This is a genomic window from Methylobacterium sp. Leaf117 (genome assembly GCF_001422985.1).
GTDB lineage: Bacteria > Pseudomonadota > Alphaproteobacteria > Rhizobiales > Beijerinckiaceae > Methylobacterium.
Genome location: NZ_LMNL01000034.1, coordinates 222955 through 338297 on the forward strand (window position 1 = coordinate 222955; position 115343 = coordinate 338297).

A 115343-nucleotide genomic window follows, 5' to 3' on the forward strand; every position below is an offset into this window, starting at 1 on the left:
CCGAGTAGATGTTCGAGGCGCCGGTGATGGCATAGGCCGCGAAGCTTCCCGAGACGACGGCCAGCCCAAGGCAGACCGCGACCGCGGCCCGCTCGATCGCGGCGGCGCGGGACCGGCGCCGGATCTCCGCTCCGGCGGACGGGCGACGATAGCCCGGACGCTGGGGAAGCGGGGATGCCGAACGACGTGTGAGTGACGCAGTCATGACCACCGCATGAGAAGACCGGCGATTGAGACAAAACACTCTCAAATCATAGTTACGATCCGGTTAATGCCCCGACATCGACAGACCGGATGCCTGAGGCTATGCCCGACGACACTTGAGAAAGGGAGCGGACCCTCGATGGCGGATTGGCAGGAGGCGGTCTCTCGCGGGGACCGGCCCGCGCGTGGGCCATCGCCGAAGCGCCACCGCGTTTTGCAGCAGGGGCGCATCGTCCTGGGGCCGGAGCGACTCCTGGCCTGCATCATCCGCGACCTGTCGCCGACCGGTGCCTGTCTGCGCCTGCCGCGCCCGACCTCCCTGCCCGAGCGGTTCGACCTGGTGATCGCGGGCGACGCGCTGCGCACCGTCACCGTCCAGTTGCGCTGGCAGCGGGCGGATTTCGCCGGCGTGACTTTCCTGGCCGAGGGTTAGGCGCCGGGTTGTCCCCAGGCATACCGGCCCGGCGCATCCGGGCACAGGCCGGGACCGGTCGCCTTAAGCTCCTGCTAATCCGGAGCGGGCATATTCGCTTTATCGGCAAGCGACTGTCCCAAGAGGGAACAAAGCTTCCTCGATGCGAACGCGGTGGATAGGTTTCGTGGACCTATAGACATGATGTCGCCCCACCGCTCCGGTGAGAATCCGGGATGTAGACAGCAGCAGCCTGGCTTTACTCGATGAAGCCTTTCCGCCCTTGCGGCCTGCTGCGCGGCCACACACACGAATTCCTTGCAATTCCTGTCAACCGGACATCCTCGCAATGACCAGCCTGCTGACCAACAACGCCGCAATGACGGCGCTGACGACCCTCAAGAGCATCAACACCCAGCTCGATATGACGAGCAACCGGGTCTCGACCGGCCAGCGGGTCTCGAACGCCTCCGACAACGCCGCCTACTGGTCGATCGCCACCACGGTGCGCACCGACAACGCCTCGCTCTCCGCCGTGAAGGACTCGCTCGGCCTCGGCTCGTCGGCCGTCGACACCGCCTATAACGGCCTCAACAGCATCATCACCGACCTGCAGAACATGCGCGCCAAGCTGCAGACCGCGCTGCAGCCCGGCGTCGACCGCTCCAAGGTCCAGACCGAGATCACCGCGATCCAGAACAAGATGAAGGCCACGGCCGACTCGTCGAACTCGAGCGGCCAGAACTGGCTCTCGGTCAACTCGGCCACCTCGAACACCGCCTATCAGCCGATCCAGAACGTCGTCGCGGGCTTCTCGCGCGATCCGAGCGGCGCGATCAACTTCTCGAAGGTCAACGTCGACGTCAACAACATCAAGCTGTTCGACGCCAACAGCACCAGCGTGACCACCACGGCGACGAAGGCCGTCGTGTCCGCGGCGAACTCGCTGACCGGTACCGCGGCCTTCGTGCGGGGCGGGACCGCCGACTTCAGCGGCACCGCCGAGTCTGCGATCAAGATCACCATCGGCGGCGTGAACGATACGATCAAGCTCAACAAGGAGACCCTCGCTTCGGCAGCGGCGGACCTGACGAAAGTCACCACGGAGGAATTCCTCAGCGCGCTCAATAACCAGATCGCCGCTTCGGCTAATCTCGCCGGCAAGGTCAAGGCTGACCTCGATACGCAGGGCCGCCTGACCTTCACCTCGACCGCGACCGGCGGTGCCACGAAGATGACCATCGAGGCCGGCACCGTCACCGGCGGCAAGGCTCTGGTGGACGTCGGCTACGGTCTCGCGGCCGCGACGGACCTCGCGGCTCCCAGCGTGACCGGCGGCGCCTACACCGCTTTCGACCTGAGCGGCACGAACACGAAGGTGCTCACCATCAATGACGGCTACGGGGCCAAGACCGTTACCCTGAACGCCGCGAGCTTCACCGCTCTCGGCGCTGCGGCGACCTCGGGCGCCAACACCGCCGTCAACGGCGCCGACGTTGCCGCGATGATCAACAAGCAACTGGCCGATCAGGGCAGCAAGGCCACTGTGACGTTCGCCGCGACCAAGTTCACGGTCGCGACCCCCGAAAAGGGAAGCCTCAACAGCGCCGGCACCGCCAATACCATCACGTTGGGCGGCGCCGATGTGGCAGGCTTCGGCCTCACCGCGGGCACGACCACGGGTACGGATCTGGTCTCGGCCTCCCTTGTGCGGGTCGGCTACGGCACCGATGCCGGCACCACGGTGGCGCGCGGCATCCTCGACTCGATCGACAACGCCACCAGCGTGTCGGTCGCCAACGTCGACATCTCGCAGATGGTCGGCACCTCGGGCGATACCGCCCTCAGCGCGATCATCACGCAGATCGACAAGGCCATCGCCAAGGTCACGGATTCGGGCACCAAGCTCGGCGCCAACAAGACCCAGATCGACGGCCAGAAGACCTTCGTCGACACCCTGATGAAGGCCAACGACCGCACCATCGGCATCCTGGTCGATGCCGACATCGAGGAAGAGTCGACCAAGCTCAAGGCCCTGCAGACCCAGCAGCAGCTGGCGGTGCAGTCCCTCAGCATCGCCAACTCCTCCAGCCAGGGCATCCTCTCGCTCTTCCGCTAAAACCCGACCGCGCCCCCGGATGGACCGGGGGCGCCTCACGTAGAAAGGCCACGCCTCCGCGAGGGGGCGTGGCCTTTCTGGTTTCAGAACGGCGTCTCCGGCGTCGGCCTCGGACCGGCCGTCCGGATCAGCCGACGAAGGTGTACCCGGCGAGCCGCTTGGCCTCGATCGGATCGTAGCCGAGGCGCATCCGCAGCTTCTTGCGCAGCTTGCTGATGTGGCCCTCGACCACGCTCTCCTCGACGTCGCTGCCGTGGTCGGCATAGACGGCGTTGAAAATCTGCGTCCGGCTGAGTTGGCGGCCGCGATGGCCGGCGAAATATTCCAGGATGTGGCGCTCGCGGCGCGGCAGGATCAGGCTGGCGCCGTCGATCTCAGGATCACGTCCGTCGGCGAACACCTTGAGGCGGCCGCTGCGGTCCTGGGCGGGGGGGGCCTGGATCTCGCCCCGGATGCCGCGCCGGCGGATCGCCTCGACCCGGGCTAGGATTTCGCGGACATGGACCGGGCGGCGCACGACGTCGTCGATGCCGGCGGTGAAAAGATCGAGGGTCTGCTCCAGGGAGCGGGTCTCGTTGAGGGCGATGATGGGCGCCTGGGAGAGGCTGCGGATCGCGGCGGTCCGGCTGGCCCGATCGGAGCATTCGCCGAGCACGATCCCCTTCAGGCTGTCGGTCGGATTGCCCGCGAGCCAGACGAGAAATTCGTCGGCGTTGCTGCTACGGGCCGGAACCGCCTGCGCACCGAAACCCGCCACGTACTCGGCGGCCACAGCCTGTCTCTCATCCACAACGATATACATTTCAGCGCCCCGCCGAAAACGAATTGTTGGGCAAATCCGGCGGACGATCACCTTGGATGCGGAGCGACTTCGTTGTCCGCTCTCAGCATCCTGGTTTTGCTTGATGATACTTTCGCAGCAGATCCTCTAGTGGGATCTATTCGCTGCCGCCCGCCGTTTTGCGTTAACAATGTTTCTTTAAGGAAATGGTTAATTTTGCATTAAGTGTGCCGGCGTCCTGTGATCCCGGTTCATTTTTACCGGTACGGCGGACCCAGTATCGCTCTCGGGCGCGTCGAGTGTGCCCGATCGGTGACAGTCCTATCAGGGATCCGCACGGCCGGAGGTCCGGCTGCGAATCGCAGCGCCGATGAGGCCGAGCCACAGAGGCCGAGCCCGGCTCAGTCGGTGCCGACATGCGGTTCCGGGTACGGCTCGGGTCCGGGTCGCCACGGCCGACCCGACAACTTCCCGGGATCGAGCGAGCGCCGCGTCAACGTCCCGGTAGGATCTGCGGAGTTGGGGTCTCGGCCCCCCGCCTAGTAGAGGGGTTCAGGGTTTCGGCCAGGAGTTCGACCTGGGCGACGAGTCGGCTCAGTCCATCGCTGCGCGGAGCCGTCGGCATCGGTGGCATCGCCCCGTCTCCACCGAGGCTTGACAGGGTGACGGTGACCCAGCCGCTCCAGGCGGCCAGGGCTTCGGGCTCCGCCGTTTCGACGGCATAGCGCAGGGCGGTCAGGCGAGCCGAGATCCGCCGCAGGGTGGCGTCGGCGACCATGGCGGATTCCACCTGCGGGTGGCGTCCCGCCCGGGGCTGTTGCAGGGCGCGCGCCAGGGCCGCCTCCAGATCGTTGAGGGCGAGGCCCGCGCCACGGGAGGCCTGGGCGCGCAGGCCGGACGCTTCCGCCTCCGGGCCTGCGCAGAGTACCGCGCGGGCGAAGGCGGCGTGGGCCCGAACCGCCTTTCGCAATTCGAGGCGGACCTGATCGGGTTCCCAGATCGGCCACAGCACCAGGGCGCTCGCCACCGCTATGGCACCGCCGAGCAGGGTGAGCAGGGCGCGCATGCCGACCACCTCCCACGAGCCGTGCCCCGGCTCGATCACTTCGACGAGGAGCACCACCAGGGGCGTCAGGCAGGCGATGAACACGCCGTAGCTCACTTGGCGCGCGGCAAAGCCGACGATGCTCAAGGGAAATACCAGGGCGGCGAGCGCCAGCGGCGTGGTGGCGATACCCGCGAGGGCGGCGCCGATCAGGCCGCCGAGCACGGTGCCGCCGATGCGCTCCAGCGCCCGCTGCCAGGTTGCGGCGTAGAAGGGCTGCATGGTCAGCACCACCGTGATGGTGAGCCAGTGCGCGAACGGTCCCGACCAGACCAGCGTGGCCCACAGGGCCGGCGCCGCCACCACGGTGGCCCGCACGGCGTGCCGCAGGTTGGCCGAGGCCAGCGTGAAGTTGGTGGCGAGGGGCTCGCGCAAGCGGGTCCCGAGGGGCAGGCTGGCACGGCCCAGCAGGGCGCCGCCGGGGCGATAGCCGTCCGGCGTCGAGAGCTTGGCTCCGATCCGGACGCGATCGAGGATGCGCGTGGCCAGTTCGTGCAGGCTGCCATCATGCGCGAGGCGCCGCGTACTGCGATCCATCGCGCGCTCCAGGCGGGCGAGATCGACCACGCTGTCGTCGCGGATGGCGCGGGCGATGACGCCCAGAAGGGGGCGCAGGCGGCGCAGGAACCGGCGCACCATGCGCCGCCGGCGCGGATCGGGCTCGCTCTCGATGAGGTCGGACACGGCGATCAGGGCCGCGAAGATCTGCTCGGCGGCTTCGAGGCGGATCAGGGCCTGGGCCGTCCGATCCGAAATTCGCTCTCGGCTGCGGGCAAGATCGACAATCACCGTGCGGGCCTGCTCGATGGCCTCGCGTACGCCCCGGCGATGGGCGCGCGCATGCCGGTCGAAAGCCTGGTGATCGATGATCTGGGGATCGGAGATCTGGAGGTCCGAGGCGTGGGGGTCCAAGGCGTGGGGGTCGGAAGTTTGAATATCGGAAGTCTTGATGTCGGACGTCTGGCGATGGCCGTCCTGCGGCATCGCCCTCGTGCCGGGCGTCTCGGGCCTGGCCGGGGAGGCAAGGTCCTCCAGGTCGTCGCAGAGGCGGGTCAGGCGGCGCCAGACCTCGGCCACGGCGCGGTGGGTCGGGCGGTAGGGATGGAGCCGCCACAGGAGGAGCGCCAGGAGCGTCGCCCACAGGCCGCCGGCGCTGAAGACGAGTCCCGCCACCAGGGCTTGGTCCGGGCTGAGAGGCCGATCGAGGGCGAAGCACAGCACCAGGACCAGGACGTTGCCGGCGGACTGCGCCTGCACGCCCCAGACCCGCGCATAGGTGCAGGCAAAGATGACGATGCCGGCGAGCGGCACCACCGGCCCCGGCCCCAACGGCTGCATCAGGCCGAACAGCCCCCAGATCACTCCACCGAGCAGCGAGAACAGCGTGAGCACGAGGAGGCGGGAGCGCATCGGACCGCCCGCATCGGCGAAGCAGGCGAGGTTGGCGGCGAGTGCCACGGTCAACAGCGGCGGCCACGCCACCCACTCGTGCAGCAGGATGACGAGGCCGAAGGCCAGGGCCGCCCGGATCCCGTCGAGAAGGCTCAGGCCGCGGGGATCGAGGCCGATGGGCAGGCGCGTGAGGTCGAGCCCCGGATTGGTCAGCGTTCCGCGTCCCCGCAGGAACGCGACCGCCCGCATCCGCCGGCGTGGTCCGGCAGCGGTGGCGGGATCGGCAGGGGAGGTGGAATTCGGGGACACGCGGGAAGGCTCCCGGTGGACGCGACCTCCACCGTCCCGACGATCTAGCGCCGCACGCGGCCCGGTGGAACCGCCCGACCCGACACGGGAGCCCTGCATCTCGGGGACACCGGCAGCCCCCGTCCGTCACGGGCGGCGCCGGCGAGCCCCTTCTGGCGGACGGGTCGCCCGGTCAGAACTTGCCGCCGAGGCCGACGCCGCCGCCCTGGCTCAGTTGCGGCGCGAGGCCACCCGAACTCGACCGGCTGTTGGTCTCGCCTTCGATGTCCTCCCGGCGGACGCGACGCTCCTCGTTCGCCGCCGAACGGGTCTGGGCGCCGGAGGCGTTCGGGATGTTGAGGCGGCGCGTCGGCGAGGTCTGGGGCACGGCGTCGTCCGGATCGATCTGGGCGGCGCGGCCACGCTGAGGACCGGGCACGGCGCCGCGCATGGAGGGGGGCGGCCCGACCTCCGTCTCGGGCATCACCCCGCCGCCTCCGCCGAGGGCTTGGCACCCGGCGAGCGCAGCGGCAACGAGCGCGACGGCGCAGGCTTTGGACGGAAGGGACATCGGCTGCAGGTCCTCGAAACACCGGCGACCACCTCGGGCCACCCACTTGATCTGATGGCCTCTCTACGACGCGGTCTTGTCGAAAACCAGACGGCGCCGCCGGGTGACGTCGGGACAACCGCTCGTGCCCGCGGGCTGATCTTGCAAGACGCGAATTTTGCAAGACGCGAATCCTGCGCGACGCGAATGTGAGAGGTGCGAATTTCTGAAACGAGAATTTCTGAGACGAGAACCTGCGGGAGGCCAACTTGAAAGACACGGGCGGGCGGGATGTCGCCCGGGGCATTGCGGCCACGCTTCCCCCGGTGCGAGAGTGCGCTTGCGGGAATGGGGTCGCCACGGACCGGTCCGGTTCTTGCGCCCTACCCTCCCGACTGCCCGCAGCCAATCCCGGTTGGCGACGAGCGATCGAGGGCCGCTCCCGCCCACCCATCCATGCCAAACGTCCATCCACAACTTCGCCTTGGTCCACGCGCAATGAGACCGGAGCCGCCATCGGGCGGAACCCGCCGCTCAAGCTGCCATTGTGTCAGGCCGGCGAGACGCACAAACCGGGGAACGCGCGTGTTCAGAACTGTCCGGATGATCGCCACCGCGACGATCACCCTGTTGGCCGCCTCCGCGGCCGCCGAAACCCCGGCGCCACCGCCGGTCAAGGAGCCCGTGTCGAATTCCGGCGACGGGACGACCGGCACGACCGGATCAGCAGCGCCCATCACGCCGGCACCACCGCCGGCCGCAGCGCCGCCCGCCTCCTCTCCCCCGCCCGCGTCGCCCCCCGTCGCGGCACCACCCGCCGTCGTACCAACGCCCGCGTCGCCCCCCGCGGCCACGACGGGACCGACTCCGCCGGTCACCGGCACACCCGCGACCGTGCTCGATACCCAGGATTACGAGGGCATTCTCGGCAAAGCCGTGCGCAGTTCCACCGGCGAGGATATGGGCCGGATCATCGACATCATCCTCGACAAGGATGGACGTCCCCGCGCGGCGATCATCGATTTCGGTGGCTTCCTCGGGGTCGGCTCCCGCAAGATCGCGGTGGACTGGCGCGCGATGCGCTTTACCGCCGACGGCAAGGCCAGCCGGCCGGTGCTTCAACTGAGCCGCAACCAGGTGCGCGTCTCGCCCGAATACAAGCCCGGCGAGCCGATCGTCGTGCTCGGCCCGGCCAGCCCCGCCACCCCGCCGGAGGGTGAACCCGCAGCCAACGCCGTTCAGGGTCCGCCCACGCCGCCCGCTGCTGCGGCACCTGTCGCGGCGCCAGCGGCTTCGCCACCCGTCGTGGCGCCAGTGCCCGTACCTGTCCCGACCCCCGCGCCCGAGAAGGCGCCGGATAAGCCGGCCGAGAAGTCACCGGATCGATGACGGTACCGCTTCCGAAGGATCGCCGGGCGCTCAAGCCGCGTGAGGTGTCGCGTCCGGACTTCCGGCCGCGCCCCCTCCCCCGTCGCGACGCCCTTACGGACGACGGTCCGACGTCGACGGCAGCGGAGGCCCCGGCCGACATGAAGGTGATCTCGCGCACGAGCACGCGTGGCCTCGACGGGTTCGCGTTCTTCGTAGCGAACCTGCAGACCGGCTTCGGACCGTTCCTGGCGGTGTACTTCACCCAGGCGAAATGGACCCAGTCGGATATCGGCTTCGCCCTCACGGTCGGCAGCCTTGTCAGCCTCCTCGGCCAGGTGCCGGGCGGGGCCTTCGTCGACGCCGTGCGCTCCCGCCGTTTCGCCGCCGGCTTCTCGGTGGTCGCCATCGCGCTGAGCGCTTTCGCGCTCGCCATGTGGCCGAACTTCCTCGTGGTGCTGCTGGCGATGGCGGCCCATTCGGCCGCAAGCTGCATCCTCACCCCGGCCATCGCGGCCATCAGCATCGGCCTTGTCGGCCATGCCCGCGCGGGCGAGCGGCTGGGGCGGAATGCCAGCTTCTCGGCCCTCGGCAATGCGGTGGCGGCCGCCGGCATGGGCGCCTGCGGCTACTATTTCTCGAATGACGCGGTCTTCTATCTGACCGCCGCCCTGATGGTGCCGACCCTGATCGCGCTCTCGCGGATTCGCGCCGACGAGATCGAGCCGCCGCCGCGCACGAGGGCGACCGAGAGCACCCCGGCGCCCCGGCGCGACGCGGGCCTGCGCGCCCTGCTTACCAACCGCGCTCTGCTGTGCTTCGGCGCCTGCATGACCCTGTTCTTCCTGGCCAACGCGGCGATGCTGCCGCTGGTAGGCAGCATGCTGACCCTGCGGGCCAGCGAGACCGCCACCGCGCTGATCGCGGCCTGCATCGTCGTGCCCCAGGTGGTTCTCGCCCTGTCGGCCCCGGCCGTCGGGCGCGCGGCAGAGCGCTGGGGCCGTCGCCCCCTGCTGCTCATCGGCTTCGCAGCGCTGCCGATCCGAGGCCTGCTCTTCGCCTACGTCGACAGTCCCGAACTGCTGGTGGCGATCCAGGTCTTCGACGGCGTCTCGGCCGCCGTGTTCGGCGTGATGGTCCCGCTGGTGGTCTCGGACGCGACCCGGAAGACCGGACACTTCAACCTCGCCCTCGGGGCGGTCGGGACGGCGATGGGGATCGGAGCGGCCTTGTCGACCTCACTGGCCGGCATCATGGCGGACCGGCTCGGCAGCCATACGGCCTTTCTGGGGCTGGCGATCGTGGGATTTGCCGCTTTCGCGCTCGTCGCCCTGATCATGCCGGAGACCAGACACGCGCCCGAACCCTAAGGGAAACGCCCGAAAGCCGCGTTCCTCGAAGCGGACGGCATCGAATTCGCTTGCCAGAAAATCCGCGCATGGGAATTTGCTTGATCGGGACTTCGCTTGCCGCTCAAGCAACATTCAGGTTCGCGCGCTATAACGCGCGAACCTACGCCCGACACCGCAACGCTTGGGTTCGCTTTGCGTTGCGACCCAGGGGGACTCAAGATCCCGTGTGCGACATGCGCGGGAAACCAGGGTCCGTAAGGACGCCTTCATAGAAACAGGTTCACGCCACTGCCGGGTGAACCTTCGACACCGGGATGGTCACCCTGATGGAAGACCTCTGCGTTTATGCCGATCGGCCCTTCGCCTTCGTCGGTCGCTATCTGCGCCGACGCGCCCTGCCGCATATCGTGATCCTGTGCGCCGTCCTCGGCGCCGTGGGTTTCTCGGTGAGCACGGATTATGCGCTGAAGGGCGTGGTCGACGCGCTGAGCAAAGGCCCCTCCTCCGGCCTGATCTGGGGCGCGCTGGGCGTCCTTATCGCCTTCATCGCCGCCGACAACATGCTGTGGCGCGTGGCCAGCCTCGTCGGCTCGTTCACCTTCGTGGGCGTGACGGGCGACATCCGCCGCGACCTCTTCCGGCACATGACCGGGCACTCGCCGTCCTTCTTCGCCGATCGCCAGCCCGGGACGCTGGCCTCGCGCATCACCGCGACCTCGAACGCGATCTTCACGGTCGAGAACATGTTCGTGTTCAACGTGATGCCGCCGTGCGTCGCGGCCTTCGGCTCGATCCTCTACATCGGCACCGTCAACCTCACGATGGCCCTGGTGCTCGCCGGCATCTTCGCCGCCGTGGTGGTGCTGATGTTCAAGATGGCGGCAGCCGGCAAGCCGCTCCACCACGACTTCGCCGCGAAGGCAGCCTCGGTCGACGGCGAGATGGTCGATCTCGTCGGCAACATGCCTCTGGTGCGGGCCTTCTCGGCCTTCAAGCGCGAATACACCCGCTTCGACGGCACCATCGGGCAGGAGATGCGTTCGCGCCGCTCCTCGCTGCTCTACCTGGAGAAGCTGCGGATCGTGCACGCGATCCTCACGGTGCTGGCGGTGCTGGGCCTGCTCTACTGGGCCATCAACATGTGGGAAGCCGGCCAGGCCACCAACGGTCAGGTCGTCCTCGTCTGCACCCTGGGCATCCGCATCCTGGCCGCCACCCGCGATCTCGCGGTGGCCCTGGTCGACGCGACCCAGCACACCGCGCGCCTGTCGGAGGCGCTTCACACCCTACTGCAGCCGCACGACCTGATCGACCATCCGGAGGCGGAGCCGCTCTCCGGCACCCATGGGGCCGAGATCACGTTCGACCACGTCGCCTTCTCGTATCCGGACGGCCGCGGCGTCTTCACCGACTTCGACCTCATCATCCAACCCGGTCAGCGGGTCGGCCTGGTGGGCAAGTCCGGCGGCGGCAAGTCGACCCTGTTCTCCCTCCTGCAGCGCTTCTACGACGCGCAGGGCGGCCGCATCCTGATCAACGGCCAGGACATTCAGCGGGTGACCCAGGAATCCTTGCGCGAGGCCATCACGGTGGTGCCGCAGGACGTGTCGATGTTCCACCGGACCCTGCGCGAGAACATCCGCTACGGCCGGCCTGACGCCTCCGACGAGGATGTGTGGAAGGCCGCTGCCGCGGCCCATTGCACCGACTTCATCGAGGCCCTGCCCGAAGGGTTCGACACCATCGTGGGCGACCGCGGCGTGAAGCTCTCCGGCGGCCAGCGCCAGCGCATCGCCATCGCGCGCGCCATCCTCAAGGACTCGCCGATCCTGCTCCTCGACGAGGCGACTTCGGCCCTCGACGCCGAGTCCGAGGAAGCGATCCGCCACGCCCTCGCCAACCTGATGCACGGCCGCACCGTGATCGCCATCGCGCACCGGCTCTCGACCCTGAAGGACTTCGACCGGATCGTGGTGCTCGAGGGTGGCCGCATCATCCAGGACGGCTCGCCGGACAAGCTGACTCATCTCGACGGGTTCTACCGCGAGCTGATGAAGAAGGAATCGATGTCCATGGCGCTGGCCGCCGCCTGACCCTCCGGCGAGCCGCCAAGTGCTCGCTCTTGCCTGAACGGGATCGCCCACCGCCGGCTTCCCCGTTCGGCCGGCTTAAGGTGCCACGACGAAACTCTGCTCGGTGGACACGGAACGGTCGGAACGCTTGTCTCGGGCGCTGAAGCCGAGGATGTAGGCGCCCGGCGGAAGACCCGAGATCGCCAGATCGTAGTTGATGAAGAACTTCGGTTGGCCGTTCAGGAGGTCAGGCGCGTCGACCACCAGATCCTTGTCGATGGCGCCCTTCTTGCCCCAGAGGATATCGCCCTCCGGGTTCCGGACATCGACGTCGACGATGTAGCCGAAGCGCCGCTTGTCCCCCTCGACGGGTACCAACGTCGCGCCGGTGGCCTCGAGATAGGTGAAGATCCGCTCGTCCTTCCGGAACGTGTTCGAGGTCCGAGAGGTGTACGATCCGAAGCCCGGCGCAGTCTCGGTGACGAACAGGTTCCGGGGCACGCGCAGGGGTGTCGGGGCCTTCGGCGCGACGCACAAAACCTCACTCGCAGTATTCGTTGAATGGTCGACCATCCTCGGGGCCTCGGCCATCGGCGCGGCGCCGCCCGACCAGAAGCTCGACGGGGCTGAACCGGAATCGGCCGGGAGCTTGATGCTGTTCATGACCGCCGACAGAGTGGCCTCATTCGCCGTCCGCTCGTCCTTCGTGCCCCAGATGGTGATCAGCACGACGCGGTCGCGGCTCGCATCGACGGTGACGAAATCCACGATGGTTTTCTCGGAACCGGCGGTGGTGGTGTAGCGCTGGACCTGGGCCGGGGTGCCGCCGACATCCAGGGTGACCGCAACCGGCTTGACGCTCAGGTCGACCTTGCCCTTCTTCAGGTAGGCCCTGGTTTCCTTGATCAGGTTTTCAAGATCCGATCGGTCGCCATAAGCCACGTTGAAGATCAAGTAGCCGTCCGAGGCGACAGAATTGATCTCGTTTTGCCCTGCAGTGACGTTCCAATTATCAGGAATCGTCAGCGTTATGGCCGGGCTTTTGGCAGGAAGCGCGTAAGTCTTGGCCTCTGCCGGCAGGGTGAACGAGGCCAGCAGAGCAAACGTCAACATTCGAGTCAGCATGGGCGCGTCTCATCCGGAAACCGGTCCCACCGATGCGACGACCAGAACTCCGCTGATAAGGGATAAAACTTGTCATCGTCTTCCGATACATTGTGTTCGGGCGATACGCCGGCACTAACCTCCGATCACGGAGAAGAATCGATGAAACGCCCCGGGACAGGTCGGTCGATCGGCTCATCCCGCGCGCTACGGCCGCGGTCCGGCGCGCATGACGGAGACCGCGAGCCAGCACGTCTACCGGACAGATCCCGGCGCGATCCGGGATGCCTTGGGCTCAGTTAGTTGTGCGACTGGATGAAGTTGCGCACCAGCGGGTAGGTCTGGCTCTCCCACTTGCGGCCCGAGAAGACACCGTAATGCCCGACGCCGGCCTGGAGATGGTGGCTCTTCATGTGGTGCGGCAGGCTGGTGCACAGGTCGTGCGCCGCCATGGTCTGGCCTACTGCGCAGATGTCGTCGCGCTCGCCCTCGACCGTCATCAGCGCGGTTCTGCGGATTGCGCCCATGTCGATCGGATTGCCCCGATAGGTCAGCTCGTTCTTGGCCAGGGTGTAATCCTGGAACACGGTCTTGACCGTCTCGATGTAGAACTCGGCCGCGAGATCGAGCACGGCGAAATACTCGTCGTAGAAGCCCTCGATCTGGCGCGCTTTTTCGGTTTCCCCCTTGGCGAGGTGCCAGAACAGGTCCGCGTGCCCCTGCATGTGGCGCTTGGCGTTCATGGACACGAAGGCCGAGACCTGCATGAAGCCGGGATAGACCCGCCGTCCGGCGCCCTTGTGACGATCGGGAACCGTGGCGATGAGGTTCTTCTCGAACCACGCGATCGGCTTCGAGGTCGCAAGGTGGTTCACCGAGGTCGGCGAGATCCGACAATCGACTGGGCCGGCCATCAGCGTCATGCTGCGCGGCTGCGCCACGTTCTTCGTGTGGGCCATCACCGCAGCGGCGGCCAGCGCCTGCACCGCCGGCTGGCACACGGCGACGAGGTGGGCCCCCTCACCGATCGCGCCGAGGAACTGCACCAGATGGTCGACGTAATCGTCGAACCCGAAGGCACCGGCGGAGAGCGGCACGTCGCGGGCGTTGTGCCAGTCGGTGATGTAGACGTCGTGATCGGGCAGCAGGGTGCGGACCGTCCCGCGCAGCAGCGTCGCGAAATGCCCGGACAGGGGCGCCACCACGAGCACGCGCGGCTGCTCGGTTTCCACGTCCTTCTTGAAGCGCAACAGGGTTCCGAACGGGGTGGCGAACGCGACCTCTTCGGTCACCGGCACCTCGCGGTTGCCTACTGTCACGCTGTCGATCCCGTAGGCGGGTCGCGCGAAGGTGAGGCCGGCCCGCATCATCATCCGGGCACCGGCCGACCACCAGGTCAGCGGCTCCTTGTAGCCGGCGGCGGTCCAGGGCGAGACGGCGTCGTGGACGAGACGTCCCCAGGCGCGCGTCTGCTCAGCCAGATCCGACTGGGCATCAAAGGCACGATACAGCATGCAGCCCGAACTCCTACGCGAACGGTCGAATCGCAGAACGTCCGCGGCAAGCGGGCGCGGCGGCAGAGCCGCCGACGATGGGGCGCTAGGCTGCGGCACCCCGGCCCCGGACGCAACGGCCTTAACGTGTGATATCCTGCGGTTGTTGTGCGTATGCATCACCGGAGAAGTGTCGCGCGTCGCTTCGGAATAACAGGTGAACATGAGGTCGCCGCCGGCCGTGACTGTGAAAGGACAACCTACACGTTGGGAAAAGGCTCCGCTGACGGCCAGCGACACCGCGGCACGACCGGAACCATCGTGCCTGTCGGTGGATCGCGGCGGCACGAGTCTTGGATCACGTGTCGGCGAGGAAACATCAGGGGGGACACGACGATGCCTGCGGCCACGCTGACCATTTCGAGCCGGAATTATTCGTCGTGGTCGCTGCGCGGCTGGCTGGTCTGCCGGATGGCCGGGATCGACTTCGAGACGGAGTTGCTTTCCGGAAACGACGCCTCGACCCGCGCCGAGCTTCTGCACCTGTCGCCCTCCTTCCTGGTTCCCCGCCTCGTCCATGGCGAAATCATCGTCTGGGATACCCTCGCGATCGCGCAGTATCTCAACGAGATCCGGCCCGAGGCCGGGTTCCTGCCAAGGAACGACGTGGCGCGGGCCCATTGCCGCTCGATCTCGGGCGAGATGCATGGCGGCTTCATCAACCTGCGCTCGGCGCTTCCGATGAACCTGAAGGGCCGCCATCCCAACTTCAGGATCTTCAATGGCGCCCGGGGCGATATCGAGCGCGTCATCACCATCGTGGACGAGTGCCTCGACCGCTACGAGGGCCCGTTCCTGTTCGGGGCGACCCCCAGCCTCGCCGACGCGATGTTCGCCCCCGTCTGCACGCGCTTCCGCACTTACGACGTCCCCCTCTCGGGCCGGACCGCCGCCTATCGCGACACCATCCTCGCTTGGCCCCTGATGGAGGAATGGGCCGAGGCGGCGGCGCGCGAGCCCGACGAGATCGAGGAACTCGACATGGAGTTCTGAGGGCGCCTGCACGAACCCGCTCGCGCGCCGAGATGGACCGTGCGGCCTCCGCCGGACGCCACGTGCGAAGCGACACGCCAACCTGCCAAGACGATCCCTATATCACTCTCATCGCAGTCGAGACGAAAACAACTAAAGTCTTCGTCTCATGTAGGAGTGATCTAGCCAGATGAAAACCCGTCTTTCCGCCCTCGTTGTCGCTTCGGTTCTTGCCATCGCGGCTCCGGCGACCGGAAGCTTCGCGTTCGACCGCGCCGCCCCGGCCTATGGCGAGGTGCCCGCGTCGCGCTACGACGACATCACGACGGGCTCCATCCGCTCCTACGATGTCCCGGCGACCGGCCGCTGCGCCGAGAGCTCGGCCGCCGAAGGCAACGCCAACCAGCAGAACTTCCCGGTCCAGCAATACGGCCAGACCTCCGGCGGCCCGCGCTGCTGATTGCCTGACGACTTGGCATGATCGAGCGCGCGAGCGCCCGACGTTCCGAAGAATCCTATTCGAAGGCCCGGCCCGCGTGGTTCGGGCCTTTTTCGCGCCCTCACGGCCGGCGGGCGGTACTCATTCGGCGGCGGCGCGGTGGGTGGCCTCTGCCGGGGAGTTCGACGGGGAGGCCGCGGCGGCGCGCGGCAGCTCGATCCGGGCGGTCAGGCCGCGCGGGGTCCGGTTGCGCAGGGTGAAGCGCCCTTCGTGCGAATCCACGATGGCGAGAACGATCGACAGCCCGAGGCCGAAGCCGCTGGCGGTGTCGAGGTTGCGGGCCCGGTCGCCGCGGACGAAGGGCTGGAGCATGGCGTCCCGCTCGGATTCCGGGATGCCCGGACCGTCGTCGCTGATGTCGACGGCAATGCCCCGCTCGGTCTGCGTCACCGTGAGCCGCGCCGCGCCGCCATACTTCACGGCGTTGTCCACGAGGTTCACGATCGCGCGCTGAAGCTCGTCCGGGCGCCCCTGGACCAGCACGTGACGGGTCTCGTCGACCCGGACATCGGCGCCGATATCCGCGAACTCGTCGGCGACGGTCTGCACGATGGAGGCGAGGTCGACCAGGATGCGCGCGCCTCCGCCGGGGCTCTGTCCGTCCCGCACGAAGGAGAGGGCCGCCTCCACCAGCCCGTTCATCTGGTCGAGGTCGCGCAGGGTCATGCTCCGGGCGTGGTCGTCCTCAATGAACTCGGCACGCAGGCGCAGGCGGGTGATCGGCGTGCGGAGATCGTGGCTGATGGCGGCGAGCATCTGGGTCCGGTCGTCGACGAGGCGGCGCACGCGCGCCCGCATCCGATCGAGGGCGCGGGACAGCGTGACGACCTCGCGCGGGCCGTTCTCGGGCAGGTCCACAAAGTTCATGCGGGTGCCGAAGGCGTCCGCCGCCTCGGCGAGGCGGGCCAGGGGAGCCGTGAGTGCCCGCGTCGCCCACAGCGAGATCAGCGAGACGGCGACGGCCAGGAACACGAAGGTGAAGATGATGGCCCCCTGCCGCATCGGCGGCCGGTCGTCGTCCGGCACCAGGGCGGAGAGGCGGGCACCGGCGGGCGTGACGATGCCGACGCGGACGCCCGCCGGCGTATCGGCCGGACGCCGATCCGCCCACAGGTCGGTGATGCCGAGGGGGCGGCCGAAGCCGTCGCGCAGGCGCTGGACCATGGAATGGTCGCCAAGGCGGTCGCCAGGCCGGTCACCAAGACGGTCGCCGCCCGTCGCTTCGGAACGACCGGTCTCCGGGCCGGTGCCGTCCCAGGGCTCGATACGGAGGGTCGGCAACATCCGGGCCGCGTTGGCCAGCAGCGCCGGGCGGTCGGCAGGGGCGGCGCCGTCGAGGAGACGGGCGACCGTCGCGAGGCGGGTTGCGGCCACGCCGGGATGATCGTCGGGCCGCCAGGGCTCGCGCAGGGTGAAGAACGCCAGCGTCGCCATCGCGTGCGCCAGAACCACGGCGGCGACGATGAGCAGGGCGATCTGTCCGGCGACGCTCGACGGCACCAGAGTGCGCAGGCGGGTCCAGGGCGCCCTCATGTGCGCGTCACCTCGGGCGTGAAGAGGTAGCCGCCGGAGCGGATGGTGCGGATGATCTCCGGGTTGCGCGGATCCGGCTCGATCTTCTGACGGATGCGGCTGATCAGGACGTCGATGCTGCGCTCGAAGGGGCCGGCCGCGCGACCCTGCGTCAGGTCGAGAAGCTGGTCGCGGGACAGCACCCGGCCGGGGCGCAGACAGAGGGCGTGAAGCAGGTCGAACTCCGCGCCCGTGATGGCGATGCGGGCCTCCTCGGGGCTGAGGAGTTGGCGCAGGGAGATGTCGAGGGTCCAGCCGAGGAAGTGCAGGCGCCGCACGCCCTCCTCGGTTTCCGCCTCCGCCGCGGAGCCGCGCCGCAGGATGGCGCGGATGCGCGCCAGGAGTTCGCGCGGATTGAACGGCTTGCCGAGATAGTCGTCGGCGCCGATCTCGAGCCCGATGATCCGATCGATCTCCTCGGCCTTGGCGGTGAGCATCAGGATCGGAATGCGGGAGGCGGCCCGCAGGCGGCGGCACAGGCTCAGGCCGTCCTCGCCGGGGAGCATCAGGTCGAGCACGACGAGGTCGACGCGGGCATCGGCCAGCACCTTGTCCATGGCGGCCCCGTCGCCCGCGAGACTGACCCGGCACTCGTTGGCCCGCAGGTAGCGCGCCACCAGGGCGCTGATCTCGCGGTCATCCTCCACGAGGAGGATATGCGGCTGGGTCGTGGTCATCGGCGTCAGGGTCCCGAGCGTCGCGGCGGTCTCCGCACCCGGGCGGATTTGTCGGCTCGCGAGTATGCACCGCCGCGCACCGCCCCCGAAGGCCCGGCGCGGCGGGGATTTGTAAATGGCTGTTTCGGAGCGCCCGGCCGCCCAAACCGGGCGTCGGGCCTCGTCGGGGCCCGAACCGGCAGTGCCGGGAAACTCATTGCCGGGAGACCCGCCGATTCTTATGTCGGTGCCCACAGGCGCCGGTCTCGTGGCCGTCACGGACGGATGGTGACCTCAAAGCTTCGGGAGACGACGATGCAAGGCTCGAACCGGCTGTTCGACGATTTCGCCCGCCTGATGACCGACGCCGCCGGAGCCGCCCAGGGCGTGCGCCGCGAGGCGGAGACGGTGTTCAAGGCCCAGGTCGAGCGCCTGATCCGCGACATGGACATCGCGTCGCGAGAGGAACTCGACGTCCTGCGCGACCTCGTCTCGGCACTGCGCAGCCAGAACGACGCCCTGGCCGCCCGGATTACCGCCCTCGAGGCAAAGGTCGGCGCCGAGCCGGTGGCCGGAGCCAGCGAGGCCATCTGATTCCAGGTTGATTCGCGCCCCTTCGGTCGCCGTCACGCTTGTACACAGGAAGGAACGGTGGACGGTCGCTTTCCTGTTCACCGGCTTCCCGGGCCGCTTTGAAACGCGAGTCCAGCCCGGTCTATAGTGGGTCATGACCTGATTCGCTCCCGACCCGAACCACCCTGAACCGAACAGAATCCGCGCCTGCCGCACCCCGACCGGGTGTGTCAGGTGCAAATCGGGCTCCGGGCGGTGCCGGCCTCTGGCGTGAGTTTCACAACGACTTCGCCGATCTTCGCCCAGATCGACATATTGGACCGCCATGACCCAACTCCACATCGAAGATCACGATCGGCACGAGCATCCCCTCGACATCGTCGAGCGCCTCGCGTCGCTGCGCGACTGGATCTTCGACCGGGCCGAGACCGACGAGATGTCTGTTTCCGTCGCCGGGCGCTGGGCCGACTACCATGTGGCGTTCACCTGGATCGAAGACGTGGAGGCGCTGCACGTCGCCTCCGCCTTCGACCTGAAGGTCCCGGAGCGCCGCCGCACCGAAATCCTGACCCTGGTCTCCCTGGTCAACGAGCAATTGTGGGTCGGGCATTTCGACCTGTGGTCGACGGACAACGTGGTGATGTTCCGCCACTCGCTGCTCCTCACCGGGGGCGCCGCCCCCACGCAGGGTCAGTGCACCATGATGCTGAAATCCGCTGTCGACGCCTGTGAGCGCTACTACCAAGCCTTCCAGTTCGTGCTCTGGGCCGGCAAGTCGGCCCGCGAGGCCCTCGATGCGGTGCTGTTCGAGACCGAAGGCGAGGCGTGAGCGCAAATTCCCGTCCCGACACCGCTGCGCCTGACGCCGCACTGCCCCGGTCGCTCACCCTCGTGGGGGCCGGGAAGATGGGGGGCGCCATGCTGGCCGGCTGGCTCGCGGGCGGCCTCGACCCGCGTCGAACCACGATCATCGATCCGCAGGCCCCGCCGGAGATTCGAGTGCTCTGCGCCGCGCGGGGGCTGGGTCTGAATCCGGCCGAGCCGCCGGTCTCCGAGGCGCTGGTGCTCGCCATGAAGCCGCAGGGCCTGGAGGGCGCAGCCGCCGGTCTCGCGCCGCTGATCGGGCCGGACACCCTGGTGGTGTCGATCCTGGCGGGTAAGACCCTTACCAACCTGCGCGACCGCCTGCCCGGCGCCCGCGCCATTGTACGGGCGATGCCGAACCTGCCGGCCAGCATCGGCCGAGGCGCGACCGGCGCCGTGGCCAGCACCGCCGTCAGCGCGCAGCAGCGGGCGCAGGCGCAGGCACTTCTCGCCAGCGTCGGTCTGGTGGAATGGCTCGACGACGAGGCCCTCATCGACGCGTTGACAGCCGTGTCGGGCTCCGGACCTGCCTACGTCTTCCTCCTGGCCGAGGTCATGGCGCAGGCGGGCGTGGCCGCCGGCCTGCCGGCCGACATGGCCGCGCGGCTCGCCCGGTCCACCGTCTCGGGGGCCGGGGCTCTGCTCGAGTCCAATCCCCGCGAGGCCGGCGCCCTGCGCCAGGACGTGACCTCGCCGGGCGGGACCACCGCCGAGGCGTTGGCCGTGCTGATGCGTCCCGGTGGCCTGCCGGACCTGATGCGCGAGGCAGTGGACGCGGCGCGGCGCCGCGCCGGTGCCCTCGCTGGCTGAGACGGACCTGACGATCCGGCTCCGCCACCCTACATCAGGGTCTGATTGGACGAGGATCGTACGACCATGGCTAAACGCCCCGGCTCTCCCAAGCCCGATACCGAGATGCCCGAGACCGAGATGCCCGAGACCGAGACCCGGTCCACCGACGCGGCGGCGCCAGCCGAGCCGAAGCGTCCACCGCGCGAGGCCGCCGTCGAGGCGCTGATGCGGCTCGCGGCCGAGCAGCCCTGGAACGACATCGAGGTCGGCGACATCGCCCGGGAGGCCGGCCTGAGCCTGGCCGAGTTCCGCGATCTGTTCCCCTCTAAGGGCGCGGTACTCGGAGGCCTGTCCCGCATCATCGATCGCAAGGTGCTGGAGGGCGACACGACCGATCTCGCCGACGAACCGACCCGCGAACGCCTGTTCGATGTGCTGATGCGCCGTCTCGACGCGATGACGCCCTACAAGGAGGCCCTGCGCCGGATTTCCTACGCCCTGCGCGGCGACCCGCTTTCCATGCTGGCCCTGAACGGGGTCGCGCTGAACTCGCACCGCTTCATGCTGGCCGCCGCGGGCATCAACACCGAGGGGCCACTCGGCCGCCTCAAGCTCCAGGGCGTGGTCATCGCCTTCGCCCGCACGGTGGAGGTCTGGCTCGACGACGAGGATCCGGCGCTGGCCCGCACCATGGCGCGCCTCGACAAGGAAATCCGCAACGGCGAGCGTTTCATGGAGCGAGCCGACGATGCGCGCCGCCTCACCGCGCCCTTCCGGGCACTGGGCCGCTCGCTGCTCGATCGCGGCAGCCGCACGCGCCGGGATCGGCACGCCGCGGATATGCGTGACGGGGATACGCGCAACGAGGATGCCGGCAATCCCCTCGGCGGCGATCCGGCGGCGGCGATCTGAGACCTCGGCCGGCCCGGCTCAGGTCCCGATCGGCATCCCCGTTTCGCCGAGATGGATCGCGAGCCAGATGGTGGGCCGGTCCGGATCGGTGAAGGTGACCCGATGGGTGGTACCGGCCGGGATGAACAGGGGATCGCCGGGCACCAAACGGTCTCCGCGTCCCCCATGGCCACCCGCGCCGCGCCCGCCAGGAGCAGCACCCACTCGTCATGGTCCTGCCGATAGGGTTGATCCTGCGGCGTGACCTGGCCCTGGGAGACGATCCGTTCGATCCGGCATCCGGGACGCGCGAGGAATTCGGTGAAGACCTCGCCCGACCGAGCATCAGGCAGATCGGCCAGAAGGTTGGCTGAGAGCGTGACGATGGGCGCGGGCGGAGTCATCCGGCGGCTTTCGGCTTTGGGCTCACTCCTGTCGGAGATCACCGACATGGCAATGAACGGATTGATCGTCGGGCTGTGATCCGCCGCCGAGGCGTGAATGTGCTGGATGGTGATCGAGCGACATGGCGACGACCGGTCCTACCGGATGATCGAGAACGTCGAGAGCGGTGGGCCGGGGCGGCGATGATGATCCCGCTTGGAACCTCTGCACAATAGCCGAGAACGCCCCGCTCTCAGGCCGGCGGATCGGACCGGCCGGGCTCGACGACGAGGTTCGGGGGCGTCGCTCCGGCCCCGCCGAGAATCTTTCGGAGAGCGCGAGCGCGCAGGCGGCCGGCATGGCGGCGCGTCTGTGGGACCGTCCCGTCGGCGCTCCATTCGCGCAGGACTTCATCGACGGCGTCTCGGCCGATCAGCCCGCGCTCGGCGGCGTGCTCGGCCATTGCGAGGCTGTCAGCGGCCAGCACAAGGCTGCTGCCGGCCGCCTCGACCACCTCGGCCAGCCGGGCGATTTCGTCGAGGCGCTCGGCATCCCGCGAGACGTTGCGGATATAGACCGCCGCCACCCGGCCGGGATGAGCCGCCACGATCTGGGCGTAGACCTCGGGATCGTGCTGGCCGCTATCGCCGATCAGCACGAAGGGCAGGTCGTGGTAGAGCGCCAGCATACGCTCGATCAGATCGCGCTTGTGGTCCTCCGCCCGGCGCGGCAGCGGGCTCGTCCAGGACAGCCCCCATTCGCGCAGGAACAGCACTGGCCCGACGGGAATCCGGTGCATGGCGAAGAACTCGCTGAGCATGTCGTAGATGCCCCAGGGCGCCCTCGAGACGTACAGCATCGGATTGCCCTCGGCGCCCGACGGTCCTGTATACAGCGCGCGATAGAGGGCGGCGGCGCCCGGGAAAGCGACCCGGTTCTCGGCATCCTCGACGAACAGGCGCCACAGCATCTTGGCCTTGTTGGCGACGCCGGTTCGCATGATCGTGTCGTCGATATCGCTGATCACCACCCGCCGGCACTCGGCGGACGGGATGAAGATCTGGCCTTTCGCGCGCACCGGGACCGGGCCGGCAAGATCGAGGTCCATCGGGTGCCAGGACGCCTCTGGCGGAGCCGGCAGGCGCGGATGCAGATGGATGCGGAAATAGCCGTCGCGATCGGTAACCACCTGCTCCTCGCAGCCGAAGAACCGTGCCGTCAGGACCGCGCCGGCGACCTTCCGGCGTGTGATCCGGCGCCGAATGTCACGCAGTTCGGCGGTCCAGCCCGCATTCGGGGCGTTGCCGGCGCGCTGCGACTGGCGAAACACACGGCCGATCAGGAAGACCTGTTCGCGTGAGCCGTAGCCCCGATAGGTCTCGATCACAGTCCCGGCCTTGCCCTGGGACCGGCGAACGGGTTTGGCCAGCAGGCGCAGCGCCCGCAGGGTGCCTTTCGCCAGCCGACCTTTCGCCGAAGGCCTTTTTTCGGGGAGACCTTGTTCGGAAGGATCCTGTTCCGAAGGATCTGGGGCGCTGGTTCCGGACGGGGTGTTCATCGGTACGATATCACTGGGTTCAGGGCCCGCCTCGCAGCATCGCGGGTTCAATGCCTGATGCCGGAGAAGGTTCGTTTGCCCGCACGCCTCTCGACCCCCGGTCTTCGGCATCGTCCGTGGTGTCTTGTCTCAAGGGCGGTTTGTTGCCTCAGCGGTGGGCTGATGCCGCGACACCGAACTCTGTGGACACCGCGTGCCATCCGGTCGCGTTCGCGGAACTCCCCTCCCCGCCTCCGGTTCACGCCAGCACCCCCCACAGGGCTCGACCCGGATTTTTCGATCCGGGATCGGCCGTTGTGGGGGGATTGCCCGCGTTTCTCCAGCGTCGAGTTCTTATGCATCTGCCCCCGATGGACCACGCCTTCGCCGATCCTCTTCCCTTCGGTCAGCTGCCGGCCATTCGCCTGCCCCTGGAGCTTCCCTCCGACGACAATGACCATCCCCTGGCCGTTGCGTTCCAGGACTTCATCCGAAGCCAGCCGTTCCCCTGTGTCGGTGCCAAGTCCGCCCTGTCGAAGGGCCAGATGAAGATCGTGGTGGCCCGCAACATCACTTCGGGCTGGGACGATCCGCGTCTCTATCCGGCGCTGCTTGCCTTCATCTGCCGCTATCGCGACAAGCCGGACCTGTTCCAGAGCTTCGCCGTGGTGTTCGAGGGACCGAACGCGATCGACGAGGAAGCGTTCGAGCGGCATCTCTGGGACAGGGTCCAGTCGCTCTCGGACAAGGACGCCTTCCTGGGACAGCGCTACGACAGCCGCGTGGAGGCCGACCCGGACGATCCGCACTTCTCGCTCTCGTTCGGGGGCGAAGCCTTCTTCGTGGTCGGCATGCATCCGGGCGCGAGCCGGCCGGCCCGGCGCTTCACGCACCCGGTGCTCGTGTTCAACCTGCGGGCTCAATTCGAGCAGTTGCGGGCCGAAGGCCGTTACGAGAAACTGCGGGCTGCCATCCTGTCCCGCGACGAGGCACTCGCCGGATCGATCAACCCGATGCTGGCGCGCCACGGCGACGCCTCGGAAGCGCGCCAGTACAGCGGCCGGGTCGTCGGAGCCGACTGGGTCTGCCCCTTTCAGGGTCGCAAGACATCGGGCGCGGCTCCGGACGGAACGAAGCAGGACGGACCCCGGGAGAGCCGCGATGCCGCCTGAGGCGCAAACCCACGAGATCGCACCGCGCTCCGGCGTGGCCTTCACCCTCGACAAGGGCGAGCGTCTGACGGTGATCGACCCGCAGGGCGAACAGGTGGCCGACCTTCTGGCCTTCGTGCGCGGCGACCTCGACGAGGTCATCTCGTCGGGCCGGACGCTCGACTATGCCAGCCGGATCTATCTGACCTCCGGCGATCCAATCTACTCGAACCGCTCGAACGTGCTCCTGCGCATCGTCGAGGATACGGTGGGGCGGCACGATTTCCTGCTCACGCCGTGCTCGGCCGACACCTTCCGGATCATCTATGGCGATGCCCACCCGCATCGCGGCTGTTTCGGCAACCTCGCGGCGGCGCTCGCTCCCTACGGCATCGTGCCGGACCGGATTCCGGTCGCCTTCAACGTGTTCATGAACGTCACCGTCGACGGCAGCACCGGCGAACTGAAGGTCGAGCCTCCCTTGAGCCGGGCCGGTGATCACGTGACCTTCGAGGCGGAATGCGACCTCGTCATCGGTCTCACCGCCTGCTCGGCGCTACAATCCAACAACAACAGCTTCAAGCCGATCCGCTACCGCATCGACCCCGCCCGCACCTGAAACGGCTGCCGTCGGAGCACGTCCCCGTGTTATGGGCGGCGCCCGGAAGCCCCGGCGCCGCCCGATCCCAGGGCGGGCCCATCGTGAACAGGTCGAAGCGAACCCATGCGAACCATCGCCTATGCGGACGGCGGATGCGATCCCAATCCCGGCCCCGGCGGCTGGGGCGTGGTGATCGAAGCTGAGACCGGACGGGTCGAGCTCTGCGGCGGCGACCGCGCCACCACCAACAACCGCATGGAGTTGACGGCGGCGATCAATGCCCTGCGCTACTTTCCCGAGGGCGCGCAGATCGAGATGCGCTGCGACAGCCAGTACGTCATCAAATCGGTGACCGAATGGATGCGGGGCTGGAAGGCCAAGGGCTGGCGCACGGCGACGGGGCCGGTGAAGAACGTCGAGCTGATGCAGGAACTCGATGCCCTCGCGGCGCGGCGCGACGTCCGCTGGAACTGGGTGCGGGGCCATACTGGCGAGGTCGGCAACGAGCGCGCCGACCGGCTGGCGGCGCAGGGCCGGCGCGAGGCGCTCGGCCTGCCATCGGGGCGTTCGGAAAGCCCGGCGGCACCGCTCCTCACCGGCACCGCCGCCCTGCGGGCTGCCGCTTCCCCGGCCGCCCTGGCAAAGGCGCCCATGGCTCCCGTCGCTGCGTCCGAGGCGCCCCCGTCGCGAACCAGCGCGATTCCCCTCGATCTCGGCCTCGGCCTGGAAGTCTCCCGCGCGGCGAAGGCCTCCGGACTGACGCCGCAGGCCTATGTGGAGCGGGCGGTGCGCCTGGCCCTCGACCTTGGACCTGAGGGACTGGAGCGGACCCGCGCGAGCCTGGGTCCGGCCAAGGGTGCCGGACCCGGCGCGTGACGCTGGCGGATGACATCCTGGGACGGCCCCTCCCGGCCGGCTTCTTCGCGCGACCGGCGCCGCAGGTGGCCGCCGCCCTGATCGGCTTCGACCTGCAGGTGGACGGCATCGGCGGAACGATTGTCGAGACCGAGGCCTATGATTCCAGCGACCCGGCCTCGCACAGCGTCAACGGCCCGACCCGGCGCAACGCGAGCATGTTCGGGCCGGCGGGGCACGCCTACGTCTACCGTTCCTACGGCATGCACTGGTGCCTCAACCTGGTCTGCGAACCGGGCAGTGCCGTGTTGATCCGCGCACTGGAGCCGCGCCATGGGCTCGCCGCCATGGCCGAACGGCGCGGACTCACCCCGCCGCGCCTGCTCTGTGCCGGGCCGGGGCGCCTGTGTCAGGCGCTCGGCGTCACCGCCGCGCTCGACGGCCTGTCCCTCGAAGAGCCGCCGTTTCGGCTCTCCGCCGCGTGCGGGGCACCGGACTGGATCGCCGATCGCCGAATCGGAATCTCCCGCGCGGTGGAAACGCCGTGGCGCTTCCTGTTCGCCGGCTCCCGTTTCGTCAGCCGTCCGCCCTCGCGCTTCGCGAAACCCGGGGCGCCCGTCGAATCCAGCGGCGACCTCACGCCGCCCGGACCGTCTCCAGGAAGCGACTGACCTGCCGGGAGAGATGCTCCGACTGGACGGTCAAGTCGGAGGCCGAATGCAGAACGCGCCGCGCCGCGACCCCGGTCTGATCGGCCGCGTGAGCGACGCCCGCGATGTTCTCGGTGACCTCGCCGGTGCCGGCGGCCGCCTGGGCGACGTTGCGGACGATCTCCTGTGTCGCCGAGCCCTGTTCCTCCACCGCCGCCGCGATCGTCGTCGTCATCTGGCTGATCTCTCCGATCCGCCCCGAAATGGTGCGGATCGCCCCGACCGCGTGCTCGGTCGAGGACTGGATGCGGCCGATCTGCTCCTCAATCTCGTGAGTGGCGCGGGTGGTCTGGTTGGCCAACTCCTTGACCTCTGCGGCGACCACGGCGAAGCCGCGCCCGGCCTCCCCGGCACGGGCCGCCTCGATGGTGGCGTTGAGCGCCAGCAGATTGGTCTGGCCCGCGATGGTGGTGATGAGGGCTACGACGTCACCGATCCGGGCGGCGGCGGTACTGAGGTCCTGGACCAAACCGGCGGTCTGCGCCGCCTCCTCGACGGCCCGCAGCGCCAGGTTTGCGGAGCCGTCGACCTGACGGCCGATCTCCTGAACGGAGGAGCCGAGTTCCTCGGCCGCCGCCGCCACCGTACCGACGTTCGAGGCCGCTTCCTCGGCCGCGGCCGCCACGGCCACGGACTGGTCCGTCGTACGGGCCGCGTTGGTGCTCATCGTCTCGGCGGTCTCCTGCAGGGCGCCGGCCGAGGCCGAGACCGTCCCGATGATCGAGCCCACGGCCGCCTCGAAGCCATCGGCCAATTCGTGCATGGTGCGCTGGCGCTCGGCCGCCGCCGCCGCATCGGCAACCTGCTGGCGCTCCGTCTCCTCGGCGGCCTTTCGGGCGACGAGGGCGCGGATGTCTTCGACCGCGCGGCCCACGGCGCCGACCTCGTCACGCCGATCGCGACCAAGGATGACGGCCTCGCTGTCGCCGGCCGCCATCCGCCGCAACGCCTCGACCAGCCGGCGGATCGGCCGGGTGATGCCGAACACGGCGACGAAGCCGGCTGCCAGCACGCCGGCGAGAAGCCCGAATCCGCCGAGCAACAGGGTGTTCGTCCGCGTCTGCTCCGTCATCGCCGTGAGATCACGCGCACCGTCATCGACGAAGGTTCGCATGTCCCGCCCGAGGGTCGCCCCCTCCGCCACCATGGCGTCGAAGGTCGGGTCGACGGCTTGGTGCAGCAGGGCGACGGCCTCGGTCTTAAGGCCGCTGCTCGCCAGGGTCCTGGCCTCGGAGCTGTCGGCGACGAAGCGGTTGATCTTCTGTTTGAGGGTATCGATTCGCGGTGCGAAGCTCGGTGCCTCGTCGCGCAGTTCGACCAGCACCCGGTTCAGGCGCTCGGTCGCTTCGTCAAACCCCTTATCCGTCCGAAGCATTTCCTCGGGGCTCACCTCCGCGATGTTGCGGAAGTTGAAGTAGCTCAAAGTGAAGATCAACCGATTCACCGTCCTCAGATCGGCGATGGCCTTCGTATCCTGGGCGACGAAGCGGGTGTAGGCACTGTCGATGACCGACATCTGAGTGGTCGCGTACCAGAGGCAACCGCTGACAATGAGCCCGATCAGCCCCACCACGGCGATCAGTTTGGTGATGATGCTGAAGCGCGCGAGCAATGCCACGAGAGATCTCCGAACTCTGACCGGATTGAGGCTAGCTAGGCAAGACTTAAAGGCCTGTTAATAGACTGTCTTTGCCTATAATTTCTGCCACAAATCCGAGACAATGCATTATATTTACTTCAGGCAGCAAGGTATTACTCCTTGCGCAACCATTTGACGAAGACATGATTTCTATCAAATGATAGTGATTCTGCCCTCGGAAGCGGTTCCAGCCACGGCAATGCGAGGCGGGGTCATTCGTAAAGTGGTTGGTCAGGCTTCGTCGATCCGAAAAAAACCCGCCTCGGCGTGAGCCGGGCGGGGAAAGGGTCTTCGAGCTTGGGTCGTCGAACAAACAGTCAGAAGGCTTTATGGTTCCAGTGCCGGCGGATGCTTTGCCCAATGTCGTCACACCACGTGCCACGATGGAGGCTGCCCGGCGCATGAACCGGAGGGTCAGCTCTGGCGTTTCAGGTGCCAGGCCCGCCGGCGATCGGGCCAGGCGATCGAGGCGGCGCCTCTTCTCGTGAAAGCCTGCCACTGGAGGGATGATCATGCCTGCCATGGATGACCGGAAGACGCAGTATCTGGCCGAGCGCAAACGCCTGATCGCAGAACTTGAGGCGGTGGGTCAGGAGGCACACACGGAGAAGCGCCAGTTCGTCGACGGCTACGCCTTGCGCGACACCGACGAGAGCACGCGGGAGGGATTGCGCCTGCGCATCGGCGAATTGACCGCCCTCATAGCACAGATCGACGGCGGCGACGCCTGAGATCGGTCGTCGGCAACGGACGGGAGACTCGGCGGCCGAACCCGCCGGAGACCGGGAAAAGGACCCGCGGGGGTAAACCCCTGCGGGTCGAGACAGTCCTGAGCCTTGGAGATGTCCAGGCTAGAGGCGGTTCCGGTCGCCGGCATCCCCCAAATGGGGGGCGGCGCTCGACGGGACCGAAACCGGAGGGGCGTCGGTTCGGGATAATGCCCGTACGCGTCGTCACACAGGGGGCGGGTCCGGCAGTCGGACACGGGCGGACGACGCGGGCATGGCGTCATCCAGGCTTCGCACGCGGCGCTTAGAGCGCCTAACAGAACCGTCTGCACTGGTTGAGGGTGATGAGGCTTGCCGCGAGGCTTGTGAAAGCCTCGTAGATGTCGGCGCGTCGCTCGTAGCGGACGGGCAGGCGGCGGAAGCGGTTGAACCAGGCGTGGGTACGCTCGACCACCCAGCGGTGGCGACCGAGCTTTTCGCTGCTCTCGACACCGCGACGAGCGATGCGGGGGACGATCCCGCGCGCCCGGCACTCCTGACGTCGAGCCCTGGCATCGTAAGCTTTGTCGGCGTGCAGCTTGTCCGGGCGGCGTCGCGGTCGGCCGCGGCGGCCGTTCCGCAGAGGCGGGATGGCATCGAGGGTAGCCGCCATCATGACGCTGTCGTGTCGATTGGCCCCGCTCAGGCAGAAGCCCAGCGGGGTGCCGCGCGCGTCGGTGACGAGGTGGCGCTTGGTGCCTGGCTTGCCCCGGTCCGTCGGGTTCGGGCCGGTGGCAGGCCCCCCTTTTTGGCTGGGACAGATGCGCTGTCCAGGCAAGCCCGGCTCCAGTCGATCTGCCCGGCCGCGTGCAGACGCTCCAGCAACACGTGATGCAGACGGCTCCACACGCCCGCCGCTTGCCAATCCCGCAGCCGCCGCCAGCAACTCATGCCGGAGCCGCAGCCCATCTCGGCCGACAGCATCTCCCACGGCAGGCCCGAGCGCAGCACGAACAGGATACCCGTCAGTGCCGCCCGGTTCTCAATGGGACGACGCCCGCCCTTCGGACGAGGCCGAGGCGGCGGGAGGAGCGGAGCGATCTCATCCCAGAGATCATCGGGGAGAAGCGGTCTGGCCATGCCAAACCAACGCGGAACCTCCAACTCCGTGCCGTTCTGTTAGGCGCTCTTAGAGCTTCGGTTCCGATTGTCTTTATAGGGATCGAAACGGGCGAACGGAGGGTGACACGACCCGTTCTGCGGCGTTTCGGCAACAGCGCGGTCGATCCTACAGCGTGCCCGTTAAACATCATTGTCACAGTTATAGCATCGCCTATACCCGTCGCGGACCTGAACGCTGGGGGGCGATATGCTGAGATGGGATCGCTTCGGCAGCGCAGGCCCGAACCAGCGAGCGCCCGTGGGCTTGGCGCTGCTCACGCTGGCAGTCGCATCCGGCGCCCGGGCGGCCGATCTCGGCGCGCCACGCCCCGCGCCGGCCATTCCGGCCTTCGTCGACTGGTCGGGTCCCTATCTCGGGGTCGAGGGCAGCGCCGGCAATTCCTACGGCGCCACCAATTTTCGCGGCACGACCATCGGTGGGCGGCCGGTTCCGGCCTTCAAGACGGGCGACAGCACCGGACGGTCCGACCTCGGCCGGAACGCCACCACGGTGGTCGGTGGCGTGTTCGCGGGCTACAATTGGCAGACCGGTCCCTGGGTCTACGGCGTCGAGGCCGACATTGCGGGCGCCAACCTGAAACGCTCCGTCCTGCTGCCGGCCCTCGGCGTCACGGCGGACGGCGACCCCGCCGCTGGCCTGATCCGGGCCAAGACCGATCTCTACGGCACCGTCCGGGGCCGCCTCGGCTACGCCTTCGAGCGCGCTCTGGTCTATGCGAGCTTCGGCCTTGCCGGCGCGAGCACCCGCGTCCTGGCGAGCTACCCCGGTCCCGACGGCGGCCTCGCGTCGATGGCGCGGGCAGACCGCTCCGGCCTCGGCTTCACCCTCGGGGCCGGGGTGCAGTTCGCCGTGACCGACCACCTCGCCCTCGGCATCGACTACCGCTATCTCGACCTCGGCCGCAGCGGCCGCTTCGATCTCGGCGTCGTTCCGGGCCTCGCCGGCGGCGCGGTCTCCACCGTGGCGGCGAACACCGCGCACCAGATGATGGCGCGCCTGTCCTGGCATCCGGGCGGCTTCGTGCTGCCGCCGGAGGTCGATGAGGTCGCCCCGCACGATCCCGGCGACGGCTCCGGCGACCGCTTCTCGCTTCACGGCCAGACGACGCTGGTCGCGCAGGGCGTACCCGGCTTCCGGGCGCCCTATACGGGTCCGGCGAGCCTGATCGGGAATCAGGTCCAGGCGACCACCACCGCCACCGCCTTTGTGGGCCTCAAGCTCCTGGAGGGCACGGAACTCTACTACAACCCGGAATTCTCGCAGGGCTTCGGCCTGAGCCGGACCCTCGGGGTGGCGGGCTTCGTCAACGGCGAGGCGCAGAAGGCCGGCGCACCGTTCCCGAAGCTGCGCTCCAACCGCTACTTCGTGCGTCAGACTTTCGGCCTCGGCGGCGAGACCGAGGACGTGCCGGACGGTCCGAATCAGGTGGCGACCCGGCGCGACATCGAGCGGATCACCGTGGTGGCGGGCAAGTTCGCCCTGGGGGATTACTTCGACGGCAACGTTTACGCCCACGATCCACGGGTGGACTTCATGAACTGGGGCATCTGGGCCTCGGGCGCCTACGACTTTCCCGCCAACCTGCCGGGTTTCACGCAGGGTGTGATGGTCGAGTACAACCGCGCCGCATTCGCGATCCGCGCAGCCTACACGCAAGTGCCGAAGGAACCGTCGAGCGACGTCCTCGACCCGCGTGTCTTCCGGCGCTCCGGGACCACCATCGAGTTCGAGGAACGCCACGTGCTGCCGGGGCTCGACCAGCCCGGGAAATTGCGGATCGGGTTCTTCACCAACGTGGGTAACACCGCCGACTTTCGCGATGTGGTGGCGCTGACCCAGGCGGGCGTGTTCGGCGACATCAACGACGCAGCGGCCGCCACCCGCGCCGCCCGGCGCAAGACCGGCTTCTACCTCAACCTGGAGCAGGCGGTGACACCCGACCTCGGGGTGTTCGCCCGGTTCAGCGCCAATGACGGCCGCACCGAGAGCCTGTCCTTCACCGATATCGACCGGTCGGTGTCGGGCGGCGTCTCGCTGAAGGGCACCGCCTGGGGCCGCCCCGCCGACACCGTGGGCCTCGGCACTTCGATGAACGGGATCTCGCCGAGCCATCGCGCCTTCTTCGCCAATGGCGGCCTCGGCCTGCTGATCGGCGACGGACGCCTCAACTACGCCCCCGAGCGCGCCGTGGAGGTTTATTACGCTTTCAGCCTCAACAGGACCCTGACCCTGTCGCTAAATTACCAGCATGTTCAGAACCCGGCCTACAACCGGGATCGCGGCCCGGCGAATTTCTTCGGGACGCGCATCCACGCGGATTTCTGAAGCGGGCGCCTGCGCGCTTCCTACGATCGCGGACGCTCGCAACGGTAGTGTCGGCCGCCAGCCGAGACTACCGGAACGAAGCGCCCGCCCTCGGCGCGACAAGCCTCAGCGTCGGCGTCCATGGCCCATTTGTCGGCCAAGGCGAGGCTGAGCGGCACCACCGTGACCACCAGGAGAAGGGCTGCCACAGCGCAGATCGTCAAGCCGACCCCGCGCGGCGGCGGAACCGGCGGCTCGAACCGTTGCGGCGGAAGCGGCGCGAGAAACGCCAATGTGGTGAGGCCGAGAAGAGACATCGCGCCCATAGTCACCCTGCTGCGTCAGGGTGCCAGGGTAGCGCACGCGCTCGGCCGCGCGAGGCGACGATACGAAGCAGCGGCCCGAGGGAGCCTGGGCTGCGGCGCTTACGCCCAGCGCGCGAGGGCGGCTTCAGCATCCCCGGCCTTGTCCCGGATGCGATAGACCGTCTGCCGACTCAGGCCGGTGGCGGCGGCGATGACCGAGATCCCGGTCCCCTGGCTCAACGCATTGCGAACCGCCTCGAACTGCGCCCGGCTGAAGCTGGGCTTGCGCCCGCGATAGGCATCGCAGCGCGCGCGGGCCTGGGCGATGCCGGCCTTCTGCGCCTCGCGGGTGACCTCGGCCTGTGCCTGCGCGGTCGCCGCCATGAATCCGATCAGGGCATCGCGCACGGCCTGCTGCATCGGGTCCTGCGTGGCCCCGTCGAAGGTCAGCCGGTGGATGACCGTGCGGACGACGACGCCGCGCCGCATCATCTCGCGCAAGGTATCGCAGACGTCGACGTAGTTACGCCCCAGGCGATCGACCCAGCGCACCACGAGGGTGTCGTCCCGGCGCAGAAGATCGAACAGGCGGCGCCCTTGCGGCCGGTCGCGGAGACACGTCGTGAGGCCGGACACCGCATCGTCCGCCACCACCGTGTCGATTGTGAAGCCGGCCGCCACCGCCTGCGCGTACTGATGGTCGCTCGACTGGTCGCTGGTCGAGACCCGGGCGTACAGAATGGTCGTCATCGGTCCCGATGGTTCTCAGAAGATTCCGGCCGCCGCAGGACCGCGGCTCCGCCAGCGATTGGGGGTCCTGAAAACGCCCCTGCGGGACGCGGCAGTTGTGGCCGTCGGCCGGTACGGCTTCAGCCGCCCCGCCTCGCCTTGGCCCAAGTGGCGAACAGGTAGCCCGCCGCGCTCAGCAGCAGCGCGCCCCCAATGATGCTCAACCAGATGAGCCCGCCATCCATTTTGCTCTCCCTCGTCCGTCACGCGGTCAACGCGACCACGCCGCATCCCGTTCGACCGGAATGCGGCACAGGACCGCCAAGATCGTATGCGGGGAGATGGCGAGCGGATCGGCCGCCCGGACCTTTCACGGGGAAGCGGGCGTCTTGGTGTCAGAGTTTGCGGTGTTGGCCCACTTGAGCGGCACGGAACCACAGCACGGACGCGGCGACATAGGCCGATTCGACCACGAACAGCATCAGGACGGCGTCGACCAGAACAGTCGCCGCGGTACGATGACTCATCGCGCCCTCGAGACCGATAGCGATCGCGAGCAGCGACACGATAAGGAGCAACCCCGGCAATTTGACAGCGCGGCTGGCTGCGGCGCCGAGAGACATAAAACACATCAAAAGCATGGTGACACCGTCGTGATCACCCCGGAGACTACCTAAGTTGTCGTGGTTTACAAGTTTAAATACAAGGCAAAATTGTGCTGCGCGGCAGACATGCTGCAGTGCAGCGGTCATCCCAGCAAGAGGCTCACGAAAGTATAGGCAATCCAGCACAAGAGGACAGTCCAGGCCAGGGTTGCTCCCAGACCGAGGCCGATCAGGAGCGAGCCGGGCATCCGGCGGAGCACAGGCCACGATGTCAGGAGCTTGAGACACCGCCTGATAGCACCCACGCGACGCTCCGAACGACTAGCTTTCGTACTACGAATGTCGATCGTCACGGGAAGCCCCTCGATGGACGATGATGCACGTAACCGTCAGGCCCAGCCTCCTCAACGCCGCAGGGAACGGAACCGTTGCCGAGGCCTTGCGCCACCTCAATCAAGATTTCCATGATCGAAACCATCGATTCCGGTCTGGTTCAGAAGACAACGTTGACATGACCCCAACCGCATGCCTTAGAAAACCTGCGGAATACGCTAATTTTTTCCGAGAAATTTACGCATCTTCTTCAACGGACATCGCTGGCAATGGACAAGATCGGTGGTGTCATTTCACCGACCCGACTTTTCGGCCGATGCCGTCCGCCGACCGGCAGGTGCGACACGACCGCCTGCGGTCCGTGCGGCAGTGCCTCACTGCAACACGGATGGGACGTCTCACTGCTGAGCGCGTTTTCAAGTGGGTCATCCGGAGATCAGGGTCATGAGACGTTCCCATGCGTGACACGCCGTTCGCGGAACGCCGCCGGCCGGAAGGATGGCGCGACGGCCGCCTGCGCCTCCTCCTCGGCACGTGGCTGATCCTGATCGGACCGGATACGGCGGCTTTCGCCGAGACAGGGTCCGCAGACGATCGCAGGATCGTCGATGCGGGCAAGGAGGCCCGGGCCCTTCTGCGCGAGGTTCAAGGGGCACAACGCCGCCGCCGCGATCCCAAACCCAAGCCGTCTCTCAAGGGTACGGAGCCGCCTGAACGGGAAGCGGTCCAGATGCGCAGGGCCATGGCGCGGACGCAGAAGGCGCGCAGCCGTCCGAGGCTGGGTAAGGATGGCGGCGTACCCCTCACCGGGGGTATCTGCACCGGATGCCTCCCCTGACGGCGGACCTTCCCTGACAGCGGACTTTCCCTGACAGCGAGTCTCCGGGCCGAAGCGCCTAAGGCTGGGCGACGTCCCCTGATGCCGACGAGGCTGTTCTCGGCGTCTGCTCACGATCGAACCAGCGCGTGATCCAGCGGGCCGGCGCAGGCTGTGGACGAATCCGCGGTGGGTCGACGGGGCGCGGCAGGGCGCCTTCGTGACAGACAGACCGGCAGGACCAGAATCCCCCTTGCCGGCCTCCGATCATGCCGAGGCCGACCGGGGCGCCGGGTGCCTCCCCGGGCTCGAAGCGGCCCGCCGCCCAAACCCTCTGCCAGCGCTCGCGGACCGTGAGATCCGCGTCGCGCCAGGCCAGCCTGCGAAGCCCACAGGCGGCAAAAATCCGGGTGGCCGTGCAATCGACCGGAATCCAGACCCAGGCGCTGAAGACATAGACCCGCGCCGGCTCGAACGCTGCCGGATCGACAGCCTTCATGAAGGACGTATGACCGTCCTGCGTCGGCGGCCCGGGGGTGGAACCCCCGGCGCTGGACTTCCCGACATGGTACCGGAGCCGAGTCCGGAACGTGATGGGGCTGGGAACCGGCGCCGCCGCCAAGGCCGAAGCGGGCAAATCGTGCCGCGCGGCATAGGCTGCATCGCAGAGGTGAACCCAGGGCTCGAAATCGACAGCCCAAGCCTCCTCGATGGCGAAGCGTCGGACGGAGCCCTCGAAGCGATGGGGCCCCACCTGGCGGACGGGCTCCGGCTTCCACGCCGCGCCGACGGCCTTCACCCGCAGCAGCGGGGCAGCCCCGTGAGCCTGCAGGGCCGCAGACAGCCGCGCGAAATCCGCATCCGTTTCGCCCTGGCTTTCCGTCCGAACCAGGATGTGGGACCCAGCCGCCAACTCGGCCAGGAAGCTGGCCCGGAGATGGGCGGCCCGGCCATATTCCCGCTCCAGCAGCACCTCCGGTGCGACGGAGCCGACGAGCTGCATGGTGTTCCACCAGATGTTGTAGCGCTCGCTGCGGCAATAGAAGGCGCCCGTATCGGTTTCTTCGATGCACAGATCGCCGGGGACACCGAACCCCTCGAATCCGCATCCGAGGCCGCGCACCAAAGCGTCGATCGGCGTGTAGGCAAAGCGCAGCAGGCCCGATGGCTCGACGCCGCAATAGCGCTGGACGAAGCCGAACTCGCAATTGCCGCCGAGGCTGCGAAAGGTTCGCATGCGCGCGGCAAGGTCGGCCACCGCAGCGCTCGGCATGAGGGAGCGTGAAGGCGCCATGGCTCCGATGTACCCGAAGGCGTTTCAGGATGTACAGGGCAGGAGGCGGATCGTCAGAGTGGCGAAACACCGGGCGCCGGCCCGCCGTCTTCCGCCCTCTCACAGAAGCGTCGAGGGACGGCGTCAGATCACGATCATCGATCGGAAAACAGATGGTGCCCAGGGACGGAATCGAACCGCCGACACTGCGATTTTCAGTCGCATGCTCTACCAACTGAGCTACCTGGGCCTCCGCCGGTTCGCGTTAGCGGCACCGGCTGGAGCGGGGGTATAGGGGGTCGATTGCGGACTGTCCAGCCTCGTTCGAAAGAGAAAATCACGGGGTGCCCGGTAGCCTCAATCCCGAGGCCGCGAGACGCCGCCGGTGCCCTCCGCATCTTCGTCCTCGTCGTCCGCAGTGGGGATGGCATAGCGGTCGGTCAGCCAGCGCCCCAGGTCGACATCGGCGCAACGGGCCGAGCAGAACGGCACGAAGGCGGGCTCGGACGGCTTGCGGCAGATGGGGCAGGGATCGAGTTGAGCCGGCTTTGCGCGCGCCCGGCCGGACGATGGATCGTTCATGCAAGCCCTCCCCACGCACTGCGAACCGGAAATCCCTCGCCGTCGAGTAAGCTGAGGGTTTCATAGAGGGGCAACCCGACGACCGCGCTGTGCGATCCCACCAGCTTGACCACGAAAGCGCCGGCCAGCCCCTGAATGGCGTAGCCACCGGCCTTTCCGCGCCATTCGCCGGACGCCAGGTAGGCCTCGATCTCCCGCGACGACAGGCGCTTGAAGCGGACCCGGGTCTCGACCACCCGCTCCCGACGCACATCCCGTGGCGAAAGGAGGCACACGGCCGTGTAAACCCGATGCTGCCGACCGGACAGGAGCCGCAGGCAATCGGCCGCCTCGTCGGGCAGCTCGGCCTTGGGCAGGACGCGCCGCCCGACCGCCACCACGGTGTCGGCGGCGATCACGTAAGCCTCCCGCATGTCATCGCGCCGGCGTGCGGCCGCGCCGGCCACGGCGAGCTTCTCTCGCGCCAGGCGCCGGGCCAACTCTCGCGGCGTCTCCGACTTGCGAGGCGTCTCGTCGATATCTGCCGGCAGCAGCGCGTCCGGCTCGATGCCCACCTGCTGCAGGAGGGCGAGACGCCGGGGCGAGGCCGAGGCCAGGATGAGGCGGGCGCTCCGGCCCGCGGCGGGGATGTCGTCAGGGGTCGTCACGTACGGGCCGTCATGCGCGGGGTGGCATCCTTTAGGGGGCAAAACCGATCCGGCGGACGCCCCGTCGCGCACGCCGGATCGCACGGGGCGTCAACGGCATTCGCGCGAAGCGGCCTGCGCCGGACGGACGGCGGGGACCCTAATCGAAAGCCCCGGGCTTGTGAACGCGCATGGTCTCCCGCGCGAACCGACAGCGCGGAGCCCGTGGACATCGGCGGCGCGTCTGATAAGGTCCCGCTCGTGGCCGCACAGACCACCGCCGCCGCCCTCGGGCGTCGTCGCGCGGGCGTAGTTCAGTGGTAGAACGTCAGCTTCCCAAGCTGAATGTCGTCGGTTCGATCCCGATCGCCCGCTCCAACCAACTCGCAATCGCTGATTTCGCTTTATCCAGGGCCTGTTCGCGGTAGAGCGCCCGCCAAGGCGAGACGGAGTGGAACAGCGCCGCCGCTCCGCACCACGATTTCGATCGGGTCTCTTCAGGCGCCCACGACGTCGTCCTGGTCTGCACGGAGGTGGATCTCAGCCCGCGGGCCGTGCCCGTTCTCGCCGCTGGCGAGCGTCACCGTGTCACGAAGTTGCTTGGAGACCTGAGCCGTTTCCCGCCCCAGAACGCGGCTTTCGTCAATAATCCGGTCAATACGCTCCGGACGAAGACCAGCGAGGACACGGTTCACGTGACGGCCCGAGTCCAGCGGGATTTCTAAAGCGGCATCCGATCAGGTCGGATCGAAGGAACCTGACCGAGCGACAGCGAAGCAACGTCGGAACTCGACTGACGTGAAGCGCCAGAACGGGACCCCGATCGCATTCCGGAGATCGGGGACTGTTCGGCCAGAACACGCTCTCGGAAAGTCGAAGACCCAGAGGAAAGCTTCCGGTCCTGCGCGGTGAAGGAACCGGTCTTTGTTCGCAGCTCGTGCGTGACAGAACTCGGCGCGAGGTCGAACGGGGTGAATTCGCCCTCGTAGGGTCGGCCATCTTCCTATGTATAGACGAGGCAGATGCGGATGAGGGCCTGAAAGCCTGAAGCAGGCTTTCAGGCCCCAGAAATTGGCTCAGGTGGGCACTAAAAACACGCGCCCCTCAGGCGTTCAATAGGCCATCGGTCGATACGTGCACTGTGAAAGCCTTGCCCTCATCAACCCAGCCGGCCCCCTGCTGGCCCATGTTGATGCTGGCCGCTTCCTCGGCATTCGCGGCGAAATGGTGCTGGCCCGTCTGCGTATTGAAGAAGCGCTCGAGCGTAATATGCCCCACGCCCGCCGCCTCGTTGTACGCCTCGAAGGCAACGCCTTCGAACTTGTAGTTGGCGAGGTTCGCGATGATGCCGTCGCGCTCATTGACGCTGTCGGTATAAAAGTGCGTGCCCGTCTTCGTATCGAAGAATCGGAAGACATCATGGGTGTTGATGCTCTCGTCCGGTGTCGACCAGGGCGAGCCTTCATAGGTAAAGTTCGGTATCGTTGACTGAATTTGTGCCTTTTCCCCTGCACTCGTCGTATAAAAGTGATCGCCGGTCTTGGTGTCGAAGAAGCGAAACACCGGATCCGGCTGGTCCACGCCGGAACTCCGGATCACAGGATCCGCAACCGTCGAACTACTTCCGCGAGCCGCATAGACGGACACGTCGTGCTCAGCACCGTACCGCACGAAGGTGTCGACAAACCTTCCGGCATCGAGGAATTGGGACGGCGTCAGGGTGGCTTCTGTCCCATCAAGGCCGGGCAGATAGTCGATCGCGCCACGGTTGACGTAGTCGGCCGTCAGGCTCGGGATGGAGGCTGCCACATCCTGAGCCGTGACACCGTCTCCGATGGCGGTGGAGAGCCCAACAGACACCGTGGCGGCGTAGATCGGATCGGAACTCGCGGTCTGGCCGATCTGCGCCCTGTACATCCCCAGATAGGGCACCGGGTCGTCGGCGATTTCGTAGTTGATGATGCGATTATCGACAGCCGAAGAGATCAGCGCACCCGGCGACCCGAACGTGGCCGCCTGATAGAGGACGTCGCCGGTGTCCGGGTGGTTGGCCATGAAGACCTGAGTGAGGGCGCCGCCGAGGCTGTGGCCCGTAACGATCACCGTTGCATCGTTCTGCGCGGCGTAACTGTCGACGGCCGAAACGAGCGGCGTGAGCTTGTCATAATCGGCGTTGATGTTGCGCAAATTGTTGAGCCAATCCTGGCGGTCGTCACTGCCGCGGAAGCTCAGGACGACGACGGACTGATTGCCGAAGGTCCCCGTCACGGCTGCGCCGTAGGCGTTCTGATTGGCGTAGGTGCCGTTCGTGAGTCCGGCGCCCGAGAGAGGCACGAAGCCTGCGGGAAGTCCGGCGAGGGTATCGGAATAGGTTGATGCAGCGATCGTCGCCAGCGTTCCCGCTATCGTTCCCATGAACAGTTCTCTCTTCCCAGGTTCCGGCCTCCGCACCCTTTGGGAGGTGCAGCTTGCCTTTCTCGACCGACGGTAACGCAAGCTCGACCGAAAGCGATCCGGCCGCCTGGTCTCAGAACAGCCGATCGGGCCTGCACCGGCGGCGAATGCCTCAGAGCCTTCTCTGAGTGGATGGAGCGAGCAACTGGCCGGCGCCGTTTACGACGCTGGCGCCCCTCATTCAGGCGGCCCGGACGGTTGCCAGGAACCGCTGCATCTCGCTGCCGAGGCGCTCGGCTTGGACCGAGAGGTTAGAGGATGAGGCCAGGACCTGGTTGGCGGCGGCCCCGGTCTCATCCGATGCCTGCGCCACGCCCGCGATGTTGGAGGTGACCTCGCCGGTGCCGACGGCGGCCTGCGCAACGTTCCGTACGATTTCCCGGGTCGCAGCACCCTGCTTCTCCACGGCGGTAGCGATGGAGGTGCAGACGGAATCCAGTTCACCGATGCGTCCGGCGATATCCCCGATCGCATCCACGGCTTGCGTCGTCGCAGCCTGGATCTGGCCGATCTGCAGCCCGATCTCGCTCGTTGCCTTCGCCGTCTGGCCTGCCAGGGTCTTGACCTCGGCGGCTACAACCTCAAAGCCCTTTCCGGCTTCCCCGGCGCGCGCGGCTTCGATGGTGGCGTTAAGGGCAAGAAGGTTGGTCTGGGAAGCGATGCCGGCTATGACCTGCACCATGTCGCCGATGCGGCCAGCCGCCTCGTTGAGCGCCCGCACGTGCCCTCCCGTCGCGTCCGCCTCGCCGACTGCGGCATGGGCTAGGCCGGCGGCACCCAAGACCTGCCGGCCGATCTCCTCCACGGAGGTCCCGAGCTCCTCGGCCGCCGCAGCGACGATGGCGACGTTGACGGCCGCCTGCTCGGCTGCTGCGGCAACGTTGGTCGCCTGGGTCGCCGTCTCCGTCGCGGTCCCGGCCATGCCGTGTGACGTCACCTGAAGCTGGGTCGCGGCTACGGTGACGCCAGCCATGACTCCGCCGACCGCGCTCTCGAAGTCCCGCGCCATCGCCTGGAGGGCGGCCCGACGCTGGACCTCGCCGTCGGTTCGAACCTGGGCGGTCTCGGCTTCCAACGCCCGGGTGCGGGCGAGACCGACGCGGAACACGTCGACGGCACGGGCCATGGCGCCGACCTCGTCGCGGCGCTCCATCCCGGGCACCGCAGCCGCCGTGTCGCCCTCGGCCATCCGGCGCATCGTGGTCTCCAGGCCGCGCAGGGGCGCCGTGGCGCGCCGGAGGGCGAACCACAGGACGCCGCTGCCGATCAGGCAGAGCAGGCCGCCGACACCCGCCGCGCGCAGGGCGGTCTCGTCGAGACTTGCGAGGTAATCGGCCTTGCGCACGCCGACGAAGAGGATGCCGAGCGGTTCGCCCTTGGCGTCGAGGATGGGTTCGTAGGCCGTCAAATAGGCGGTCCCGAGGATGTCGGCCTCGCCACGATAGGTCTCGCGCCGGACCAGCACGGTATCGCGGACCGGTCCTGCGGCGAGCTTGGTGCCGACGGCGCGCTGCCCCTGGGCATTGATCACGTTGGTGGCCACGCGCGTATCGCCAAGGAAGACGGTGGCGGTGCCGCCCAGGATGTCCTTGACGCGGTCGACGGCTGGCTCGGCCTCGTCGATGACGTGGGTTCCAACAGTCAAGCGTCCGTCCTTGAGATTGAATGTGGAGTGGCCGCCCTCGTCGGCGAGCGTGGTGCGCAGGAGCTTGAGGTTGCGGTCGAGAGCAGTCCCGGCGCGGCTCAGCATGTCCGAGCGCAAGTCGAGCACCGTCAGCCCGAGGGCGCTGGCGCAGGCTAGCACGATCAAGACCGTGCCGATCAGGCTGGCGCGCGCCCCAAGGGACAAGGAGGGGTGGCGAAGGCGGTCGAGCATCGTGTCTCCCAAGGGTGTTCACCCGGGCAGCCTTGAAATGGCGCCGAACATTGGACCTGAGCGATAGTCTTGACCGATTCAGTTAAAATGCCACTACATCGCAGCCATAATGTGGTATTCTATACTGAAGCTCCTAAGATTTAAATTGTATATTTCCTATCTGTACTATTAATATTTTTGCATGATGCAAGCCTAGGCAACGACCAGCCCAGAAACAGGATTTTTCCTCATCTTTCGAATAGAAAATATTATTTAGCAAAAAATATTGTCGATTTAACTATATAAAATCTAAGTACGCTCATTATTTTATTCATTTTATCATATTACAGCAGCAGACCACGGGACGGGAAACGTTCGTTCCTCTGGTCTTCGCGCCAGGGGAGGCGTTCCAATTCGACTGGAGTGAGGACTGGCCGGTTCTCGGGGGCGAGCGCGTCAAGCTCCAGGTTGCTCATACAAAGCTGTCGCACAGTCGGGTCTTCGTCGTGCGGCCGTACCCGCTTCAGACCCACGAGATGCTGTTCGAAACAACCTTCTGCAATCCCGCATCGAGCTGGGAGAAGGGTCAGGTCGAGAAGAACGTTCAGGATGCGCGTCGTCGACTATGGCAACCGTTACCCAGCTTTGCCGATCTCGACGGGCTGAACACTTGGCTTGAGACGCGCTGCATTGCGGCTTGGAAGGAGATCTCGCATGGGGAACTCCCCGGCACATTTGCGGATGCGTGGACCAATGAGGTGGCGAGCCTGATGCCGCTTGGCCGTCCCTTCGACGGCTTCGTCGAGCACACCAAGCGGGTCTCGCCGACCTGCCTCGTACATTTCGAACGCAACCGCTATTCGGTTCCGGCCTCTTTTGCCAACCGTCCCGTGAGCCTGCGGATCTACCCGCACCGCATCGTTGTGGCTGCGGAAGGCCGGATCCTGTGCGAGCATCCCCGGGTCATCGCGCGCTCGCATACCGTGGTCGGGCGCACGGTCGACGACTGGCGCCACTACTTGGCCGTTATCCAGCGCAAGCCGGGCGCCCTGCGCAACGGGGCTCCCTTCGCCGACATGCCGGACGCGTTCCGGCGGCTGCAAGGTCACCTTCTTAAGCATCCGGGCGGTGACCGGGAGATGGTGGAGATTCTGGCACTCGTGCTGCACCATGACGAGCAGTCCGTTCTCTGCGCGGTCGAACTGGCGCTCGACGGTGGCGTTCCCACCAAGATCCACGTCCTCAACATCCTGTACCGGCTACTCGACGGGAAGCCATCGAGCGGGGCCACCATCGATGCCCCACAGGCGCTCGCCCTGCGCCAGGAGCCGAAGGCCGATGTCGAGCGCTACGACGCGCTCCGCAGGAAGGCGGTGCCCCCTGCGTCATGATTCCGCCAGCGCCGCCATCATCGTCATCCTGCGTGGGCTCAAGATGTACGGCATGTCCCAGGCCGTCGTGGATCTGGTGAAGCAAGGCGTACCCGCCTTCGAAGGAGCCGTCCCGCTCCTGTCCCAGCTGCTCAAGGCTGAGATGGCCGAGCGGGAAGTTCGATCCGTGGCCTATCAGATCAAGGCCGCCCGCTTTCCAGCCTACAAGGATCTGACCGGGTTCGACTTCGCTGCCAGTGAGGTCAACGAGGCCATGGTTCGCACCCTGCATAGAGGCGACTTCATCGACGGCGCGCACAATGTTGTCCTGATCGGTGGCCCGGGCACTGGCAAGACGCATATCGCGACCGCCCTGGGCGTGCAGGCCGTCGAGCACCATCGCAAGAAGGTTCGCTTCTTCGCGACCATCGATCTGGTCAATGCACTCGAACAAGAGAAAGCTCAAAACAAAGCAGGCCAGCTGTTGGAACGGTTGCTGCGTTAAGACCTGATCATTTTAGATGAACTGGGCTATCTACCCTTCAGCGCTTCAGGAGGAGCCCTGCTGTGCCACCCGCTGTCCAAGCTCTACGAGCGCACAAGCGTCGTGATCACTATTAACCTCAGCTTCAGCGAGTGGGACGAGATCTTTGGCGATGCCAAAATTACCACCGCGCTACTCGACCGCCTCACCCACCACTGCCACATCCTGGAGACTGGAAACGACAGCTCCGCTTCCGGGCCAGTGCCGCAACCGAAAAACCGAAAAGGAGCCGCGCCGTGAGTTGACCAAGCCCGTCCGATGACAAACATCAGCCCCTGAACCCGGGTCACTTCTCAACGAAAACGCCGGGTCAACTCTCAGTGAAAATCAACAGACAACGGTGCCCTCGATCATCGCGGCGATCCGCTGATGCGGCTTGATCCCCGCGAGGCGATGACCGAGCGCGAGGCAGTCCTGTCCGAACTTGCGAATTTTCGGGCCGAGGTTCTGCGGCGGAGAGCGGCCCTTTCCTATGTCCAGGCGGGCCTCGGGCCAGAACCGCCCGCAATTCCCTTTCCGGATTCCATTCCGTCGGCGATCGGCGAGGCCCAGGCCCGGAACTTGGCCGCGGACCTCGCCGCGCTCGCCGCCAACATTCAGAAGCAGCGATCCCAGGCGGATCAGACAAAGGCCGAGCGGAACCGCCTGATGGCGACGATCGAGGCGCAGAAGGCCCTGCTCAATATCCTCCGCGAGCGCGTTGATATGCGCCAGTCACTTGCGGCGACGAATTCCGGTACGCGGGCGAGCGTCATCGATGCGAGCGAAACGCTAGCGATGCAGACGGCCACGCTGGCCCAGGAGACCGGCCAGATCGCGGAGATCGAGTCCAACCTCCAGGTCATCGACAGCGTCATCGAAGCCGCAATCAAAGCCTTCGTCGCTGAAAACTCGGAGAAGTTGGACCAAGCCGAACGGCAGGTATCTGTCTATCAGCAGCGTCTAGAGCGAACTTCCCTCGAATTGGATCAGACGACAATCCGCAGCCCCATCGACGGAATCGTGCAATCCTCGTCGCTGACCACGATCGGCCAAGTGGTCAACCCGGGCGACGAATTGATGCGGATCGTCCCGGAGGATGCCGGTCTCGAGGTCGAGTGCTACCTGCCCAACAAGGACATCGGCTTCGTGAAGGTCGGCCAGCCGGCTGTGCTCAAGATCGAGAGCTTTCCCTTTACCCGCTACGGTACGATCGATGCGACCGTGACGCGGGTGGCGTCGGATGCCATCCCCGAGCCCGATGCCAGTCTCCTCGAACAGGATTCGGCGCGTCAGAGGCGTGAGCGCGCGCGCGTCGGGGCAGACCGGATGCAGAACCTTGTCTTCCCGATCACCCTCCGCCTCGTCGGGACCACGCTCAACGTCGATGGAACGGCCATTCCTTTGAGAGCCGGCATGGCGGTGACGGCGGAGATCAAGACGGGCCAACGCCGTCTCATCGACTACGTCCTTTCGCCGATCCGGCAGATCGCCGGGGAGGCCCTCCGTGAGCGCTGAGCGACGGCCACTTTTTCAAACCCCTCGAAATATCTCCTTGGGGCGGGATGGCTGATTCTCAGCTTGGGTTTGGCGGCTTTGAAGGATCGTGGAACGCGCTGGGTGATGTAGCGGGAGGTAATGGATAGACTGAAGGTGTTCCGTCATCCTCCCCCGGCTCCACGGATAGGGGTATGTCCAAGGTATCCGAACCCTCTTCCCGTCAACACAACCGGCATCGCCATCTGCCGCCAGGATGATCTGGTCGTCGCCGTCGCCCGCGCGGAGGGTGTGCGTCGCCAGATGATTTGGGACAGTCTGCTGAGTTCAGGAGCGGAGGCTCCCATCCATCTGGGGTAAGTGGCTGATGCAGAGCCGTTCTTGGCTGGACTTTATGGGACTGATCCAAGCGGGTCGCGGCCGGTCACCGGCATCAAAGATGAAAATCGATTTCCGTCAGCAGCATCGCCTTCGAAAGCTGGATCTGGAACTCAGCGCCGTCGGCTCCCGAGACATTGCCTTCGATGATGGTTGTACTGCCCGACACGACGTACCGGATTTGTCCTGCAGCGGTGAAAGCTGCGGTCCCGATGAGGCTGAATGCATCGTCGCTCCCACCTGCCACCGCATCGATGGCCGAAAGATCGATCCGGTCGCTCTGAGTGCTGAGAAAATCCGTAATCACATCCCGCCCGGTGGTCGTATTCGTGCCGTTCCCCGCTTCTTCGACGCTCCTGAATAAGAACGTATCGCCGCCGGTCCCACCGGTCAGGGTATCCTTACCACTGCCTCCGACGATCCGGTCGTCGCCCGCAGCGCCGTTCAGGGTGTCGTTGCCTGACGCGCCGATCAGCATGTCGTTGCCGTCCTGCCCGTTGACCAGCTGCGGCCGCGTCCCGCGGGACGACAGGTCCAGGAGATCGTCACCGGCCGTCCCGGCGGTGTACTGAGCAGTCTGAGGCGGGGTGGGCGGCGCGGCGCCCTCGAAGAAGACGTCGTCCGAAAGGAGCGCGGGGCCGGCGTGTACCACGGTGATGCGGCCGACAGCCGTTCCGCCTTCCCGGACCTCGTAGCTGTGAAGCGTGTTGCTGGCACTGATGTGGATGAGGGCGGCGCCAGGATCGAAGCCCTGGAAGACGAGAACATCGCCGCCGGGCACACCGGCGCCGCCAAAATCGTCCACACGGTCGAGCACGGCGGTCGCGACAGTGGTGCCGGCCAGATCTCCCTTGGTGAATACGAAGCGATCGTCGCCCGCGCCACCCGTCAGGCGGTCGGCACCGAGCCCGCCGGTGAGGATATCATTGCCCTCGCCACCGTTGATCGTATCGTTACCGCTCCCCCCGGTGACGATATCGTTGCCGCCCTTGGCGGCGATCAGCTGAGGTGCCGATCGGGCTGAGAGGTTGATGACGTTCGCGCCGTCGTCGCCCGTCGTATACTGCGCCGTGGTTTGGGTCGGYGGAGGCGGCGGGGGTGGCGGAGGGGCGGGCGCGACGTTGACGGTCACGTTGCCGATCGCGCTGTGCTGGGCTCCATCGGAAAGGGTGTAGCTGAAGGTAGCCACGCCGGAGAAGCCCGCTGTTGGGATGAAGCTGACTTGATCGCCGCTGAGCAGGACCGTGCCGTTCAGACCGGCGGTGACGCCAGTCAGGCTCAGGGCATCACCGTTCACATCGGTGTCGTTGGCCAGCAGCGCGGATGCCGAGAGTATCAGGGGCGTACCTGCCTGCATGAACAGGATGTCGGCCATCGCGGAAGGCGGGTGATTGCCTCCGGGATAGGCGCCCTCGTAGTTGAGATCCGAAGACAGATCATGTCCGGCGCATTCGCGGNGGAGGCGGCGGGGGTGGCGGAGGGGCGGGCGCGACGTTGACGGTCACGTTGCCGATCGCGCTGTGCTGGGCTCCATCGGAAAGGGTGTAGCTGAAGGTAGCCACGCCAGAGAAGCCCGCCGTCGGGATGAAGGTGACGTGATCGCCGCTGAGCAGGACCGTGCCGTTCAGACCGGCGGTGACACCGGTCAGGCTCAGGGTATCACCGTTCACATCGGTGTCGTTGGCCAGCAGCGCGGATGCCGAGAGTATCAGGGGCGTACCTGCCTGCATGAACAGGATGTCGGCCATCGCGGAAGGCGGGTGATTGCCTCCGGGATAGGCGCCCTCGTAGTTGAGATCCGAAGACAGATCGTGGATGTTGTCCGACGTCATGAAGTGCATCATGGCACTCTGACCAGCTGCTTTCACATTGGGATGAGCAGNACACCAGCATGGCGATCAGGATCGCGCCGAAGGCCGGGATAGGCGCCCTCGTAGTTGAGATCCGAAGACAGATCGTGGATGTTGTCCGACGTCATGAAGTGCATCATGGCACTCTGACCAGCTGCTTTCACATTGGGATGAGCAGAATAATAGTTGTCCGGATCGAACAATTGACTGGTTGGCTTGCGGCCCTCCGCTTCGCCAACCTCAAGGTAGTGCTGAAGCGGGTTGATATTGAGAGCCGCCACATCAAGGTTGGTGCTGAGGTAGTAGGCGGTGTTGAACACCGCATTGGGATCGAGCAAAGCCTTCCAGCCGATCGTATTGTAGTGCTGATCCGCTGTCATGCCCGTTTGGGCGAGCTGATCGCCGTACGCGGCCTGGTAGAAATCTGCATCAACGCCGCTGGCACTGATGTGCGAGCCCGTATCTGTCCTCACATCGATGATCGTCTTAGCAATCGCTTTGCCAACCCACAGATTGTCATCGATCTCCCAGGTGTGATTGCCGAGGTAGTGGAGCGCGGCGAAATTATGGTCGCTGAGATCCAGTCGGGTGCTGACCACATCGACAACACGCCCATTCTCAAGACCTGCTTCGGCGAAGATCACATTGTCGTACTTCTGTGTTTGGGTCTGCGTCTCGAACTGATTACCCCGCGGAACCTGCGTCTGAATGACCAGCTCAAGGTCGCTGGGACGGCCCTGCTCGGGCATCTCGCTTCGGTAGGTCGCGTGCAGCGGCTCGCCCTGCAGACCGACCTCCCAGAGAACGCCCCCCTCAACGCCGAACGTGGCACGTGTGGTCACCCATACGTTGTTGAGCGTGGCCATGCCAATATCAGCGTTACTTGTGAATAAGGCATCGTTATAAGGATTTGGACCAAGCATGTCCCAGTGCGTTCCGACCGCCAATCGGTTGTTGGAAGTCTCGCTCAGCTGAATCTCTTCATGCCAATCTGCGCGATTCTTGCCGAACAGCGCTCCACCATACCAACCCGTGCGCCCGAGTTCATTGGGAATAGCAAAGCTGTCCATCTGTACATAGCCAAAGGACATGCCCTTGCTCGGATCGAGGGCGCCAGGATCAATGGTGACGATACCTCCGATGGTCGTGAACCCATCGCGCTCCCCCGTCGCATTCGGCACCGGCCGAGTTGTGACGACGAGGTTGCCATCCGCAATGCTCACCGGATCAAACTGACGGTTCAGCCAATGACCCGACGTCNTCCCCCGTCGCATTCGGCACCGGCCGAGTTGTGACGACGAGGTTGCCATCCGCAATGCTCACCGGATCAAACTGACGGTTCAGCCAATGACCCGACGTCATGTCACCGTTGGCGAAAGCCGTTCCAGAGTTGTTGGGATGGAACCAGATCATGTCGCCCTGGTCCACCGTTCCATAGGCGGCACCTTTGGTGAGGACCGAGGATGACGAGAACGTTTCGTTGAGTATCACGACGTAGGACATGTTTTCCTCGGCGCAACGAGATTGGCGAGACCTCGCTACTTTTCTAAAGCCTCAGCGGATACACTGTAATTTCATTGAACTACGAAGTTACCGATATCTCCCAAATCGGATTGAGTCAATCAATTCGATTCATTAACATGCGTCAATTAAGCAACCCGCCATACGATCAAACCCTCTTATGGTCAAGCTTCCATTTTTATAATTTGACAGCCCATGAAATGTCGAGCATTAATCTCAAATAATTACACAACATTGGTCAAATATACATAGATCGACGCAGCTAATCAGTAGATTTTACTTCGGAGTGCAGGCGAGATGATTGTTCTGACGGGCCGTGGCGCCATCGACCCATCACCGCCCTTCGAGAACTGGCGAGGCGTCGAAATGCGTCTCGACTTGAAACCTTCCCGCAAGCGGTCGAATGCGGTCCCGATCGCACACCGTTTCACGTCGCCTGCGGCGGGAAAGCCAACACCATCCACAATGCGAACTCAGGGGCAGGCCTTCAGCAGGCTTTCAAACATCATTTCTGATGTTCGCGATCGTTGTTGATCGAACAATATCCAGAAAGTTCCTGATCAATGGCCCCGATTTCTCTCTTGACCATAGGGCGTAGACGTCGGCGCGGATCGGTTGTCCCGTGAAAGGTCTGTATACGACGTCCGCGTGCGCCAGTCGGGCGACGAATTCCGGGATGATGGCGATGCCGAGCCCTGCCGCAACGAGACTCGTCAACGACGCAGCCTCGACGACTTGGTGCGTGATGTTCGGGACGAACCCGGCGTTGACGCAGCATTGCCAGAGGTGCTTGGCGAACAGCGAGTCCGAGAGCCGCAAGAACACGAACGCCTCCCGATCCAGGCCGGCAAGGTCGATGGCCCCTCTCCGCGCCAGTCGGTGGCCTCGCGGCAGGACAAGGGTGACGGTTTCGCACCAGGCTCGTTCGCTGACGAGGTCGACGTCTGGGGGTGGACTGCGCAGGAAACTGACATCGGTCTGCCCGGCCTTCAGCATCGAGATCTGTCGGTCCGGCGACATCTCGTGAATGCGCAGATCCACGTCGGGATAGATCATCGCGAAGTCGCGGATGGCGCGTCCGAGCGGGCCGGCCAGCATCGATCCCGTCAGACCGACATTGACGATGCCAGCGACACCGGCACCGATGGCCCGCGCTCGTTCCATGGCCTCACCGGACCTTTCCAGAATGTCGAGCGCCTGTGCGTGGAAATCGACGCCCGCCCTCGTCAACGACACCCGCCGCGTCGTCCGTTCGAACAACGCGGTGCCGACCTCGGCTTCGAGATCCCGGATCTGCTGGCTCAACGGCGGTTGGGCGACGCCGAGGCTCTCGGCGGCAGCGGTGAAGCTCAGGTGCCGAGCAACGGCGACGAAATAGCGGAGGTGCCGAAGTTCCATCGCCCTATTGATATCTCATAAATCTCAATCGAGACATACGAAATATTTGACGTCTAGATGTCCTGGCAACATGGTGCCACCGTGCAAGACGAGCGTTCGGAGTCCTGCAGGCTCAGGTCGACCGACCAAAGCGCCTGCGGCGTGGATCGTGCTTGAACAAAACCGGCTGCGCCCGGCATGGAACGGCTCGACCACGGACTGGGGTATGATGATGCGGTTCTTCCGTTCGTTGTTCGGGCAGGTGATCGCCGCCCTCGTCCTCGGCATCGTCTTGGGCATAGCTTGCCCGAACTTTGCAGTGACTCTTAAGCCCCTCGGCGACGGGTTCATCAAGCTGATCAAGATGGCCATCGCGCCGCTCGTCTTCGGCGTGGTCGTCCAGGGCATCGTCGGGGCCGGCGATCTGAGAAAGGTCGGACGCGTCGGGCTCAAATCCCTGATCTACTTCGAGGCCGTAACGACGCTCGCCCTCGTGCTCGGTCTCCTTCTGGCCTACGCGTTTGCACCGGGCCAGGGCATGAACGTCGACGTGACGGCCTTGGACGCGAAGTCGATCGCCGGCTACACCGATCGCGTCGGTCAGGTCACCGGGACGGTCGACTTCCTGATGAAGCTAATCCCGACCACGTTGGTCGATGCCTTCGCCAAGGGCGATATCCTTCAGGTTCTCATCATCGCGATTCTGTTCGGGGCCGGTCTCTCCCTCCTGGGCGAGCGGGGCAAGCCCTTGGCCGACAGTCTGGAGCGCATCACCGAGGTCCTGTTCAAGATCATCGGCTTCATCGTCAGGCTCGCGCCGCTCGGCGTGCTCGGTGCCGTCGCCTTTACCGTGGGCAAGTACGGCGTCGGCTCGCTCAAGCAGCTTGGAATGCTGGTGGTGCTGTTCTACGCGGGCGTGGCATTCTTCGTCTTCGTGGTGCTCGGCAGCATCCTGCGCGTAGCCGGATTCAGCATCCTCAAGCTCCTCGCCTACCTGCGCGAAGAACTGACGGTCGTCGCCGGCACGGCCTCCTCGGACTGTGTCTTGCCGCAGGTCATGCGCAAACTGGAGCGCCTCGGCATCAAGGATTCGACCGTCGGCCTCGTGATCCCGACCGGATACTCGTTCAATCTCGATGCCTTCTCGCTGTACCTGACCCTGGCCACGGTCTTCATCGCCCAGGCCACCAACACGGATCTCTCCTTCGGTCATCTGATGCTGATCCTCGGCATTGCACTTCTGACCTCGAAGGGAGCACACGGCGTTCCGGGCTCGGCCATCGTCGTGCTGGCCGCCACCCTATCGGCGGTGCCGGAAATTCCCGTGATCGGATTGGTGCTCGTGCTGTCGATCGACTGGTTCGTCGGCATCGCACGCGCCCTTGGCAACCTGATCGGCAACTGCGTGGCGACGGTTGTGATCGCCGTGTGGGAGGGCGACATCGACCATGCGCAGGCTCGGCGCGTTCTCAATGGCCAAGCTCCGACCGATACGGCCGTGATCCTCGACGCACCGGTCGCGGAACTGCACTCGGCCTGACGGCGACGCCGCGACACCTGCCAAAAGCGGTTGCGCGGCTGCTTGGCCGACTCCCGACGTTCCAATCGGATCACCGGAGACCCCTGATGACTAGATCGCCCTACAACCCGCCGTGCGGCGGCCTCCCGCCTCAGACTGCGCTGATGACCGGCCGGGCGGTGTTCACGGAAGCCTACGCGGTCATCCCTCGGGGGGTGATGAGCGACATCGTCACGTCCGTGCTGCCGTTCTGGGAGGGTACACAGGCCTGGATGCTATCGCGGCCGCTCTCGGGCTTCTCCGAGACTTTCGCACAATACCTCATGGCGGTCGCACCCGGCGGTGGCAGTTCGCAGCCTGAGCCTGATCCGGACGCCGAGGGCGTGCTGTTCGTGGTGGAGGGACAGGCCGACCTGATCGTCGGCGCTCAGGCGCATGACCTCGTGCCCGGCAGCTACGCCTACCTGCCACCCGGCGCTTCCTGGAGCCTGCGCAACGCCGGGGCCGCGACCACTCGCTTCCATTGGATCCGAAAAGCCTACGTGCGGGTGCCCGGCATCGAGGTTCCGCCAGCCTTCGTCACCCACGAATCCGCCGTTCCGCCGGCACCGATGCCTGGCACCGACGGGGCTTGGGCCACGACCCGCTTCGTCGCCTCCGACGACGTGCGCCACGACATGCACGTCAACATCGTCGCCATGCGCCCGGGCGCATCGATTCCGTTCGAGGAGACGCACGTGATGGAACACGGGCTGTTCGTGCTGGAGGGGAAAGCGGTCTACCGGCTTAACCGCGACTGGATCGAGGTGGAGGCAGGCGATTTCATGTGGCTGCGCGCCTACTGCCCGCAGGCCTGCTACGCTGGCGGCCCTGGCCCGTTCCGCTACCTGCTCTACAAGGACGTCAACCGCCACGCCGCCCTTGCGCCATTCCGGACGGCCCGATGAGTAATCACCGAATCGTCGCCGAGCCGTTGACGCAGAAGGCCTTCGCCCCGTTCGGCACCGTGATCGACAAGAGCGCCGTCGCACCGCGCTCCATGAACGCCGGCAGGGCCCGCCGCTTCCACGATCTCGCCCAGGTGGGGGTGGTGGGCGAGGACGGGCACGTGGTGATCGGCTACGTCGAAGCCGAACCCTACGATTTGCCCCTCGCGGTCAGCCTCGTCGAGCGCCATCCCCTCGGAGCGCAGGCCTTCCTGCCCCTGAACGCCGCGCCGTTTCTCGTCGTGGTCTGTCCCGACGCGGGCGGGCGCCCCGGCAGGCCACGTGCTTTCGTCACCGCGCCCGGCCAGGGCGTCTGCTACGCCATGGGCACGTGGCATGGTGTGCTGACCCCGTTCGGTGCCCCTCAAGACTTCATCGTGATCGACCGGGCCGGGCCGGGCGTGAACTTGGAAGAGTTCACGTTTGAGGTGCCCTGGGCGATACAGATCCAGGACGGTCGAGCGCTCGATTTCTGATGCTGGACGAAGCGAGCCAGAGCGGAGGCCCCGTGGCGCGCTGGATCAATCCCGGTGGCTTTCGGAGTTGCGATGCCTCGTGCGTGCGGCTTCCGGCAGGGTGACGATCGGTCGGCCATTTCGGGATTCACCAGATGCCGAGAAAACTTAGTTTACGATCAAGATCAGTCGTCTTACACCAATTTTTCGCCTCTGCTTAAGTATTTACTAGTCCGCAGCAATATCATGCCGAGCGAATCGAAGGTGGGCCGGATAAGATTCGGTAGCCTTGTCGTCGCACCCGCGCTCTTCGACTTCGTTGCGACCGACGCGCAGCCCGGCACCGGCATTTCGCCAAAAGCATCCTGGGGCCGAGGCTCCAGGAAGGCGTGAAAGCAGCAAATCCTGCGCAAGCGGAGACTGCGCAACTCGACTGCACCAGCCGGGGTTTGCGGGTCCTCCCTGTCAGGCGCATCCGTCCGACCGTCCGCCTCCAATTCTATCAAACGCTCGGCCGCGAGGCGGGCAGCGCCTTGGATCAGCTCGAACGCCGCGCGAATGCACCGGACGGCGCAGCTGCGTCGAACCGTTCGGCCGTATGACGAGTGGCCTCCCGAGCGCTCCCGAAAGCCCTTCCTCAACGCGCGGTGGGGAAAAGAACGTCACAGCCAGTTTCTGCTTGAGCGCCAACGCATTGACGCTGGGCGGCTCAAATTTGCTTCAAAGGCCGAAGGTTGCGGCCATGATTAATTAGGCTACGGCTTTCTAAAGCAGTGGAAAGGACAATCAAGATCAAATCCAGGCGACTCATTCGGCCGGCGACGCGGGAGCTTAAGCTTTGCCCTATCAATTCATGGAGGACGCAAGATTAATGCGTCTTCTTGAAAGCTTTGTTGCGAATGCGCCAAGTTCGTCTGCACTGAAGATCGCGGACCATTTCGACAATCCGCTGTCCGACAATGAAGTTCGTGTCTTCGATGAAATTCTTCTACGAATGTCTAGAATTGAGACACTCAGTGTTCGTGCAAAGCTCGCCCGCAGCCTATCTCATCTCAGTCGTGGCCCGTCACAAACAGTGAAAGAGCTATCCTATGATCTGCACAGCGAAGTCGCCAGCCCGCTCCTATCCGGTTCGGTGCTGGCGCTCGACGAGGATCTGATCGCGATTGCTCATGTCCGGAGCCAGGAACACCTGGACGCCATCGCCAAGCGGCCTCACGTCAGCATACCCGTCACGGATGTCGTGGTCTGGCGCGGAACCTGGCCGATTCTCCGAACGCTGTCGGCCAACCGGACGGCTCGGTTGTCGCACGGGGGATTGCTCCGCCTTGTCGCGATCTCGCAAGGTGACGGCCACATCACCGTGGCCCTGACGAAACGCCAGGATGTCCCGCCGGAAACCAGGAAGGTGCTTCTCACGCAGTTCAGGCAGATGGTCGAAACGCGGCAGCCTCCCTTCTGCGGTGAGAATTCCGGCCTCAGCCTCGAAAGCAGCCGCATGCCCGCCATCCTGGCTCCGCAGGTCTCGGCGGGCGATGCGCTCTCCGACCGCCGCCTGCGCGCGGCGGTAGCGCGCGTTCGAAGCCTGGAAGCGCAACGTCCGCTCGCACCCGTCGACATCGCCGACGCCCTGACGCGGGAGAACCTCGCCGAAGCGCTGGCCGTGATTGCCTACCTCGCGGAGACCGAGATCGATGTCCTCGCGCGATCCGTGACAGGGACCGGACCCACGCGGCATCATGCGCTTCTGATCATGAAAGCCGCAGACCTGCCCTGGACCCTGGTCGAACGCGTCCTGCTGGACGTGGTGCGAGTGGTGACTCCGGGTGCCGATCCGGCGCCGAGCCAAATCTCGGCCCAGCGGCAGACCTACGCGAAACTCCTGCGCCGGACCGCCCAGCGCGCCCTCAAGGCGATTCATCTGCGGTCTCGGATCCGCGTCATCGAGGGCGGGATGACCGGGGGCCTTTGACGATTTCGATGCGGACTTCCGCATTGGACCGAGAGGCACCTACGCCCCGGACCATGCGGGCCCGAGCGGATCAGAACCCTGGACCAGCGTGCGTTCCCGGGACCTCGATAAGGAATCAGGCGCCGCCCCCGGGACATCACATCATTGGTATAAACTCGTCCCTGCACCGGATCTACGCCGCGCGTTTTGCATCGATAAAGTGACAGCACGATATTCCGCCAATTTCGACCGACAAAACGACGATTCCATCAACATCGTTACAGCACCATGACGTGTGGAACTGGGCTAAACCGAGTTTGCTTTTGCAATTGATCCGATTATATCTCGCCGGTCAGATCGGTAGTTCGCCCATAGATCACACCGAAAGCCCCACATAAAAGATTCATTAAATGCAGCATTCAGAACGCTTTAAGGAATAAATGTCGTTCCGCTGACGGTTGCGCGTGGAGCCATGGAGCCGGGCTGGATCTGTTCTGCTAGAAATGATCACCCCCATTCCGCTCTCTGACTCAGAATTGCCGTCCGATATACTTATACTGACGAGCCGAATTCTGGCATCCTGCAGGACAGTGCGAGCGCCTCAGATGATACGGGCGCGAGCTCTCGCATACTTTCTTCTGAATTCAGGGATGTGAGCTTCGCAAGCTACAGCACCACCGGCGGCACCGTATCCGGCGCAAACATGATGTCGCTGGACTGACAGGGCGACGCGACCGCGGTTATCTCGCTCAATCAAGCTTGGAATTCGAGCCGCGGCATCGAGATCGCCGAGCTTAGCGGAACGAGGCTGGTGCTCGAGAACTGGGTCGACGCCTGGGTTCATCTCTCAGACAACCTCGACCATGCCATCACGCTGGACGGGCCCAAGCGCGGCGAAGTGGTTCTCGGCAACGGCAACAACACCGTCCTTATCGGCGCCGAAAACACGGGACATCGATCCGCGTGATGCCGAGTACCACGACGGCAGGATCTCGGTCGCGTCCGATACCGTGACGTCGGAGCTGTCGACGCTCCTTCTCGCCAATGACCGGGTGATGGACGAGTGCGACACCCTCCACATCACCAGCGTCGAGACCGGGAGCGTCCAAGGGCAGCGTTGCCTTCGATGCAGCGAATGGTCTTCTGTCCTACGCCGCATCGAACCAGGCCGCCTTTGCTGGAGGCGAGCACGGCACGGATCGGTTCACCTACTCGATCAGCGACGAGCATGGCGGCATCAGCACCGCGACCGTCACCCTGGACATTGTCGGCACCAACGATGCGGTGGTGCTGGACGCCGATGCCTCGGGTCCTCACCGCCTGAGCGAGACCGCAAAAGTCACTGGAAGTCTCGCGGCGCAGGCCGCCAGCGGCGACTTGCGCTTCCACGATGCCGACCTGTCTGAAACGCACGTCACCACGGCCGGCCCCGCGTGCTTCTCATGGTCCGGCGGCCAACTCACCATGGATCAAGTCACGTTGCTGACGGCGGCGAGCACATTCAGCCTGCAAGTGACCGACAGCACCGGCACCGGCGCGGGTCGTGTTCAGTTCGCGTACGGCACGGTCGACAAGACCCTCGATTTCCTGGCCTGGGACGAGACCTTGACCGTCATCTACGACGTTCAGGTGGCGGGCGGCCTTGGCTCATCGTCTCTGCAGGCCGTCGAAATCATGGTGACGGGCGCCAACGATGCGCCGACGATCGCCCAGGCTCAGAGCCTGGCCAGCGAAACGGTGCGCGAGCGGTCAAGCACGACCGGCAATGCCGCTCTCGACCAGACCTCCGGACGCATCGCCTTCAGCGACGCGGACCTGACCGATCGTCCGGACGCGACGTTGGTGGGTCAGACCACCGTGTACAAGGGCGCGAGGGGTGCAGAATACACTCTCGACGCAGCACAATCGGCCACCATCAGGAATGGCTTCGCTCTGACGGCCGATACACCCAATACCAATTCCGGGGCCGTAAACTGGAACTTCGCCCTCAAAGACAGCACCGTAGTCGGCAAGCAGGCGGGTGCCTTGGTGGTCAGCCACTTCGCCTGATTGCCGGCCAGTGGGCCTTCACGGGTCCCCGTCCGGCTCCCCATCGGTCGAGCGCCGTTTCAGGCGCTCAATCATCCAGCGCCCAGCCGGTCCGGGCGGCGCGGCGGTTCGGTAAACCGCCGAGATCGGCAGGGACAGCCCTCCCGGCGGAACGTCTTCGATCGCCAGTTCGACGAGGCGGCCCTCGGCGACATCCTGGCAGACCGTATGCAGCGGCATGCCGCCCCAGCCGAGCCCGCTGACCAGGAAGGCGTGCTTGGCGAACAGATCGGCTAGGCGCCACGTCGTCGGTGACATCACACCGAACTCGCGTCCGGCCGAGAGTTCGGAGCGATCCGTGAGGACGAGCTGGATGTGCTGCGCCAGGACGCCTCTGGGAATCGTGCCGCGATGTGCCGCCAGCGGGTGATCGGACGCCGCGACCATGACGAATTCGACGGTCCCGATCCGCTCGACCGTCAAGCCAGCGGGCAGGGTCGGAAGCGAGCCCACCAGGCCGAAGCTCGCCCGCTGATCGAGGACGGGTTGAATCACCGCCCCAAGCGCCTCCACGTAGAGACGCAGCGGCGTCGCCGGGAACTGCGCGCGGAACTCGCGGGCGGTGTCGGCCAGAACCCGGATCGGGAAGAACACGTCGATCACGGCGGTCAATTCCGCCTCGAGCCCGCCGGCCATCCCCTTGGCCCGCGCCTTCATGCCGTCGACCCCGGCGACGATCGCGCGGGCATCGGCGAGAAGCAGGACGCCCTCGGTCGTCAGGCGGGGATAGCGCCCGCTCCGATCGAACAGCGTGACGCCGAGTTGCGCTTCGAGGTTGGCGATTGTTTCGCTGACGGCCGATTGCGTCCGCCGGACACGACGAGCTGCCGCGGAGAAGCTGCCCTCATCGGCCGCCGCCTGGAAGATCCGCAGTTGGTCCAGCGAGACTCCGTCGAGCATGGTCAGACACCTCCATCGGCCAGCCCGATGGGTAAAATCAAAACTAGCCCGATGTCATCGCCTGGCACTGGAAACATGACGGGTTATCTCAGGCCGAAGACGTCCGTCGCCATCAACGGACCGGCTTGGCAACCATCGTCGCTGACGATGGATCGCATCGCAAGAGACCGGCTGGTCTGAAACTGGCCGCCTGTCATGTAGGGGAAACAGTCCAGGACGCCGACAACCACCACGAGGGCATGACGATGGAAATCGGGATCGACAGCTTCGCCGCTACCATGCCGGATCTGGAGACGGGCCGAACAGTCTCGCCGGCGGACCGGATGGAGGCGCTGCTGGCCGAGGTGGAGACCGCTGACCGGGTGGGCCTCGACGTCTTCGGCATCGGCGAGCACCATCGCACGGAGTTCCTCGATTCGGCCCCCACCGTCATCCTGGCCGCGGCCGCAGCGCGAACCCGGCGTATCCGCCTCGCCAGCGCCGTTACGGTGCTCAGCGCCGCCGATCCGGTACGGGTCTTCCAGGAATTCGCAACCGTGGATCTCATCGCCAGAGGTCGCGCGGAGATCGTCGTCGGTCGCGGCTCGTTCGGGGAAGCCTATCCGTTGTTCGGGTTCGCCCGGGAGGATTACGACGCCCTGTTCGCGGAAAAGCTCGACCTGCTCCTGACGCTGCGCAACGAGGTCCATGTGACCTGGAGCGGACGCTTCCGTCCCCCGCTCAGCGGTCAAGGCGTCTATCCGCGTCCCCATCAGGCCCAGATTCCGATATGGCTCGGGGTCGGAGGTACCCCGCAATCCTTCGCGCGCGCGGGTACGCTCGGCCTGCCCCTGATGGTGGCGATCATCGGCGGCAGCTTCCAGCGCTTCCGTCCCCTCGTCGATCTCTACCGCGAGGCGGGCCGCAGGGCTGGACATGCGCCGGACACGCTCCGCGTCGGAGTCCACGCCATGGGCTTCGTCGGCGACACCGATCAGGCCGCGCGCGATGCGTTCTTCCCCGGTTGGGCACACATGTTCACCGAGATCGGGCGCGAGCGCGGCTGGGCCCGAGCCAACCGTGTCCAATTCGACGCGATGTGCGGGCCGGACGGCGCCTTCCTGATCGGTTCGCCCGAAACGGTCGGCGCCAAGATCCTGGCTGCGAACGAGACCTTGGGCGGCCTATCCCGCGTCACCTTCCAGATGAGTTCGGCCATGCTGGAGACCGACGCAATGCAGCGTTCGATCACGCTGCTCGGCACGCGGGTCGCCCCCGCCGTCAAAGCTGCCCTGGCCGGCACCCGGCCATGATGGCGGGGATGCCGCCCGGCGCGTGCCGGACGGCGCTCACGGCCGGCATTGGGCGGGACGCCGTTCATGCATGCGTCGGACGGTTGAGTTTGGCCGAATGATCGAAACCCTGGCGCGAGTTAAACAATAATTCACCGCATGATGCTTTCTTGCCGCGATCCCCACCTGTGTTTTGAGAGGAGGTTCAGAGATGGAGGCCGAGAGGAAGCTTGCGAGCCAAGCCACCGTCAATGAAGAGGCCGATCGCATCCGGGAGATTTTCAAAGAATCCTTCCAACAGACGGACGGAAGCCTGGAGCGCCTTCTCCCAAGCAATTTTACCGAGACCATCGCTCAGAGAGCAGAGACCGGCAAACCGGCGGATGATGACTTTGATTGGTCGGTAACACTGGCCAACGTCGAAGCGATCGTCGACGCCAGCAATGCAAGCCGATCCGCCATCGTACAGGCGGAGATGCGTGCGGAAATCGCGGAGGCCAAGGCCAAGGAAGCGCTTCATTGGCTTCGGACCCTACACAACGCCGTTCTCAAGGGACTTCCCCGTTAAGGTTCACGAGGCAATTGGCTCGGGCTCCGGCGGGGCCCGCTCATCGGCTGTGACATCGCTTCATCGTTGCGCCTTGCCGGATCGTGTAAAGTGATGTGGCATAGGGGCAGTGGACATGGTCAGGTTTCTTTTAAAGTGGCTCGTGCTCTCAATTCCCCTGGGGATCTCTCTCGGGAAATTCATTAAGGCCGCTAAAGAACCGGGCCGGGGGATGCCCCAGCCACAGACCGCGAAGCGCGGCGACGTAGTACGGCGCTCCGACCCGGCATAACGGTGCCCCGGACTCGCCTCGGTCTGCTTCTCCCGACCGGGCTTTCCACCGCTGACGCATCCGACGAACCGATCGAATTCGATCGTGCTTAGGCATCGGGCCTCCAAGCTCTTACCCCTACCCCAGTTCACAACCTGTGGTTTTTTCTTGCGCGCGACCTCGCGTACAACCAAGCCATGGCTCGCCCGAGAGCGTTGACCTGCAGACAGGATGATCTGCGGGAATCCTGATCGGCAGGAATCTTCGGGCTGCCGGGAGGAAGCGCAATGGCGGTTGCGGTGCGGGCGGATGTGTCGAGCAGGATTGGTCTCGCCTCGCACCAGAACGCCCGTCGGGTTCTCAACGAACTGGAGATCGTCGGCGACGACGAAGTCCACGCGGATCTCGCCGTGACGCTGACGGCCGACCCGTCCTTTCTGAAGCCGCGCTCCTGGACGATCGATCGCATCCGTCCAGGCGGGTCCGTCCGGTTGGCTGACCGCGACGTTTCGCTCGCCGCAGGCTTCCTGGCGGACCTGAACGAAACGGTCACCGGCACGGTCATGCTGCGTGTGTCTCATGCGGACCGGACGCTGGCCGTCAGCGAGCATCCGGTTACGCTTCTCAAGCCATCCGAATGGGGCGGGGCGGCGTCGATGGGCGAGTTGCTCGCCGCCTTCGTGACGCCGACCGATCCGGCGGTCGATGGCATTCTGCTGGAAACCTCGGGAATCCTCCGGCGTGCGGGTAAACCGGATGGCTTCGATGGCTATGCGGACCGCTCGCGGAGCCGCGCCTGGGATGTCACCTCGGCGATCTGGTCCGCCATCTGCGGGTTGCGCCTCGTCGGAGAGCGATCGCCTGCCGGCTTTGCGACCGAGGGTCAGGCAGTGCGTTCTCCGACCGACATCCTGAAGGATGGAAGGGCGACGGACCTGGATCTGGCGCTCCTGTTCGCCGCCGTGGTCGAACAAGCCGGCCTCAACCCACTCGTGGTGCTGACCGGGGAACAGGCCCTTGCGGGAGCCTGGCTGCAGCCACAGGAATTTGCGAACCTCGTTACGGACGAGGCGGCCTCCCTCCGGAAGCGGGCCGATCTCCAGGATCTCGTGTTGCTCGAAACGGCTCTGACAGGGCAGGCTCATCCGCCCGGCTTCGGCAGCGCCCTGGCAGGAGCGCGCCGGCGGATCGCGGAGGATGCCGACTCCACCTTCACCATGGCGTTGGACATCCGCCGCGCGCGCCTGCGCCGCATCCACCCGCTCGACACCCCGCGACACAGCCCCCCGAACAACTCGTCGGACGATTCAGCCGTGCGGGTCGGAACGCTCGCGTCCTTCGAAGCGGCCCCGCCCCTTCCCGCCTTCGACGTCGAGGGGGCGGCGGAGCCGAGCACGCCGGCCGGCCGGATCGCGCTCTGGCAGCGCCGCCTGCTGGACCTCACAACGCGCAACCGGCTGCTCAACCTGCCCGAAGGTGCGAAGGCCGTCCGGCTCGCCTGCCCGGAACCGGCGAGGCTGGAGGACCGCCTGTCGGCGGGCAAACGAATTCGCGTCGTCGCCGAACCCGACTTCGGGAACGGCGGACCCGGCAAGACCTCCGGTCCGCTCCCGGACGGCGAGGACCAGCGAGCGGCTTATGCCCGCGCCGCCCTCGAACGCGATCAGGTCGTCGCCGTCGGCGACGCGAAGCATCGCGATGTAAAACACCTCGATCCGATGCTGATCGACCTCTACCGGAAGGCGAGGTCCGATCTGGAGGAAGGCGGAGCCAACACGCTCTACCTCGCTCTCGGCTTCCTGAAGTGGCGCCGCTCGGGCGCCGACACGCGGGTCTACCGGGCGCCCCTCATCCTCCTGCCGGTGAAACTGGAGCGGATGAGCGCCCTGTCCGGAGTCGCCCTGCTGCGCCATGACGACGAGGCACGCTTCAATCTCACGCTTCTGGAAATGCTGCGCCAGGATTTCGCGCTGCCGATCCCGGGACTGGACGGCTCCCTGCCGATGGATGCGAGCGGCGTCGATGTGGCTGGGATCTGGAACCTCGTGCGGCGGGCGGTGCGGGACGTGCCGGGCTTCGAGGTCACCGAGGATGTGGTGATCAGCACCTTCTCCTTCGCCAAATATCTGATGTGGAAGGACTTGGCGGACCGAAGTGGTCAATTGGCTGCGAGCCCTGTCGTGCGGCATCTGATCGAGCGGGCGCGTGAGCGCTTTCCCGAGGGGCCGCCCTTTCCGAGACCAGAGCACCTCGACGACGCGATCGACCCGTCGGAACTCTTTGTCCCACTTCCGGCGGATTCCTCGCAGATCGCGGCGGTCGTCGCCTCCGCGCGGGGCTGCGACTTCGTCCTCGACGGACCGCCCGGTACGGGCAAGTCACAGACCATCGCCAACATGATCGCGCATAATCTCGCCCTCGGACGGCGCATTCTGTTCGTGGCGGAGAAGCGCGCCGCCCTCGACGTGGTCCATCGGCGGCTCACGGAGAAAGGTCTCGGCACGTTCTGCCTGGAACTTCATTCGAACAGGGCATCGAAGCTCGAGGTCCTGAAGAGCCTTGAACGCGCCTGGGAGACTCGGGATGCCTTGTCCCCCGAGGAATGGGCCCGCGAAGCCGCTCAGGTCCGAAGGCTGCGGGATCGTCTCAACGCGGTCGTCCGACTGCTGCACGAGAGGCATGGGAACGGCTTGACGCTGCACGGCGCCATCGGGCGCGTGGTGCGGGACTGGTCGCCCGAACTGCCGGACCTCGGCTGGACCGAAGACGTCGCGCACGACAAAGCGTCCCTTGATGCCCTGCGGGAGACCGTCCACCGGCTGGACCTGCATCACAGCGCCATTCCTGTCATCCCCGACGCCTTCGCGCCCATTCGGCACCAGGCCTGGTCGAATGGCTGGCAGGCGCGGACCCTGGCTGCCGCACGGGCAATCGCACCAGCGCGCAGCGCTCTTGACGAGGCGCGGGAAAGGATCTTGGCCGCCACGCGCCTTCGCTATCCGGCGACCGACCTCGATACGATCGCCAAGCTCCATCGGCTGGCCACGGCACTGCTCGCGGCATCGGGCCAGGATCTGCGCTTTGCCTTCGCGCCCGACGCCACCGCCCGCATCGCACGTGTCCGAACCGTCGCCGATGCGATCGACGGATTCCGAGCGGCGGAGAGGAGCCTATCGACATCCTATTCAGCGGACGGGCTGCGGCGCCTGGACCTCGACCGGCTGGATGCCGCGTGGGCCGAAGCAGCGCGGAGCGTTTGGCCCTTCAACGTTCTCGCGCGCCGCCGTGTCACCGCGCGACTTCGGAGGGAAGGCCACGCGATTGCGCGGCCCGACCCTGCACGTGACCTGCCGGTGCTGCGCCGGATGGCAGGCTTCCAGAGCTTCGTCGCCTCCGCCGCGCCGGACCTCGCCGGTCCGCCCGGGTGCGAGGCCGGCCACGACACCGTTGCGATGCGGCGCACGGCCGAGATCGCCGAGGCGCTGCGATCGGCACTCTCCGCAACCGCCGCCGATGCCGACACGCTCGCTGCGCTTGCGCGGGTAACCGCCACCCTGGTGATCGAAGCCAACGATCTGCTGAGCCCGGATGGCCGGATCGCCGGGGCGGCCGCCGACCTCGGACTTCGCCTCGCTGCGTGGGAGGACACAGCGGGCCATCTCGCGGTCCTGCTGGCCCTCGGCCCTTCGGCGAGCCGGGACCTCGACGGGATATCGGCCCTGGGGGCCGCCATTACGACGGCGCCCGCCGGGCTCAAACCATGGTGCGACTGGCAGCGGGTTCGGCAGACTGCCCTCGACGCGGGTTTGCGGGCGGTCGTTCTGGCCCTGGAGGCCGGAACCGTGGCGGAGAGCGGCGCGCTCGCCCTGTTCGAGACGATCCATGCCCGCTGGTTCGCGGCGCGCGGCATCGATGCCGAGCCCGACCTGCGGGATCTGGTCATGGCCGAGCACGGCGATGCGATCGACGCCTTTCGCCGCCTGGACGAACGCCTCGACGCGCTCGCGATCCGCATGATCCGGGCACGCATCTGCGGGTTGATCCCCGACAAGGACACGGTCGGGCGCAAGGGTGGATACGGCGTCCTGAAGCATGAACTGCGCAAGCAGCGCGCGCACAAACCCATCCGCCAACTCGCCGCCGAAATGGGCGAGGCCTTTACCCGCCTCGCGCCGTGCATGCTCATGAGTCCCTTGTCGATCGCGCAGTACCTACCGCCGGATCAGGCTCTTTTCGACCTCGTCATCTTCGATGAAGCGTCGCAGATCGCCCCCTGGGACGCGATCGGCTCGATCGCCCGCGGACGGCAGGTCGTCGTCGCCGGCGATCCGCGACAGATGCCGCCGACCAGCTTCTTCACGCGATCCGCGAATGCCGACGAGGCAGACGAGGTCGAGGCCGACATGGCCAGCATTCTCGACGAATGCCTCGCGGCCGGCGTCCCGAGCCATGGGCTGAGCTGGCACTATCGCAGCCGGCACGAAAGCCTGATCGCCTTCTCCAACCACCGCTATTACGACGGCGCCCTCATCACCTTTCCGGCTGCGGAGACCCGGGCCAGCGCGGTCGAATGGCGGCGCGTTTCGGGCGTCTACGCAAAGGGGAAGGGCCGGACGAACCAGATCGAGGCCCAGGCGATCGTTGCCGAGATCGTCCGGCGCCTGACCGACCCCGATTGTGTGGATCACGCCCATACCCTGGCCGTCATCACGCTGAACACCGAGCAGCAGGCGCTGATCGAGAACCTTCTCGACCTCGAGCGGAAACGGCGTCCCGAGATCGAGTACGCCTTCGGCGAGGACGTTCCGGAACCCGTGGTGGTCAAGAACTTGGAGACCGTGCAGGGCGACGAACGGGACGTGATCCTGCTCGGCATCGGCTACGGGCCGACAGAGGCCGAGGCCGGCACGATGTCCATGAACTTCGGTCCGCTCAACCGGGATGGCGGATGGCGACGCCTGAACGTCGCCCTCACACGCGCCCGTCGCGAAATGGTGGTGTTCACCTCCTTCGAACCAGGAATGATCGACCTCAATCGGACCAGCGCACCGGCGGTCAGGGACCTGAAGCACTTCCTCGAATTCGCCGAGCGCGGACCTCGCGCCCTGGCCGAGGCCGTCCAGGGCTCGCTCGGCGGCGCTGAATCTCCTTTCGAAGAGGCGGTCGCTGCGGCCTTGTCGGGTCGGGGGTGGGTCGTGGTTCCGCAGATCGGGGTATCGCGCTTCCGCATCGATCTCGGCGTGGTGCATCCCGACAGGCCGGGCGACTATCTCGCGGGTGTCGAGTGCGATGGGGCAACCTACCACGCTGCTGCCACGGCGCGCGATCGCGATAGGGTCAGGGCGACGATCCTGGAAGGCCTCGGCTGGTCGCTGGTCCGCGTCTGGTCGACGGATTGGTGGGTCGACCGGGCGGGTGCCCTCGACCGCCTCGACACCGCGCTGCGATCACGTCTGGCCGAGTCACGCTTGCAGCTGACGGCGGCAGGCGGCGCGTTCGATCCCCCCGCCGATCCCGAAAGCCCGGACGGCGAAACCTCGCTCCGCTGACGGCCCGCGGACCGGTCGTGGTGCAGCTGAACCAGCCCGCGCACGACGAGGTTGGTCACCATACCAGACCTCGTCCCTTAAGCACCCGCCATGAACCCCGATGAACACCGCGCCCTCGTCATCCTGGTCGAGGAGGAACCTGACCAGCGCCGCGCCATCGCCGACATGCTCGATCGGGCGGGCTTTGCGGTCGTGGGGGCGGAGACGACGGACCAGGGCCTGCGCCTGCTGGACGCGACACCGGACGCCCGAGGGCTGGTGACCGACGCGCATGTGCCGGGCGCGATCGATGGCTGGGAATTGGCGCAGCGTGCCCGCGCGCTAAGGCCGGATCTCGCGGTGGTTCTGATGTCGGGCCATTCCGATCCCACCTCCGGATTCTTGCCGGAGGGAGCGGCCTTCCTGCTGAAACCGAACGTTCCAGCGAACCTCGCCACGACGCTGGGGGCGATGCTCGCGCAAGCCTGAGCGATCCTCGGGGATACATTCCGGCCCGGCTCCGGTTCTGCCAGCATGAGTCAGGAACAATCGTCATCCGGAGCAGTCACCGCTCGCGTCGTCATCGTAGGCGCCGGCTTCGGCGGCCTCGCGACCGCCAAGGCCCTTGCGGGGTCGGAAGTCGCGGTCACGCTGATCGACCAGCACAACTACCACCTGTTCGTACCGTTGCTGTACCAGGTGGCGACGGCAGCGCTCTCCCCCGCCGACATCGCCGAGCCGATCCGGCACATCCTGTCGGGAGCCGCTAACGTCAACGTGGTGATGGGGCGGGTCACGGGCATCGACCAGGGAGCCCGGCAGGTGCTGCTCGCGGATGGGAGCGGAATCGCCTACGATCGCCTCGTCATCGCCACGGGCTCGACGAGCACCTATTTCGGACATGACGCCTGGGCGCCGTACGCCCCGTCGCTGAAGAGCCTTGAGGAGGCGCGGACCATCCGCACGCGGGTGCTGCAGGCCTTCGAACGGGCGGAGCGAACCCAGGACCCGGCCGAGCGCGCGCGCCTGATGACGATCGTCGTCGTCGGCGGCGGTCCGACCGGCGTCGAGATGGCCGGCTCCATCGCCGAACTCGCCCACCACGCCCTCGCCCGCGATTTCCGCCACATCGATCCGACCACCGCGCGGGTGATCCTGGTCGAAGCCGGCCCGCGCCTGCTGACGGCCTTCCCGGAGGCGCTGGCGGCCTATGCGCTCGGCTCTCTGGAGCGCCTCGGGGTGAGCGTGATGACGGGCCAGGCGGTGCAGGACATCGATGCGGAGGGCGTGACGCTCGCCGGGCGGGTCGTCCCGGCCGCCACCGTGATCTGGGGGGCCGGGGTGCGCGCGTCGCCGGCGGCCGGGTGGCTCGGGGTGACGCCGGACCGGAACGGGCGCATCCCCGTCGAGCCCGACCTTTCGGTGACCGGGTGTCCGGACGTGTTCGCCCTGGGCGATACGGCGTTGATCCGCGATGCGGCGGGAGAGCCCCTGCCGGGTCTGGCCCAGGTCGCCCAGCAGCAGGGAAGCCATCTCGGTCGCGCCCTGCGCGAGGCCCTGACCCAGGGTAAACCATTACCGCCGTTCACGTTTCGGAATCGCGGCAACGCCGCCATCGTGGGGCGGCATGCGGCCATCTTCGATTTCGGGCACGGACGCCGGCTCAAGGGTTTCCCGGCCTGGCTGCTCTGGGCGGCCGTGCACGTGGTGCTGCTGGTGGATTTCGCCCAGCGGACCCGGGTCTCGCTGCAATGGCTGTGGCGCTACCTGACCTATCGCCGGGGGGCGCGCCTGATCACCGCGCCGCCGGCCCGTTGAGCGCCGGAGCTTACCCTGCGGCGAAGAGGTCGGCGCGGTTCAACGAAGTGGTGAGGAACGTGCGATAGAGTTCGTGGAATACACGCGAGCGTTCGTCGCGGTCGCGCCAGTTTTGAACCAAACCGAGGGAGAGTGCGGGTGAGTGCCGCTCCAGCAATATCGATCGGGGCCACGACGCCGGCCGACCGCCTGCCCGAGCTGTCGCGGCTCGCAGCCCGCTTCGCCGCGACGGTGCTGGACGCCCAGATCGCGGGCCGCCCGGTCCCGGACGACCAGATCCGCTACCTGCTCGACGCGGCCCTTCTGCTGAACGAGTACGGCGCGGAACTGCCGTCGCCCCTCGACCAGATCATGCAGGATGCCAGTACGCCGAAGGCCCCCGAGGCGCAGCCGGAGGATGCGGAGTCCGGAAACGCGGGGCCGGCGGATGCCGCACCGGCCGAGGTCCAGGACGACGATGCCGGCCGGCTGGCCTGGCTCCTGCGCCCCTTCCAGGGCGCGAAGCGCTGAGCGGGGCTCAGGGCAGAGTGTAACCCGGCTTCCGGACCAGAACGTCCGGCTGGCCGACGATCTCGGGGTGATAGACCGTCGCCGCCCAGTCCGCCTCGGGCACGTCGACGATCGCCACCGAGAGCGCCGCCTCGGGCACCCCGGCGCTCGCCATTACGGCGGCCACGATCGCGTCGGCGATCTGCGTCTTCTGCTCGTCCGTCTTGCCGGGGTAGAGCTTCACGGTCACGTGCGGCATAGGTCGAATCCTTTGGCCCGGGGATCAAGGCGTGCGGGGCGAGGCCCCCCGGTCCATTGCCAGGAGCGCACGGGCTGGGCAAGCGCGTCGGCCCTCGGCGAGAGGGAAACGCTGCGGGTCCGCGAGGCGGTTCGCCGGCACGCGTAACGGCCCCTCCGCCGATGTGTGACGCCGGGTCGGTCGCCGGATTCCGCTGCTGAGGGATGAGGAACTTCCCCAGCCCCTTTGCATTCCCACCGCGGCCGGGCGCCATGCCCGCGCCGATCCCGGAGGCAAGCCGGGATCGTGGATTGCCGGGGGAAACGCAGATGTTCGGCCGACTCGCTTTCGCGACCCTGCTCGCGCTTCCGGCCCTGACTTCGGGCGCCGCCTTCGCGGGCGAGGAGGAGCAGGCCGCCCTGTGCCGCGGCGACGTCATGCGCCTGTGCCTGAGCGCCGTGCCGAACCGCGACCAGATCGTCTCCTGCATGCGTGTGAACCGGGCGAGCCTCAGCCCCGGCTGCCGCACGGTGTTCGATGCGGGTTCCCGCGACCGGGCGGGGACGCGCTCGGCCAACCTGCGCTGACGGGGTTTCGCCGGCGGGACGGTTGAACCCCCGCCCGATCCCTGTAAGCCGGAGGGCATGCACGCCCCGTCCCCGCTCCGGCGGCCGTTCTCGGCCCTCCGTTCGACGCTCACCAGCGAGGCCGGTGGCGGCCTCGTCCTGATAGCGAGCGCCGCCCTCGCCCTCGGGGTGGCCAATTCCGCCCTGGCCGGCGCCTACGTCTCGGCGCTCCAGGCGAAGCTCGGCGGCCTGACTGTGCTGCATTGGGTCAACGACGCCCTGATGGCGCTGTTCTTCCTGCTGGTCGGCCTCGAGATCAAGCGCGAGATGCTGGACGGGCGGCTGCGGACCTGGCCGGACCGCATCCTGCCGGGGCTTGCCGCCCTCGGCGGAATGGCTGCGCCGGCCCTGGTCTACCTGGCGGTGAACCGGCACTCGCCCGAGACAATGCGAGGCTGGGCGATCCCGGCCGCCACCGACATCGCCTTCGCCCTCGGGGTGCTGGCGCTGCTGGGGTCCCGGGTGCCGGTCTCGCTCAAGATCTTCCTGACCGCCCTGGCGATCATCGACGACCTCGGCGCCGTCATCATCATCGCGCTGTTCTACACCGCCGACCTGTCGGTGCCGATGCTCGGCGGAGCGGCCGTGACGCTGGCCCTGCTCTACGGCCTGAACCGGGCCGGGATCAGCCGCCTGTCGCCCTACCTGCTGCTCGGGCTGGTGCTCTGGGTCTTCGTTCTCAAATCCGGCATTCACGCCACGGTCGCGGGCGTGCTCCTGGCGCTGACGATCCCGCTGCGCCTCAGCACCGGCCGGCCGGACGACCCGACCTCGCCGCTGCACCGACTCGAACACGCGATCCAGCCCTGGTCGGCCTACCTGATCCTGCCGATCTTCGGCTTCGCCAATGCGGGCGTGTCCCTCGCGGGCTTCACGCCCGGGATGCTGCTCGATCCGGTGACCCTGGGCGTGGCCCTCGGCCTCGTCGTCGGCAAGCAGGCCGGGGTGTTCGGTCTCGTCGTCCTGGCGGTGAAACTTGGCCTCGCCCAGCGGCCGGCGGGGGCCGGGTGGCTGCAGATCTACGGGGTCTCGCTCCTGTGCGGCATCGGCTTCACCATGAGCCTGTTCATCGGACTCCTGGCCTTCGCCGGCGCGCCGGAGCTGGAATCCGAGACCAAGGTCGGCGTCCTGGCCGGATCGATCGTCTGCATGCTGGCCGGCGCGCTGGTGCTGGTGGTCGCACCCCGCCGCGAGCTGGGGGCGCCCGAACGCGGCCGCTGAGGGGGCTGGCCGGGACGAGCGGGGGCGCCTGCCTGCCTGCGCGCTGTCGGGCGCGCCCATCCTGGTGCCGTCCGCGTGCTGTACGTCACCCCGTTAAGGGAGAAAGTGCCTGAGGAGCAGGCGGGAGAGGAGTGTACTGGAGGTCATCTGCGGATGGGCTTCAAGCCCCACGAGGCTCCCTCTCCCGGAAGGAGAGGCCTGGGGTGAGGTGTGTGACCGCTCCGGACACTCCCCACACCAGCCCGCAGAGGGGGAGAGAAGAGCCCGCGCCTCGACAACACTGTTCCGGACACCGTCTCCCCGACTGCGCAGGAACGTCGCAGGTCTGAAAGCTCGGGCCGGCGCAGCGGTTGTCGCGAGTGGCAGCAACGCCAGACCGGCACGCCTCCGCGTCCGGTCGGATGCCGGGACCGAGACGGACACGCCATGCCCCTCCTCATCGCCTTCATCGCGGCCGCCGCGGGCGTGTTGAACACGGTCCAGGCGGGGGCGAACACCACCCTTTCGCGGGCACTCGGCCAGCCGATCCTCGCCGCCTTCGTGGTGACGGGGGCCAATGCGGCGGTTTATCTGCTGGCCGTGCCGTTCGTCGGCCTCGCCTGGCCCGGCACCGCCCGGGTCGCGGGCGTGCCCTGGTGGGCCTGGGCCGGCGGCGCCATGGGCGGGGTCTACGTGCTGGCGATGATCTTCCGGGCGGAGCGCCTCGGCGCGGCGGTCTTCACCGGCATCACCGTGACGGCGGCGATCCTGACCTCGACCTTGCTCGACCATCACGGATGGCTCGGCTTCGCCCAGCAAGCGGCGGGGACGGGGCGCATCCTCGGCTGCCTGCTGATGGTCGGCGGCCTGGTGCTGGTGTCGATCTTCTGAAGGGATCGTCGAAGCGTCGGGGCGGCTTCGAAGGGAATGGTGGGCGCGACAGGGATCGAACCTGTGACCCTTCGCGTGTGAAGCGAATGCTCTCCCGCTGAGCTACGCACCCGGACCGAGGGCCTTCTAGGGCTATGGGCGCAGCGGCGTCAAGCGCTGATCGGCAGGTTCTGTCGCGGGCCCGGCGGGTTTGACCCCGGCTCCGGCGCGTTCCGGCCCGGCCTCGGGGCGCGGGGTCCCGAGCCGGAGAAGGATCACCACCGGCACGAGCCCGACGGCGACGATGAGCAGGGCCGCCACGGTGCCGTCCTCGTAGGTGCCGCGTGCCGCCTCGCCGTAGAGGTGGGTCGCGAGGGTCTCGACGTTGAGAGGGCGCAGCAGCAGGGTGGCGGGCAATTCCTTGACGCAATCGACGAAGACCAGGAGGGCCCCGCTGAGCACGGCCGGCCAGGCCAGGGGGAACTGCACCCGCCACAGGGTGGCGCCGGGGCCGCGCCCGAGCATCCGCCCGGCATCGGGCAGGCTGCGGGGCACGCGGGCCAGCCCGGCCTCGCAGGTGCCGATGCTGACCGCGAGGAAGCGTACGAGGTAGGCCGTGACCAGGGCGCCGCCGGTGCCGAGGCCGATCAGCGCCGGGGCGATGCCGAAGAGCTGCGTGGTGCCGGCCGAGAGGGCCGTGTCGGCGAGCGCCAGGGGGCCGAGCAGGCCGATGGCCAGGATCGCGCCCGGCAGGGCATAGCCGAGGCTCGCCACCCGGATCAGCGCCTCGCCCCAGCGGCGCGCCACGAGGCGCGGGCCGGCCGCCACCACGAAGCCGAGGGCGGCCGCCAGGAGCGTGGCGATTCCCGCATACAGCAGGGTGTAGCCGATCTCGGGCAGGATCGTCTCGGGCAGGCCGCTGCGCAGCACCCGCCGGAGGGCGGCATGGGCGAGGTAGCTCGCGGGAATCGCGAAGCCGATCGCCACGGGCACGAGCCCGAGGGCCAGGGCGGCCCAGGCGCGTGGCCCCGACAGCCGCTGCCGGGCGAGCCGGCGCGGGCGCTGGGCGGTGCCGGCGAAGCCCCGGCCCGACCGGGCCCAGCGCTCCACCGCCACCAGGGCCACCACCGCCACCAGCATGACCAGGGCGATCTGGGCCGCGCCGGCGAGATCCGAGCGGTTGACCCAGGTGGCATAGACCTGGACCGTGAGGGTGCGGACGCCGAGGAATTCCGCCGCCCCGATGTCGTTGAGGGCCTCCATCAGGGCGAGGCTCGCCCCGAGCGCGATGGCCGGGCGCGCCATCGGCAGGGCGACGCGCAGGAAGGTCCCGGAAGGCGAGCGCCCGAGCATCCGCGCCGCCTCGATGAGGTTGGCGGCCTGCATCAGGAACAGCGCCCGGGTCGGCAGGTAGACGTAGGGGTAGAGCACGAAGCCGAGGAGCAGGATGCAGCCGGGCAGCGAGCGGATCTCCGGCAGCACGAGGTCGCGCGGGCGGGCATAGCCCAGGAGATCGCGCAGGGTGGTCTGGACCGGTCCGATCGGGTGCAGCAGGTCGAGATACGCGAAGGCGACGATGTAGGTCGGCACCGCCATCGGCAGCAGCAATCCGGCCTCGAGCAGGCGCCGCCCGGGGAAGTCGTAGGCCGCCACCAGCCAGGCCGATCCGGCCCCGAGGGCGATCACCAGCACGCCGACCCCGGCGAGCAGCAGGGCGGTGTCGCGCAGCGCCTGCGGCAGCACGTGGGCGACGAGATGGGGCCACAGGGCCCCGCCCGCCGCGTCACCGGCGCCCTCTCCGGCCGCCACCATGAGGGCGACGACCGGACTCAGCACCAACACGCATAACGCCAGCCCGGCGGCGCCCCAGGCGAGGCCGCGTGCGTTGCGGGTGAACGAGAGGGCGGGGGCGGCCCCGGTCATGCGGGTCTCGAATGCGTCTGCGATGGATCGGCCAAACGTGTGGGCGCTTCTCCCGCAGGGACCGGCCTGCTCGCACGCCGTGAAGGCGTTGCGCCCGTCCCTCTCCCCTCTGCGGGAGAGGGTGGCCCGCGTCAGCGGGTCGGGTGAGGGGCGCGACATGCCCGGAGAGGGCTTCCCCTCTGGCGGGACTTCGTCTCGGCCCGCCTGCTGCGCAGGCCCCCTCCCCCGCGGAAGGGGGAGGGTTGGAGCGCCCTCAATTGTCGAAGCCGACCTTGTCGAGGAGGAGGCTCGCCGCCTTGCGGTTGCGGGCGATCTCCACCAGGGGCACGGAATCGATGGTCAGCGGGCCGAGCGCCGTGAGCAGCGGGTCGATCGGGGCGCCGGCCTTCACCGGGTACTCGTAATCGGCCTTGGCGTAGAGGCCCTGGGCCTCGTCGGAGACGAGGTATTCGAGGAGCTTGACCGCCTCGTCACGGTTGGGCGCGGTCTTGGACACCACCGCGCCCGAGATGTTCACGTGGGTGCCGCCGCCCGCGAAGGTGGGCATCACCACCTTGATGCCGTCGCCCCATTTCTGCTGCTCGGGTCCGCCGCGGCCGGAGCGCATCAGGCCGACATAGTAGGAATTGCCGAGGCCGATCTGGCAGGTGTCGGCGAGGATGTCGCGGGCGACGTCGCGGTCGCCTCCGGCCGGCTTGCGGGCGAGGTTGGCCTTGAGGGCGCGCAGCCACGCCTCGGTCTTCTCGGGCCCGTGCTTGACGAGGTAATGGGCGATCAGCGCCGTGTTGTAGGGGTGCTGGCCCGAGCGCAGGCACAGGCTGCCCTTCCAGTTCGGATCGGCCAGTCCCTCGTAGGTCATGGCCGTGAGATCGGAGAGGTCCTTGTCGGCGTAGAGCACGCGGGCGCGCATCGACAGGGCGAACCAGCGCCCCTCGGCGTCGCGCAGGGTGGCGGGCACCGCCGCCTCCAGCACGCCGGAGCGCACCGGCTGGGCGAGGTCGCGGTCGACGAGGTCGATGAGGTTGCCGACATCGACGGTCATCAGCACGTCGGCCTTGGCGCGGGCGCCCTCGGCGGCCACGCGCTCGGCGAGCCCCTTCTCGACGAAGACGGTGTTGACGGTGATGCCGCTCTTGGCCGTGAAGGCGTCGAGCAGGGGCCGGATCAGACCGGGCTCGCGGGTGGTGTAGAGGTTCACCTCCGCGGCCGAGGCCGTGCCCATCACGGTCGCCAGCATCAGCCCCGCGAACCCGATCACCCGCATCCCGCCCGCCATCGCCGATACCCTCTCCGCTGAACCCGACGGGTGTTCAGAAGCATCGCGGCGAAAAAAGCAAGGATGATGTCTTAGACTTAAACCAATTCCAAACAACAGGCGCAGACTAGGCGCCGGGACAGGCGCGGATCGTCTTTTAATCCCGTTCGTCGCCAAAAATAAAACCGCTCTCCGGCGCGACGGTGAGGCCGACCCGGTCGCCGGGCTGCCGGGAATCCGCGTCGGGCACGGGCAGCCGCAGGGGCTCGGCGAAGCCCTCGACAGCCAGAGTCAGGAGCGCATGCGCTCCGAGGAAGCGGCGCCCGGTCACCATCGCGTCGAGGCCCGCCCCCGCTGCGCCGAGGCGCAGGGCTTCCGGGCGCAGGCAGTAGCGCAGGGCCGTCCCCTCGGCCCGTCCCGGCGCCGGCACCGGCCCGAACGGCGTCGCCAGGGCGCCCGCGCGGCAGGGGCCCGCCCAGGCGATCAGGTCGCCGAAGAAGCGCGCGGCGAAGTGGCTCCCGGGGCGCTCGTAGAGGTCGCGCCCGGTGCCGACCTGCACGATGCGGCCCCGGCGCATCAGGGCGATGCGGTCGGAAAATCCCAGGGCCTCCTCGGGATCGTGGGTGACCAGGAGCGTGGTGGTGCCGCTGGCGCGCAGCACCGCGAGGGTGTCGTCGCGGACCCGGTCGCGGGTGCGCCGGTCGAGATTCGAGAACGGCTCGTCGAGGAGGAGGATGCGCGGTCCCGGCGCCAGCGCGCGGGCGAGCGCGACGCGCTGGCTCTCGCCCCCCGACAGGGTGCCCGGATAGCTGTTGGACCGGTCGGCGAGGCCGACCTGCTCCAGGCGCGCCGCCGCGAAGACGCGGGCCTCGGCGGCGGACCGGGCATGCAGGCCGAAGCGGACGTTCTCGGCCACCGTCAGGTGGGGGAACAGCGCATAGTCCTGGAACATCAGCCCGACGCCGCGCGCCTCCGGCGGAACGCCGCGGCCGCCCTCGCTGACCACCGTGCCGTCGAGGCGGATGGTGCCGGTGTCCGGCTGCTCCAGCCCCACGATGGCCCGCAGGAGCGTGCTCTTGCCGCAGCCGGAATCGCCCAGCAGCGCCAGGATCTCGCCGGGCTGCACCTGGAGCGAGACGTCGGCGAGCGCCCGCACCGCGCCGAAGCGCAGGCCGATGCCGTGCAGATCGAGGCGCGGCGGCGTGGGGGCGGGCTGGGGCGCATCGAAGCTCATGCGAGCCTTGTGTCACCGCGGGCCGACGGCGAAAACCCTCCGGTCCGCAGGAAGCGGAGGGTCTCGGCGATGACCGCGGGGTTGCGCATCATCAGGCCGTGGCTGGCATGCAACGTGATGTGGTCGGCCATGCCCGCGACCCGCGTGCGCTGGACGGTGACCCGGCCGTCATTGGCAGCCCGCAGCATCAGCCACGATTCCACGGGATAGAGCGTGCGGTCGCCCGCGATGACTCCCAATGGATAGTCGATGGCGCCGAGGAGGTCGCGGAGGCGATCGTCCGGCCGGGTCGTCAACTGGGCTCCGGCCGGACCGAAGAAGCGCCGGTAGGCGCGAAAGCCGTGGAGCCGGTCGGCGACCTCGCTCCCGCCGTTCGGCGGCCCCAGCATCACCACTCGTCCGAGATTGGCCGGCCGCTGCGTGCGGAGCCACGCCCGGGCGAGGAGGCCACCCATCGAGTGGGTGACCACGTGCAGGGTCCGCACCCGGGCGGCGAAGGCGGCTGCGGGTGGTCCGATGACCGTCACGAGATCGCCGAGACCGGCTGTGCGGGAGGGATAGTCGAGGTTCAGCGTCGCGAACCCGGCCGCGCGAAACGTACCCTCCAGCCGGGTCATGGAGGCGGCCCGCCGGGCGAGGCCGTGTAGAAGCAGCACCCCCTCGAGGTCCGCATCGCCGGGCGCCGATCGTCCGGGTTCGTCCATCCTGGTGCACCTCCTCGCCACGATCGGCTGCGCAACGGTCGCGCATTGCCACCAGGATGCTTATATTCCGGTTATGTTCCATCAAAGCCCCGCCCGATGCCCTGCATCGCCGAGATCCTGATCCCGCTGGCGCTCGACAGCGCCTACAGCTACGCCGTTCCGGCCGGGCTCGATCTGGCGGTCGGCGAGGTCGTGCAGATTCCCCTCGGCCCCCGCGAGACCGTGGGCGTCGTCTGGGGCGTGCGCCAGAGCCCAGGCGGCTCGAACCTGCGCCCCGTGACCGGCCGGCTCGACGTGCCGGCCTTGCCGGACGCCCTGCGCGAACTGGTCGACTGGCTCGCCCGCTACACCCTGGCGCCGAAGGGCTCGGCCCTGGCCATGGCCCTGCGCCTGCCCGACGAATCGGCCCTGACCGAGACCGTGCGGGTCGGGGTGCGGGCCTCCGGCAAGGCCCCGGCGCGGCCGACCGCCGCCCGCACCAAGGTGCTCGCCGTGGCGGCGGACGGGACGCTGCGCGGCAAGAGCGCGCTCGCCAAGGAGGCGGGCGTCTCGTTGAGCGTGATCGACGGCCTGATCGATGACGGCGCCCTGGAGGCGCTCGCCCTGGCCCCCGAGCCGGTCGCCCTGCCGCCGGACCCGGACCATGCCCGGGTGCCGCTCTCCGAGGCGCAGGAGGCGGCGGTGCGCCACCTCGTGGCGCTGATGAACCCCGCTCCGGCCGAGCCGGCGGCGACGGACGCGATCGGCGATCCCCTGCCGGCGGACGGCAAGGTCGCGCCCCCCGGCGTGGAGCACAAGGCGCCGACCGTGCTGCTGGAGGGCGTCACCGGCTCGGGCAAGACCGAGGTGTATTTCGAGGCGGTGGCCGATTGCGTCCGGCGCGGCCATCAGGCGCTGATCCTGATGCCCGAGATCGCCTTGACGGCGCAGTTCCTCGACCGCTTCGCCGAGCGCTTCGGCGTACGCCCGGCGACCTGGCATTCGGGCGTCGGGGGCAAGCGCCGCGAGCGCATCCGCGCCGGGGTCACGGCGGGCGAGATCGCCGTGGTGGTGGGCGCCCGCTCGGCCCTGTTCCTGCCCTTCGCCGATCTCGGCCTGATCGTGGTCGATGAGGAGCACGAGGCCGCCTACAAGCAGGAGGACGGGGTGCATTACCACGCCCGCGACATGGCGGTGGTGCGCGGGCGCATCGAGAACTGCCCGGTGGTGCTGGCCTCCGCCACCCCGTCGATCGAGACCCGGGTCAATGCCGAGCGCGGGCGCTACCTCCGGGTCGCCCTGCCCGAGCGCTTCGGCGGCCGGCGCCTGCCCGACATCGCCGCCATCGACATGCGCGCCGACAAGCCCGAGCGCGGCCGCTTCATCGCCCCGGCCCTGGTGGCGGCGGTGCGCGAGACCGTGGATTCGGGCGACCAGGCCCTGCTGTTCCTCAACCGGCGCGGCTACGCGCCCCTCACCCTGTGCCGGGCCTGCGGCCACCGCTACCAGTGCCGCAACTGCTCGACCTGGCTGGTGGAGCACCGCTTCCGCCGGGCCCTGGTCTGCCACCAGTGCGGCTATGCCGAGCGGCGCCCGGATTCCTGCTCGGAATGCGGCACCTTCGACAATCTCACCCCCTGCGGCCCCGGCGTGGAGCGCATCGCTGAGGAGGTCGCCGAGCTCTTTCCCGACAAGCGCGTCATCGTGCTGTCGAGCGACTTTCCCGGCGGGGCCGAGCGCCTGCGGGCCGAACTCCAGACCGTGGCGGAGGGCGGCTGCGACATCGTCATCGGCACGCAGCTCGTGGCCAAGGGCCACAACTTCCCGCACCTGACCCTGGTGGGCGTCCTCGACGCCGATATCGGGCTGACCTCCGGCGACCCGCGCGCGGCCGAGCGCACCTTCCAGCTGCTGCAGCAGGTCACCGGCCGGGCCGGGCGCGGTGAGAAGCCGGGCCGCGCCCTGTTGCAGACCTACCAGCCCGACCACCCGGTGATCGCCGCGCTGCTGTCGGGGGATTCGGAGCGCTTCTACGAGGAGGAGATCGGCGCCCGCGAAGCCGCGGGGCTGCCGCCCTTCGGCCGGCTGGCCGCCCTGATCGTCTCGGCCAACGAGCGCGACGTGGCCGAGGCGCACGGGCAGGCGCTGGCCCGCGCCGCCGAGCCGCCGGAGGGCGTGATGGTGCTGGGGCCGGCCGAGGCGCCCCTGGCGCTGATCCGCGGGCGCTACCGCTTCCGGCTGCTGGTGAAGACCGAGCGCGCCGTCGATTTGCAGACCTACCTGCGCGAATGGCTGGCGCGCGGTCCGAAGATTCGCGGCAACGTGAAGGTCGCCATCGACGTGGACCCGCAGAGTTTCCTATAACGCTGGCGCGACGTTCGCTTGGGTAGCGTTCGATCCCCTGAGGAGTGCCCCACGTGCTGACCTACACCAAGAAGCCGGATTCGAGCGTCGCCGAGATCGTGGTCGACGGACAGATCACCGATGCGGACATGAACACCGTCATCACCGCCATGCAGGCCGACCTCGACAAGGGCGGCAAGATCAAGCTCCTGGAAGACGTCCGTGAGTTCAAGGGCATGGAGCCGGCCGCGTTCTTCAAGGACCCGCGTTTCGGCCTCGCCATGATGAAGGGCGTCAGCCACGTCGCCCTGGTGACCGACGCCTCCTGGCTGCGGATGATCGCCGACACCTTCGGCAAGGTTTCCCCGGCCCAGATCAAGACCTTCGACCGCGCGCATATCGAAGAAGCGCGCCAGTGGCTCGCCGCCGCCTGAGGGGCTGAATCGATTTCTGGGACCAAATCCAGAGCGCCCGTCCCTCTCCCCCTTTGTGGGGAGAGGTCCCCTTTGTGGGGAGAGGCTCGGGATGGTGGTGGTTGAGTGACCCTCAGCCGGCGGAGGCTGGCAGAGCCACCTCCAACCTCCAACGCTTCCTCACCCGTCCGACGGAACTCGGGCAGGCCCGAGAGTCACTGGGGAAGAGGCCCACGTCGCGTTTCGAGATGCGCGAATCTGCTGTCACGGGCGCGGCGCGGCGGATCGCCCGCGCGCTCAGTCCGCCTGCGCGGTCCGCGTCGTCTGGCGGCGGGCGGTCCAGCGGCCCGAGCAGAGGGAGGAGACCTTCCAGGTGCCACCGCCGCTCTGCGACTGGAGGCGGCCCGAGATGGCGCCCGAGGCGGTGCCGTTGGAGACGTTGAGGCCGACCGTGCCGTCGGGGCCGACGCGGCCGCTCACGCTGGCCGAACCGGAGGCCGACGCGAGGCGCACGGCCCCCTCCTGCACCGACACGGCGTAGGTATAGCGGCTGTCGCAGACCATGCCGGTCTCGGTCACGAGTTCGACCGACCACGCCCCGTTGAAGTTTCCGCCGTCACGCGCGGCGGCCGGGATCATCGCGGGCGAGGACAGGCCGGCTCCGAGCGCCAGAACCACCACGAATTTGGTCATGCATCATCCTTCGGCAAACAGCGCCCGTGCGTGGCGCGGCCGCAAGGCGGCACGCCGACGTTCCAAGCAGACGATCGATTGAGAGTGCGTCGAGCATACCCGCCGAAGCGGCAAGATTGTGACAGACGCCGCAATCCCATGACGAGACGTATGTCTCAAACTGCCTGAACAGGGCACAACAGGCCGAAAGCCTGGCCTTTATCGATCGTAATACAGCTGCAAAGCTTCGCGATCGCGGGTGATCGGGAGGGAGAGCAGCGCCAACACGCGGGCCTTGTCCGGCGAGAGGTCGTCGGCGAAGACGGCGCCGGCCGCCCGAAGCGTGCTGCCGCCGCCCTTGAAGCCATAGACCGGGAGCGCCCGGCCATGAGGCACCTGGCTCGCCACCACGATCGTGACCCCGGCGGCGATCGCCTCCACCACCGCGTCGTGGAGGGCCTCGTTGACGTTGCCGAAGCCGTAGGCGGCGATCACCACGCCCTCGGCGCCATCCGCCACCGCGTGGCGGAGCTGGCGCCCGTCGCTGCCCGCCGCCATGGCCACCAGCTCGACCCGCGCGAGCCGGTCCGGCAGCGGCAGGGTCTGGCGGCGCAGGGACTGGCGGGTGAACACCACCCGGTCCGGATCGACATGGCCGAGGAAGCCGGCCTCGCCGGAGTTGAAGGTCTCGACGTTGTGGGTGTGGGTCTTCCGCACGTCGCGGGCGGCGTTGATGTTTTGGTTCAGCGTGACCGTGACGCCCATGCGACCTGCGCCCGGGGCCAGGATCTGGCGCACGGCGCTGAGGAGGTTGCGCGCGCCGTCGGCATCGGCATCCGACGCGTTGCGCTGGGCGCCGACCATCACCACCGGCTTGTCGCTCTTGAGCGTCAGGTCGAGGAAGTACGCGGTCTGGTCGAGGGTGTCGGTGCCGTGCAGGACGATGGCGCCGGCGATCTCCGGCCGGTCGAGCAGCCCCGCCACCGCGCGGCTGAGGTCCGGCCACAGGGCCGGGCCCATATAGGCGCTCGGCACGTTGGCGAACTCCACCACCTCGATCGCGGCCCAATCGGCGAGGCCCGGCACCGCGGCGGCGAGATCGGCCCCGGTCAGGGCCGGGACCGGCGCCCCCGTGACGGGATCGTTCCGCATCGCGATGGTGCCGCCGGTGGCGACGATGGCGATGGTGGGTCGCCCTGCCCTGACGGAGCGCTCGGCCACGATACGGCGCCGGTCAGTCGGTGAGCGCGCGCGCCTCTTCCGGCAGCATGATCGGGATGCCGTCGCGGATCGGGTAGGCGAGGCGGGCAGAGCGGCTGACCAGCTCCTGCCGGGCGGCATCGTACTCCAGGGTGGTCTTCGTCAGCGGGCAGACGAGAAGCTCGAGGAGCTTGGGGTCGACGCGTGTGGCCTCGACGGGGCTCGGGGTGTCATCGGCCATCTGGGGCGTATCCTTCGCGGGAGAAAACTACTGGAGCGTGGGCTCGGAGCCCGACCCGCGCACCAACTCCATTTCGGTCACCGCGATCAAGACCTCGGCCCGGGTCTTGAGGTCGGCGGCCTCCAGCATGGCCTGCTTCTCGCGGGCGCCGAACGGGCTCATCATGCAGAGCGCGTTGACCAGCGCCTCGTTGGGCGCCTCCTCGATGCCGGCCCAGTCGACCTTGAGGTCGTTGACCTCGACGAAATCGCGCAGGGCCTTCAGCACACCCTCGCGGTCCACCGCCTCCTCGCCGGCGCGCGGCTCGAAATCGGAGGCGAAGTCGTCATACGAGACCTGGCAGCGGCGGTAGCGCGTGGTGGTGGCCAGCTCGCTCTCCATCCGGAACCGGGCGATGCCGGTGAGCGAGATGAGATAGCGCCCGTCACCGGTCTCGGCGAACTGGGTGATCCGCCCGGCACAGCCGACGCGGAACAGCTTTGGGGTCATGGGCGACGCGCCGGCCTCCACGTCCGGCTGGATCATGCCGATGATCCGGTCGGTGCGCAGGGCATCGTCGATCATCGCGAGGTAGCGCGGCTCGAAGATATTGAGCGGCATCTGTCCGCGCGGCAGCAGCAGCGCACCGGGCAGGGGAAAGACCGGGATCAGTCCGGGGCAGTCGGCCGGTCCCTTGTAGCCCGCATGCGTGCTCATCGCGTCCCCCCGCGGTTGCTTGGCTGCCTCACGCGAAGACCAGCGTCGACAAGCGCCGCCGCCCGCGAATCGAGGCCGTGTCCATGAGGCCCCAGGCCTCGAAGAACGTGAGCAGCTGCTTGCGCGCCGCGCCCTCGTTCCATGTCCGGTCCCGCCGCTCGATCTCGATCAGCTGGTCCACCGCCTCGTCGCGCATGTTGCGGCCGTTGAGGCCGAGCGCGAGGTCGAAGCGGGCCTGGAAATCGTTCGGATCGGCCTCGATCCGGGTCTGGAAGCTGCCGAGGTCGCCGAGCGCGGCGGCCTGCTCGGCCAGCTCGATCGCAGCGCGCACGCTGGCGAGCCCCGCATGGGAGGCCTTGTCGGCCGGCGCCATCTCGACCAGCTGCTTGGCGTTCTCGATATCGCCGGCGTCGAGCTGGATCTTGGCGAGCGCCGCGATCGCGTCGACGTTCTCGGGCTCCTCGGACAGAACGGCGGCGTAGAGCTGCGCGGCCTGGGCCACGTCGCCGGTGCCGAGAAGCGCCTCGGCCTCGGACATGGCCTGCTCGATCGGGCTCGGACCGGCAGGGCCGGCGAGGCGCGTGATGAACTCCTTGATCTGGGCTTCCGGCACGGCGCCCATGAAGCCGTCGACCGGCTGGCCCTTGTCGAAGGCGATCACGGCCGGGATCGACTGGATGCCGAGCTGGCCCGCGATCGAGGGATGCTCGTCGATGTTCATCTTGACGAGCTTCACCTGGCCTGCGGAGGCCGCCACCACCTTCTCCAGCACGGGCGCGAGCTGCTTGCACGGGCCGCACCACGGGGCCCAGAAATCGACCAGCACCGGCTGGTGCATCGATTCCGCGATGACGTCCTGGCGAAAGCTCGCCGTGGTCACATCCTTGGTGGGTTCGCCCGGCATCGGCGCATCGTTCAGCATCACGTCCTCGAGGCCTTGGTTTGGATCGATGGAGGGCCGGGTCTGTCCACCCATCGCCTCCCGCGTCAAGAGCAAGAGATGGGAACTCCGCGCGTCTGGACCAGAGCGGCAGCCTGCAGGCCCTGCCCCCGCCCCGACGACGCGCCCGGAGGCCGGGCCCTTAACGCGCCGGCGCGCTTCCGGCCGCCGTCTCGTCCGGCGCCTTGGTATCCGTCACGAAGACGCCCTGGTAGGTGCCCTTGGCGGCGTTCGCCTCGCAGGTGATCGCGGTCTTGCCCGGCTGCGGCGTGCTGAAGGCGCAGGAGCCGACCGCCACCAGGGGTCCCTGGACCACGCCGTCCTTCGTGGTCTCGCTCGGGATCACGAGGTTGATCGGCTGAAGCGGATCGGTCTCCTCGGTGCGCTCCTGCTGGGCGCCGTTGCCGCTGAAGCTGAGGGACCGGCCCTCGGCCGCGAAGTCGAAGCTCGTGCGGTTGCGCGAGACCGTATTCATCAGCGTGTTCTTGCAGGTCGCCGACACGTCCTTGCCGGCGATCACGAGCTTCTCGCAGCGACCCTCGAGCTTGACGGCCGTCTGGGCGAAGGCGGGCGCGGCCGCGATCAGCGGCAGGGCGGCGAGGACGAGGCGGGCAGTCGAGAGCAGCATCATGACTCCGATGTAAGGCTGGGTTGCGATTCGTCGAGGGTCTGCGGCGGCGCGCCAGGTGCGCTCAGGCCGGGAAGCGCCGGGCGCGGTCGTTCGGCGCGTCGAAGTCGAGAGCCGGCCCGAGGGGCACGATGCCGGTCGGGTTGATGGTCGGGTGGCTCTCGTAATAGTGGCGCTTGATGTGGGTGAGGTTCACCGTGCCGGCGACGCCCGGCAGCGCGTAGAGATCGCGCAGATAGTTCGACAGGTTGGGATAGTCGGCGATGCGCTGCCGGTTGCACTTGAAGTGCCCGACATAGACCGCATCGAACCGCACCAGGGTGGTGAAGAGGCGGATGTCGGCCTCCGTCAGCCGGCTGCCGCAGAGGTAGCGGGCGCCGTCGAGCCTTGCCTCCAGGGCGTCGAGTTCGGCGAACAGGGCGGTGAAGGCCTCGGCATAGGCATCCGGCTCGGTGGCGAAGCCCGCCTTGTAGACCCCGTTGTTGACGGCATCGTAGACGCGGGCGTTGACGGCATCGATCGCCTCGGCGAGGTCGGTCGGGTAGAGGTCCGGCCCCGCCCCCCCGAAGGCGCCGTTCAGCATGCGGATGATCTCGGCCGATTCGTTCGACACGATGGTGGCGCGCCGCTTGTCCCACAGCACCGGCACGGTGACGCGGCCGGTGAAGCCGGGATCGTTCCGGAGGTAGACCTCGTAGAGACGGGCCGCACCGTTGACGGTGTCGGGGGTGGCGCCGGGCGAGTCGCCGAAGACCCAGCCCTCCGCCCCCATATGCGGGTCGACCACCGAGACCGAGATCGCGTCCTCCAGGCCCTTGAGGGCGCGCACGATCAGGGTGCGGTGGGCCCAGGGGCAGGCGAGGGAGACGTAGAGGTGGTAGCGCCCGGCCTCGGCCGGAAAGCCGCCCGCCCCGGTCGGTCCGGGGGCGCCGTCCGCCGTCACCCAGTTGCGGAACTTGGCGTCGGTGCGCTTGAAGCGCCCCCCGGTACCCTTGGTGTCATACCAGGTGTCCTGCCAGACCCCGTCGACGAGCAGCCCCATGATCCTGTCCCTTCGTCACGCCTGAGGCCCAACATGGGCGTTCAGGCCTGGACGGGAAGTCCCTCAGGCGTCTCGCCCTCTGGTGCCTGGACCGGCGGCGCCACCGGATCGGCGGCGGCCAGGTGCTCGCCCCTCTGATAGGTGGCGATGTCGAAGGTGTCGTCCGGCAGCCGGGTGACGAAGCGCTCCGCCATCTCGAACAGCAGCAGATCGGGCTTCACCCGCTCGACATAGGCCCAGTCGATGCTCGACGACCACACGAAGTGAACCTCGCGAAAACTCTCGGCGAGGATGCCGGTCAGCATGATCGGCGCGAAATGCGCGTAGGAATCGCCGAACAGCACGAGGGTGCGGGGATCGATGTCGGGACGGTCGTTGCGGAAGCACACATGGGCGCCGACATGCAGGTCGGGGGCGCGGCCGGCAGCCTCGTAGGCGGCGACCAGGGGGCTGGCGTAGACGCGCTGCGCGTCGCGGTCGAGGACGGCGTGGCTCGCGGTCTCGACCGGCTTGTCCGGCAGCTTCTCGCCCAGGTCGCGCACCCGCGTGGTCTCGTAGCGCTGGCGCGCGTCGAGATCGGCCGGGGGCACGGCCCCGCAGGCCCGCATCAATTCGCGGTAGGCGAAGCGGCAGCCCTCGTAGTTCCAGTGCGTGTCGGTGCGGTAGTACAGCGGCACCGGCCCGTCGCGGGCCGCCCGCATCGGCGACAGCAGGTCGACATAGGCGGGGTTGTTGATGAGACGCCGCCCCAGCACCCGGGCGGGGGATTGGCGCGGATCGTAGCGCAGATCCACGGTGCGGTCGTCGTAGACCGACAGCTTCTCCGGCACGACCACGTGCAGGTAGCGGATGCCGAGCGCCTGGGCGCGGGCGGCCCGCGTCTCGATGAGCTTGACCCAGCCGCGCAGGCGCCACCAGCGGGACAGGGTGGCGCGATACTGCTCGAGGACCCCGTTGGTGCCTCCGATCAAGAAGAGCCAGCCATCCCGCCCCACATGTACGATCTCCCGGTGTCTGCGCCGCATGGGGGCTGTCTACCCGGCCCGGGCGCCTCTGAACAGGTCGGACGCTCGGGCCGGGACGATGGCGCCCCACGCGAAACCTGGCCCGGCCGAGCCTTGGCCCGTCCAAACCCTGGAATGCGGCCGCGCCCGCGCCATCTCGAACGGATCATGACAGACCGCAGCCCGACGCCCGACCCGCTGATCCTCACCCTGGCAATGGAGCCCGACGCCTTCGCGCGCTTCGACGGCCTGCGGCGCCGGCACTTCCCCAAGGCGCTGAACCACATCCCCGCCCACGCGACCCTGTTCCATCACCTGCCGGGCCTGAGCGAGCCGGGCATCGTCGAGACCCTGGCGGCACTCATGCGCAGCCAGACGCCGCCGGAGGTGGCGGTGACCGGCCTGCGCTTCACCGGGCGAGGGGTGGCCTACGTGCTGGCCTCGGACGCCCTCTCGGCCTTCCGGGCTCGCCTCGCCGAGCAGTTCGAGTCCCTGGAGGACGGCTTGACCGCGCAGGACCGGCAGGGCTGGCGCCCGCACGTCACGGTGCAGAACAAGGTCGACCCGGCCACCGCGCGGGCCCTGCACGCCGAACTCGAGGCGGAATTCACGCCGTTCCGATTCACGGCGCCCGGCCTGCTGCTGTGGCGTTATCTCGGCGGCCCCTGGGAGCGCCGGGCCAGCGTTTCGTTCGGGTAGGCCCATCAGGCTTCGAGGGGCGAGCGACCGATGAGAGACGTCGCGCGCACAGAAACCGTGTCGGGATGGAGCCTTGTCCGCCGTTCGTCTATGCCGAACGGCTCCGTGAGCGGGGCGTTGGTGTCTCGGGGAGCTTTCGCGCCGCCGGAGGCCTCCCGCGCCGGCACGCTCCGGCCCCGACCGACGCACGATCCATAGAAGTCGCCCGCATGAACGTCCTGCCCTCCGGCTACCGGAACAACCCGCTCGTCACGCGGGTGAACGCCCTGCGGTTGGCCCTTCGCCTCAACGAGGTCGGCCCCGTCATCGCCCTGCTGGCGGTCAGCCTGCTCGGCTACGGCTTCTTCGCCCTGGCCAACGAGGTGGGCGAGGGCTCCACCGCCGCCCTCGACCGCAAGGTCCTGCTGGCCCTGCGCAACCCGGCCGATCTCTCGGACCCGATCGGACCGCGCTGGCTGGAAGAGACCATGCGCGACATCACCGGGCTCGGCAGCGTCTTCACCATCGTGTTCGTGACGGCGGCGGCCTGCGCCTACCTGGCGATGACGGGGCGCCGGCGCATCGCCGTCTTCGTGGTCGCGGCGATCGGTGGGGGCGAACTCGCCTCGACGGTGCTGAAGCTGTTCTACCACCGGCCGCGGCCGGACCTCGTGCCCCACGGCATGGAGGTGTTCACCGCGAGCTTCCCGAGCGGGCACGCCATGATGTCGGCCATCGCCTACCTGACCCTGGCCAGCCTGATCGCCCGCGTCGACCGCCAGCGCGCCGTCAAGCTGCTGGTGCTGATCATCGGCGTCTCCACCACCCTGCTGGTCGGCATCAGCCGGATCTATCTCGGGGTGCATTGGCCGAGCGACGTGGTGGCGGGCTGGTGCGTCGGCGCCGCCTGGGCCGCCCTGTGCTGGTTCGTCGCCCTGGTCCTGCAGGAGCGCGGCGAGGTGGAGGCCCCGACCGGCTCCGGCGACCCGTCCCGGGACGCTTGAACGCCCGCCCGGCCGGGCGGGGCACCCGGCAAGGAGGTCGGCAAGGGGGGGCGGAACTCGCCCCGCCGGGCTGACGTTCCCGGGGGACAGGCGACCTGCGGCCCCCGCGCTTTCGGGGCTCCCGGACGCCGCTCCCTCCCCGGAACCCGCAGCGAGTTTCATGACGGATGACCTCCCGCTCTCCCGCCGCAACGTCCTTCGGGCCGGCAGCGCCACGCTGACCGGCCTCGCCCTCGGGGCGACGAGCGCGGCCGCGCAATCCGGACCGCCCGGTCCCTCGGTTCCGGCCGATACCGGCGCGGTTCAGGGCGGCAAGGTGCTGTTCCCGAACTGGCGCGGCCCGGGAGACCGGGCGCCTCCGCCGCCGCCGGCTCCGATGCCACCGGGCAAGCGGGTGGGCTTCGCCATCGTGGGCCTCGGCCGGCTCAGCCTGGAGGAGATCCTGCCGGCCTTCGGCGAGACCAAGCGCGCACGCGTGGTGGCGCTGATGTCGGGCACGCCGGCCAAGGCCAAGCTCGTCGCCGAGCAATACGGGATCGCGCCGGAGGCGGTCTACGGCTACGACGAGTGGGACCGGCTGGCGAAGGATCCGGCGATCCAGGCCGTCTACGTGGTGACGCCGAACGCCATCCATCGGGGCGATGTGCTGGCCGCCGCCAAGGCCGGCAAGCACGTGCTGTGCGAGAAGCCGATGGCGAATTCCTCGGCCGAGGCGCGCGACATGATCGCGGCCTGCGCGGCGGCCAAGGTCAAGCTGATGATCGCCTATCGCTGCCAGTACGAGCCCTATAACCGCGAGGTGGTGCGGCTCGCCCGCTCGGGCGAATTCGGCAAGCCGCGCCTGATCCAGGCCTTCAACGGCCAGACCACCGGTCTGCCGCAGCAATGGCGCCTCAAGAAGGCGTTGGCGGGCGGGGGCGCCCTGCCGGATATCGGGCTGTACTGCCTCAACGGCGTGCGGGCGCTGACCGGCGAGGAGCCGGTCTCGATCGACGCGCAGGTCCACTCGCCTCCGGGCGACGCGAAATTCGCCGAGGTCGAGGAATCCGTCTCCTTCACCCTGCGCTTCCCGTCCGGCCTCATCGCCCAGTGCATGACGAGCTACGGCGTGCACGAGTCGCGTCGGCTCCAGCTCCACACCGAACGGGCCGACATCGATCTCCAGAACGCCTTCGCGTATCGGGGCCAGCGCCTCGTGGTGGCACGGCCGGACGGAGCGGTGGAATCGCAGGACACCCGCATCCTGCCCCAGAAGAACCAGTTCGCCCTCGAAATCGACCACATGGCCCGCTGCATCCAGGAGGACCGGCGCCCCCGGACCCCCGGTGAGGAGGGCCTTCAGGACCATGTTCTGATGGAGGCGATCTACGAGGCGGCGCGCACGGGACGGCCGGTCACCGTCGGCCCGCCGGCCGGCGCGTCGGGCGGTCTCGATGTCACACGCGGGCCGGAACTCGACGACGCGGGCTGATCCGGCCGCCAGACGGTTGCCAGTCCGTCATTTGAAACGAATAGGCTCAGATCGCGGCGGCACCCCAGCGCCCCGGGATCACGAAACGCTTGGCCCCCCATCACCTCCCTTTCCTCCGGCAACGGCCGATGACGGCCTTCGCCGGAGGGATTCTCCTGCTCTGCCTCCTGGCGGGGCTCGCGCGGGCCGAGACGCCGGCCGAGACGGCCGTGCGCCTGGCGCTCGAAGGCCGCGCCATCGGCTCGCCCCGGGGCGCCGGCGGCGATCCGCAGACTTCGGTCGCCCAGTCGGTCACCTCGTCGCGCCCCTCGGCCAACCTCGATACCTCGATCGCCGACCAGCTCGGTCCCTATGCCGACCCGTTCGGATTCCGGGCCTACCTCAAGGATCGCGGCGTCACCTACAGTCTGACCTACATCGCCGAGAGCCTCGGCAACGTCTCGGGCGGCCTGCGCCGGCGCGGCATCACCGAAGGCCTGCTCGATCTCGAGATCGACGTCGATCTCGGACCCCTGATCGGCTGGCAGGGGGGTGCGCTCCACACCAACCTGTTCCAGATCCACGGTGCCGGCCTCTCGCGCAGCGCGATCGGCAACCTCATCACGGTGAGCGGCATCGAAGCGCTGCCGTCCTCGCGGGTCTACGAATTGTGGTTCGAGCAGAAGGTCTTCGGAGACCAATTCGGCCTGAAGATCGGGCAGATCGCCGCCGACACCGAGTTCGCCGTGACCCAGACCGGCACGGTGTTCGTGAATTCCACTTTCGGCTGGCCTAACAACATGGCGGTGGTGATCCCGAGCGGCGGGCCGATCTACCCCCTCGCGGTGCCGGGCGTGCGGGCCAAATACGTGCCCAATGCCAATCTGTCGTTCCAGGTCGGGGTGTTCGACGGCGATCCGGCCGGGCCGGCGCGCGGAACCCGTGATCCCGACCCGCAAAGGCGCAACCGCACCGGCACCAACTTCCGCACCACCGATCCCGCCCTGGTGATCGCGGAGGCCTCCTACGCCTACAACATCGCGCCCGGCAGTGCCGGAGAGGCCGGGACGGTGACGCTGGGCGGCTGGTACCATTTCGGCCGCTTCGACCACCTGCGCTTCGACGGGGACGGCGTGTCGCTCGCCGATCCGGCCAGCTCCGGGATCGCCCGGCGCTTCCGGGGCCAGGCCGGCCTCTACGGCCTGATCGACCAGACCGTCTATCGCGAGCCCGACGATCCGAACGACGGCGCCAGCGTGTTCGTGCGCGTCTCGGGCTCCCAGGCCGATCGCAGCCTCGTGGATGTCTACGCCGATATCGGCATCGCCTATAAGGGGCTGCTCCCCGGCCGCTCGGACGACACGGTCGGCCTCGCCTTCGGCCTGTCGCGGATCTCGCCCCAGGCCCGGGGCCTCGACACCGACACCGTCCTGGCGACCGGGGTCGCCAGGACGCGCCGAAGCAGCGAGGCGGTGCTGGAGGCGACCTACCAGGCCGTGCTCGGCCCCGGCGTCACCCTGCAGCCGGATTTCCAGTACGTCTTCCGCCCCGGCGGCGGCCTCCCGAATCCGCGCGACGCCAACGGCGCCCGCATCCGCAACGCGGCGGTGTTCGGGCTGCGGGGGACGATCCGGTACTGAAGCCTATTCGGCCGCCGGCGTGTGCAGGGACAGGAGCCGGGCCGTGCGGGCATGGTCCACGGCGCGGCCGGTCTCGGGGCCGGCATCCCCGAGGGTGCGACGCTCGTCGTTGATCGCCGCATGGACCGCGTCGATGGCGAGGATGAGGGCGCTCACCGTGCGGTTGTCGATGTTGCGCTCACGGGCATGCTGTACGACGTCGGCCACGAGGTCGTCGGTCTCGCGCACCAGTCCGTCGAGATCGGCCTTGCAGGTCGAGGCCCGGACCTCGCGCAGGATGTCGAGCAGCCGGTCGAGGACGACGTCGATGCGCTCCCGGCGCTTGCGGGCGAGGCGCTGGGCGAGCCAGGCCACGCCCGAGCCGACGGTGCCGCCGAAGAAGGCGAGCAGGTAGATGTAATCCTCGTAGCGCTCGAAGACCGTCTGCTGCTCGCGCTCGAAGTAATCCACCGCGCCGGGGTGGTTCGGCAGGCGGGCGCTGGTGGCCGCCACCGTCGAGTCGAAATCGGGCGCCTTCATCAGGTTGGCGATCGGCGCCCGCGGCGCCAGCTTCGAGCGCCACTCGAACAGGTGCTGGGTCACCGACGCCACGGTGAAGCGGCTGACGCCGCCCCGCGCCATCAGGCGGTAGGAGGCGCCCACGGTCTTCACGTCCTCGTCGGGGCGCTTGGGGCGTCCCCCGAAGGTCCCGGCGGGAATCGTCACCGACTGCAATTCCGGCATCCGCTGGATGATCGCCTCGCCGTCGGGGACCGAGACGAAGTTGATCTTCTTGTCGACCGAGGCCGCCTCCACCGCCCGCACCGTCGTGATCGCCGCCTTCGAGGCCGGGGCGGCGATGACCGCCACCGCATCGACGCGGCCCTCGGCGATGGCGCTCGTCACCTCCTGGGGCGTGAGCGGGACCAGCGCCACGCGGGCCGGCCCGACGCTCCCCTCGGGGACCGTCTCGGCCGCCGGCTGAGAGACGAAATCGTAGAAGGCGAGGAGATTGGTCAGGAACGGCAGGTCGGCGGCGTGGCGCTCGACCACGCCGAGGCGCTTGCGCGCGAGATCCGGGAAGTTTTCGAGGCCGGCCGCTTCCGGCGCGGCGATCAGCAGGGCCTCGTCGTGCAGGATCGCCAGGGTCAGCCCGTTCTCGGGCAGGAGCACGTCCGGACGCACCACGGCGAGATCGGCCTTGTTGCGCTGAAGCGCCTCGGCGCTGTCGCGGACGTCGTCGTAGAAATCGAGTTTGAGGCGGACATCCTCGCGGCCGCGGGCCAGCGCCTGGGCGTAGGTCTGGAGCAGCGTCGCCTCGGCGCCGTCACGGGGGCCGACCGCCACCGTGAGGGTGGTCGGACGCGAGAGATAGACCAGCATGCCCGCCACCAGGGCGAAGCCCAGGGCCAGGAGAACGAGGAGCCACTCGCGTCTCACGACGATTGCCGGCATGGCAGGATCGAGCCTTTATCCAGCGTGATCACCATATCTGCCGAGCCCACTTCCGCAACCCGTCCGGATCGTGAAGAACCGATGACACCGCGAAACGTTGCGCCCCGCCGGTCCGCCCCGGATGGATCGACCGAGGCGAAGCCGCCGCCCCCCGTCACGCCCGCCTATCTCGAGCGGGCCGCCCTGCATTATCTCGAACGCTACAGCGCCTCCGTGGCGATGCTGCGGCAGACCCTGAAGCGGCGCGTCGACAAGCGCTGCCGCCTGCGCGGCGAGGAGGCGGGCGCCTTCGCCGAGGCGATCGAGGCCACGGTCGCCCGCGCCGTCAGCGCCGGCCTGGTCGACGATGCCCGCTTCACTGCCGGCCGCCTCGCGGCCCTGCGCCGGCGCGGCGCCTCCGCCCGCGCCCTGTCGGCCAAGCTCGCCGCCAAGGGCGTGTCGCGCGAGCAGGTGGCGAGCGCGATGGAGCACGAGCGCGAGACGGCGGACGAGGGCGTCGACCTCGAGGAGGCGGCCGCGCAGGCCTATGCCAAGCGCCGCCGGCTCGGCCCCTGGCGGCGGCCCGGGACCCGCGAGGCCCATCGCGACCGGGACCTCGCCGCGATGGCGCGGGCCGGCTTCGGCTACGCCCTGGGACGGCGGGTGATCGAGGCCGAGGATGGCGGCGAGGCGGACGTCTGAGGCTGCGACATCGCGCCAGCGGACGAGGCGGGAATTCGCGCGCGAAAACTTGAACGAAAGGCGAACGAGGCGCATTTCGTGTCGATGGACGAACTCCTCGCGAAGAAGCTGCGCATCCTCGCCGATGCCGCCAAGTACGACGCCTCGTGCTCGTCGTCCGGGGCGCCCAAGCGCACGGCCGGCAAGGGTGAGCTCGGCTCGACCACCGGCGCCGGCATCTGCCACGCCTATACGCCGGACGGGCGCTGCATCTCGCTTCTGAAGATCCTGCTGACGAATTACTGCCTGTTCGACTGCGCCTACTGCGTCAACCGGCGCTCCTCCAACGTGCAGCGGGCGAAATTCACCGTCGAGGAGGTCGTGACCCTCACGGTGGAGTTCTACAAGCGCAACTACATCGAGGGCCTGTTCCTTTCGTCGGGCATCATCAAGTCGCCCGACCACACCATGGAACTGCTGACGCGGGTGGCCAAATCCCTGCGGCGCGACCACGGTTTTCGCGGCTACATCCACCTGAAGTCGATCCCGGAGGCGAGCCCCTGGCTGATCGAGGAGGCGGGCCTCTATGCCGACCGGCTGTCGATCAACGTCGAACTGCCCACCGAGGCGAGCCTGGAGCGCTTGGCCCCCGAGAAGGACGGCGCCGTCATCCAGAACGCCATCGCGCAGATCGGCGAGCGCATCGCCGAGGCGAAATCCGAGAAGCGCCGGTTCTCACCGGCCGGACAGTCGACGCAGGTCATCGTCGGGGCCGACGCCACCACCGACGAGGCGCTGATCCGCAAGAGCGCGCTGCTCTATGGCTCGTACAACCTCAAGCGGGTCTATTACTCGGCCTTCAGTCCGATTCCCGACGGCTCCACCATCCTGCCGCTGGCCGCGCCCCCGCTCCAGCGCGAACACCGTCTGTACCAGGGCGACTGGCTGCTGCGGTACTACGCCTTCACGCCCGACGACGTGGCCGACGCCACCGAGAACGGCATGCTCTCCCTCGACATCGACCCGAAGCTGGCCTGGGCTCTGAAGCACCGGGCGCGCTTTCCCGTCGACGTGAACGCCGCCGACCGCGAGATGCTGCTGCGGGTGCCGGGTCTCGGGGCGCGCGCCGTCGACAAGATCATCCGCGCCCGGCGCCATACGCGCCTGCGTCTCGACGACGTCGCCCGCCTGACCTCGGCCCTCAAGCGGGCAAGGCCCTTTCTCATCGCCGCCGACTATCACCCGGCGGGCGGGCTCACCGACCGGCTCGATCTTCGGGCACGGTTGGCCGACCCTCCGAAGCAGCTGAGCCTGTTCTGAGGATGAAGACGCGAGCGCCCTCCGATCCGACGGTGGAGGACGGCCATACCCAGACAGCACGCGGGCAGCACGGTGCCCCTCTCCCGAAAGAAGAGGGCCCGGGCGACTCGCCTGCGGAGGGCGGCGGGTTCGGGACCTCGTCCCTCGACGCCGTTGATCTGCGACCGGGCGCCGATCTCGACGGCTTCCGCGCCGCAGCCCGCCGTCTCGCGGGTCGGGGCGTTCCGCCGGAGCGGGTGTTGTGGTCCATCGGAGAGACGCCTGGGCTGTTCGGGGCGCAGGGTCCGGCCCTGGCCGACGAGCCCCCCTTGAGCCTGCCGCGCGGAGTCGGCGCGATGGTCGGCAGGGTGGTGCCGCACCGCGACCCGGAGCGCTATGCCCTGCTCTACGGGCTGATCTGGCGCATCCTGCACGGGGAGCGCCGGCTCCTGGAGGTGTCGAGCGATCCCCTGGTCCATCGGCTCGAGCGGATGGGCAAGGCCATCGCCCGCGACCTGCACAAGATGCACGCCTTCCTGCGCTTCCGCCGGGTCGAGGGTGACGGTCCGGAGCGCTTCGTGGCGTGGTTCGAGCCCGACCATCACATCCTGGGCGCGGCGGCCCCGTTCTTCGTCGAGCGCTTCCGCTCCCTGAACTGGACCATCCTGACGCCGGAGGGCTCGGCCCGCTGGGACGGCACCAGCCTCGCCTTCGGTCCGCCGGGGCGACGCGAGGACGCACCGGAGGCGGACGGCTTCGAGGCGGGTTGGCGCGATTACTACGAGAGCACCTTCAATCCCGCCCGCACCAACCTCGCGGCGATGCGGGCGGAGATGCCGAAGAAGTATTGGCGCAACATGCCGGAGACCGCCGCGATCCCGGGCCTCGTCCGGCAGGCGGCGGCCCGCACGGGCGCCATGATCGAGAGGGAGCCGCAAATGCCGGTCAAGCGCAATCCTGCCCGCGCCGTGGCGGCCATGGCCGATCAGGCCCCGGATTCGCTGGAGGCGCTCAACGCCATCATCCGGCGCTCGGAGCCGCTGGTGCCGGGCGCGACCCAAGCCGTTCTCGGCGAAGGCCCGGTCGGCGCCACCATCGCCTTCGTGGGCGAGCAGCCCGGCGACCAGGAGGACCGCCAGGGACGGCCCTTCGTGGGGCCGGCGGGGCAGTTGCTGGCCCGCGCGATGGGCGAGGCGGGAATCGTGCGCGGCGCGGCCTACCTCACCAATGCGGTCAAGCACTTCAAGTTCGAGGAGCGCGGCCAGCGCCGCATTCACCAGAAGCCCACCGCCGGCGAGGTCAGCCATTATCGCTGGTGGCTGGAGCGGGAACTCGACTTCGTGGCGCCCAAGCTCGTGGTGGCACTCGGCGCCACCGCCGTGCTGGCCCTGACCGGCAAGGCGATCCCGATCACCCGGGCGCGCGGCCCCGCCGACTTCGCCAAGCCGTTCCAGGGCTTCATCACGGTGCACCCGTCCTATCTGCTGCGCCTGCCGGACGCCGCGAAGGCCGAGGCCTACGCCGCCTTCGTCGACGACCTGCGCCGGGTCCACGATCTCGGGCAATCGCTGGCGGCCTGAGGCCTCGTCCGAACTCTCATCGAGTCCTTCGGAGAGGCATCACCCGGAGAGGCATCACCGTCGCGATGGCGGAGTTCGATCCCGCTTACGCGCTGCACGGGCTCGCCGACAGGCCGCCCGTGTCGAGCGAACGGACGCCCTGTCAGGCTCCCTCCTCCTTGTGCGGGCGCAGTTCCGGCGTGACCTGATCGATGGCGGTCTCCACCGGCGCCGAACGGCTCTCGACGCGCGTGCTGTCGACGAAGATGCGGGCCTCGCCCTCCTTCAGGCCGAGGCTGCGCAGGGCGTAGAGGGTCATGCCGAAGGCCAGTTCGCGCTCGGCCATCAAGACGAGACCGACGCCCTGCTCCTCGAAGTGGCGGCGCTCGCCGTCGTTGTGGGTCCGCACCAGCGTGTCGATGTCGGGCCGGGCCTCGCGGGCCAGCTCGACGATGCGCCGGGCCGTGTGCACCTCGGGGGTCGCCACCACGATGAGCCGGGCCTGGGCGATGTCGGCGGCCTGGAGGATACCCGGCGCGGTGGCGTCGCCGAACACCGCCTCGATCCCCTCCTGGCGCAGATCCAGCACCCGACGCCGGTCGCGGTCGAGGACGATGTAGGGCAGGTCCCAGGCCTTGAGGGCCTTGCCGATGGTGCTGCCGACCCGGCCGTAGCCGATGATGATCGCGTGGCCGCGATGGGGCTCGCCCTCGGTCGACACCGCCAGCGTCGCGACATCCTTGCGCTGGAAGCGGGCGGCGAGGTCGGGCCGCTCCGCGACCTTGCGCCCGACCCAGTCGGTGAGCGCGAAGAACAGCGGGTTGAGGGTGATCGACAGGATGGCGCCGCCGAGAATGAGGTCGCGCCCCTCCTCCGGCAGGAGCTTCAGCGACAGGCCGAGGCTCACGAGGATGAACGAGAACTCGCCGATCTGAGCCAGGCTCGCCGCGATGGTGAGGGCGGTGCCGAGCGGATGCTTGAAGGCCAGCACGATCGCCACCGCCGCCAGCGACTTGCCGACCAGGATGACGCCCAGCACGGCCAGCACCGAGAGCGGCTCGCGGATCAGGATGCCGGGATCGAACAGCATGCCCACCGAGACGAAGAACAGCACCGCGAAGGCGTCCTGCAGCGGCAGCGAATCCGCCGCCGCCTGATGGCTGAGGTCGGATTCGGCGAGCACCATGCCGGCGAAGAAGGCGCCGAGCGCGAACGAGACGCCGAAGAGTTCGGCCGAGCCGAAGGCGATGCCGAGGGCGAGCGCCAGCACCGCCAGGGTGAAGAGCTCGCGCGAACCGGTGCGCGCCGCCTGGTCGAGGAGCCAGGGCACGAAGCGGCGGCCGCCCACCAGCATCACGGCGGCGAAGACCCCGACCTTGGCGAGGGTGAGCCCGAGGGTGAGCCACAGGTTGCCGTCGCCCGCATGGTGCGCGGCGCCCGCGCCGTCGCCCCCGAGGGACGGGGCGAGCGCTGGCAGCAGCACGAGGGCCAGGACCATCGCCAGATCCTCGACGATGAGCCAGCCGACCGCGATGCGGCCCTTGTCGCTGTCGAGAAGCCGGCGTTCCTCGAGCGCGCGCAGCAGCACCACCGTGCTCGCCACCGAGAGAGCGAGGCCGAAGACGAGGCCGGCCCCGAGGCCCCAGCCCCAGGCCAGTGCCAGGGCGCCCCCCATCGCAGTCGCCGCCACGATCTGCACGATGGCACCCGGCAACGCGATGCCGCGCACCGCCATCAGGTCCTTGATCGAGAAGTGCAGGCCGACGCCGAACATCAGCAGGATCACGCCGATCTCGGCGAGCTGGCCGGCGAGCTGGCTGTTGCCGACGAAGCCCGGCGTGTAGGGGCCGACCAGGACGCCGGCGAGGAGATACCCGACCAGGGGCGGCAACCGGAGGCGCTGTGCCGCCATTCCGCAGACGAAGGCCAGCACGAGGCCCAGGGCGATGATGGCGATCAGCTCGGTCGCGTGCGGCACGGGGCGGGAGTCTCCGGGTCGAGGGACAGGGGTCCAAGGGCCGTGCCGCCTGCCGCCCGCCGGGGCAAGCGGCCAACCGGCTTCACGTCCGAGATGCGCCCGAAATTCCGCAGCCCGCGGCGCCTCGGGTGCCGCGACGCACAACGCTCGGCGCGCGCGGCGGGTTTCGGGGAATAAACCCGCCCCGCGCCGCCGCCTCGCGATTCCGTGAGGGCGGATGAAACTCTCAGCCGCCACGCTCCGTTGTCGAGGCAAGGTATGCGCGCGTGACGAATTCATGCGTCATCTTGCAAGTACGCTCCATCCGGCGGAACAGACGATCGATGACATTACCCGACGAGACATCGACCACCACGAATACAACCAGGGACATGCATTCGACGCTTTGGACCGTCGCGCTCGCCAGCGCATTGCTGGGCTTGGTCGCCCTGCCGCGCCGGACGGGGGGCACGGTCGCACGGCCTTCTCCAGCGACCCCGAACGACCCGTCCCGCCAAACTTCCCCGTCCCATGCCGGCCCCGAGGCACGGCAGGTGGCGGCGCGGGAGGCCGACCGCGGCCGGGGCGCCCGGACGCCCTCGGACATTCCCGCCAAGGGCTGGAAGGATATCGGCCTGCGGGTGTTCCACGACGTCTCGGAGAACAACATCGTCTCGGTCGCCGCCGGAGTGACGTTCTACGTGCTGCTGGCGATCTTCCCCGCCATCGCGGCCCTGGTGTCCTGCTATGGACTGGTGGCGGACGTGGTCACCATCAACGAGCATTTGCAGACCCTGCAGGGGGTGGTTCCCTCCGGCGCCCTCGACATCATCGGCGAGCAGGTGAAGCGCATCGCCGCCAAGGGCGACACCACGCTGGGGCTGACCTTCTTCACCGGCATCGTGCTGTCGCTGTGGAGCGCCAACGGCGGCATGAAGGCGGTCTTCTCCGCGCTCAACATCGTCTACGAGGAGCGCGAAACGCGCAGCTTCATCTGGCTCAACCTGCGCTCCCTCGCCTTCACGGGCGGCGCGCTGCTGTTCATCATCCTGGCGCTGGTCGGTATCGTCGTGGTGCCGGCCGCGATCAACATCATCGGACTGAGCTCGGAGGCCTGGTACATCGCCCTGCTGCGCTGGCCGGTGCTGCTCGCCGGCGTGCTGGGCGGCCTCGCCCTGCTCTATCGCTACGGCCCGAGCCGCGACGCGCCGCGCTGGCGCTGGGTGACCTGGGGCAGCGCCGTCGCGGCGGTGGCCTGGCTGGTCACCTCGCTCGGCTTCTCCTGGTACGTCGCCAATTTCGGCAAGTACAACGAGACCTACGGCTCGCTGGGCGCCGTGATCGGCTTCATGACCTGGATCTGGATCTCGACCACGATCGTGCTCGTCGGCGCCGAGATCAACGCCGAGATGGAGCACCAGACCGAGGCCGACACCACCCGCGGACCCGAGCAGCCTTTGGGCACCCGCGACGCCCAGATGGCCGATACGGTGGGGGCGGCGACCTGAAGGGTCTTTCGGCGTCCCGAGGTATTGCGGTAGATTGCCGCCATGGACCGCGACGCCGCCATCGCCATTCTGCGCGCTCACGCACCCGCCCTGCGGGAACGCGGGATCTCCCATGCCGCTTTGTTCGGCTCGACGGCCCGGGGCGAAGCACATGCGACCAGCGACGTCGATGTGGTGATCGACCTCGATGACACCCTGAAGCTCGACGTCTACGGCTATGTCGGACTCTGTCACCTGATCGCGGACTTGTTTCCCGTGGCCGTCGACGTCGTCGATCGGAAGACCTTGAAGGACCGGGTCAGGGCGAGAATCGAGCGCGATGCCATCCCTGTCTTCTGAGCGCACGTTCGACGCTTGCGAGGACATCATCGCCAATGCCCAGGCGGCCCTCGACTTCACGGCCGACATGAGCTTTGCCGCATTCGAGGCCGATCAGAAAACACAATACGCCGTCGTTCGCTGCCTTGAGATCATCTCGGAAGCGAGCCGTCGGATCGACTCCGAGACCAAGGCGCGCCATCCGGACATCCCCTGGCGCGACATCGCGGATGCGGGAAATTTATACCGGCACGCCTATCATCGGGTGGCGCTGGACATCGTCTGGAAGACCGTCCACGACCTGCTGACTCCGATCGTCGCGGCCTGCCACGCCGAACTGCGCGGGCCGCCGACGCCCTGAGGGCGGGCGCCCCGACATTACCGATGCGAGACCGTACCGCCCGATGACCGCTCCCGCCTCCGCTCCCGTCGGCCCCGGCGATCAGATCATCCTGGTCGACGGCTCGTCATTCATCTTCCGGGCCTACTTCCAGTCGATCAACCAGGACCAGAAGTACAACACCCGGCCGTCGGACGGCCTGCCGACCGGGGCGGTGCGTCTGTTCTGCACCAAGATCGCCCAGTTCGTGCAGGAGGGGGCCGCCGGCGTGATGCCGACGCACCTCGCCATCGTGTTCGACAAGTCGGAAGGCTCGTTCCGCAAAGAGATGTTTCCCGACTACAAGGGCCACCGGCCGGATGCGCCGGACGACCTCAAGCGCCAGATGCCGCTGATGCGCGACGCGGTGCGGGCCTTCGGCCTGCAGCCGATCGAGCTGATCCGCTACGAGGCCGACGACCTGATCGCCACCTATTCGCGTCAGGCCGAGGCGCGGGGCGCCGGCGTCATCATCGTGTCCTCCGACAAGGACCTGATGCAGCTCGTCGGCCCCCTCGTGCGGTTCTACGATTTCGAATCCGGCTCCAAGGGCAAGGCCGGCTACCGGCCCGAGCGCAATCTCGACCGCGACGCCATCATCGCCAAGTGGGAAGGCCTTCAGCCGGAGCAGATCGGCGATGCCCTGGCGCTGATCGGCGACACCTCGGACAACGTGCCGGGCGTGCCCGGTATCGGCCTGAAGACGGCCGCCGCCCTGATCAAGGAATACGGCAGCCTCGACGCGCTGCTGGAGCGCGCCGCCGAGATCAAGCAGCCCAAACGCCGCGAAACCCTGCTGGCCAGCATCGATCAGGCCCGGCTCTCGCGAAAGCTGGTGGCGCTCGAAGAGAACGTGCCGGTTCCGATCCCCCTCGACGACCTGCGGCTGCCCAAGCCCGATCCGCAGAAGCTCGTCGGCTTTCTCAAGGCGATGGAGTTCAACACCCTGACGCGGCGCATCGCCCAGATGCTCCATGTCGACCCGGAGGCGGTGCAGCCCGACCCGGCCCTGCTGCCGAACCGGGAGCCCGAGCCCGACGCACCGTTCTTCCCCGACGCTCACGGCGATCCCGTTCCGGTCGATCCCGAGACCGCGTCCGGCGCCGGGCAGGCCGAGATCGACCCCTTCGCCGATCTCGGCCTGCCCGACGTCGCCCCGAAGCCCCGCGGGTCGTCCGAGCCGACGCCCGCTAACCTCGTGGCGGCCCGGGCGGCGGAATCGGTCAAGCCGTTCGACACGGCGGCCTACGAGACGATCGGGTCGGTCGAACAACTCGATGCCTGGATCTCCGAGGCCGAGGAGGCCGGCGTGATCGCCGTCGACACCGAGACGGATTCCCTCGACGCCAACAGCGCCAACCTCGTCGGCATATCGCTCTGCGTCGCACCGGGCCGGGCGGCCTACATCCCGCTCCGGCACGTGGAGCCCGTGACGGGTGCGGAGGGCGACCTGTTCGGCGACGCCAAGGCGGCCACCGACGTGTTCCAGCCGCTGGCGGGCCAGATCGCCGTCAAGGTCGTGATCGAGCGCCTGAAGCCGTTGCTCGAAAATCCCGGCGTGCTCAAGGTCGGCCAGAACCTGAAATACGACTTCGCCGTGCTCGGCCGCTCCGGCATCCGGGTGGCGCCCTTCGACGACACCATGCTGATCTCCTACGTGCTCGATGCCGGCAAGGGCGGCCACGGCATGGACGAGCTCGCCCGCCGCCATCTCGGCCACCAGCCCATCACCTTCTCGGACGTGGCCGGCACCGGGCGGGCCAAGGTCACCTTCGACCGGGTGCCCCTCGACAAGGCCACCGCCTACGCGGCCGAGGATGCGGACGTCACCCTGCGCCTGTGGCGGATGATGAAGCCCCGCCTCGTGGCCGAGAAGCGGGTCGCGGTCTACGAGACCCTGGAGCGTCCGCTGGTGCCGGTGATCGCCCGGATGGAGGCGGAGGGTATCCGCATCGACCGCAACATGCTGAGCCGCCTGTCGGGCGATTTCTCGCAGATCCTGGTGCGCCTCGAGGAGGAGATCCAGGCGGATGCGGGCGAAACATTCCAGGTCTCGTCGCCGAAGCAGATCGGCGACATCCTGTTCGGCAAGATGGGACTGCCCGGTGCCAAGAAGACGCCGTCCGGACAGTGGGCCACACCCGCGACCCTGCTGGAGGAGCTGGCCCAGGCCGGGCACGACCTTCCGAAGAAGATCCTCGAATGGCGCCAGCTCGCCAAGCTGAAATCCACCTACACGGATTCGCTGCAGGTCCACGCCAACCGCGAGACCGACCGGGTCCACACCTCGTTCTCGCTCGCCGCCACCACCACGGGCCGGCTCTCCTCCTCGGAGCCGAACCTGCAGAACATCCCGATCCGCACGGAGGAGGGGCGCCGCATCCGGCGCGCCTTCGTGGCCCAGGAGGGCAACCGCCTGATCTCGGCCGATTACAGCCAGATCGAGCTGCGCCTGCTCGCCCACATCGCCGATATCCCACAGCTGCGCCAAGCATTCGCGGACGGCATCGACATCCACGCGGCCACCGCCAGCGCGATGTTCGGGGTGCCCCTGTCGGAGATGACGCCGGACCTGCGGCGGCGCGCCAAGACCATCAACTTCGGCATCATCTACGGCATTTCGGCCTTCGGCCTCGCCGACCGCCTCGGCATCGGCCGCGAGGAGGCCGGCGCCTTCATCAAGCAGTATTTCGAGCGCTTCCCCGGCATCCGCGCCTATATCGACGACACCAAGCGCCGGTGCCGCGATCTCGGCTACGTCACCACCCTGTTCGGCCGCGTCTGCCACTATCCGCAGATCCGATCGAACAACCCGAACGAGCGGGCCAGCGTCGAGCGTCAGGCCATCAACGCCCCGATCCAGGGCTCGGCCGCCGACATCATCCGCCGGGCGATGATCCGGATGGAGGATGCTCTGAAGGCCGAAAAGCTGAACCTGCGCATGCTGCTGCAGGTGCATGACGAGCTGGTGTTCGAGGCCCCCGAGGACGAGGTGGAGAAGGCGCTGCCCGTCATCACCCGCATCATGGTCGAGGCCCCGGCCCCGGCCCTGACCCTCAAGGTGCCGCTGGTGGTCGAGGCCCGGGCGGCGATGAACTGGGAGGAGGCGCACTGACGCGCGGATGGCGCCGCGGGGCGACGTCGTTCCGCGCGACCGGACCTTAGGCTGGAGTGGCGGCCACGGCCTGACACCCCTCCCCACGCAATGCTCCAATGCGACGCAGGGTTGGAACGGCTCCGGACGTCGGGTGTTGCCGCACCGCAAACGATGTTCGCCAACGGCGCCACCAAGGGCGCCACGGAAAGAGAACCCGCCATGACCAAAACCTTCCTTGCCGCCCTCGGCCTGTCGGTCGCTGCCCTCGCCACCCCGGCCCTGGCCCAGGAGCCCCTGTCGTTCCGCGTCGCCCCGCAGTTCGACGGCAACCAGCCGGCCGTGACCGACACCTCCGACTTCCGCGCCGCAGCTCTTCGCTCGGACGCCGTCAGCATCGAGTCGAGCCGCATCGCCCTCGAGCGGTCTCGCAACCCGCGCGTGCGCCAGTACGCTCACAACGTCCTCGTCGAGCGCAAGGCCACCACTCAGGCGCTGCTGCCCGAGGGCACCTCGCTGACCGCTGGCGGCACCGTGGTGTCGGATTCCCAGCCCTTCGAGACCCGCCTCGACAACCCGGTCGGCGTGATCCTCGCTCCCGTCACCATCTCGGCCGGCATCGCCCAGCGCGTGGTCGGTGGCGTCCTCGGCGGCGTCGGTCTCATCGACAACAGCCCCTCCGAGCCGGGTCGCCGCGTCGCCATCGGCACCGAAGGTCAGGGTCGTATCGATCGCCTGAAGTCGGCCCGCGCCGGACGCGACTTCGACCGCACCTACGTGGACCAGCAGGCTCGGTCGGACGCCCGCACCCTCGGCCTCTACGCCTCCTACGCCCGCAACGGCGACAACGCCCAGGGTCGTGAGTTCGCCAACCAAGCGCTGCCCTACATCGCCGGCGAGCACGCCCACTCGGCCAACCTGGCCGACCGCATCAACTGAGCGCGTCGTCTCCATTCTGAATGCCGAAGGGCCGCCCCATGGGGCGGCCTTTTTTCGTTGCGCCGGGGACGCAGCCCGTCGCAGCGGCTTTGGCTCAGGTTCAGGCGGCTGGCACCAGGGCCGCCACCGCCGCGCCGAGGTCGTCGAAATGGGCGATGACCCGGTCGGGGCCGAGTTCGGTGACCGGCCGGTCCGTGTAGCCGAACGGAACCGCCACCACCGGAATGCCGGCGGCCTTGGCCGCGTCGATGTCGGCACGGGAATCGCCCACCATCACGGCGCGGGCGGGATCGCCGCCGGCCTGCGCGATGGTCATCGTGATGTGGCGCGGGTCGGGCTTGAAATAGGGGAAGGTCTCGCGGCCGCAGATGGTGGCGAAGCGGTCGGCGATGCCGAGGAGTTGCAGCAGCCGGATGGCCTGCCCCTCGTACTTGTTGGTGCAGACGGCCAGGAGGAAGCCGCGCGCGTCGAGCGCGTCGAGCGCCTCGACCACGCCGGGGAACAGGTGCGACTGCTCGCACAGGTGGTCGCCGTAATGGGCGATGAAGTCCGAGAACAACGCTTCCAGCCGCTCGGTCGTGAGGGGCTCGCCCGCCGTGGTGAAGCCGCGCTGGATCAGCGCCTTGGCACCGGCGCCGATCATGTCGCGGGCCTGCTCCAGGGGCAGCGCCTGAAGCCCCTCGCGCCGCAGGATGACGTTGAGCGTGCCGATGAGATCGCCGGCGGTCTCGGCCAGGGTTCCGTCGAGGTCGAAGACGGCGATGGGCGGCAGGGCGGTCATGGGCGGAGGGGCGGTCATGGACGGGGAGGCAGTCATGGGCGGAGGGGCGGTCATGGGCACTCGCAGAAGGGACGCGCGCGGGACGGGAGGCGCCGCGAGGCGGATCGGGACGGGGACCATCGCCGCAGGCGTGAGGGCGGGGGGATGCCGGGGCTGTACCCCATCCTGCCGCGCGCCGCGAGATGTGTGCTGCCGCGGGGGCTCCGAAGGGCTTGCCGCCGCCGGCCGCGAAAGGCTTGCTGCCGTTGGCCCCGAAAGGCTTGGCCTTTGGCGGTGGACAGGTGCGCCGGGCATGGAACCTCCGTCGCCGTCGCACTTGCCTCCGCGTCTCAGGCTCCTGTACGGTCCCCTCCATCGACGGCCGGGGGGCCGCTGCCCATCACCGAGAATCGCCCTTCTGCCCGTGCCATCGGCCGGGGTTCGGGGCGTTTTGCGAGTCGCTGGGGCAGATGCGGACGATTTCGGAGGGGGCGATGATGGAAACGGTCCCGGGTTGGTCAGACGAGCGGGTCGAGCTGCTGCGTCGCCTGTGGGAAGACGGCCTGAGCGCCAGCCAGATCGCCACGCAGCTCGGCAGCGTCACCCGCAATGCGGTGATCGGCAAGGTGCACCGGCTCGGGCTCTCGGGCCGGGTCAAGTCGGCGGAGACGCCCGGCGTGGCGCCGCGCAAGATCGGTCGTGAGACGGAGCCGGAGGCGGAGATGCCCGTCGCGGTTGTCGCCGAGACGGACGGCGCGCCTGCCCGCTTCGAAGGCGCGCCCGCCGCACCGACGCTGGTGGCACCGGTGTCCCTGTCGATCACCCGTCGGGTGACTATCATGGACCTGCGGGAGTCGATGTGCCGCTGGCCGATCGGCGACCCGACCTCGCCCGACTTCCACTATTGCGGCGATCGCGCGATCACCGGCCTGCCCTATTGCACCGCCCACGCGCAGATCGCCTATCAGCCGGCGGCCGAGCGCAAGCGCGACCGGCGCGTCGGCGGCTTTCGCTGATCCGACACCTTGCGGGCCGAGGCAGAGGGGCCAAAAGCCCTGCCGGCAAAGTCCCGCGTGACGGCACGGTTTCGAGACTTCGTGCGTTGATCCCCGTCGCCGGTTCCCGATCGGCGCAAGAAGGTGACGCGCCGTGACGGAGCCGACGAGCACGATCGATGCCGACGAAGCCGCTTTCCTCGACCTGCATGGACAGCGCGAGGAACTGGAGCGGCAATTGGCGCTGGTTCAGCTGAAGCGGCAGTTCGGCCCCGGTCAGGATGCGATCGATCAGGCCACGGCCGACGAGCAGTCGCTGCTGGTCAGCCTCGACCGGGTCATGACTCTGATCCGAGCCGCCGAATATAAGCGCCTGCCGAACGCGCGACGCTGGTAGACGGGCTCAGTCGAAGCGACGCCGGTCGCGCTCCTTGTGCCGAAGGCGCAGGAGAAGGTCGATCTGGCTGTCGGGGATCGGCTGCGTGTCGCAGGTCTCCTCGTAGATCGAACGGAGCGCGGTCCCGAGACGATGACGCGTGTCGTCGGTCAGGCTGGGCTGGCAGGCGTTCATACCGTCCTCCCGCATGTCGCCGTCGCTTACTCTCTGGTCCAACGTCTCAGTCCCTCGTTCGAGCGATCCAACGCCGGCGCCGAATCGGAGCGCACTTGTGGTTTAGCGAGTGTCACCGAACATGGTTAAGAAAACGTTAACTCTGGGTTGCCCAGCTGCGAGAGGCGTTGGCGGTCAGACGTTGGCCATCAGGCTTCGGCTGCCTGAAGCAGGCGGGCTGCGGCGGCCCGGGCCTCGTCGGTGACGGTGGCGCCGGCGAGCATGCGGGCGATCTCCTCGCGGCGGGCCGGGGCTTCGAGGGACGAGACCTGCGTGGCGACCCGGTCGCTGCCCTTGACCGGGTCCTTGGCGATCAGGAAATGCGTTTCCGCCCGGGCGGCGACCTGCGGCGCATGCGTCACCGCCACCACCTGCACCTGCGTGGCGAGGCGCCCGAGCCGGGCGCCGATGGCATCGGCCACGGCGCCGCCGACGCCGGTGTCGATCTCGTCGAAGATCAGGGTCGGGGCCGAGCCCTTGTCGGCCAGCACCACCTTGAGGGCGAGCATGAAGCGCGAAAGCTCGCCACCCGAGGCGACCTTCATCATCGGTCCCGGCCGGGTGCCCGGATTGGTCTGGGCCCAGAACTCCACGCGGTCATAGCCGGAGGGATCGCGCGAGTCCGGATCGGTGGCGATCTCGGTAATGAAGCGGGCGCGCTCCAGCTTGAGCGGGGGCAGCTCGGCCTTGACCGCCGCGTCGAGAGCCTTGGCGGCGCGCTTGCGCCCCTCGGTCAGCTTGGCGGCCGCCTTGGCGTAGGCCGCCTCGGCTGCCGCGAGGGTGCCCTCGAGTCCACCCAGGGCCTCGGCGCCGGCGTCGATCGCCGCCACATCGGCCGCGTAGCGCTCGCGCAGAGCCGCGAGGTCGTCCACCGGCACCTGGTACTTGCGCCCGGCGGCACGGAGCGCGAACAGGCGCTCCTCCACCCGTTCCAGCTCGCGCGGATCGAACTCCGCCTCGCGCAAAGCCGCGTCGAGAACCGTGTGGGCCTCGTCGAGGGCGGTCAAGGCCGCATCCAGGGCGGCGACGCAGGGCTCGACCAGGGCCGGCAGCTGCGACGCCCGCCGTTCCAGCTTGCGCAGGGCCGAGGACAGGTGGGAGACGATGCCGCCGCCCGAGGCTTCGATCGCCTCGTTCAGTTCGCGGGCGACCTTCTCGCTCTGTTGCATCACCGTGCGGCGCTCGGCCAGCGTCGTCTCCTCGCCCGGCTCAGGGGCCAGCGTCTCCAGTTCCGCCACGGCGTGACGCAGGAAGTCGGACTCCTTGGCGGCGGCCTCGACGCGGGCGCGGTGCTCGGCCAAAGCGCTGCGGGCGACCTTCACCCGCCGGGCCGCCTCGCCGACCTGGGTCAGAGGCCCCTGCAGGCCCCCGAACGCATCAAGGATGGCCCGGTGGGTGGTGGGATCGGCCAGGGCCCGGTCGTCGTGCTGTCCGTGGATCTCCACCAGGGCGGCGCCGATGGCCCGCAGGACCTGCACGCCCACCGCTTGGTCGTTGATGAAGGCCCGGGTTCGCCCATCGGCCATCTGCACGCGGCGCAGGATCAGGTCGCCCTCGGTGTCGATCTCGGCCTGCGCCGCGAGCGTGCGCGCCGGATGGTCGAGGGGCACGTCGAACACCGCGGTGACGGCGCCCTGCCCTTCCCCATGACGCACGAGGCGGCCGTCGCCGCGGCCGCCGAGGGCCAGCGCGAAGGCATCGAGCAGGATTGACTTGCCCGCACCCGTTTCACCGGTGAGGACGCTGAGGCCCTCGCGGAAATTCAGGACGAGCTTGTCGATGAGAACGATGTCGCGGATCGCGAGCTGGCTCAGCATGCCGCGTCTGGGGTCCCGTTGTGAACGCTGGCGCTGTCTTTACGGCGAAGTGCCGCCGGCTTCACGCAAAAAGATGCCGCCCCCACGGGGAGCGGCAAAGCGGCACGCGGATCGCCGGACGGGCGCCGGAACGGCGTCGGGCCTACTGGGCCTCGGCGGTGCGCCCGATGACGCCGCGATAGACCTTGCTGATCCACGAGGTCTTCTCCTCGCGCGGCTCCAGGCCCCCGTTCTGCAGGAGCGCGTGGGCGTCCTTGTACCAGGGGCTGTCGGGGAAGTTATGCCCGAGCACGGCGGCGGAGGTCTGAGCCTCCTGAGTCAGGCCGAGAGCCATGTAGGCCTCGGTCAGACGCTCGAGGGCTTCCTCGGCGTGCCGGGTCGTCTGGTACTTGCTGACCACGTCGCGAAACCGGTTGATCGCGGCCGGGAAGTTGCGGCGCTCCAGGTAGAAGCGACCGACCTCCATCTCCTTGCCGGCGAGCTGGTCGCGGGTGATCTGGATCTTGGCCTTGGCGTCGGCGGCGTATTCCGAAGTCGGATACTTCTGGACGAGCTCCTGCAGGCCTGCCAGCGCCTTCTCGGAGCGGTCCTGGTCGCGGGTCACGTCGGGGATCTGCTTGTAGTGCGACATCGCCATCAGGTACTGGGCGTAGGCCGCGTCCTTGCTGGCCGGATGGCGCTGAAGGTAGCGCTTCGACGCGTTGATCGCGTCGTCGTACTTGGCGCCCTCGTAATTCGAGTAGGCGGTCATCAGCAGCGCTTTGCGCGACCAGTCCGAGTAGCTGTAGGCCTTGTCGAGTTCACCGAACTTCTTCGAGGCGCCCTCGTAGTCCTTGTCCTCCATCCGCGCCAAGCCCTCACTGTAGAGCTTGTCGGCGGGAACATCCGGGATGACTTCGGGCTTGTACTTTTCGGCAAAGGGATTGATCGAATCGAGGGCATCGCAGCCGCCGAGCCCGAAGCCCATCACGGTCACCAGCACGGCCGCCATCGCACCGCGGTTGGGATGAGTAAGGCGCATTCCGGTCTTCCCCCAACAGACGGGTCCGTTTTTGGACACGCGTCGTCACGCCATCACTAAAGGTCGGTCGCGTGGCTGACGGCCTCATGCCACGATCCGGGTGCGCTGCACACCGGACGGACGTCCCGTTTCACGCTCGCTTCACCGTGAAGCGCGATTTGGGCGTGAAAGCGGCGGGCGGGCTGAACCCTTAACAGAAACGACCGATGTGTCGGTGGCGCTACAGATCGCCGACGAAGGCGGCCATGCCGAGGCTGGCTCCGAATTCGGTCAGGCTGGTCTCGCGGCGGGCGCCGGGCGCCTCGACGATGGCGTAGTTGGCGCGATCGCAGAACAGGGCGGTGAGGATGCCGACATTCATACGATGGCCGCCGCAATAGGAGCGGTAGCCGCCCTGGATCGGCAGGCCGGCCAGAGCCAGGTCGCCGACCGCATCGAGGAACTTGTGCCGGACGAACTCGTCGGCGTAGCGCAGGCCCTCGGGGTTGACCACGGCGGTCTCCCCGACCGCGACGGTGTTCTCCAGGGAAGCGCCGAGGGCGAAGCCCGCCTTCCAGTAGCGCTCCACATCCCGCATCATGCCGAAGGTCCGGGCGCCGGCGATCTCGCGGCGATAGGCGGCGGGGGTCAGGTCCATCGCCTTGCGGCTGCGGCCGATCACCGGGTTCTCGAAATCGATCTCGACATCGAGGCGGAAGCCCCGGTCGATGGGGCGGAGTTCGGCGAAGGCGCGGCCGACCTCGATGCGGACGGAGCGGAGAACCTTGATCCAGCGCCGGGGGGCGCCGCAGGTCCCGATGCCGACGGCGTCGATGGCCTCGACGTAGGGACGCGCGCTGCCGTCGAGAATGGGCATCTCGGGGCCGTCGATCTCGACCAGGACGTTGTCGATCCCGAGACCGTAGAGCGCCGACATCAGGTGCTCGATGGTGGCGACGGCGCCGCTCTCGACATCACCGATCACGGTGCAGAGCTCGGTGGCAGAGACGCAGGCGTGGTGGGCCTTGATGAGCCGGTCGTTGCCGGTGGCCATTCCGGTGCGGAGGAAGGCGATTCCGTGATTGGCGGGCGCTGGATGCAGCGTGATCTCGACCGGGTTCCCGGAGTGGACGCCGATGCCGCTCAGGGTCGCGGGGGCTTTGAGAGTTGTCTGTTGGTTCGTTCGCATTCCATAGCCCTCGGCCGTGATCAGGCGCGCCCATCCCGTTGAGATGCGCTTTTCGCCCTTGTCGATCCGTCCGCTGCTTGAAGCCCCTGCCGGCGCTTGACGGCCGAAACCGCCGCGCCTTTTCGTTCCAAAATTCGTATAGCCGCGCCTCAAAGGCAGGCCAAATCACGGATTCTTACGCTCTGTTACAGTCCCGGTTTCCGCCAGCGAATCCGAAACCCATTTTGGCACAGTAGGTTAACAACAAGCATAGCCCGGAGCCGTGAGGCTCCGGGCCTGTGGCTGAAATATCTCAGCCGGCGGGTAGAGGGTCGATCGGCCCCCGTCTCAGTTGGCCTGACGGCGCAGGAAGGCCGGGATTTCGAGCTGATCGTCGTCCATCATCCGGGACTGGGGCGCGACGCGACCCTGCGGATCGAGGTTGCCCTGAGCCGGACGGTAGGCCGGCGGAGCCTGGACGGGGGCGCGCTTGGGATACTCGGCCGGAGCGGCCGCCTGGGGAGCCGGAGCGACGGGCGCCCGCATCTGCGGGGCCGGCGCGGCCTCGGTCTCCTCGCGGCGTCCACCGAAGCCGACCGTCGCGAGACGGCGCAGCAGGGTCATGCGCTTGGAGTCGCCGGCCGGCTCGGCCGCCGGCTGCTCCTCGCGGGCCCGCAGCTGGGCCTGGGCCGGCAGCGGCAGGTCCTGGATCTGCGGCATGCGCGGCGCACGGGCGACCGCCACCGCCGGGCGCGGCGGCACGAACGGGCCGGCGGCATGCTGCAGGACCGGCTCGGGCGCCGGCAGCGGCGCGGGCTCGTAGGCCATGGCGGCGCGGGGCTGTGTCTGAGTCAGCATCACCTCGTCACGCATCACCGGCGCCTGGGGCAGCTCCACCCGCATCGGCTCGGGGGCGAGGGCCGCCGGCTCGGGCGCACGGAGGGTCTGCTGCACCGGGGCCTGGGCCGGAATGGCCTGAACCGGAGCCGGAGCGGCCGACGGGGCGGACGGAGCCGCTACGGAACCGTCCTGTCCGGCGGGGCGAAAGGTCGGCGCGGGCTGTGCGGCCCGCGCCCTCGCTTCCGCACGCAGGCGCTCGGCGACTTCGGCGATGCGCTGCTCGGTCTGCACGATGTCGGGGTTGTTCTGGGAGTTGGCGGCGATCAGCGCCGGCTCGATACCGGTGGCGACCACCGAGACCCGGATGATGCCGTCGAGGCTCTCGTCGAAGGTCGCGCCCAGGATGATGTTGGCGTCCGAATCCACTTCCTCGCGGATGCGGGTGGCAGCCTCGTCGAGCTCGTAGAGGGTGAGGTCGTTGCCGCCGGTGATCGAGATCAGCAGGCCGCGCGCGCCCTTCATCGAGACGTCGTCAAGGAGCGGGTTGGCGATTGCGGCTTCCGCGGCGCGATTGGCGCGGTTCTCGCCCGAGGCCTCGCCGGTGCCCATCATGGCCTTGCCCATGCCGCGCATGATGGCGCGAACGTCGGCGAAGTCGAGGTTGATCAGGCCTTCCTTGACCATCAGGTCAGTGATGCAGGCGACGCCGGAATAGAGCACCTGGTCGGCCATCGCGAAGGCGTCGGCGAAGGTGGTCTTCTCGTTGGCGACCCGGAACAGATTCTGGTTCGGGATGACGATCAGGGTGTCGACGGCGGCCTGCAGCTCCTGGATGCCGGCCTCGGCAGTGCGCATGCGGCGCACGCCCTCGAACTGGAACGGCTTGGTCACGACACCGACGGTGAGGATGCCCATGTCGCGGGCGGCGCGGGCGATGACGGGGGCCGCACCGGTGCCGGTGCCGCCGCCCATCCCGGCGGTGATGAAGCACATGTGGGCGCCCGAGAGCTGGTCCCGGATCTCGTCGATGACCTCATCGGCCGCCGCCGAGCCGACCTCGGGGTGCGAACCGGCGCCGAGCCCCTGGGTGACGCCGAGACCCATCTGGATCACGCGCTCGGCCTTCGAGGAGGTGAGCGCCTGGGCGTCGGTGTTGGCGACCACGAACTCGCAGCCGAGAAGGCCGGATTCGATCATGTTGTTGACGGCGTTGCCGCCGGCTCCGCCGACACCGAAGACGGTGATGCGGGGCTTGAGTTCACGGATATCCGGCGCCTGCAGACTGATGGCCATGGTGTCGAGCCTCTCGTGCCTTTCACGTTTCATTTGACGCCTCGGTTGAGGGAGGCGCCGATTCTCGTCTGGCCGTTCGCACCCACCCCGATACCCGGGGTTTGGGGCGCGACGGCGGTCGTTCTCAGAAACTCTCGCGGATCCAGCGTCCGACGCGCGAGAGGTAGCCGTCCGTTCCCGTGCCGGCGAAGGCGCCATGGCCCCGCGGCTCGAAATGCTCCGCATGCGCCACCTGCGGGTAGACCAGCAGGCCCACCGCCGCCGAGAAGGCGGGGCCCTTGGCGGCTTCCGGCAGGCCCCGGATGCCCAGGGGGCGGCCGATGCGGACCTGACCTTCCATGACCCGGCGGGCCACCTCGGGCAGACCCACGAGCTGACTGGCGCCGCCCGTCAGCACCACCCGGCGCCCGGCCTGGGCCGAGAAGCCGGCGGCCCGGAGGCGGTCGCGCACCAGCTCCACCACCTCCTCGACGCGCGGGCGGATGATCCGCACGAGCTGCGAGCGCGGCACATGGGTGGGGGCGTCGCCCTCGTCCTCGCCAACCCCGTGGACCGCGATCATGTCGCGCTCGTCGGAGGCGGTGGCGATGGCCGAGCCGTACAGGGTCTTGAGGCGCTCGGCCGCGGCGACCCGGGTGGAGAGGCCGCGGGCGATGTCCATGGTGACGTGATGGCCGCCGACCGCGACCGCATCGACGTGGACGAGATGGCCACCGGAGAACACGCCGACGCTGGTGGTGCCCCCGCCCATGTCGACCACGGCGACGCCCATTTCGGCCTCGTCGTCGACCAGGGCCGAGAGCCCGGCGGCGTAGGGGGTGGCGATCACCGCCTCGACGCCGAGGTGGCAATGCTCGACCGCGAGCATGAGATTGCGGGCGGCCGCCGCCTCGCCGGTGACCACGTGGAGGTCGACCCCGAGGGCATCGCCCATCATGCCCGACGGATCGATGACCGTGCCCTGGCCGTCGATGGCGTAGCCGGTGGGCAGGGCGTGGAGCACGGCCCGGCCGGGGCTGACGCCGTGGGCGGAGGCGGTCTCCAGCACGCGCTCCACGTCGGAACCCGTGACGGTGCCGGTGCGGGTGCCGACGCGGGCCTCGAAGTGCTGCGAGCCGATGCGGCCGCCGGACATGTTGACGATGACCGACTGCACCTCGACCTTGGCCATCCGCTCGGCGGCGTGGACCGCCTGGCGGATCGCGCTCTCGGCGGCCTCGAGGTCGACGATGACGCCGCCCTTGAGCCCCTGCGAGCGCTGGTGGCCGATGCCGATGACGCGGGCGAAATGGGTGCGTCCGCGCAGGGTGGTGAGGGCCTCGGCCGGCTGAAGCTCGGCGATGAGGCAGACGACCTTGCTCGTTCCGATGTCGAGCACCGAGAGGGTGGTGCTGCGCCGGGCGGAGAGAGGCTTCAGGCGTGGGGTGAGGCCGTGCGGGTCGTGCATCGGGCTACCGGGCGGAACGGGTGTGGCGGGGGCGGGACGCGGGATGCGCCGGACGGATCGTGCGGCTCATGTGCTGGTCCCCTTGGTCTTGGACTTCTTCTGGGATTCGGCGCGGGCCGCGGCGGCCTCTTCGGTGAGGCGCACCACGATCCGGTCGGGCATGCGCAGGTCCACCGCGATGATGTCCTTCTCGAGCAGGCGATTGTCGCGCTCGAGCTTGACCAACCGGGCCAGCGCTTCGGTCGCCCCGGTCTCGGGCAGGCGGATGTCGACGCCGTCGAGTTTCAGGGTCCAGCGCCGGCCGGACACGTAGGTCCCGGCCTTGACGCGCTCGGCGAGCGAGCCGGCCGCCTCGATCAGGGCGAGGTAGTCCTTGAGCTTGAGGTTGGCGTCGTCGCCGACCACCAGCGGCAGGGCGGCGTAGCGGTCGTCGCGCATCTGGTCGATCACCGTGCCGTCGGCCGCGATCACGGCGATCTCGCCGTTGCGCTGCCACAGGGCGGCGGGCTCGCGCTCCACCTGGGTGATGACGATCTCGTTCGGATAGACCTTGCGCACGGAGGCGCTGGCGATCAGCGGCACCGCCAGCAGGCGCTCGCGGGCCTCGGCCACGTCGAAGAACACCACGGAGGAGTGGCCGTCGATGCCGGCGGCCTGCAGCACCTCGCGCTCATAGAGCCGGGCGATGCCCGAGATGGTGACGCGCTCGACGCCGAAGCCGGCGAGGCGCGCCAGAACGTCGAGGGGACGGCCGTTCTCGGCCACGAATCGGTCGTAGGCGCCGGTGCCGACGAAGCTGGCGAGGGCGAGGGCCGCGAAGGAAACGGACATCGCCGCCGTGCCGAGGTGGCGCGGAACCCGGCGCTCGATCGGAAGCGCGAGGCGGGAGCGGCGGCCGGGGGGCGTGAAGCGGCGCAGGCGGGCGGCGAGCGCCCCGCGGACGGAGGCGACCGTGCCGGCGGCGGGCCCCAGCGAGCCGTGACCCAGCGAGGCTTGACCCAGCGGGCCAGGACCGCCGAGCGGACCTTCGGCCCCTACCGGCCCAACGTTGCGTCCTCCACCATCCATTGGACGAGCTCACCGAAACCATAGCCCGCATGGGCTGCCATCTCCGGGACCAAGCTCGTCTTCGTCATGCCGGGTTGCGTGTTGACCTCCAGGACGACGAGGGCACCGGTTCCACCCGGTGTGTCGTCGTAACGAAGGTCCGCACGGCTGATGCCCCGGCACCCGAGTGCTTGATGCGCCGTTAACGACAACTCTTGGACACGCTGGTAAAGATTTGGTTTAATTTCTGCCGGGAGGACGTGGATCGACCCCCCCTCGGCGTACTTCGCATCGAAGTCGTACCACTCCCCGGAAGCCGGCTTGATTTCAATCACCCCGAGGGCCTTGTCCCCCATCACGGCGCAGGTCAGCTCGCGCCCGGCGACATAGGTTTCCGCAAGGATTTCATCGCCATAGCCCCAATCGGCCCGGCCCACTTCCTGGGGCGGATGGGTGCGCCCGTCGCGCACGATGATGACCCCCATGGAGGAGCCCTCGGCCACCGGCTTGAGCACGTAGGGCGGCGTCAGCACGTGTGACTTGGCGGCCTCATGACGGTTAACGACGCGGCCCTCCGGAACACTGACTCCGGCCGCCCGCATGATCACTTTGGCACGTTCCTTATGCATCGCCAGCGCCGAGGCGAGTACGCCGGAATGGGTGTAGGGGATGCGCAGGAGTTCGAGCAGGCCCTGAATCGTGCCGTCCTCGCCCGCCGGTCCGTGCAGCGCGTTGAAGGCCACGTCGGGCCGCAGGGCGGTCAGCACCGTGGCGATGTCGGGCTGGACGTCGACGCGGGTGACGCGAAAGCCCTGACCTTCGAGGGCGTCGGCGCAGGCCTGGCCCGAATTCAGCGAGACCGGCCGCTCGGAGGACCACCCGCCCATGAGGACGGCGACGTGCTTGGACATGGGGACTCCTGAGATTTGCGCAGACATGGATTGCGGCATCACGCCGGCCGGCCGGGGCCGATCCTGTCGTGGATCGCATCGAAAACCGCGCCGGCCACCACCGGCGGCAATGTCCCGATCCGCTTGAGGATACGTGCCGGTTCGATGCAGGCCAGCTTGACGGGTCTGACGACCGAAGGCGCATCGAGCCCGGCAGCGGCAAGATCGTCGATGGCCTGAT

The 115343-nt window shown here is 68.0% G+C and carries 97 protein-coding genes, 3 tRNA genes and 3 pseudogenes (2 of these 103 only partly in view); 53 read left to right on the plus strand and 50 right to left on the minus strand.

The window, feature by feature from the left end:
* Positions 1-205 carry the 5' end (the start) of a hypothetical protein gene (locus ASF57_RS15620; RefSeq protein WP_056484929.1) on the minus strand. It extends 350 nt beyond the left edge of the window, so only the first 205 of its 555 coding nucleotides appear in the window; the start codon lies at positions 203-205; its stop codon lies beyond the left edge, outside the window.
* 138 nt (positions 206-343) lie between these two features.
* Here ASF57_RS15620 and ASF57_RS15625 point away from each other — a divergent pair, with 138 nt between their 5' ends.
* Together ASF57_RS15625 and ASF57_RS27285 are read left to right on the plus strand one after the other, a co-directional pair.
* The gene (locus tag ASF57_RS15625) at positions 344-637 is read left to right on the plus strand and encodes a PilZ domain-containing protein (protein ID WP_056181477.1); all 294 of its coding nucleotides are present in this window, start codon (positions 344-346) and stop codon (positions 635-637) included.
* A 328-nt stretch (positions 638-965) separates the two neighbouring features.
* On the plus strand, positions 966-2735 hold the full coding sequence (locus ASF57_RS27285) for a flagellin (RefSeq protein ID WP_056484931.1): 1770 nt from the start codon (positions 966-968) through the stop codon (positions 2733-2735).
* Positions 2736-2862: 127 nt separating this feature from the next.
* Here the strand turns inward: ASF57_RS27285 and ASF57_RS15635 are convergent, their stop codons facing one another.
* The 3 genes from ASF57_RS15635 to ASF57_RS15645 form a co-directional block, all read right to left on the minus strand.
* Positions 2863-3537 carry a response regulator transcription factor gene (locus ASF57_RS15635; protein ID WP_056484934.1) on the minus strand — a complete coding sequence of 225 codons (675 nt, stop codon included), beginning with the start codon at positions 3535-3537 and terminating at the stop codon, positions 2863-2865.
* Positions 3538-4009: 472 nt separating this feature from the next.
* Complete coding sequence (locus ASF57_RS15640) at positions 4010-6262, minus strand: FUSC family protein (RefSeq protein WP_056484936.1); 2253 nt, start codon at positions 6260-6262, stop codon at positions 4010-4012.
* Positions 6263-6494: 232 nt separating this feature from the next.
* Complete coding sequence (locus tag ASF57_RS15645; RefSeq protein ID WP_056484938.1) at positions 6495-6872, minus strand: hypothetical protein; 378 nt, start codon at positions 6870-6872, stop codon at positions 6495-6497.
* 564 nt (positions 6873-7436) lie between these two features.
* Here ASF57_RS15645 and ASF57_RS15650 point away from each other — a divergent pair.
* The 3 genes from ASF57_RS15650 to ASF57_RS15660 all read left to right on the plus strand — a co-directional run bounded on the left by ASF57_RS15650 (position 7437) and on the right by ASF57_RS15660 (position 11664).
* Positions 7437-8240, plus strand: coding sequence for a PRC-barrel domain-containing protein (locus ASF57_RS15650; protein ID WP_348528130.1), 804 nt, complete (start codon positions 7437-7439; stop codon positions 8238-8240).
* On the plus strand, positions 8237-9589 hold the full coding sequence (locus tag ASF57_RS15655; RefSeq protein ID WP_056484942.1) for an MFS transporter: 1353 nt from the start codon (positions 8237-8239) through the stop codon (positions 9587-9589). The genes ASF57_RS15650 and ASF57_RS15655 overlap by 4 nt, the downstream gene beginning before the upstream one ends.
* A 308-nt stretch (positions 9590-9897) precedes the next feature.
* Complete coding sequence (locus ASF57_RS15660) at positions 9898-11664, plus strand: ABC transporter ATP-binding protein (protein WP_056181951.1); 1767 nt, start codon at positions 9898-9900, stop codon at positions 11662-11664.
* Between the two features lie 75 nt (positions 11665-11739).
* Here the strand turns inward: ASF57_RS15660 and ASF57_RS15665 are convergent, their stop codons facing one another.
* Entirely contained in the window at positions 11740-12768 is a 1029-nt protein-coding gene (locus ASF57_RS15665) for a hypothetical protein (RefSeq protein ID WP_156376172.1), read from the minus strand.
* A gap of 278 nt (positions 12769-13046) precedes the next feature.
* Positions 13047-14261, minus strand: a complete 1215-nt coding sequence (gene phaZ, locus ASF57_RS15670) for a polyhydroxyalkanoate depolymerase (protein ID WP_056484946.1) — start codon at positions 14259-14261, stop codon at positions 13047-13049.
* A 375-nt stretch (positions 14262-14636) separates the two neighbouring features.
* Here phaZ and ASF57_RS15675 point away from each other — a divergent pair, with 375 nt between their 5' ends.
* The gene (locus ASF57_RS15675) at positions 14637-15293 is read left to right on the plus strand and encodes a glutathione S-transferase family protein (RefSeq protein WP_056484948.1); all 657 of its coding nucleotides are present in this window, start codon (positions 14637-14639) and stop codon (positions 15291-15293) included.
* A gap of 169 nt (positions 15294-15462) precedes the next feature.
* Positions 15463-15732, plus strand: coding sequence for a hypothetical protein (locus ASF57_RS15680; protein ID WP_056484950.1), 270 nt, complete (start codon positions 15463-15465; stop codon positions 15730-15732).
* A gap of 120 nt (positions 15733-15852) precedes the next feature.
* Here ASF57_RS15680 and ASF57_RS15685 read toward each other — a convergent pair whose 3' ends face one another.
* Together ASF57_RS15685 and ASF57_RS15690 are read right to left on the minus strand one after the other, a co-directional pair.
* Positions 15853-17304 (minus strand): ATP-binding protein, encoded by a 1452-nt coding sequence (locus ASF57_RS15685; protein WP_056484953.1) that lies wholly within the window; start codon positions 17302-17304, stop codon positions 15853-15855.
* Entirely contained in the window at positions 17301-18020 is a 720-nt protein-coding gene (locus tag ASF57_RS15690; RefSeq protein WP_056484955.1) for a response regulator, read from the minus strand. Before ASF57_RS15690 ends, ASF57_RS15685 begins: the two co-directional genes overlap by 4 nt.
* A gap of 294 nt (positions 18021-18314) precedes the next feature.
* On the opposite strand from ASF57_RS15690, the gene ASF57_RS15695 reads away from it, so the two are divergent.
* The 4 genes from ASF57_RS15695 to ASF57_RS15710 all read left to right on the plus strand — a co-directional run bounded on the left by ASF57_RS15695 (position 18315) and on the right by ASF57_RS15710 (position 21140).
* Positions 18315-18593 (plus strand): accessory factor UbiK family protein, encoded by a 279-nt coding sequence (locus tag ASF57_RS15695; protein WP_056484957.1) that lies wholly within the window; start codon positions 18315-18317, stop codon positions 18591-18593.
* Between the two features lie 304 nt (positions 18594-18897).
* Positions 18898-19401, plus strand: coding sequence for a YbjN domain-containing protein (locus ASF57_RS15700; RefSeq protein WP_055957499.1), 504 nt, complete (start codon positions 18898-18900; stop codon positions 19399-19401).
* Positions 19398-20246 carry a pyrroline-5-carboxylate reductase gene (gene proC / locus ASF57_RS15705; protein ID WP_056484959.1) on the plus strand — a complete coding sequence of 283 codons (849 nt, stop codon included), beginning with the start codon at positions 19398-19400 and terminating at the stop codon, positions 20244-20246. Before ASF57_RS15700 ends, proC begins: the two co-directional genes overlap by 4 nt.
* Positions 20247-20366: 120 nt before the next feature.
* Positions 20367-21140 carry a TetR/AcrR family transcriptional regulator gene (locus ASF57_RS15710; RefSeq protein ID WP_244477014.1) on the plus strand — a complete coding sequence of 258 codons (774 nt, stop codon included), beginning with the start codon at positions 20367-20369 and terminating at the stop codon, positions 21138-21140.
* 18 nt (positions 21141-21158) lie between these two features.
* Here the strand turns inward: ASF57_RS15710 and ASF57_RS27290 are convergent, their stop codons facing one another.
* Both ASF57_RS27290 and ASF57_RS15720 read right to left on the minus strand, forming a co-directional pair.
* Entirely contained in the window at positions 21159-21284 is a 126-nt protein-coding gene (locus ASF57_RS27290) for a hypothetical protein (protein ID WP_280138766.1), read from the minus strand.
* 472 nt (positions 21285-21756) lie between these two features.
* Positions 21757-22965 carry a phosphatase domain-containing protein gene (locus tag ASF57_RS15720; RefSeq protein ID WP_056485982.1) on the minus strand — a complete coding sequence of 403 codons (1209 nt, stop codon included), beginning with the start codon at positions 22963-22965 and terminating at the stop codon, positions 21757-21759.
* A gap of 506 nt (positions 22966-23471) precedes the next feature.
* Here ASF57_RS15720 and gntA point away from each other — a divergent pair.
* From gntA to ASF57_RS15740, 4 genes are all read left to right on the plus strand, one after another.
* Complete coding sequence (gene gntA / locus ASF57_RS15725; RefSeq protein ID WP_056485985.1) at positions 23472-24212, plus strand: guanitoxin biosynthesis heme-dependent pre-guanitoxin N-hydroxylase GntA; 741 nt, start codon at positions 23472-23474, stop codon at positions 24210-24212.
* The gene (locus ASF57_RS15730; RefSeq protein WP_056181534.1) at positions 24202-24810 is read left to right on the plus strand and encodes an urea carboxylase-associated family protein; all 609 of its coding nucleotides are present in this window, start codon (positions 24202-24204) and stop codon (positions 24808-24810) included. The genes gntA and ASF57_RS15730 overlap by 11 nt, the downstream gene beginning before the upstream one ends.
* 105 nt (positions 24811-24915) lie before the next feature.
* A complete protein-coding gene (gene rnhA / locus ASF57_RS15735; RefSeq protein ID WP_056484961.1) occupies positions 24916-25668 on the plus strand; it encodes a ribonuclease HI in 753 nt (250 codons plus the stop codon).
* Entirely contained in the window at positions 25665-26318 is a 654-nt protein-coding gene (locus ASF57_RS15740) for a DNA-3-methyladenine glycosylase (RefSeq protein ID WP_244476967.1), read from the plus strand. The genes rnhA and ASF57_RS15740 overlap by 4 nt, the downstream gene beginning before the upstream one ends.
* Here ASF57_RS15740 and ASF57_RS15745 read toward each other — a convergent pair.
* Positions 26284-27975, minus strand: a complete 1692-nt coding sequence (locus ASF57_RS15745) for a methyl-accepting chemotaxis protein (protein ID WP_082504030.1) — start codon at positions 27973-27975, stop codon at positions 26284-26286. The genes ASF57_RS15740 and ASF57_RS15745 overlap by 35 nt on opposite strands.
* 533 nt (positions 27976-28508) lie before the next feature.
* On the opposite strand from ASF57_RS15745, the gene ASF57_RS15750 reads away from it, so the two are divergent.
* Positions 28509-28727, plus strand: coding sequence for a hypothetical protein (locus ASF57_RS15750; protein WP_156376173.1), 219 nt, complete (start codon positions 28509-28511; stop codon positions 28725-28727).
* A gap of 310 nt (positions 28728-29037) precedes the next feature.
* Here the strand turns inward: ASF57_RS15750 and ASF57_RS24905 are convergent.
* A protein-coding gene (locus ASF57_RS24905) for an IS5 family transposase (RefSeq protein ID WP_156376174.1) occupies positions 29038-29843 on the minus strand; the annotation gives its coding sequence in 2 pieces (ribosomal slippage) (positions 29038-29507 and positions 29507-29843; 807 coding nt in all).
* Between the two features lie 229 nt (positions 29844-30072).
* Here ASF57_RS24905 and ASF57_RS15760 point away from each other — a divergent pair.
* Positions 30073-32211, plus strand: a complete 2139-nt coding sequence (locus ASF57_RS15760; RefSeq protein WP_056484969.1) for a carbohydrate porin — start codon at positions 30073-30075, stop codon at positions 32209-32211.
* Positions 32212-32231: 20 nt separating this feature from the next.
* On the opposite strand, the gene ASF57_RS25855 is transcribed toward ASF57_RS15760, so the two are convergent.
* The 3 genes from ASF57_RS25855 to ASF57_RS15775 form a co-directional block, all read right to left on the minus strand.
* Entirely contained in the window at positions 32232-32399 is a 168-nt protein-coding gene (locus tag ASF57_RS25855) for a hypothetical protein (protein ID WP_156376175.1), read from the minus strand.
* Positions 32400-32615: 216 nt separating this feature from the next.
* Positions 32616-33245, minus strand: a complete 630-nt coding sequence (locus ASF57_RS15770) for a recombinase family protein (RefSeq protein WP_056181554.1) — start codon at positions 33243-33245, stop codon at positions 32616-32618.
* A gap of 374 nt (positions 33246-33619) precedes the next feature.
* Positions 33620-33976, minus strand: a complete 357-nt coding sequence (locus ASF57_RS15775) for a hypothetical protein (protein ID WP_156376176.1) — start codon at positions 33974-33976, stop codon at positions 33620-33622.
* A 643-nt stretch (positions 33977-34619) separates the two neighbouring features.
* Here ASF57_RS15775 and ASF57_RS15780 point away from each other — a divergent pair.
* The gene (locus ASF57_RS15780; protein ID WP_056484973.1) at positions 34620-35000 is read left to right on the plus strand and encodes a hypothetical protein; all 381 of its coding nucleotides are present in this window, start codon (positions 34620-34622) and stop codon (positions 34998-35000) included.
* Between the two features lie 58 nt (positions 35001-35058).
* On the opposite strand, the gene ASF57_RS15785 is transcribed toward ASF57_RS15780, so the two are convergent.
* The 4 genes from ASF57_RS15785 to ASF57_RS15800 all read right to left on the minus strand — a co-directional run bounded on the left by ASF57_RS15785 (position 35059) and on the right by ASF57_RS15800 (position 37481).
* Entirely contained in the window at positions 35059-36237 is a 1179-nt protein-coding gene (locus ASF57_RS15785) for a hypothetical protein (protein WP_156376177.1), read from the minus strand.
* Between the two features lie 189 nt (positions 36238-36426).
* Positions 36427-36502: transfer RNA gene (locus ASF57_RS15790), tRNA-Phe, on the minus strand.
* A gap of 107 nt (positions 36503-36609) precedes the next feature.
* A complete protein-coding gene (yacG, locus tag ASF57_RS15795; RefSeq protein ID WP_056484977.1) occupies positions 36610-36834 on the minus strand; it encodes a DNA gyrase inhibitor YacG in 225 nt (74 codons plus the stop codon).
* On the minus strand, positions 36831-37481 hold the full coding sequence (locus ASF57_RS15800) for a Maf-like protein (RefSeq protein ID WP_056484980.1): 651 nt from the start codon (positions 37479-37481) through the stop codon (positions 36831-36833). The genes yacG and ASF57_RS15800 overlap by 4 nt, the downstream gene beginning before the upstream one ends.
* Positions 37482-37763: 282 nt before the next feature.
* Here ASF57_RS15800 and ASF57_RS15805 point away from each other — a divergent pair.
* Positions 37764-37838 (plus strand) — tRNA-Gly (locus tag ASF57_RS15805).
* 119 nt (positions 37839-37957) lie between these two features.
* Here the strand turns inward: ASF57_RS15805 and ASF57_RS15810 are convergent.
* From ASF57_RS15810 to ASF57_RS15820, 3 genes are all read right to left on the minus strand, one after another.
* Complete coding sequence (locus tag ASF57_RS15810) at positions 37958-38155, minus strand: hypothetical protein (RefSeq protein WP_056484982.1); 198 nt, start codon at positions 38153-38155, stop codon at positions 37958-37960.
* A 409-nt stretch (positions 38156-38564) separates the two neighbouring features.
* Entirely contained in the window at positions 38565-39875 is a 1311-nt protein-coding gene (locus tag ASF57_RS15815) for a hypothetical protein (protein ID WP_056181580.1), read from the minus strand.
* Positions 39876-40095: 220 nt separating this feature from the next.
* Positions 40096-41790 (minus strand): methyl-accepting chemotaxis protein, encoded by a 1695-nt coding sequence (locus ASF57_RS15820; protein ID WP_056181584.1) that lies wholly within the window; start codon positions 41788-41790, stop codon positions 40096-40098.
* Between the two features lie 329 nt (positions 41791-42119).
* Here ASF57_RS15820 and ASF57_RS15825 point away from each other — a divergent pair.
* From ASF57_RS15825 to ASF57_RS15835, 3 pseudogenes are all read left to right on the plus strand, one after another.
* A pseudogene (locus tag ASF57_RS15825) lies at positions 42120-43160 on the plus strand (IS21 family transposase); the annotation flags it as partial.
* Positions 43150-43945 (plus strand): annotated as a pseudogene (gene istB / locus ASF57_RS15830) (IS21-like element helper ATPase IstB). The pseudogenes ASF57_RS15825 and istB, both read left to right, overlap by 11 nt.
* A gap of 101 nt (positions 43946-44046) precedes the next feature.
* Positions 44047-45180, plus strand: a pseudogene (locus tag ASF57_RS15835) (HlyD family type I secretion periplasmic adaptor subunit); the annotation flags it as partial.
* A gap of 4226 nt (positions 45181-49406) precedes the next feature.
* Here ASF57_RS15835 and ASF57_RS15860 read toward each other — a convergent pair.
* Positions 49407-50306 carry a LysR family transcriptional regulator gene (locus tag ASF57_RS15860; RefSeq protein ID WP_056484999.1) on the minus strand — a complete coding sequence of 300 codons (900 nt, stop codon included), beginning with the start codon at positions 50304-50306 and terminating at the stop codon, positions 49407-49409.
* A 208-nt stretch (positions 50307-50514) separates the two neighbouring features.
* Here ASF57_RS15860 and ASF57_RS15865 point away from each other — a divergent pair, with 208 nt between their 5' ends.
* The 6 genes from ASF57_RS15865 to ASF57_RS15885 all read left to right on the plus strand — a co-directional run bounded on the left by ASF57_RS15865 (position 50515) and on the right by ASF57_RS15885 (position 57245).
* Positions 50515-51825: a dicarboxylate/amino acid:cation symporter gene (locus ASF57_RS15865; protein WP_056485991.1), complete on the plus strand. Its 1311-nt coding sequence runs from the start codon at positions 50515-50517 to the stop codon at positions 51823-51825.
* Between the two features lie 86 nt (positions 51826-51911).
* Entirely contained in the window at positions 51912-52751 is an 840-nt protein-coding gene (locus ASF57_RS15870) for a bifunctional allantoicase/(S)-ureidoglycine aminohydrolase (protein ID WP_056485001.1), read from the plus strand.
* Positions 52748-53266, plus strand: a complete 519-nt coding sequence (locus ASF57_RS15875) for an ureidoglycolate lyase (RefSeq protein WP_056485003.1) — start codon at positions 52748-52750, stop codon at positions 53264-53266. The genes ASF57_RS15870 and ASF57_RS15875 overlap by 4 nt, the downstream gene beginning before the upstream one ends.
* A gap of 850 nt (positions 53267-54116) precedes the next feature.
* Positions 54117-55217: a DUF2336 domain-containing protein gene (locus ASF57_RS15880; RefSeq protein ID WP_162241569.1), complete on the plus strand. Its 1101-nt coding sequence runs from the start codon at positions 54117-54119 to the stop codon at positions 55215-55217.
* Between the two features lie 790 nt (positions 55218-56007).
* Complete coding sequence (locus tag ASF57_RS25860; protein ID WP_156376180.1) at positions 56008-56163, plus strand: hypothetical protein; 156 nt, start codon at positions 56008-56010, stop codon at positions 56161-56163.
* 320 nt (positions 56164-56483) lie between these two features.
* Positions 56484-57245, plus strand: a complete 762-nt coding sequence (locus tag ASF57_RS15885) for a VCBS domain-containing protein (protein ID WP_156376181.1) — start codon at positions 56484-56486, stop codon at positions 57243-57245.
* Between the two features lie 18 nt (positions 57246-57263).
* Here ASF57_RS15885 and ASF57_RS15890 read toward each other — a convergent pair whose 3' ends face one another.
* Positions 57264-58184, minus strand: a complete 921-nt coding sequence (locus ASF57_RS15890; RefSeq protein ID WP_056485007.1) for a LysR family transcriptional regulator — start codon at positions 58182-58184, stop codon at positions 57264-57266.
* Between the two features lie 245 nt (positions 58185-58429).
* On the opposite strand from ASF57_RS15890, the gene ASF57_RS15895 reads away from it, so the two are divergent.
* From ASF57_RS15895 to ASF57_RS15920, 6 genes are all read left to right on the plus strand, one after another.
* Positions 58430-59476 (plus strand): LLM class flavin-dependent oxidoreductase, encoded by a 1047-nt coding sequence (locus ASF57_RS15895; protein WP_056485994.1) that lies wholly within the window; start codon positions 58430-58432, stop codon positions 59474-59476.
* Positions 59477-59666: 190 nt separating this feature from the next.
* Positions 59667-60023, plus strand: a complete 357-nt coding sequence (locus ASF57_RS15900; RefSeq protein WP_056181669.1) for a hypothetical protein — start codon at positions 59667-59669, stop codon at positions 60021-60023.
* Between the two features lie 537 nt (positions 60024-60560).
* Positions 60561-65822 carry a DUF4011 domain-containing protein gene (locus tag ASF57_RS15905; protein ID WP_082504035.1) on the plus strand — a complete coding sequence of 1754 codons (5262 nt, stop codon included), beginning with the start codon at positions 60561-60563 and terminating at the stop codon, positions 65820-65822.
* Between the two features lie 90 nt (positions 65823-65912).
* Positions 65913-66290, plus strand: coding sequence for a response regulator (locus ASF57_RS15910; RefSeq protein ID WP_056485009.1), 378 nt, complete (start codon positions 65913-65915; stop codon positions 66288-66290).
* A 45-nt stretch (positions 66291-66335) separates the two neighbouring features.
* Positions 66336-67619, plus strand: a complete 1284-nt coding sequence (locus ASF57_RS15915; protein ID WP_056485011.1) for an NAD(P)/FAD-dependent oxidoreductase — start codon at positions 66336-66338, stop codon at positions 67617-67619.
* A gap of 138 nt (positions 67620-67757) precedes the next feature.
* The gene (locus ASF57_RS15920) at positions 67758-68129 is read left to right on the plus strand and encodes a hypothetical protein (protein WP_244476968.1); all 372 of its coding nucleotides are present in this window, start codon (positions 67758-67760) and stop codon (positions 68127-68129) included.
* A gap of 7 nt (positions 68130-68136) precedes the next feature.
* On the opposite strand, the gene ASF57_RS15925 is transcribed toward ASF57_RS15920, so the two are convergent.
* Positions 68137-68367, minus strand: a complete 231-nt coding sequence (locus tag ASF57_RS15925) for a tautomerase family protein (protein WP_056181677.1) — start codon at positions 68365-68367, stop codon at positions 68137-68139.
* 308 nt (positions 68368-68675) lie between these two features.
* On the opposite strand from ASF57_RS15925, the gene ASF57_RS15930 reads away from it, so the two are divergent.
* The 3 genes from ASF57_RS15930 (at position 68676) to ASF57_RS15940 (ending at position 71063) form a co-directional block, all read left to right on the plus strand.
* Positions 68676-68933, plus strand: coding sequence for a hypothetical protein (locus ASF57_RS15930; protein ID WP_056181679.1), 258 nt, complete (start codon positions 68676-68678; stop codon positions 68931-68933).
* A gap of 57 nt (positions 68934-68990) precedes the next feature.
* Complete coding sequence (gene nhaA / locus ASF57_RS15935; RefSeq protein WP_056485013.1) at positions 68991-70193, plus strand: Na+/H+ antiporter NhaA; 1203 nt, start codon at positions 68991-68993, stop codon at positions 70191-70193.
* Between the two features lie 426 nt (positions 70194-70619).
* A complete protein-coding gene (locus ASF57_RS15940) occupies positions 70620-71063 on the plus strand; it encodes a DMT family transporter (protein WP_056485015.1) in 444 nt (147 codons plus the stop codon).
* Positions 71064-71100: 37 nt separating this feature from the next.
* On the opposite strand, the gene ASF57_RS15945 is transcribed toward ASF57_RS15940, so the two are convergent.
* The 5 genes from ASF57_RS15945 to ASF57_RS15965 form a co-directional block, all read right to left on the minus strand.
* A tRNA-Val gene (locus ASF57_RS15945) sits at positions 71101-71175 on the minus strand.
* Between the two features lie 20 nt (positions 71176-71195).
* The gene (locus ASF57_RS15950; protein WP_082504036.1) at positions 71196-72965 is read right to left on the minus strand and encodes an iron ABC transporter permease; all 1770 of its coding nucleotides are present in this window, start codon (positions 72963-72965) and stop codon (positions 71196-71198) included.
* Between the two features lie 253 nt (positions 72966-73218).
* Complete coding sequence (locus ASF57_RS15955; RefSeq protein WP_056485997.1) at positions 73219-74229, minus strand: extracellular solute-binding protein; 1011 nt, start codon at positions 74227-74229, stop codon at positions 73219-73221.
* A gap of 148 nt (positions 74230-74377) precedes the next feature.
* Entirely contained in the window at positions 74378-75454 is a 1077-nt protein-coding gene (locus ASF57_RS15960; RefSeq protein WP_056485017.1) for an ABC transporter ATP-binding protein, read from the minus strand.
* Complete coding sequence (locus tag ASF57_RS15965; RefSeq protein ID WP_056485019.1) at positions 75451-76158, minus strand: alpha/beta hydrolase; 708 nt, start codon at positions 76156-76158, stop codon at positions 75451-75453. The genes ASF57_RS15960 and ASF57_RS15965 overlap by 4 nt, the downstream gene beginning before the upstream one ends.
* Positions 76159-76254: 96 nt before the next feature.
* Between ASF57_RS15965 and ASF57_RS15970 the strand changes: the two genes are divergently transcribed.
* Both ASF57_RS15970 and ASF57_RS15975 read left to right on the plus strand, forming a co-directional pair.
* Positions 76255-78501 carry a primosomal protein N' gene (locus ASF57_RS15970; RefSeq protein WP_056485021.1) on the plus strand — a complete coding sequence of 749 codons (2247 nt, stop codon included), beginning with the start codon at positions 76255-76257 and terminating at the stop codon, positions 78499-78501.
* A gap of 53 nt (positions 78502-78554) precedes the next feature.
* Positions 78555-78914, plus strand: a complete 360-nt coding sequence (locus tag ASF57_RS15975) for an STAS/SEC14 domain-containing protein (protein WP_056181699.1) — start codon at positions 78555-78557, stop codon at positions 78912-78914.
* Between the two features lie 276 nt (positions 78915-79190).
* Here ASF57_RS15975 and ASF57_RS15980 read toward each other — a convergent pair whose 3' ends face one another.
* From ASF57_RS15980 to ASF57_RS16015, 8 genes are all read right to left on the minus strand, one after another.
* Entirely contained in the window at positions 79191-79586 is a 396-nt protein-coding gene (locus ASF57_RS15980; RefSeq protein ID WP_056181702.1) for a hypothetical protein, read from the minus strand.
* Between the two features lie 198 nt (positions 79587-79784).
* Positions 79785-80786, minus strand: a complete 1002-nt coding sequence (locus tag ASF57_RS15985) for an asparaginase (RefSeq protein WP_200935898.1) — start codon at positions 80784-80786, stop codon at positions 79785-79787.
* Positions 80787-80799: 13 nt separating this feature from the next.
* Positions 80800-81006, minus strand: coding sequence for a Trm112 family protein (locus ASF57_RS15990; protein WP_056181705.1), 207 nt, complete (start codon positions 81004-81006; stop codon positions 80800-80802).
* A gap of 27 nt (positions 81007-81033) precedes the next feature.
* Entirely contained in the window at positions 81034-81702 is a 669-nt protein-coding gene (locus ASF57_RS15995; RefSeq protein WP_056485023.1) for an LON peptidase substrate-binding domain-containing protein, read from the minus strand.
* A gap of 28 nt (positions 81703-81730) precedes the next feature.
* Complete coding sequence (trxA, locus tag ASF57_RS16000; protein ID WP_056486003.1) at positions 81731-82624, minus strand: thioredoxin; 894 nt, start codon at positions 82622-82624, stop codon at positions 81731-81733.
* Between the two features lie 160 nt (positions 82625-82784).
* Positions 82785-83270 (minus strand): hypothetical protein, encoded by a 486-nt coding sequence (locus ASF57_RS16005; RefSeq protein WP_056486007.1) that lies wholly within the window; start codon positions 83268-83270, stop codon positions 82785-82787.
* Positions 83271-83334: 64 nt separating this feature from the next.
* Positions 83335-84312 (minus strand): glutathione S-transferase family protein, encoded by a 978-nt coding sequence (locus ASF57_RS16010; protein WP_056485025.1) that lies wholly within the window; start codon positions 84310-84312, stop codon positions 83335-83337.
* 41 nt (positions 84313-84353) lie between these two features.
* A complete protein-coding gene (locus tag ASF57_RS16015; RefSeq protein ID WP_056485027.1) occupies positions 84354-85337 on the minus strand; it encodes a hypothetical protein in 984 nt (327 codons plus the stop codon).
* 147 nt (positions 85338-85484) lie between these two features.
* Between ASF57_RS16015 and ASF57_RS16020 the strand changes: the two genes are divergently transcribed.
* From ASF57_RS16020 to ASF57_RS16035, 4 genes are all read left to right on the plus strand, one after another.
* On the plus strand, positions 85485-86015 hold the full coding sequence (locus tag ASF57_RS16020; RefSeq protein WP_056486010.1) for a 2'-5' RNA ligase family protein: 531 nt from the start codon (positions 85485-85487) through the stop codon (positions 86013-86015).
* Positions 86016-86224: 209 nt separating this feature from the next.
* Positions 86225-86998 carry a phosphatase PAP2 family protein gene (locus ASF57_RS16025; RefSeq protein WP_056181716.1) on the plus strand — a complete coding sequence of 258 codons (774 nt, stop codon included), beginning with the start codon at positions 86225-86227 and terminating at the stop codon, positions 86996-86998.
* Between the two features lie 160 nt (positions 86999-87158).
* The gene (locus ASF57_RS16030) at positions 87159-88469 is read left to right on the plus strand and encodes a Gfo/Idh/MocA family oxidoreductase (protein WP_056485029.1); all 1311 of its coding nucleotides are present in this window, start codon (positions 87159-87161) and stop codon (positions 88467-88469) included.
* A 128-nt stretch (positions 88470-88597) separates the two neighbouring features.
* Positions 88598-90088, plus strand: coding sequence for a carbohydrate porin (locus ASF57_RS16035; RefSeq protein ID WP_056485030.1), 1491 nt, complete (start codon positions 88598-88600; stop codon positions 90086-90088).
* A 3-nt stretch (positions 90089-90091) separates the two neighbouring features.
* On the opposite strand, the gene ASF57_RS16040 is transcribed toward ASF57_RS16035, so the two are convergent.
* Complete coding sequence (locus ASF57_RS16040) at positions 90092-91522, minus strand: TAXI family TRAP transporter solute-binding subunit (RefSeq protein ID WP_056181722.1); 1431 nt, start codon at positions 91520-91522, stop codon at positions 90092-90094.
* Positions 91523-91603: 81 nt separating this feature from the next.
* Here ASF57_RS16040 and ASF57_RS16045 point away from each other — a divergent pair, with 81 nt between their 5' ends.
* From ASF57_RS16045 to ASF57_RS16055, 3 genes are all read left to right on the plus strand, one after another.
* Positions 91604-92203, plus strand: coding sequence for a regulatory protein RecX (locus tag ASF57_RS16045; protein WP_056181724.1), 600 nt, complete (start codon positions 91604-91606; stop codon positions 92201-92203).
* Between the two features lie 84 nt (positions 92204-92287).
* The gene (locus tag ASF57_RS16050) at positions 92288-93502 is read left to right on the plus strand and encodes a putative DNA modification/repair radical SAM protein (RefSeq protein WP_056181727.1); all 1215 of its coding nucleotides are present in this window, start codon (positions 92288-92290) and stop codon (positions 93500-93502) included.
* Between the two features lie 2 nt (positions 93503-93504).
* Entirely contained in the window at positions 93505-95061 is a 1557-nt protein-coding gene (locus ASF57_RS16055; RefSeq protein ID WP_082504041.1) for a UdgX family uracil-DNA binding protein, read from the plus strand.
* Between the two features lie 142 nt (positions 95062-95203).
* Here the strand turns inward: ASF57_RS16055 and ybaL are convergent, their stop codons facing one another.
* Positions 95204-97018 carry a YbaL family putative K(+) efflux transporter gene (gene ybaL / locus ASF57_RS16060; RefSeq protein WP_056485032.1) on the minus strand — a complete coding sequence of 605 codons (1815 nt, stop codon included), beginning with the start codon at positions 97016-97018 and terminating at the stop codon, positions 95204-95206.
* A gap of 371 nt (positions 97019-97389) precedes the next feature.
* On the opposite strand from ybaL, the gene ASF57_RS16065 reads away from it, so the two are divergent.
* From ASF57_RS16065 to ASF57_RS16085, 5 genes are all read left to right on the plus strand, one after another.
* Positions 97390-98505 (plus strand): YihY/virulence factor BrkB family protein, encoded by a 1116-nt coding sequence (locus ASF57_RS16065; RefSeq protein ID WP_056485034.1) that lies wholly within the window; start codon positions 97390-97392, stop codon positions 98503-98505.
* A gap of 42 nt (positions 98506-98547) precedes the next feature.
* Positions 98548-98844, plus strand: a complete 297-nt coding sequence (locus ASF57_RS16070; RefSeq protein WP_056485036.1) for a nucleotidyltransferase domain-containing protein — start codon at positions 98548-98550, stop codon at positions 98842-98844.
* Positions 98825-99184, plus strand: a complete 360-nt coding sequence (locus ASF57_RS16075) for a HepT-like ribonuclease domain-containing protein (RefSeq protein WP_056485038.1) — start codon at positions 98825-98827, stop codon at positions 99182-99184. The genes ASF57_RS16070 and ASF57_RS16075 overlap by 20 nt, the downstream gene beginning before the upstream one ends.
* A 43-nt stretch (positions 99185-99227) precedes the next feature.
* Positions 99228-102317, plus strand: a complete 3090-nt coding sequence (polA, locus tag ASF57_RS16080) for a DNA polymerase I (RefSeq protein WP_056485040.1) — start codon at positions 99228-99230, stop codon at positions 102315-102317.
* Positions 102318-102518: 201 nt separating this feature from the next.
* Complete coding sequence (locus tag ASF57_RS16085) at positions 102519-103235, plus strand: DUF4142 domain-containing protein (RefSeq protein ID WP_056486016.1); 717 nt, start codon at positions 102519-102521, stop codon at positions 103233-103235.
* Between the two features lie 100 nt (positions 103236-103335).
* Here ASF57_RS16085 and ASF57_RS16090 read toward each other — a convergent pair whose 3' ends face one another.
* The gene (locus ASF57_RS16090) at positions 103336-104034 is read right to left on the minus strand and encodes an HAD family hydrolase (RefSeq protein WP_244476969.1); all 699 of its coding nucleotides are present in this window, start codon (positions 104032-104034) and stop codon (positions 103336-103338) included.
* Positions 104035-104489: 455 nt separating this feature from the next.
* On the opposite strand from ASF57_RS16090, the gene ASF57_RS16095 reads away from it, so the two are divergent.
* Positions 104490-105011: a GcrA family cell cycle regulator gene (locus ASF57_RS16095; protein WP_056486019.1), complete on the plus strand. Its 522-nt coding sequence runs from the start codon at positions 104490-104492 to the stop codon at positions 105009-105011.
* Positions 105012-105144: 133 nt separating this feature from the next.
* Entirely contained in the window at positions 105145-105387 is a 243-nt protein-coding gene (locus ASF57_RS16100; protein ID WP_056181753.1) for a hypothetical protein, read from the plus strand.
* A gap of 6 nt (positions 105388-105393) precedes the next feature.
* On the opposite strand, the gene ASF57_RS16105 is transcribed toward ASF57_RS16100, so the two are convergent.
* The 9 genes from ASF57_RS16105 to ASF57_RS16145 all read right to left on the minus strand — a co-directional run.
* Positions 105394-105603: a hypothetical protein gene (locus tag ASF57_RS16105; RefSeq protein WP_244477027.1), complete on the minus strand. Its 210-nt coding sequence runs from the start codon at positions 105601-105603 to the stop codon at positions 105394-105396.
* Positions 105604-105749: 146 nt separating this feature from the next.
* Positions 105750-107417, minus strand: a complete 1668-nt coding sequence (gene recN / locus ASF57_RS16110) for a DNA repair protein RecN (RefSeq protein WP_056485044.1) — start codon at positions 107415-107417, stop codon at positions 105750-105752.
* A gap of 142 nt (positions 107418-107559) precedes the next feature.
* Positions 107560-108438 carry an outer membrane protein assembly factor BamD gene (locus ASF57_RS16115; protein WP_056181763.1) on the minus strand — a complete coding sequence of 293 codons (879 nt, stop codon included), beginning with the start codon at positions 108436-108438 and terminating at the stop codon, positions 107560-107562.
* Positions 108439-108658: 220 nt separating this feature from the next.
* Positions 108659-109606, minus strand: coding sequence for a UDP-3-O-acyl-N-acetylglucosamine deacetylase (lpxC, locus tag ASF57_RS16120; RefSeq protein WP_056485046.1), 948 nt, complete (start codon positions 109604-109606; stop codon positions 108659-108661).
* A gap of 327 nt (positions 109607-109933) precedes the next feature.
* Positions 109934-111718 carry a cell division protein FtsZ gene (ftsZ, locus tag ASF57_RS16125; protein WP_056485048.1) on the minus strand — a complete coding sequence of 595 codons (1785 nt, stop codon included), beginning with the start codon at positions 111716-111718 and terminating at the stop codon, positions 109934-109936.
* A gap of 124 nt (positions 111719-111842) precedes the next feature.
* Positions 111843-113165: a cell division protein FtsA gene (ftsA, locus tag ASF57_RS16130; protein ID WP_056181771.1), complete on the minus strand. Its 1323-nt coding sequence runs from the start codon at positions 113163-113165 to the stop codon at positions 111843-111845.
* 66 nt (positions 113166-113231) lie between these two features.
* On the minus strand, positions 113232-114233 hold the full coding sequence (locus ASF57_RS16135) for a cell division protein FtsQ/DivIB (RefSeq protein WP_082504044.1): 1002 nt from the start codon (positions 114231-114233) through the stop codon (positions 113232-113234).
* Complete coding sequence (locus ASF57_RS16140) at positions 114200-115123, minus strand: D-alanine--D-alanine ligase (RefSeq protein WP_056181774.1); 924 nt, start codon at positions 115121-115123, stop codon at positions 114200-114202. Before ASF57_RS16140 ends, ASF57_RS16135 begins: the two co-directional genes overlap by 34 nt.
* A 38-nt stretch (positions 115124-115161) precedes the next feature.
* A protein-coding gene (locus ASF57_RS16145; RefSeq protein WP_156376183.1) for a type II toxin-antitoxin system PemK/MazF family toxin crosses the window boundary here: on the minus strand, positions 115162-115343 show its 3' portion. Its footprint extends 163 nt past the window's final position; the window shows 182 of its 345 coding nt (coding positions 164-345); its start codon lies off the right edge, out of view; the stop codon is at positions 115162-115164.

Coding starts and splice junctions, on each gene's coding strand:
- ASF57_RS15625 (WP_056181477.1), top strand. CDS start 344: ATGGCGGATTGGCAGGAGGCGGTCTCTCGCGGGGACCGGCCCGCGCGT.
- ASF57_RS27285 (WP_056484931.1), top strand. CDS start 966: ATGACCAGCCTGCTGACCAACAACGCCGCAATGACGGCGCTGACGACC.
- ASF57_RS15635 (WP_056484934.1), bottom strand. CDS start 3,537: ATGTATATCGTTGTGGATGAGAGACAGGCTGTGGCCGCCGAGTACGTG.
- ASF57_RS15640 (WP_056484936.1), bottom strand. CDS start 6,262: ATGCGGGCGGTCGCGTTCCTGCGGGGACGCGGAACGCTGACCAATCCG.
- ASF57_RS15645 (WP_056484938.1), bottom strand. CDS start 6,872: ATGTCCCTTCCGTCCAAAGCCTGCGCCGTCGCGCTCGTTGCCGCTGCG.
- ASF57_RS15655 (WP_056484942.1), top strand. CDS start 8,237: ATGACGGTACCGCTTCCGAAGGATCGCCGGGCGCTCAAGCCGCGTGAG.
- ASF57_RS15660 (WP_056181951.1), top strand. CDS start 9,898: ATGGAAGACCTCTGCGTTTATGCCGATCGGCCCTTCGCCTTCGTCGGT.
- ASF57_RS15665 (WP_156376172.1), bottom strand. CDS start 12,768: ATGCTGACTCGAATGTTGACGTTTGCTCTGCTGGCCTCGTTCACCCTG.
- phaZ (WP_056484946.1), bottom strand. CDS start 14,261: ATGCTGTATCGTGCCTTTGATGCCCAGTCGGATCTGGCTGAGCAGACG.
- ASF57_RS15675 (WP_056484948.1), top strand. CDS start 14,637: ATGCCTGCGGCCACGCTGACCATTTCGAGCCGGAATTATTCGTCGTGG.
- ASF57_RS15680 (WP_056484950.1), top strand. CDS start 15,463: ATGAAAACCCGTCTTTCCGCCCTCGTTGTCGCTTCGGTTCTTGCCATC.
- ASF57_RS15685 (WP_056484953.1), bottom strand. CDS start 17,304: ATGAGGGCGCCCTGGACCCGCCTGCGCACTCTGGTGCCGTCGAGCGTC.
- ASF57_RS15690 (WP_056484955.1), bottom strand. CDS start 18,020: ATGACCACGACCCAGCCGCATATCCTCCTCGTGGAGGATGACCGCGAG.
- ASF57_RS15695 (WP_056484957.1), top strand. CDS start 18,315: ATGCAAGGCTCGAACCGGCTGTTCGACGATTTCGCCCGCCTGATGACC.
- ASF57_RS15700 (WP_055957499.1), top strand. CDS start 18,898: ATGACCCAACTCCACATCGAAGATCACGATCGGCACGAGCATCCCCTC.
- ASF57_RS15710 (WP_244477014.1), top strand. CDS start 20,367: ATGCCCGAGACCGAGACCCGGTCCACCGACGCGGCGGCGCCAGCCGAG.
- ASF57_RS15730 (WP_056181534.1), top strand. CDS start 24,202: ATGCCGCCTGAGGCGCAAACCCACGAGATCGCACCGCGCTCCGGCGTG.
- rnhA (WP_056484961.1), top strand. CDS start 24,916: ATGCGAACCATCGCCTATGCGGACGGCGGATGCGATCCCAATCCCGGC.
- ASF57_RS15750 (WP_156376173.1), top strand. CDS start 28,509: ATGCCTGCCATGGATGACCGGAAGACGCAGTATCTGGCCGAGCGCAAA.
- ASF57_RS15760 (WP_056484969.1), top strand. CDS start 30,073: ATGCTGAGATGGGATCGCTTCGGCAGCGCAGGCCCGAACCAGCGAGCG.
- ASF57_RS15770 (WP_056181554.1), bottom strand. CDS start 33,245: ATGACGACCATTCTGTACGCCCGGGTCTCGACCAGCGACCAGTCGAGC.
- ASF57_RS15775 (WP_156376176.1), bottom strand. CDS start 33,976: ATGACCGCTGCACTGCAGCATGTCTGCCGCGCAGCACAATTTTGCCTT.
- ASF57_RS15780 (WP_056484973.1), top strand. CDS start 34,620: ATGCGTGACACGCCGTTCGCGGAACGCCGCCGGCCGGAAGGATGGCGC.
- yacG (WP_056484977.1), bottom strand. CDS start 36,834: ATGAACGATCCATCGTCCGGCCGGGCGCGCGCAAAGCCGGCTCAACTC.
- ASF57_RS15815 (WP_056181580.1), bottom strand. CDS start 39,875: ATGGGAACGATAGCGGGAACGCTGGCGACGATCGCTGCATCAACCTAT.
- ASF57_RS15820 (WP_056181584.1), bottom strand. CDS start 41,790: ATGCTCGACCGCCTTCGCCACCCCTCCTTGTCCCTTGGGGCGCGCGCC.
- ASF57_RS15860 (WP_056484999.1), bottom strand. CDS start 50,306: ATGGAACTTCGGCACCTCCGCTATTTCGTCGCCGTTGCTCGGCACCTG.
- ASF57_RS15865 (WP_056485991.1), top strand. CDS start 50,515: ATGATGCGGTTCTTCCGTTCGTTGTTCGGGCAGGTGATCGCCGCCCTC.
- ASF57_RS15870 (WP_056485001.1), top strand. CDS start 51,912: ATGACTAGATCGCCCTACAACCCGCCGTGCGGCGGCCTCCCGCCTCAG.
- ASF57_RS15875 (WP_056485003.1), top strand. CDS start 52,748: ATGAGTAATCACCGAATCGTCGCCGAGCCGTTGACGCAGAAGGCCTTC.
- ASF57_RS15880 (WP_162241569.1), top strand. CDS start 54,117: ATGCGTCTTCTTGAAAGCTTTGTTGCGAATGCGCCAAGTTCGTCTGCA.
- ASF57_RS15890 (WP_056485007.1), bottom strand. CDS start 58,184: ATGCTCGACGGAGTCTCGCTGGACCAACTGCGGATCTTCCAGGCGGCG.
- ASF57_RS15895 (WP_056485994.1), top strand. CDS start 58,430: ATGGAAATCGGGATCGACAGCTTCGCCGCTACCATGCCGGATCTGGAG.
- ASF57_RS15900 (WP_056181669.1), top strand. CDS start 59,667: ATGGAGGCCGAGAGGAAGCTTGCGAGCCAAGCCACCGTCAATGAAGAG.
- ASF57_RS15905 (WP_082504035.1), top strand. CDS start 60,561: ATGGCGGTTGCGGTGCGGGCGGATGTGTCGAGCAGGATTGGTCTCGCC.
- ASF57_RS15910 (WP_056485009.1), top strand. CDS start 65,913: ATGAACCCCGATGAACACCGCGCCCTCGTCATCCTGGTCGAGGAGGAA.
- ASF57_RS15915 (WP_056485011.1), top strand. CDS start 66,336: ATGAGTCAGGAACAATCGTCATCCGGAGCAGTCACCGCTCGCGTCGTC.
- ASF57_RS15925 (WP_056181677.1), bottom strand. CDS start 68,367: ATGCCGCACGTGACCGTGAAGCTCTACCCCGGCAAGACGGACGAGCAG.
- ASF57_RS15930 (WP_056181679.1), top strand. CDS start 68,676: ATGTTCGGCCGACTCGCTTTCGCGACCCTGCTCGCGCTTCCGGCCCTG.
- nhaA (WP_056485013.1), top strand. CDS start 68,991: ATGCACGCCCCGTCCCCGCTCCGGCGGCCGTTCTCGGCCCTCCGTTCG.
- ASF57_RS15940 (WP_056485015.1), top strand. CDS start 70,620: ATGCCCCTCCTCATCGCCTTCATCGCGGCCGCCGCGGGCGTGTTGAAC.
- ASF57_RS15950 (WP_082504036.1), bottom strand. CDS start 72,965: ATGACCGGGGCCGCCCCCGCCCTCTCGTTCACCCGCAACGCACGCGGC.
- ASF57_RS15955 (WP_056485997.1), bottom strand. CDS start 74,229: ATGCGGGTGATCGGGTTCGCGGGGCTGATGCTGGCGACCGTGATGGGC.
- ASF57_RS15960 (WP_056485017.1), bottom strand. CDS start 75,454: ATGAGCTTCGATGCGCCCCAGCCCGCCCCCACGCCGCCGCGCCTCGAT.
- ASF57_RS15965 (WP_056485019.1), bottom strand. CDS start 76,158: ATGGACGAACCCGGACGATCGGCGCCCGGCGATGCGGACCTCGAGGGG.
- ASF57_RS15970 (WP_056485021.1), top strand. CDS start 76,255: ATGCCCTGCATCGCCGAGATCCTGATCCCGCTGGCGCTCGACAGCGCC.
- ASF57_RS15980 (WP_056181702.1), bottom strand. CDS start 79,586: ATGACCAAATTCGTGGTGGTTCTGGCGCTCGGAGCCGGCCTGTCCTCG.
- ASF57_RS15990 (WP_056181705.1), bottom strand. CDS start 81,006: ATGGCCGATGACACCCCGAGCCCCGTCGAGGCCACACGCGTCGACCCC.
- ASF57_RS15995 (WP_056485023.1), bottom strand. CDS start 81,702: ATGAGCACGCATGCGGGCTACAAGGGACCGGCCGACTGCCCCGGACTG.
- trxA (WP_056486003.1), bottom strand. CDS start 82,624: ATGCTGAACGATGCGCCGATGCCGGGCGAACCCACCAAGGATGTGACC.
- ASF57_RS16005 (WP_056486007.1), bottom strand. CDS start 83,270: ATGCTGCTCTCGACTGCCCGCCTCGTCCTCGCCGCCCTGCCGCTGATC.
- ASF57_RS16010 (WP_056485025.1), bottom strand. CDS start 84,312: ATGGGGCTGCTCGTCGACGGGGTCTGGCAGGACACCTGGTATGACACC.
- ASF57_RS16015 (WP_056485027.1), bottom strand. CDS start 85,337: ATGCGGCGCAGACACCGGGAGATCGTACATGTGGGGCGGGATGGCTGG.
- ASF57_RS16020 (WP_056486010.1), top strand. CDS start 85,485: ATGACAGACCGCAGCCCGACGCCCGACCCGCTGATCCTCACCCTGGCA.
- ASF57_RS16025 (WP_056181716.1), top strand. CDS start 86,225: ATGAACGTCCTGCCCTCCGGCTACCGGAACAACCCGCTCGTCACGCGG.
- ASF57_RS16030 (WP_056485029.1), top strand. CDS start 87,159: ATGACGGATGACCTCCCGCTCTCCCGCCGCAACGTCCTTCGGGCCGGC.
- ASF57_RS16035 (WP_056485030.1), top strand. CDS start 88,598: ATGACGGCCTTCGCCGGAGGGATTCTCCTGCTCTGCCTCCTGGCGGGG.
- ASF57_RS16040 (WP_056181722.1), bottom strand. CDS start 91,522: ATGCCGGCAATCGTCGTGAGACGCGAGTGGCTCCTCGTTCTCCTGGCC.
- ASF57_RS16045 (WP_056181724.1), top strand. CDS start 91,604: ATGACACCGCGAAACGTTGCGCCCCGCCGGTCCGCCCCGGATGGATCG.
- ASF57_RS16050 (WP_056181727.1), top strand. CDS start 92,288: ATGGACGAACTCCTCGCGAAGAAGCTGCGCATCCTCGCCGATGCCGCC.
- ASF57_RS16055 (WP_082504041.1), top strand. CDS start 93,505: ATGAAGACGCGAGCGCCCTCCGATCCGACGGTGGAGGACGGCCATACC.
- ASF57_RS16065 (WP_056485034.1), top strand. CDS start 97,390: ATGCATTCGACGCTTTGGACCGTCGCGCTCGCCAGCGCATTGCTGGGC.
- ASF57_RS16070 (WP_056485036.1), top strand. CDS start 98,548: ATGGACCGCGACGCCGCCATCGCCATTCTGCGCGCTCACGCACCCGCC.
- ASF57_RS16075 (WP_056485038.1), top strand. CDS start 98,825: ATGCCATCCCTGTCTTCTGAGCGCACGTTCGACGCTTGCGAGGACATC.
- polA (WP_056485040.1), top strand. CDS start 99,228: ATGACCGCTCCCGCCTCCGCTCCCGTCGGCCCCGGCGATCAGATCATC.
- ASF57_RS16085 (WP_056486016.1), top strand. CDS start 102,519: ATGACCAAAACCTTCCTTGCCGCCCTCGGCCTGTCGGTCGCTGCCCTC.
- ASF57_RS16090 (WP_244476969.1), bottom strand. CDS start 104,034: ATGACCGCCCCTCCGCCCATGACCGCCCTGCCGCCCATCGCCGTCTTC.
- ASF57_RS16095 (WP_056486019.1), top strand. CDS start 104,490: ATGATGGAAACGGTCCCGGGTTGGTCAGACGAGCGGGTCGAGCTGCTG.
- recN (WP_056485044.1), bottom strand. CDS start 107,417: ATGCTGAGCCAGCTCGCGATCCGCGACATCGTTCTCATCGACAAGCTC.
- ASF57_RS16115 (WP_056181763.1), bottom strand. CDS start 108,438: ATGCGCCTTACTCATCCCAACCGCGGTGCGATGGCGGCCGTGCTGGTG.
- lpxC (WP_056485046.1), bottom strand. CDS start 109,606: ATGCGAACGAACCAACAGACAACTCTCAAAGCCCCCGCGACCCTGAGC.
- ftsZ (WP_056485048.1), bottom strand. CDS start 111,718: ATGGCCATCAGTCTGCAGGCGCCGGATATCCGTGAACTCAAGCCCCGC.
- ftsA (WP_056181771.1), bottom strand. CDS start 113,165: ATGCACGACCCGCACGGCCTCACCCCACGCCTGAAGCCTCTCTCCGCC.
- ASF57_RS16135 (WP_082504044.1), bottom strand. CDS start 114,233: ATGGATGGTGGAGGACGCAACGTTGGGCCGGTAGGGGCCGAAGGTCCG.
- ASF57_RS16140 (WP_056181774.1), bottom strand. CDS start 115,123: ATGTCCAAGCACGTCGCCGTCCTCATGGGCGGGTGGTCCTCCGAGCGG.